The sequence below is a fragment of the Nocardioides pymetrozini genome, assembly GCF_046058985.1.
Lineage (GTDB): Bacteria > Actinomycetota > Actinomycetes > Propionibacteriales > Nocardioidaceae > Nocardioides.
In genome coordinates this window covers 1,556,715-1,670,019 of sequence record NZ_CP175556.1, presented here as the reverse complement: position 1 = coordinate 1,670,019, position 113,305 = coordinate 1,556,715, and the positions used below count along the sequence as shown (strand labels likewise).

The window sequence follows — 113,305 nt, the reverse complement described above, 5'->3', positions numbered from 1 at the left end:
GGGCACGGTGGGACGGGAGCGTACAAGGCGGCCTCAACTAGGGTCGGGGCGTGAGCAGTACCCCCGAGGTCTACCTCGACACGGCCTCCTCCGCGCCGCTCCACCCCGCCGCGCGGGACACCCTGCTGGCCGCCCTGGACCGCGGGTACGGCGACCCGCGGCGCCTGCACGCCGCCGGTCGCGACGCGCGCCTGCTGCTCGACAACGCCCGGGCGGTGGTGGCCGAGTGTCTCGGCGCCCGTCCGGACGAGGTGGCCTTCACCTCCTCGGGGACCGACGCGGTCCACCGCGGCCTGCTCGGCCTCACGGCGGCCACGGGCCGCGACGGCATCGTGTACGGCGCCGTGGAGCACTCCTCGGTCCTCCATGCCGCCGCCTGGCGGCCCTCCCCGGCCCATGCGAGCGTGCCCGTGGACCACGCCGGTCGGGTCGACCTCGCCGCCCTGGCCGCGGCGGCGGCGCGTCCGGGGGTCGGCGCCGTGGCCCTGCAGGCGGCCAACCAGGAGGTCGGCACGCTCCAGCCGGTCGACGAGGTGGAGCGGCCGGACGGCGTACCGCTGCTCGTCGACGCCGCGGCCGCGGTCGGACACGTCCCACTCCCCCGCGCCTGGGACGCGCTCACCGCCTCCGCGCACAAGTGGGGCGGGCCCGCGGGCGTCGGGGTCCTGGCGGTGCGCCGGGGCACGCGCTGGTCCAACCCCTTCCCCGGCGATGACGGCCTCGACCAGCTCGGGGGCTTCCCGGACGTCCCGGCCGCGCTGGCGGCCGCCGCGGCGCTGCAGGCCGTGCTGGCCGAGCGCGAGGAGGTCGCCGCCCGCCAGCACCGGCTGGTCGACCGGATCCGGGCGGCGGCGTCGGCCCTTCCCGACACGGAGGTGGTGGGCGACCCGCTCGCCCGGCTCCCCCATCTGGTGACCTTCTCCTGCCTCTACGTCGGCGGCGACGAGATCGTCTCCGCCCTCGCGCGGCGCGGCTTCGGCGTCGCCAGCGGCTCGGCGTGCACGGCCTCCACGCTCGAGCCCAGCCACGTGCTGGCGGCGATGGGCGCGCTCACCCATGGCAACGTCCGGGTCTCCCTCGGCCGGGACACGACCGCGGAGCAGGTCGAGGCCTTCTGCGCCGCCCTGGCCGAGGAGGTCGCCCGGATCCGCGCGGAGGCCGGCCTGTGAGCGCGCCGGTGCTCGAGATCGACTGCCGCGACCTGCCCTGCCCGCGGCCGGTCATCGAGCTGGCCAAGGCGCTGGGGTCGGTCGAGGTCGGCGAGCTGCTCGCCGTGGTCGCCCGCGACCCGGCGGCGCGGCACGACGTGCCGGCCTGGTGCCGGATGCGCGGGCAGGAGTACGTCGGCGAGGAGCGCGCCGCGGACGGCGCGCCCCGCTACGTCGTACGCCGCGTGAGCTGAGCCCGGGGACTCAGACGCCGAGGTGCTTGGCGATCTCGTCGGCGGCCTCGTCGCCGTACGAGTCGCGCACGCGGCCCACGAACTGCTCGTGGGTGAAGTCGTACTCCTGGGTGCCGACGGTCTCGACGACGTATGCGGCGAGGACGCACCCGACCTGGGCGGCGCGCTCGAGCGAGGTGCCCCAGGAGAGCGCGGCGAGGAAGCCGCCGCGGAAGGCGTCGCCGACCCCGGTCGGCTCGACGGCGGCGACGTCCTTGGCGGCCGGGACCTCGAACGAGGTGCCGTCGCTGGACGTCACCCGGACGCCGTCCTTGCCGAGCGTGGTGACCTGCAGGCCGACGCGCGCGAGGACCTCCTCGGCGCTCCAGCCGGTCTTCTTCTCGATGACATGGGACTCGTACTCGTTGGAGAACAGGATCGCCGCGCCGTCGATCAGGTCGCGGATCAGGTCGCCCTCGGCGAAGGCGAGCTGCTGCGAGCAGTCCGCGATGAACGGGTAGCCGCGCTGGCGGCACTCCTCGGTGTGGCGCTTCATCGCGTCGGGGTCGTCGGCGCCGATCAGGACGTACGTCGGGGCGCCGACCCGCTCGACGATGGGGAGCAGCTCGATCTGGCTGGCCTCGCTCATCGCGCCCGGGTAGAAGGAGGCGAACTGGGCCATCGTGGTGTCGGTGGTGCACACGAAGCGGGCGGTGTGCTTGCTCTCGGAGATGTGGACGGAGTCGCAGTCGACGCCGTTGCGCTCGAGCCAGGAGCGGTAGTCGGCGAAGTCCTCGCCGGCGGCACCCACCAGGACCGGCCGCAGGCCCAGCCGCGCCAGGCCGAAGCACATGTTGGGGGCGACGCCGCCGCGCCGGATCTCGAGGTCGTTGACCAGGAACGACACCGAGAGCTTGTCGAGCTGGTCGACGACCAGCGAGTCGGCGAACTTGCCGCCGAAGGTCATCAGGTGGTCGGTCGCGATCGAGCCGGCGATGAGGAGGGAGCCCGTGGGTGCAGTCACGAGACGGAAGGTTAACCCAGCCGTCACCGCGGCGACGGCGATCCCACTGGGTCTACCCGGAAGTAACGCTTAGCGTCGAAGGCATGCCGCCGTACGAAGAGATCGCCAGCCCTGCCGACCTGCACGCCGACTGCGAGGCCGTCAACCGCCGTCTCCAGGACGCGGCCGTGAAGGCGACCCGCCCCGCGCCCAGCCTCCACTTCGACGAGCAGCCCCGCGAGGTCCCGAAGCGCGACATCGAGATCTCCGCGGCCGCCCAGCGGCTGGCCAACGCCCTCCACCTGCACCTCGACTGAGGTTGAGTCGTCACTTCTGACCCGTCGAAACGTCACAACGGCCCCGGTACCCCGGGGCCGTTGTGACGTTTCGACGGGTCAGAAGTGACGACTCAACCGCCTCAGTTGAACGAGTCGCCGCAGGCGCAGGAGCCGGTGGCGTTCGGGTTGTCGATGGTGAAGCCCTGCTTCTCGATCGTGTCGACGAAGTCGATGACGGCGCCGTTGAGGTACGGGACGCTCATCCGGTCGACCACCACGGCCACGCCGTCGAAGTCGGTGACGACGTCGCCGTCGAGGGTGCGCTCGTCGAAGAAGAGCTGGTAGCGCAGGCCCGAGCAGCCGCCGGGCTGCACCGAGATCCGCAGCGAGAGGTCGTCACGACCCTCCTGCTCCAGCAGGCTCTTCACCTTCGTGGCCGCCACCGGGCTCAGGTTGATCTGGTCCTCACGGCGCTCGAAGTCGACCGGGGCAGCGACGGTCGTCGTCGCGCCGGGCGCGTCGTGGCTGTGGCCGCCTCCGCAGCAGCTGTCGCTCATGCTCACTCCAGGTGTGTCAGGCTGAGAAGCCGAATGGGGTTCGACTCCCTCAATGGTCGCACAGCCGTGGTTATTCCTCGAACCACGTCCGCTGGCTCACGACCAGACGAGCACCGGCTTCACCACGGCACCGGCCCGTGCGTCGGCGACCGCGTCGGCGATCTTCTCGAACGGGTACGTCGTCACGAGCTGGTCGACGTCGAAGCGCCCCGCCTCGCGCAGCGCGACCAGCTCCGGGATGGTGACCAGCGGGTCGGCCTCGCCCTCGATCGAGGAGCGCACGATCTTGCCGGACTGGAGCAGGTCGATCGCGTCGATGGTGTACTCCGGCGCGCCCAGGCCGAGGGCGACCAGCATGCCGCGCGGTCGCAGCGAGCGCTGCGCCTGGAGCACGACGGAGGCGATCGCCGTCGTGTCGACCGCGTACGACGCCCCACCGCGGGTCAGCTCGCGGACCCGCTCCTCGACGGGCGCGGCGCCCTCCTCGGCCGGGTCGAGCGCGGCGGCACCATAGCCTCGCGCGATCTCCCGCCGCGCGGCGACGGGGTCGACGGCGACGACAGTCTCCACGCCCGCGCCCCGGGCGGCGGCGACCGCCGCGAGGCCGACCGCGCCGGCACCGAACACCACGATGCTGTCGCCGGGCGCGGGATCGAGCACGTTGAGGACCGTCCCGGCACCGGTCTGGAACCCGCACGCGAAGGGGGCCAGCCGGGTCAGGTCGAGGGCCTTGTCGACGACGACGCAGTTGTCGGCGTACGCGAGGGCGTGGCGGGCGAGGCTGGACTGGCCGAAGAAGCTGCCGAAGACGGTCTGGCTCTCCCCGTCCTCCCGTCGGCGCCGCATCGTGGTGGAGCCGTCGGCGCGCATGCCCATGTAGTTGAGGAGCAGGGACTGCTCGCAGTAGCCGACGTCGCCGGCGCGGCAGGGCCCGCACGCCCGACAGGACCGGAAGCTCATCACGACGTGGTCGCCGACCTCGATGCCGGTCACGCCCGACCCGACCTGCTCCACGACGCCGGTGCCCTCGTGGCCCACGACGGTGGGCAGCATCTCCGGCGGCAGCAGGGTCGGGACGGTCAGGTCGGTGTGGCACAGGCCGGTCGCGACGATGCGGACCAGCACCTCGTCGTCGCGGGGCTCGTCGAGCTCGACGTCGGCCGCGACGAAGTCCCCGCCCGGCTCCTCGACCAGGAAGGCGGTGGTCCTCATGCCTCACGCTCCAGCCAGAAGTAGTAGAGGTCCTCGATGCCGAACGTTCCCGCCAGCTTGCCGTTCATGATCCCCATGACCGTGTCGCCGTCGACCCGCTTGAAGTGGTCGAGGACCGGCATCTTGTCGTAGACCATCGTCGCCGTGACCTCGCCACGGAAGCCGACCGGCCACAGCGACGCCTCGCCACCGCCTCCGGCCGCCAGGTTGGAGTAGAGCTCTCCGTCGTCGCCGCGGCACACGAGGGGCACCGCCTCGAGGGGGCTGTCGAAGCGCTTGCCGTGCCAGCGCACCTTCTCCAGGACCGTGCTGGCGACGTGACCGGTGGCGAAGTCGCCGCCCCGCCACGCTCCGAGCATCTCCTCGACCTCGACGGTCGCCAGGTCGGCCCAGAGAGCGTCGAGGTCGGCGGGGTCCGCGTGCGCGGCCGCCCGGAGTTCGTCGAAGCGGTCTCTGATGTCCGTCACGGGAGCAATCTAGAACACGTTCCACCCATCCGGCGAGCGATCAGGCGGACCAGGTCCGCGCCACCCGCGCCGCCAGCTCGCCCAGCGCGCCCGCGGGGTCGGCGAACGCCCGCTCCTCCCCCACCGCGTCCACGAGGGAGTACGCCGCGTCCATGCCGAGGGCGCGCATCTCGCGCGAGCCGACCAGCACCTGGCCGGCGAGCGCGACACACGGACGCAGTGCCTCCGCGGCGACGGCGGCCACACCCGCGGGGACCTTGCCGGCGCGGCTGCTGAAGTCGAACGCGCCCTCGCCGGTGATGACCAGGTCCGCCGCCCGCGCCTGGCGAGCCAGCCCGACGGCGTCCGCGACCAGCTCGATGCCCGAGACCCGGGTGCCGCCCAGCAGCATGAGGGCGAACCCGAGGCCGCCCGCCGCGCCCGCGCCCGGCTCGAGCGCGAGCCGCCGGTCGGTGGCGGCGGCGAAGCGCTCCAGGAAGCCGTCGAGCAGGACCTGCATCTCCTCGTCGAGGCCCTTCTGCGCTCCGAAGGTCCTGGTCGCGCCGAAGAGGCCGGTCAGCGGGCTGTCGACGTCGGTCGCCGCCACGATCTCGATGCCGTCGACCAGGCCTCGCGCGATGCTCAGGTCCACCCGGCTCACCCCGTCGAGGAAGATCCCGCCGACGTCCAGCGCCACGTCCGCGTCCGCGCCGAGCGCGGCGAGCAGGCCGGCCCCGCCGTCGTTGGTCCCCGAGCCGCCCAGACCGACCACGACCCGGGTGGCCCCCGCGTCGACCGCCTCGAGCAGCAGGCGGCCCACGCCGACCGTCGTACCGAACTCGCCGAGGGTGCCACCGGTCAGGTGGACGCCGCACACCTGGGCGCTCTCGACGTACGCCGTGTGGCCGACCTTGAGGATGGTGGCCGGGACGTCGTGCCCCTGGGGCGCCTCGCCGACGACCGCCAGGAGCTCCCCGCCGAGGCTCGCGTGCAGGACGTCGACGAAGCCCGGCCCACCGTCGGACATCGGCGCCAGCACGACCTCGTCGTCCGGGGCGTGCCGGCGCCAGCCGGCGGCGATCGCCTCGGCGGCCTGGACCGCCGTGAGCGTGCCCGCGAACTTGTCGGGGGCGACCAGAATGCGCATGCGCCCCATCATGGTGGAGACCTAGGGTCTGCTGCGTGCCCGACCTGCGGATCCGACCGTTGACCGAAGCCGACGTCGCCACCGCGGAGGAGATCAGCGACCTGGCCTTCTTCGCGCTCGACACCGAGCACCGGGTGCCGGCCGGCCCCGCACCGCGGCGCCGCTCCGCCGAGCATCGGGCCGCCTGGCAGGCCCGCACCCGCGGCTTCCTCGCCACCGACCCGGACGGCTCGTGGGTCGCCGAGCGGGACGGCGAGGTGCTCGGCTTCGCGACCAGCTTCCGCCGGGAGCGGGTGTGGTGCCTGGCGACGTTCGCCGTCCGGCCCGGGCTGCAGGGGGCCGGGATCGGCGCGGCGGTCCTCGACGCCGCCGTCGCGTACGGTGCCGACGCGCCGCGAGGGATGCTCGCCGCGTCCGTGGATCCGCGCGCGCTGCGGCGCTACCACCTGGCGGGCTTCGTGCTCCATCCGCAGCTCACGCTGCGCGGTCCGGTCGACCGGTCGGCGCTGCCGGCGGTGACCGGCCTGCGCGAAGGGACCCTGGAGGATCGGGAGTGGATGGACGACCTCGACCGGGTGCGCCGCGGCGGACCGCACGGCGCCGACCACGACCGGCTGATGACCTCGGGCCGCCTCGTGGTCACCGCGGACCGGACGGGCTACGCCTACGCGAACGGCGCGAGCCTCGCGCTGCTCGCGGCCCGCGACGACGACACCGCCCGCGTCCTGCTGTGGGAGTGCCTGGCGGGCGCCGAGGGGACCTTCGAGGTGCCGCACGTGACGTCGGCGAACTACTGGGCGGTCGAGGTCGCGATGGCCGCCCGGATGGAGGTCGCGGCGCGGGGCTTCCTCGGTCTGCGCGGCATGGCCCCGCCGACGTCGTACGTGCACCACGGCGCGCTGCTCTGAGCTCCCGTCCGCCGAGGCGCACCGATCCCGGGCGGCGGGGCACCCCAAACTAGGATGTGGCCATGACCACCGTGGACCTTCCGCTGCTGCCGCTGGGCCGTGGCACGGACCGGCTCTCCGAGCGGGGCGTCGAGTGCCCCGGCGACCTGCCGGCGCCCTCCGACCCGACCCTCGTGGCGCGCGCCCGCGCCGCCAAGGAGAAGCTCGGCGACCGGCTGTTCGTGCTGGGGCACCACTACCAGCGCGACGAGGTCATCCAGTTCGCCGACGTGACCGGCGACTCCTTCAAGCTCGCCCGCGACGCCGCAGCGCGCCCGGACGCGGAGTACATCGTCTTCTGCGGTGTGCACTTCATGGCCGAGTCCGCCGACATCCTCACCGGGCCGGAGCAGAAGGTGATCCTGCCCGACCTGGCCGCCGGCTGCTCCATGGCCGACATGGCCCGGATCGCCCAGGTCGAGAAGGCGTGGGAGGCCCTGGCCGCGGCGGGCGTCCAGGACGCCGTCGTACCGGTCACCTACATGAACTCCAGCGCGGCGATCAAGGCGTTCTGCGGTCGCAACGGCGGCGTCGTGTGCACCTCGTCCAACGCCGAGGTCGCCCTCGACTGGGCGTTCCAGCAGAAGGGGAAGGACACCAAGGTCCTCTTCCTGCCCGACCAGCACCTGGGCCGCAACACGGCCGTGCTCCAGCTCGGCCTCTCCCTCGACGAGTGCGTGGTGTGGAACCCCCACAAGCCCGACGGCGGGCTGACCGCCGAGGAGCTCGCGAACGCCCGGATGATCCTGTGGAAGGGGCACTGCTCGGTCCACGGGCGCTTCTCCGCCGACGTCATCGACGAGCTGCGCGCGAAGGTCCCCGACCTCAACGTGCTCGTGCACCCCGAGTGCCAGCACGAGGTCGTCCTCAAGGCCGACCTCGTCGGCTCGACGGAGTTCATCATCAAGACCATCGAGGCCGCGCCCGCCGGGTCGAGCTGGGCGATCGGCACGGAGCTCAACCTCGTCCAGCGCCTCGCGAACGCGCACCCGGACAAGAACATCATGTTCCTGGACCGCAACGTCTGCTACTGCTCGACGATGAACCGGATCGACCTGCCGCACCTCGTGTGGGCCCTGGAGAACCTCGTCGAGGGCGTCGTCGTCAACCAGATCGAGGTCGACCCGCAGACCGAGACGGACGCACTGGCCGCCCTCCAGCGCATGCTCGACCTCCCCGGCAAGTCCCACCGGGACTGAGAACCCAGGTCACGAAAGGCCCCAGCGTGTTCAAGCGCACCAAGTCCCCCACCGCCGAGCAGGCCGCCCCGGCCGACGCGACGGCCAAGGCCGGCGGCAAGGGCCGCCCGACGCCGACCCGCAAGGAGGCGGAGGCCGCCGCGAAGGCCCGCGCCAAGGCCCCGCGCGACCGCAAGGAGGCCGCGCGCCGCCAGCGCGAGTTCCGGGCCGAGGAGAGCCGCAAGATCCGCCAGGGCATGAAGAGCGGCGACGAGCGCTACTTCCTCCCGCGCGACAAGGGCCCGGTACGCCGGTTCATCCGCGACTACGTCGACGCACGCTTCTCGATCGTCGAGATGGTCATCCCGCTGATGATCGTCGGCCTGCTCCTCGGCTACACCGGCAACTCCGCGCTCGTGCAGGCCAGCAGCATGGTCCTGCTCGCCACGGTGCTGTTCGTGGTCACCGACATGCTCGTGCTGCGCCTCCGCCTGCGCCGGGAGCTGGCTCGCCGCTTCCCGGACGAGTCGCTCAAGGGCACGACCTACTACGCGCTCACCCGCTCGATGCAGATGAAGTTCATGCGCATGCCCAAGGCGCGGGTGAAGATCGGCCAGCCGCTGCCGGAGGACTACGACCGGTAGGTTGCCCGGCGTGAAGGTCATCGCCGCACTGCACGGCCCCGGTGCCGCCCTGCTCGAGCCGGGGTTCCGTGCCGACGTCGCCGCCGCGGGCGCGACCCGGCTCCAGGTCAACGTGGACGACGCGGACGTCGCGCCGGCGATGAGGTTCGGGCCGGGGACGCCGATCACCGCCGTGGTGTCGGCGTGGACCGAGCAGGACCCCGCGAGGCTCCTCGACGTCGTACGACGCCAGGACGCCGGGGCCCACGCCTGGGCCGTCGAGGAGCGCGAGCCGCTTCCCCCGCCGCCGGTCCCGGACGGCGAGCGCGCCGACGCCCTCGCCAACGTGGCGTTCCTCCGGCGGCCGGACACGATGGCGCCCGCGGCGTGGCTCACCGACTGGCTGGACCGGCACACCCAGGTCGCGATCGACACCCAGGGCACCTTCGGCTACGTCCAGAACCCCGTGGTCGCGACGCTGACGCGTGGCGGCCGGGACGTGGCGGGCATCGTCGAGGAGCTCTTCCCTCTGGCCGCGATGGCCGACCAGCACGCCTTCTACGGCAGTGGCGGGGACGAGGAGGAGCTCCAGCGCCGGTTCGCGACGCTCATGGACAGCTGCGCGCGCTTCGGCGCCGCCGACGGCCTCGACCTCGTCCCCACCAGCCGCTACCTCTTCGGCCTCTAGCCGAGGACCTCCGAGCGGCGCGGTGAGCGGGTCAGCGCCGGGTCGGTCGTGACGACGCCGTCCAGCGCCCGGTCGATCGCGGCCAGGGTGTCGGCGTCGAGGCGGACCCCGGCGGCCTTCACGTTCTCGGTGACCTGCTCGGGACGGCTCGCCCCGATGATCGCTGCCGACACGTTGTCGTTCTGCAGCACCCACGCCACCGCCAGCTGGGCGAGCGAGAGCCCGGCGGCGTCGGCGATCGGCTGCAGCAGCTGGACCCGCTCGAGCACGTCGTCGCGCAGCCAGCGGCTGATGTCGTTGGCGCCGCCCTTCTCGTCGGTCGCCCGTGAGCCCGGCGGCGGCGCCTGGCCCGGCCGGTACTTGCCCGTCAGCACTCCCTGCGCGATCGGCGACCACACGATCTGGCCGATGCCGAGCTCCTTCGAGGTCGGCACCACCTCGGCTTCGATGACCCGCCAGAGCATCGAGTACTGCGGCTGGTTGGACACCAGTGGCACGCGCAGCTCCCGGGCGAGCTCGGCGGCCGCGCGGATCTCCTCGGCCCGCCACTCGGAGACCCCGATGTAGAGCGCCTTGCCCGCGCGGACCACGTCGGCGAAGGCGACCATCGTCTCCTCCAGCGGCGTCTCGTGGTCGTAGCGGTGGGCCTGGTAGAGGTCGACGTAGTCGGTCCCGAGGCGGCGCAGGGAGCCGTCGATGGACTCCATGATGTGCTTGCGGGAGAGCCCGTGGTCGTTGTGCCGGCCGGGGCCGGTGGGCCAGAAGACCTTGGTGAAGATCTCCAGCCCCTCCCGCCGCTCCCCCGCCAGCGCCTTGCCGAGGACGGTCTCGGCGGCGGTGTTGGCGTAGACGTCGGCGGTGTCGAAGGTCGTGACGCCCTCGTCCAGCGCACGACGCACGCAGGCCAGCGCCCCGTCCTCCTCGACCTGGGAGCCGTGCGTGATCCAGTTGCCGTAGGCGATGGCCGAGATGCGGAGCCCACTCGCCCCGAGGTTGCGAATCTCCATGCTGCCGACCCTAGTGGCCGGGGCCATGCCGGGACCCCGTCGGCGCCCTGTCAGGATGGCGGCATGGTCGTTGCTGACGTGTCCGTCCGGGTCGCCTGGCCCGCCGACGCCGCGGGCATCGCCGCCGTCCAGCTGCAGGCCTGGGCCCAGCGGTACGGCGCCGGCACGGGCCCCGACGCGGACACCCTCGCCACCGCCTGGCGCCAGTCCCTCGCACGACCGCCGGAGGCACGCCACCGCGCGCTCGTGGCGCTGGCCGGGGCCGACGTGGTGGGCTTCGCCCTGACCGGTCCCAACGCGGACCCCGACGCCGACCCGAGCGCCGACGGCGAGATGTCCGAGTTCACCGTCGGCCCGGACCGGACGAGGGCGGGCCACGGATCGCGCCTGCTCCAGGCCTGCGTGGACACCCTGCGCGCCGACGGGTTCACCCGGGCGGTGTGCTGGGTCGAGTCCACCGACGACGTGCTCCGCGCCTTCCTGGCCAGTGCCGGCTGGGCACCGGACGGCGCCAGCCGGGAGCTGGCCGACGAGTCCGGCACCAGCGTCAAGCAGGTCCGGCTGCACACCGCGCTCGCCTGACGAGACGCCGCGAGGTGTCGCCCGCCCTGCGGCGGGGTCAGGGGAGGTCGAGGAAGTGCTCGAGGCCGACCGTGAGGCCGGGGCGGGAGGCGATGCGGCGCACCCCGGTGAGGACGCCGGGGGTGAAGGAGACCCGGTCGAGGGAGTCGTGGCGGATGGTCAGCGTCTCCCCCAGCCCGCCGAGGACGACCTCCTGGTGGGCGACCAGGCCGCGGATCCGCAGGCCGTGCACGCGGATGCCGTCGACGTCGGCCCCCCGGGCCCCGTCGAGGCCGGTGCTCGTGGCGTCGGGGATCGGCGGGCTGCCCGCCTCGCGGCGCGCCGCCGCGATGAGCTCCGCCGTACGACGGGCCGTGCCGCTCGGTGCGTCCGCCTTCGTCGGGTGGTGCAGCTCGACGACCTCGACCGACTCGAAGAACGGAGCCGCGATGGCGGAGAAGCGCATCATCAAGATGGCGCCGATGGAGAAGTTGGGGGCGATGAGCACGCCGGTGCGGGGGCTGTCGGCCAGCCACTCCCGCAGGGTCTCGAGGCGCGCCTCGTCGAAGCCCGTCGTCCCGACGACGGCGTGGATGCCGTTCTCGACGCAGTAGCGCAGGTTGTCCATCACCACGTCGGGGTGGGTGAAGTCGACGACCACCTGGGTGCCGCTCTCGACGAGCGAGGCGACCGGGTCGCCCTGGTCGACGCCCACGGTGAGGTCCAGGTCCTCGGCGCCCTCGACGGCCCGGACCACCTCGGCACCGACCTTGCCCCGGGCCCCGAGGACGCCCACCCGCAGCCGCTCGCCGGCAGCCTGATCCGCGACACGTGAACTCACGGCACCAAGGTAGTGCGTCGGCCCGGCACGCGTTCTGGCAGGCTGACCCCCATGGTGAACAAGATCCCGGCCCGGATCCGGTGGGCGGTGGACTTCATGGACGTCCAGCCCAACGACCACGTGCTGGAGATCGGCTGCGGGAACGGCGCGGCCGCCGACCTCATCTGCCGCCGGCTCGAGGGCAAGGGGAAGATGTTCGCCATCGACCGGTCCGAGGCCGGCGTGGACCGCACGAAGGCACGCTGCGCGGAGCACATCGCGGCGGGCAAGCTCACCGTCCGCCAGATCGACCTCGCCACTCTGCGCGTCCCGGTGAAGCGGCTCACCAAGGTCTTCGCCTTCGACGTCAACCTGTTCTGGGTCCGCGACGCCCACGAGGAGATCGCGCTCCTCCACGAGCGGCTGATGCCGGGGGGCTCGGTCAACCTCTTCTTCGACACCACCCGCCCCGAGCAGGTGCCGGACATCCTGGCCAAGGCGTCCGAGCAGCTGCGCGAGGGCGGCTTCCGGGTCTACATCGTGGACTCGAAGATGCCGCCGGTCATCGGCATCATCGGCCGCCGCTGACCCGTCGCGCGGCGAGTCTTGTTAGCCTGCCGGGGCAGCATGCCCGCTCCAGGCTGGCTTGTCTCTCGGAAGCTCTCGAACCTGACGTGACGTCGCGGCCTCCCCCTCCGCGCCATCACGTCGGGCCCGCGCCTTCCGGGGAAGCCCCCCGGGGCGGACATGCGTCCTGTCCCGCGAGCCCTGGAGAGACATGACCCGGACGAACGGCAACACCCCGGCCAAGCATCCGCACCATCGCGCCGCCGAACTCGTCGACGCGCTCAGCACCCCCGCCGGCGACGTGGTCCCGCATCCCGCCCTCGACCAGGCCGTCGAGGTGGACCAGCCCACGCAGAAGGGCCTGGACCCCGTCGTGTTCGGGGTCGCCGCCGTGGTGAGCATCGCCTTCGTGGTCTGGGGCCTGGCGAGCACCTCCTCGCTCGGCACCGCCTCGGGCAAGGCCCTGGACTGGGTCATGACGAACACCGGCTGGCTCTTCGTCCTGACGTCGAGCGGCTTCGTGGTGTTCGTGATCTGGCTGGCGATGAGCAAGTACGGCACGATCCCGCTGGGCCGCGACGACGAGGACCCCGAGTTCCGTACGTCGTCGTGGATCGCGATGATGTTCAGCGCGGGCATGGGCATCGGCCTGATGTTCTACGGAGTCAGCGAGCCGCTCTCGCACTTCGTCACCCCGCCGCCCGGCACCGGGGAGGACGCCGACGCCGCCGCGCAGAACGCGATGGCGACCACGATGTTCCACTGGACCCTCCACCCGTGGGCGATCTACGCCGTCGTCGGCCTCGCGATCGCGTACGGCGTCTACCGCAAGGGCCGCGTCCAGCTGATCTCGGCGGCGTTCGCCCCCCTCATCGGCGACCGTGCCTCCGGCGGCGCCGGCAAGGTGATCGACATGTTCGCGATCTTCGCGACCCTCTTCGGCTCGGCCACCTCCCTCGGTCTCGGCGCCCTGCAGATCAGCAGCGGGCTCGAGATCGTGGGCGACATCGGCCCGCTCGGCAACGGGGCGCTCGTCGTGATCATCACAGTGCTCACCGTCGCGTTCGTGCTGTCGGCGGTCTCCGGCGTCGCCAAGGGCATCCAGTGGCTGTCGAACATCAACATGGTCCTGGCGGTCGCGCTCGCCCTGTTCGTGTTCGTGCTGGGGCCCACCATCTTCATCCTCAACCTGGTGCCGACCTCGCTCGGCAGCTACGTCCAGGACCTCGCCATGATGGCCGCCCGCACGGGCGCCGAGGGCGCGGAGACCGAGGCCTGGCTCAGCGGCTGGACCATCTTCTACTGGGCGTGGTGGCTGTCGTGGACGCCGTTCGTGGGGATGTTCATCGCCCGGATCTCGCGCGGGCGCACCATCCGCCAGTTCGTGACCGGCGTACTGCTGGTCCCCAGCGTCGTCAGCGTCATCTGGTTCTGCGTCCTCGGCGGGACCGCCATCGACCTGCAGCGCGACGGCACCGACATCGCGAACGCCGGCGGACTGGAGGACCAGCTGTTCGGCACCCTGGACGCCCTGCCCCTCGCGACCCTCGCCAGCATCGTGGTGATGGTCCTGGTCGGCATCTTCTTCGTGTCCGGCGCGGACGCCGCCTCGATCGTGATGGGCAGCCTGTCCGAGCGGGGCACGACGGAGCCGCGCCGGGCCGTGGTGGTGTTCTGGGGCGTGGCGACCGGAGCCGTCGCTGCCGTGATGCTGCTGGCGGGCGGCGAGGACGCCCTCACGGGACTGCAGACGATCACCATCGTGGCCGCGCTGCCCTTCGTGGTGATCATGATCGGCCTGGCCGCCGCTCTGGTGCGCGACCTGCGCCACGACCCGCTGGTCGTCCGGCGTCGGTACGGCGAGGAGGCGGTCGAGCAGGCCGTCATCGCCGGAGTCACCGAGCACGGCGACGACTTCGTGCTCTCCATCGAGCCGGTGGACCCGGAGCCCGATGCCGACGGCCCTGCCGACGACCCTGCCGACCCGGAGAGCGCCGGAACGCCGGCCCGCTAGGGAGGCGGGCTCAGGCCGGCCCGACCAGCGCGAGCAGCTCGGGCCGGCCGAACACCTCCGCGGCGATCGCGCGGACGTCCCCGATCGTGACCGCCTCGATCCGGGCGATCACCTCGTCGATGCCGAGCACCTCGCCGTGGACGAGCTCGTTCTTGCCGAGCCGCACCATCCGCGAGCCGGAGTCCTCCAGGCCGAGGATCATGCCGCCGACGAGCTGGCCCTTGCCGCGGGCCAGCTCGTCCTCGGTGATCCCGTCTGCGGCGATCAGCCGGAGCTGCTCGCGAACGACGGCGAGGACCTCGTCGGTGCGGTCGGGCAGGCAGCCCACGGCGACGCCCACCAGGCCGGAGTCGGCGTAGTGGCTGGCGAAGGAGTACACCGAGTAGGCCAGGCCGCGCTGCTCGCGGACCTCCTGGAAGAGCCGGCTCGAGGTGCCGCCGCCCAGCGCGGTGTTCAGGACGCCGAGGGCGTAGCGCCGGTCGTCGTCGCGGGTGAGGCCCTCCCGGCCGATGACGAGGTTGACCTGCTCGAAGGGGCGGGCCACCCGCCCCTCTGCCGCGCTCACCTTGGGCCGGCGCCGAGCGGCCGTCGCCCGCGGGGGCGCCGGGGCCGCCAGCTCGTCGAGCCAGCCCTGCCGTCCGAACGCCTTCTTCACCGCGCGGACGACGGCCCCGTGGTCGAGCGCGCCCGCGACCGAGATCACGGTGTTGGCGGGCACGTAGTGGCGGCGGTAGAAGCGCTTGATCTGCGCCGGCGTCATCGCCTCGATCGAGGCGGTGGTGCCGGCGATCGGCCTGCCGAGCGGCGAGCCGTCGCCCCAGGCGAGCTCGGCGAGCAGGTTCTGGACGACGTCGTCAGGGTCGTCGTCGTGCATCGCGATCTCGTCGAGGATGACATCGCGCTCCGCGTCGACGTCGTGGGTGGCGATGAGGGAACCGGTGATCATGTCGCCGAGCACGTCGATCGCCAGGGGCAGGTCGGCGGCGAGGACCCGGGCGTGGAAGCAGGTGTACTCCTTGGCCGTGAAGGCGTTGAACTCCCCGCCGACGGCGTCGAGCTCGATGGAGATGTCGAGCGCCGAGCGCTCGCTGGTGCCCTTGAACAGCAGGTGCTCCAGGAAGTGCGAGGCGCCGTGCGTGGCGGCCCGCTCGTCGCGCGAGCCGACCCCGACCCACACGCCGACGGACGCCGAGCGGGCTCCGGCCATCTGCTCGGTGACGATGCGCAGCCCGGACGGAAGACGGGTGCGGCGGACGTGGGAGACGACGAGACCGTCGGCCTCGGTGACCGTGTGCACGGTCCTGGTGATCGCGCCGGACGACGCTCGAGCCTGCATGCGCCCGACGGTACCCAAGCGGGTCGTGCGGTGCGCCATCGAGGCGGACGACGAGGGGGCGGCCGCCCACAGGCGACCGCCCCCTCGTCGGGTGTCAGCGCATCACTCGGAGTCGGTCGACTCCGGGCTCTCGCCGTCCTCGCCGTCCTGGGCGCCCTCGGCGTCCTCGACGACCGGGATCAGCGACAGCTTGCCGCGGTCGTCGATCTCGGCGATCTCGACCTGGAGCTTCTGCCCGACCGAGACCACGTCCTCGACGTTGTCGACGCGCTTGCCGCCGGCGAGGCCGCGCAGCTTGCTGATGTGCAGCAGCCCGTCCTTGCCCGGCAGCAGGGCGACGAAGGCGCCGAAGTTGGTGGTCTTGACGACCGTGCCGAGGTAGCGCTCGCCGACCTCGGGCATGGTCGGGTTCGCGATCGCGTTGATCGCGGCCCGCGCCGCCTCGGCCGCCTCGCCGTTGGTCGCGCCGATGTAGACCGTGCCGTCGTCCTCGATGGAGATCGAGGCGCCGGTGTCGTCCTGCAGCTGGTTGATGACCTTGCCCTTGGGCCCGATGACCTCGCCGATCTTGTCGACGGGCACCTTGACCGTGATGATCCGCGGCGCGTGGATCGACATCTCCTCGGGAGCGTCGATCGCCTCGCCCATGACCTCGAGGATCGTCAGGCGCGCGTCGCGGGCCTGGGTGAGGGCGGCCGCGAGGACCTCGGCGGGGATGCCGTCGAGCTTGGTGTCGAGCTGGAGCGCGGTCACGAACTCCTTCGTGCCGGCGACCTTGAAGTCCATGTCGCCGAAGGCGTCCTCGGCACCGAGGATGTCGGTGAGCGCGACGTACTCGGTCTTGCCGTCGATCTCACCGGACACCAGGCCCATGGCGATGCCGGCGACCGGCGCCTTCAGCGGCACACCGGCCTGAAGCAGGGAGAGGGTCGAGGCGCAGACCGAGCCCATCGAGGTCGAGCCGTTGGAGCCCATGGCCTCGGAGAGCTGCCGGATGGCGTACGGGAACTCCTCGCGGCTCGGCAGCACCGGCAGCAGGGCGCGGCGTGCGAGCGCACCGTGACCGACCTCGCGGCGCTTCGGCGAGCCGACGCGACCGGTCTCGCCGGTGGAGAACGGCGGGAAGATGTACTTGTGCATGTAGCGCCGGTGGGTCTCGGGCGACAGCGTGTCGATCTGCTGCTCCATCTTGAGCATGTCGAGGGTGGTGACGCCCAGGATCTGCGTCTCGCCACGCTCGAAGAGCGCCGAGCCGTGGACCCGCGGGACCACGTCGACCTCGGCGTGCAGCGGACGGATGTCGGCCAGGCCACGACCGTCGATGCGAACCTTGTCGCGCAGGATGCTCTCGCGCACGACCTGCTTGTTGACCGAGCGGAAGGCCGCGCCGATCTCCTTCTCGCGGCCCTCGAACTGGCCGGCGAGCTTCTCGAGGAGCTCGTCCTTGAGCTGGTCGGTGCGGTCGTTGCGCTCGGTCTTGTCCGCGATCTTCATCGCGGCGACGAGGTCGGCCTTGACGGCGGCCTCGACGGCCTCGAAGACGTCGTCCTCGTAGTCGAGGAAGACCGGGAACTCCTGGACCGGCTTGGCGGCCACATTGGCGAGCTCGACCTGCGCCTCGACGAGCTGCTTGATGAAGGGCTTGGCGGCCTCGAGACCGCCGGAGACGACCTCCTCGGTCGGCGCCTGGGCGCCGCCGCGGACCAGCTCGATGGTCTGCTCGGTGGCCTCGGCCTCGACCATCATGATCGCGACGTCGCCGGTCTCGGTGACCCGGCCGGCGACGACCATGTCGAACACGGCCTTCTCCAGCTGGCTGTGCGTGGGGAAGGCGACCCACTGGCCCTCGATGAGGGCGACCCGGGTGGCGCCGACCGGGCCGCTGAACGGCAGGCCGGAGAGCTGGGTCGACAGCGACGCGGCGTTGATCGCCAGCACGTCGTACGGGGTGTCGGGGTTGAGGGCCATCACGGTGATGACGACCTGGACCTCGTTGCGCAGGCCCTTCTTGAAGGTCGGGCGCAGCGGGCGGTCGATGAGACGGCAGGTGAGGATGGCGTCCTCGCCCGGGCGACCCTCGCTGCGGAAGAACGAGCCGGGGATCCGGCCCGCGGCGTACATCCGCTCCTCGACGTCGATCGTCAGGGGGAAGAAGTCGAAGTGGTCCTTGGGGTGCTTGCCGGCGGTGGTCGCCGAGAGCAGCATGGTGTCGTCGTCGAGATAGGCGGTCACCGATCCGGCGGCCTGGCGGGCGAGGAGGCCCGTCTCGAACTTGACGGTGCGGGTGCCGAACTTGCCGTTGTCGAGAACGGTCTCGACCTCGGAGATGACGGGTTCAGTCAATTTCTTCTCTTGTTCTACGGTGCGGGACGCGCTGCCCCGCTGAATGGACTCGATGACGCCTGCCACCCTAGCGATCGGTGGCCGAAATGCAGAACGGGCGACCCGTGCGGGTCGCCCGTTCGCATGCGGCGGAAGTCAGCGGCGCAGGCCGAGGCGCTCGACGATGGAGCGGTAGCGCTCGATCTCGGTCTTCTTCAGGTAGTTGAGAAGACGGCGGCGCTGGCCGACGAGCAGGAGCAGGCCACGACGGCTGTGGTGGTCGTGCTTGTGCTGCTTGAGGTGCTCGGTCAGGTGGCTGATGCGGTGGCTGAGCAGCGCGATCTGCACCTCGGGCGAACCGGTGTCACCCTCGGTCGTGGCGTACTCGGCGATGATCTTCTTCTTGGTCTCAGCGTCGGTACCGACTGCCATGGTGACTCCTTGTTCGCTCGTTGCGCGGCGCCCCAGCCTGAAATCCTGGAGCTCTCTTGGTCCGCGGCCGTTCTGACGGCAACCGCACAAGGCTAACAGCGGGCTCCGTGCGGGGCCGAATCGCTGCGGCGGCCGGACCGCTCGGGTCATGGCGCCGCCCGGTCGGGCGTGTGACGATGCCCCGGTGGAGACCACGGAGCGGACGCGGACCGGTGTGTGCAACCTGTGCGAGGCGGCCTGCGGTCTCCTGCTGACCATCGACGGCGACCGGGTGAGCGGCGTCCGCGGCAACCCGGACGACCCGCTGTCCCGCGGTCACCTCTGCCCCAAGGGCGTCGCCATCGGCGACATCCACGCCGACCCCGACCGGCTGCGGCGTCCGGTACGACGGGTGGGCGAGCGCTGGGAGGAGATCGGCTGGGACGAGGCGCTCGACCTGGTCGCCGACGGGCTCGCGGCGGCGGTGAACGACCACGGCGAGGACGCGCTGGCGATCTATCTCGGCAACCCGAACGTGCACAGCCTCGGCGCGATGACCCACGGCGTCGCGCTGGCGCAGTCGTTCCGCACCCGCAACAAGTTCAGCGCGACCTCCGTCGACCAGCTCCCCCATCAGCTGGTGGGCTACCTGCTCTACGGCCACCAGCTGCTCCTCCCCGTGCCGGACATCGACCGCACGTCGTACTTCCTCGTCGTCGGCGCGAACCCGATGGCCTCCAACGGCTCGCTGATGACCGTCCCCGACTTCCCCGGCCGCCTGCGCTCGCTGCGCGCTCGCGGCGGGCGGATGGTGGTGCTCGACCCGCGGCGCACCGAGACCGCGAAGGTCGCCGACGAGCATCACTTCGTCCGCCCCGGAAGCGACGCGTGGGTGCTCCTGGCCGTGCTGCACGTGCTCTTCTCCGAGGGCCTCACCGCGCCGCCGTCGTACGTCGACCGGCTGGACGAGGTGGCCGAGCTCGTCGCTCCCTTCACCGCCGAGCTGGCCGAGCAGGCCAGCGGCATGCCCGCGGCTCAGATCCGGACGATCGCGCGCGAGCTCGCCGCGGCGGACGGCGCAGCGGCCTACGGTCGGATCGGCGTCTCCACCCAGCAGTTCGGCACGGTCTGCCAGTGGGCGGTGCAGATGATCAACCTCGTCACCGGCAACCTCGACCGGGAAGGCGGGACACTGCTGACCACCCCCGCAATCGACGCGGTGGGACGCGGGCTGATCGGGCCAGGGCACTACGACCGCTACCGCTCGCGGGTGCGGCAGGCGCCGGAGTTCGGCGGCGAGCTGCCCGTCGCGGTGCTCCGCGAGGAGATCGAGACACCCGGCGAGGGACAGGTGCGGGCGCTGCTCACCATCGCCGGCAACCCGGTGCTGTCCACGCCCGACGGCGCGGCGCTCGACCGCGCCCTGTCGGGTCTGGACTTCTACGCGGCGGTCGACCTCTACATCAACGAGACCACCCGCCATGCGGACGTGATCCTGCCCCCGACCTCGCTGCTCGAGCGCGACCACTACGACCTCGTGTTCCACCTGCTGGCCGTGCGCAACACGGCGCGCTTCACCCCGGCCGTCTTCCCGCGCGGCCGGGACCAGCGGCACGACTGGGAGATCTTCCGAGAGCTCTACCTGCGGGTGACCCGCCGGCGCCGGCACAAGCCGGGCGTGCGGCGGCGGATCGCGGCGCAGGCGCGGATGCGGCTGAGCCCGACCTTCCTGATCGGGATGCTGCTGCGCTCGGGCCGCTCGCAGACGACCCTGACCGAGCTGCGCCGCCGTCCGGAGGGCGTCGACCTGGGACCGCTGCGCGCCGGACAGCTCCCGGGCCGGCTGCGCACCCGCGACGGCCGGATCGACGCCCTTCCCCGGCTGGTGGCGGAGGACATCGCCCGGCTGAGCGCGCCGACGCCGCCGCGCGACGGCGAGCTCCTGCTGATCGGGCGCCGCCACCAGCGCGACTGCAACTCCTGGATGCACAACACCGACCGGCTGACCCGCGGCCGGGCCCGCCACCACCTGCTCATGCACCCCAGCGACCTCGCGGCCCGGGGGCTCGCGGACGGCGCCGTGGTGACGGTCCGCTCGCGCGTCGGCGAGGTCGAGATCGAGGTGGCGGCGACGGAGGACGTGATGCCCGGCGTGGTGTCGCTGCCCCACGGCTACGGTCACGGACGCGCCGGGACGCGGCTCGGCGTCGCGGCCGGCGTGCCGGGCGTCTCCATCAACGACCTCACCGACCCCGAGCGGCTCGACGTGTCGGGCAACGCCGCACTGTCCGGCGTACCGGTGACCGTGTCCTCGCCGGACCGTTCCTAGCCTGGGTCCGTGGACCTGACGATCCCGCCCGGACCCGGCCTGCCGTCGGGCCTGGTCATCCCGGGCACCGAGCTGGTCGAGCGCTTCTCCCGCTCCCCCGGGCCGGGCGGGCAGTCGGTCAACACCACCGACAGCCGCGTCGAGCTGGCCTGGGACCCCGCGACGTCCGCCACGGCCGCCGACGCCCTCACCGAGGTCCAGCGCGCCCGCCTGCTCGCCCGGGCGGCGGGCCCGATCACGGTCGTGGCCCACGAGCACCGCTCCCAGCACCGCAACCGCACGGCCGCCCGCGAGCGGCTGGCGGCGCGGGTGCGCGAGCTGCTCGCACCTCCCCCGCCGCCACGACGGGCCACGAGGCCCACGCGCGGCTCGACGGAGCGCCGCCTCGACGCGAAGCGCCGTCGCGGGCAGACCAAGCAGCTGCGCGGCCGCGTCGACGACTGACGCCGAGGTGTGACTTGCGGGGCCGCGAGGTGTGACTTGCGGGGGCGCGAGGCGTCAGACGACCGCGACGGGGTGGCGGACGACGGCGTCGAACAGATAGCCGTTGGGGTTGTACGCCGCGACGTCCGGCTGCCGGCGGCCCCGGACGTCGGTGGCCCGCGCCAGCAGCTCGTGGGGGCCCGGCTCCGGCCGCTCCCAGGTGTGGCTCCAGCGGGTCCAGCCGTGCCCCGCCAGACCGGCGTACGGCCGCGGGTGCAGCCGGGCGGGCGCCCAGCTGGCACCGCCGTCGACACTGACGTCCACCCGGGCGATCGGCGCGGCGCCCGACCACGAGCGACCGGTGAGCTCGATCCGCTCGCTGCCGGGGATCTGAGCCTCCCAGGCCAGCTCCCACGCGGAGCGCACCGGGTTGAGGTCGAGCGGACCGTCGACGTTGTACCAGCGGGTGCTCCACGGCGACGACTGTGGCGCGGTCGACACCTCCAGGGAGCCGAGCCACTTGATGCTCGCGACGCCGATCCAGCCGGGCAGCACCAGGCGGAGCGGGTACCCGTGGTCGGGAAGGAGCGGCGCGCCGTTCGCACCCCAGGCGAGGAAGGCGTCGTCGAGCGCCTTCGCCAGCGGGAACGGGCGGCGGACCCGGCCCAGGTTCACGCCCTTGTCGACGTACTCGTCGTCCACGCCGGTCGCCAGCACGGAGCTCGCACCGGTGCGCAGGCCCACGGACGCGAGCACGTCGCGCAGCCAGACCCCCTCCCACACCACCGTGCCGACTGCCCCGAGCCGCCAGGGCGTGCCGGAGACCTGCTGACCCTGCTGGGTGGCGAACAGGCTGCGGCCGTTGCCGGTGCACTCGTGGACCGTGACGACCCGGGCCCGGCGGTAGCGCCGGCGCAGGTCGCGCAGCCCGAGCACCACGCCGTCGGGCCGGTCCAGCCCGTCGCCGAAGATCCGCAGCCGGTGCTCGGCCGCGTCGAGGACGGGCGTGCGGGTGTGGTTGCGGACGAACAGGCGCGACTGCGAGGTCAGGTAGCGATGGGGGTCGACCGCGTCCCAGGCCATCTCGGCATTCGTGCCGTAGTCGACGAACCAGGCGGCGGGCAGGGGCTTGAGGATCGCGGGCGCACCCGCTCGGGCAGGTGCGGCGAGCGGGGCGAGGGCGGTGCTGCCGAGGCCGGCGAGCCCGGCGGCCGACAGGCCGAGGACGGTACGGCGACCCAGTGCGTTCGGCGTCATGTCGCCGAGGCTAACACGAGTTATCCAGTATATTTACTGATGTCAGCCGAGCGTCGTCATGAGCAGGTCCCGATAGCGCTCCCGGTCGGCCCGCACGGCCACGGCGAGGCGCCCCCGCGCCTCGTCGACCTCCGCGGCGAACCGGGTGGCGCCGTACGTCGTGGGGTCGGTGCGCTCCACGCGCACCGACGCCCGCACCGTGGTGAGCAGGTCGGGCACCACGAGCGCGGCCACGGCGAGCGGGTCGTGGAGCGGCGCTCCCCCGACGGCCGCCATCGCCTCGTCACGGCGGTACCACTCGATGCGGGTCTCGACGAAGGACGCCGCGGCCATGGCCGCGGGGGTGCCGAGCGCCCGCAGCCGGCGGGCGTCCGCGGCCGTGAGCGGGGCGGAGAGGGTCGCGTCCATGGTCACCAGCAGCAGGTCGCGGAAGGGCGCGGCGAGGACGTCGGCGGCGGCCTCCGGGTCGCACCAGACGTTCCGCTCGGCGTACGGCGTGACGCCGGCGGCGCGGTGCGTCCCGCCGAGGACGACCAGCCGGGCCACCGACCGCAGGATCGAGCGGTCGGCGGCCAGCGCCGCCGCGAGGTTCGTCAGCGGGCCGGTCGCGACGAGCGCCACCGGCTCGGTGGCCGCGCGCAGGGTCGAGACCAGCCACTCGACCGCCTCGCTCCCGGGAAGGAGCGAGGCCGCCGGGAGGTCCAGGCCGGGAGGAAGGTCGGCTCGCCCGCTCGGCAGCGGCTCGAGCCGCGGGCGGTGGGGCGCGTTGCGGCCCGGATGGACGCCGACGTCGCGTCGACCGACGAGGTCCAGCACGCGCAGGGTGTTGTCGGTGGTGTCCCGGACGTCGTGGTTGCCCCACACCGTGGTGACACCGAGGAGGTCCAGGCCCGGGTGCAGCGCGGCCAGGAGGATCGCGACCGCGTCGTCGGTGCCGGTGTCGCAGTCGAGGATGACGGGCAGCCGACCACTCACGCTGCTCCCCCGTCCGCGGTGCCCCCGTCCGCGGTGCCCCCGTCCGCCCCGTCGCGCAGGAAGCGGTAGGCCACGCGGGCGCTGACGGCGCGCTCGAGCTCGCGGATCACGACGGAGAAGAACTGGCGGCGGTAGAGCTCGTCGGTCACGGCGTACACCGTGAAGTACAGGCCGCTGAAGGCGGCGAGGAAGGTCGCCACGCGGATCAGCTCCAGGCTCAGCCGCGTGCCGAGGAGCTCGCCGGGCGGACCTTCGAGGGGGTGCAGCGGGCCGCCCGTCCAGCTCCCGACGACGGCGGGCTCCATCGCCACGACGCCGAAGACCAGGAAGAAGCCGAAGACCGCGAGCGCGAGCAGCAGCACCTGGACCGCCTGGGCCACGAGCAGGACCAGGACCAGGTTGGCCCGCTGCAGCCCTCCGACCTCGGCGTCGACGGCGCCGACGCGGTCCACCCGGGTCGCGAGCCGGCGGGCGGCCGGCTCCAGCGGGGTCCCGGCACAGGCCTCGATCAGCTGGGCGGCCTCGACCTCGTCGTCCACGTCGTCCAGCTCCTCCGGCAGCCTCGTCAGCAGGAAGCCGACGGCGATCGCGGCGAACAGGAGCACCGTCACCCACAGCACGCCGCCGTCGAGGCTCGCGGCGACCTGCCACACCTCCGCATTGATGAACAGGAAGGTGATGAAGAGCAGCAGCAGCGGAAGCGCGCGGGTCACCAGCGGCAGCATCAGCCCGAGCGAGCGGAAGGTGCGGCGCACGGCCCAGCCGACGATCAGCCACGCGCGCAGGGTCGCGACGGCGTACGCCGACAGCACCGCCCCCACCACGGTCAGGGCCGCGCCCACCGCTGCCGCCGCGCCCACCCAGGGTGCGGTCAGGACGCCGGTGAGGACGGCGAGGAGGACCGCCACGGCGAGGACGGGCAGCAGCCGCGGCCGGCGCAGGCCGCGAGCGACGTCCGCGCGGTAGTCGTCGACGAAGTAGGGCAGCCCGTGGTCGACGAACCAGCGCTCGGCCGCGGCGAGGTCGTCCTGCCGGGCAGCCACCTCACGCCACCTCAGTCGGCCAGGACCGTCCGCGCCCGGTCGACGTCGTCGGCCATGGCGCTGAGCAGGTCGTCGATCGAGTCGAACCGGACCATCCCGCGCAGCCGCTCGACGAAGGCGACCTCGACCTCGCGACCGTAGAGGTCCAGGTCGGTGCGGTCCAGCACATAGGACTCCACGCGACGCTCGCGCTCGCCGGCGAAGGTCGGGTTGGTGCCGACGCTGATCGCCGCCGGGTAGGTCGTGCCGGCGTCCGGGCCTGCGAGCACGGTCAGCCGGCCCGCGTAGACGCCGTCGGCCGGGGCGGCGGCGCCGGGGCGGACCGGCACGTTCGCGGTCGGGAAGCCCAGCTCCCGGCCGCGCTTGTCGCCCTCGACGACCGTGCCGGTGACCGTGAAGACCCGGCCGAGCGCCTCGGCGGCGCCGGTCACGTCGCCCGCGGCCAGGCAGGTCCGGACATAGGTCGACGACCACACCTGCGGGCCGCCGTCGAGACTGACCTCCTCCAGCACGAAGTCGTGCTCGGCTCCGGCCGCCCGCAGCAGGTTGCAGTCGCCGGCGGCACGGTTGCCGAAGCGGAAGTTGGCGCCCACGACGACCGCCCGCACGTGCAGGGTCTCGACCAGGATCCGGTCGATGAACTCCTCGGGCGTCCATGCGGCGATCTCACGGGAGAACGGGATGACCAGGACGTCGTCGACGCCGGCCCGCCCCAGCAGGCGCAGGCGCTCCTCGATGGTCGTCAGCGTGGGGGGCGCGTGCTCGGGGCGCAGCACCGCGATCGGGTGGGGGTCGAAGGTCACCGCCACCACGTGGTCGACGCCGACCTCCGCGGCGACCTCCCGCGCGCGGCGTACGACGTGCTGGTGGCCCAGGTGCATGCCGTCGAAGTTCCCGATCGTCGCCACCGTGCGGCCGAGATCGGCAGGCACGTCGGAGAGGTCACGCCACACTCGCACGGCCGCAACTCTCCCACACCCGGGCTCAGCCGACGAACACGGCCGCGGGCCGGGCCACCCCGCCCTCGGGCCGGTAGAGGGCCAGGAACTCCCCTCCGGGTGCGAAGACCCCGGTCAGGGTGTCGATGTCCAGCGGAAGCGGCCGGCCGTAGCGGACCGCCTGGGCCTGCTGCGCGTCGAGGTCGAGCGCCGGGAAGGTCGCCCGCGCGGCGTCCGCAAGGGGGGTGATCGTGACGTGGTCGAGGTCGGTGACCGCTGCCTCCAGGGTGAACGGGCCGACGGAGTGCCGGCGCAGCGCGGTCAGGTGGCCGCCCACCCCCAGGGCGACGCCGAGATCGCGGGCGAGGGCGCGGATGTAGGTGCCGCTGGAGCAGCGCACGCGGACGTCGACGTCGATCCGCTCACCCTCCCGGCGCAGCTCGCCCACCGCGATCTCGTGGATCGTGACCGGCCGCGCCTTGAGCTCGACCTCCTCGCCGGCCCGTGCGCGGGCGTAGGCCCGCTTGCCGTCGACCTTGATCGCCGAGACCGTCGAGGGGACCTGATCGATCTCGCCCTCGAAGGCGGCGAGCGCGCTGCGCACGGCCTCCTCGGAGAGCTCCGCGATCGCGGCGGCCGAGGCCGTCGCCGTGGTCTCTCCCTCGGCGTCGTCCGTCGTCGTCGTCTCGCCGAGGCGTACGGTCGCCGTGTAGGTCTTCTCGGTGAGCATCAGGTGTCCGAGCAGCCGGGTCGCCCGCTCGACGCCGAGGACCAGCACGCCGGTCGCCATCGGGTCGAGGGTGCCGGCGTGGCCGACCTTGCGGGTGCCGACGGCGCGCCGTACCCGGGACACCACGGCGTGCGAGGTCATGCCGGCGGGCTTGTCGACGACGACGAGCCCGGACGGCACCGGGGACGTCACTCGGCGTCCTCGGCCTCTTCGTCGGTGTCCTCTTCGTCGGTGTCCTCTTCGTCGGTGTCCTCGTCGAGCGGAGCCTCGCGCGGCTTCTTGTAGGGGTCGGCCTCGCCGGCCGGCTGCGCGCCGGCACGAGCGGCGGCGACCGCGGCGTCGGCCTCGCGGGCCTTGGCCAGCACCTCGTCGAGATGGCGCGCGCTCTCCGGGACCCCGTCGAACTCGAACGCCAGCGAGGGCACGTGGCGCATGCCGAGCTGCTTGCCGACCTCGGAGCGCAGCAGGCCCTTGGCCGACTCGAGTGCCGCGGCACTCGCCTGCTGGTCGGCGTCCTCGCCGAGCACGGTGTAGTAGACCGTGGCGTTCTGGGCGTCGCCGGTGAGCCGGACCTCGGTCACGGTCACGAAGCCCAGGCGCGGGTCCTTGATCCGACGCTCGAGCATCTCGGCGACGATCACCTGGATGCGGTCGGCGATCTTGCGTACACGCGGGCTGGCCATGGTCAGTTTCCTATCAGTTCGGTGGCGGTGGCGGATTCACCACGGGATGTAGACGAACCCTCGCTTCCCCGGTGGAGTTCCACTGGGGAAGCGAGGGCCGAACTACATCCCGTGATGAATCCGCCGATGCCGTGACGAGTCCGCGGCACGCCGGACCCCCGTCAGGAGCGCGGGATCTCCCGCATCTCGAAGGCCTCGACGATGTCGCCCTCCTTGATGTCCTGGAAGTTCCTGAGCACCAGACCGCACTCGAAGCCCTCCCGCACCTCGGCCGCGTCGTCCTTCTCCCGCTTGAGCGAGGCGAGGTCGAGGTTGTCGGCCACCACGGCGCCGTCGCGCAGCACGCGCACCTTGGCGTTGCGGCGGATGACACCGTCGATGACCATGCAGCCGGCGATGTTGCCGATCTTGGAGGAGCGGAAGATCGCGCGGATCTCGGCCTGACCGAGCGCGTGCTCCTCGTACTCCGGCTTGAGCATGCCCTTGAGAGCCGCCTCGATCTCCTCGATCGCCTGGTAGATGACCGAGTAGTAGCGGATCTCGACGCCCTCCTTCTCCGCCATCTGGCCCGCCTTGCCCTGGGGCCGGACGTTGAAGCCGATGATGATGGCGTCCGAGGCGGCGGCGAGGTCGACGTTGGTCTCGGTGATCGCACCGACACCACGGTCGATGACCCGCAGGCTGACCTCCTCGCCGACGTCGATCTGGGCGAGGGCGTCCTCGAGGGCCTCGACCGAGCCGGACACGTCGCCCTTGAGGATGAGGTTGAGCTCCTGGCTCTCGCCCTTCTCCATGGAGGCCATGAAGTCCTCGAGGGTACGACGCACGCGGCGCTTGGCCTGCATGGCCGCCCGCTCGCGCGCCTCGCGCTTCTCGGCGATCTGGCGGGCCATCCGGTCGTCCTCGACCACGATGAAGTTCTGGCCGGCGCCCGGGACGGACGAGAGGCCGAGGACCATCGCGGGACGGGCCGGGTCGGCCTCGGCCAGCTCGTTGCCGTGCTCGTCGAGCATGGCGCGAACCCGGCCGTGGGCGGGGCCGGCGACGATCGAGTCGCCGACGCGCAGCGTGCCGCGCTGGACCAGGATCGTGGCCACCGGGCCGCGGCCGCGGTCGAGGTGCGCCTCGACCACGAGACCCTGGGCGTCCTGCACCGGGTTGGCGCGCAGGTCCAGGGACGCGTCGGCCGTCAGCACGATCGCCTCGAGCAGCTTGTCGAGGTTGAGCCCGGCCTTGGCCGAGACGTCGACGAACATCGCGTCGCCGCCGTACTCCTCGGGCACCAGGCCGTACTCGGAGAGCTGGCCCCGGACCTTGGTCGGGTCCGCGGTCTCCTTGTCGATCTTGTTGACCGCGACCACGATCGGCACGTTGGCCGCCTTGGCGTGGTTGAGCGCCTCGACCGTCTGCGGCATGACACCGTCGTCGGCCGCGACCACCAGGACGGCGATGTCGGTCGCCTGCGCACCACGGGCACGCATGGCGGTGAACGCCTCGTGACCCGGGGTGTCGATGAAGGTGATCCGGCGGTCGTCGCCGTCGACCTCGGTGTGGACCTGGTAGGCGCCGATGTGCTGGGTGATGCCACCGGCCTCGCCCGCGACGACGTTGGCGTTGCGCAGCGCGTCGAGGAGCTTGGTCTTTCCGTGGTCGACGTGACCCATGACCGTGACGACGGGCGGTCGGACGACCAGGTCGTCCTCGCTGCCCTCGTCGGCGCCGAACTCGATGTCGAACGACTCGAGCAGCTCGCGGTCCTCGTCCTCCGGCGAGACGACCTCCACGACGTAGTTGAGCTCGTCGCCGAGCAGCTCCAACGTCTCGTCGCCCACCGACTGGGTGGCCGTGACCATCTCGCCGAGGTGGAAGAGCATCTGGACGAGGGAGGCTGCGTCGACGCCGATCTTCTCGGCGAAGTCGGTCAGCGAGGAGCCACGGGCCAGGCGCACGGTCTCGCCGTTGCCCTTGCGGACCCGCATGCCGCCGATCGTCGGAGCCTCCATGGCCTCGAACTCCTGGCGACGCGCCCGCTTCGACTTGCGCCCACGGCGCGCCGGACCACCCGGGCGACCGAAGGCACCCTGGGTCTGACCACGCTGTCCGGGACGGCCACCGCCACCGGGACGACCGCCGCCACCGGGACCGAAGCCTCCGGGACCGCGACCACCGGGAGCGCCCGCGCCGGCACCGGCGCCGGGACGGCCGGGGGCACCGGCACGGCCGGGACCGCCCGGACCACGACCACCGGGACCGGGGCGCCCGGGACCGCCCGGCCCACGACCGCCGGGACCGCCCTGGCCGAACGAGCCGGCCGACTTCGGCATCATCGCCGGGTTGGGACGCGGCATGCCGGGACGGCCGCCACCAGCACCGGCCGGCGGACGCGGGCCGGCCGGGCCGGCCTCGCCCTCGCGCGGCGGCGGAGCGGGACGACGACCCATGCCCTGGCTGGGCGCGAACGGGTTGTTGCCGGGACGCGGCGTGCCACCCGGCTTGCCGACGGGACGCGGCGCCGGGGCGGGTGCCTTCGGAGTCGGCGGCTTCGGCGCGGCCGGCTTGGCCGGCGCCTCCGGCGCGGCGGCGGGCCTCTCCTCGACCGGAGCCTCCGGCGCGGCGGGCGCCTTGGGCGCCGGGCGCGGGCCCGGACGGGGGCCGCCCGGCTTGGCAGCGGGCGCCTCCGCGGCCGGGGCCGCGGGGGCCTCGGCAGCAGGCGGGGCAGCGGGAGCCTCGGGGGCGGGCGCGGCGGCGGCCTTCTTCGCGGGCGCCTTGGGCGCCGGCTTGGCGGCCTCGCCTGCCGACTCGCCGGCGGGCTTCATCTTGGCGAGGAGCTCGGCTCCGTAGGTGTCCTCGAACTTCTTGACAGCCGGAAGCTCGATGCTCGAGGACGCAGTCTTGGCGAACTCGCCAATCGCGCTCAGCTTCTCCAGCGCTTCCTTGCTGGGGATGCCGTACTTCTTCGCGAGTTCGGAAACTCGGGTCTTGGCCACGGTTCTCCTTCTGGCCCAAGACCCAAGGGGATCTTCAGACCGTTGGTGGGTGGTGCAGAACGAACTGGCTCATCGCGAGATACTCATCGAGTGCTCATGAGCTGTTGCTCCAGTCTCTGTTGACGGGGTCGGTCGGATCCGTGCGAGCCGTCGTCGCCACGGAGGCGGTGGCCTCCACGTACTCCCCCACCGGCACGCTGGAGAAGCCACCCGCACCCGGAGCGATCCGGAGCGCGCGGGAGAAGGCCTTCCGCCGTACCGCGAGGTCGTAGCAACCGGTCGTGGGGTGCAGGTGCGCTCCACGTCCCGGCGCGGTGCCGTCAGGATCGGGTACGGCGGCCGGGAGGCCGTCGGGGCCCGAGCCGGCGGTCACCCGCAACAACTCGCTTGCGGCGGCCCGCTCCCGGCATCCGATGCAGGTCCGGACGGGTCCCGGAACCGGGACGACGTCAGGTCGCGCAGGGGAATTCAGTCGGCGTGCCACCGAGCGGCAACTCTACCGCCTCGGTGGTCGACTTCACGAACCGGGATGCGCTTCCTCGTCGGAGTGGATGTCGATGCGCCATCCGGTCAGACGTGCGGCGAGGCGGGCGTTCTGGCCCTCCTTGCCGATCGCCAGCGACAGCTGGAAGTCCGGGACGACCACCCGCGCCGAGCGCGCGGCGGCGTCGACCACGGTGACCGACTGCACCTGGGCGGGCGACAGGGCGTTGGCGACGAGCCGGGCCGGGTCGTCGGACCAGTCGACGATGTCGATCTTCTCGCCGCTGAGCTCGGCCATCACGTTGCGCACGCGCTGGCCCATCGGGCCGATGCACGCGCCCTTGGCGTTGACGCCGGGAACGGTGGACTTCACCGCGATCTTGGTGCGATGACCCGCCTCGCGCGCGATGGCGGCGATCTCCACGGTGCCGTCGGCGATCTCGGGCACCTCGAGCGCGAAGAGCTTCTTCACCAGGCTCGGGTGCGAGCGCGACAGCGTGACCTGCGGGCCCCGCATGCCCTTGCGGACCGAGACGACGAGGCACTTGATGCGCGTGCCGTGCCGGTAGTCCTCCCCCGGGACCCGCTCGCTCGCGGGCAGCTGCGCCTCGATCCGGCCGAGGTCGACCAGGACGTCGTCGGGGTTGCGTCCCTGCTGGATGACGCCGGAGAGGATGTCGCCCTCCTTGCCGGAGAACTCGCCGAACTTGATCTCGTCCTCGGCGTCGCGCAGGCGCTGCAGCATGATCTGCTTGGCGGTCGTCGCCGCGATCCGGCCGAAGCCGGCGGGGGTGTCGTCGTACTCGCCCACCTTGTTGCCCTCGGCGTCCAGCTCCGCGGCCAGCACCGAGACGTGCCCGGTCTTGCGGTCGAGCTCGACCCGCGCCTGCGCGACCGAGCCCTCGGTCTTGTGGTACGCCGTGAGCAGCGCCTGCTCGATCGCCTCGACGAGGACGTCGAACTTGATCTCCTTCTCGCGCTCCAGCGTCCGCAGGATGCTGAGGTCGATGTCCATCAGTCGATGTCCTTGTCCGTGTCCGTGTCGATGTCTTCGTCGATGTCCGTGTCGATGTCTTTGTCGATGTCTTTGTCGATGTCTTTGTCGATGTCTTGGTGCTTGCGGTTGAACTCGATCTGCACCAGCGCCTTGCGCACCTCGGCGTAGGCCACACGACGCTCCACGCCGCCGACGTCCAGGCTCACGCCCTCGTCGTCGGAGTCGCCGATCCGGCCGGTGACGGTCTCGTCGTCGGCGAGGGCCACCTTCACCAGGCGCCCGGCGTTGCGGCGCCAGTGGCGGGGCAGGGTCAGCGGGCGGTCGACGCCCCGGGAGGTGACCTCCAGGGTGTAGGGCAGCTCGCCGAGCGCCTTCGCGGCGCCGTCGGGCCCGTCGTCCTCGAGGACCCGGTCGATGACCTTGGTCGCCGCCGCGACGTCGTCCAGCGTGAGGCCGCCGTCGGTGTCGATGGCGATCCGCAGCACGCGGCGCTTGCCGGCGGGGGTGAGCTCGACGGCCTCGAGGTCGAGGCCCAGCTCGGCGAGCGGAGCGACGAGGACGTGCTCGATCCGCTCTGCTGTCGCTCCCTGAGCGGAATGAGTACCCACGTGAGTCCTCCCCGTGTCCTGTTGTGGCAGTGCGGGACCACCCTACCTGGCGGCACGGGTCGTCCGGTTCCCTAGGATCACCGGGTGCCCGCCAGCCCGTCCCCCGTCTCGCGACGCCTCGTCCTCGCCGGCGGTCTCGGCAGCGCAGGCGTCGTCCTCACCGGCTGCGACGTCCTCGACGACGTGCTCGGCGAGGGCGGCGACACCCGCCCGTCGGGAGCGGTCTCGCCGACCGCCCCGGCGGCCGACGCCGACAGCGCGCTGGTCGAGGAGGTCCTCGCGGCGATCGCGACCACGTCCGCGCTGGCCGCCGCCACGGGCGGAGCGTTCCCCGCGCTGGCGAAGACGGCGTCCCGGCTGGGCCGGCTCCACGACGCGCACGCCGCCGAGCTCGGCGGCGCGGTGTCCGCGCCCGCGCCCAGCGTCGCCACCGACCGCGCGAGTGCGCGGGCGGCGCTGCTCGCCGCCGAGGCCGACCTCCGTGCTCGCCTCGTCGCGGCCGCGCGGCAGGCCCGCAGCGGGGCCCTCGCCCAGGTGCTGGCCGCGATGGCCGCGGGCCTGGCCCAGCAGGAGGCGGTGCTGGCATGACCATCACCCCGACCAACCCGACCAACCCGACCAGCCCGACCAGCCCGACCAGCCCGGGCGACGAGGCCGACCCGGCCGTCGCCGCGCTGCAGACCACCTTGGCCGCCGAGCACGCCGCGGTCTTCGTGTACGGCGCCCTCGGTGGCCAGACCTCGCAGTCGGGCAGCCCGGCGCTCTACGCGGCCGTGACCTCGGCGTACGCCGTCCACCGGGCCCGCCGCGACCAGCTGACCGCCCGCGTGCGCACCGTCGGGGCGGTCCCGGTCGCCGCGGAGCCCGGCTACGCGCTCCCCGACGACCTGGGCACGCCGGCCGGCGTCGCGGCGCGGGCGCGGGCGCTCGAGGAGTCCGCCGCGGCGACCTACGCCTATCTCGTCGCCAGCACGACCGCCGACGACCGGGCGTGGGCGATCGAGGCCCTCATCGACGCCGCGGTGCGCGGTCTGGGCTTCGGTGCCCGGCCGGACCGGCTGCCGGGGATCTGACCCGGGCGCCGGCCCGAGCAAAAAAGCCAGCGGTTCGCGACTCCGACATCCGGGGAACTCCCGAGACGTCCCCCGAAGCCGGGGTCGCGAACCACTGTTGACCGGGGACAACGGTCATGACGACGGGGAGAGGTGGGGCTCACCGGTCGCCGTGTGCACAATCATGCAACACAACGTGCACGGGCGCCCGCCAACGCGATCCTCATAAATGTGCACTGCACAAAACTGCAGAACCGACACCTCGGCAGGCGCCGGTCAGCGCCAGGGCGCGAGCAGCCCCGGGATGTCGGCGAGCCTCGTGGCGACCGCGTCCGGCACGCCCTCGGTGTGGCCGACCTGGTCGGCGGGGATCGCGCTGTGCGGCACGTGGATGGCTCGCATGCCGGCGTTCTGGGCGCCCCAGACGTCGTCGAAGAGCCGGTCGCCGACGTACACGCACGCCGCCGGGTCGCTCACGCCGACCGCGTCCATCGCCGCGCGGAAGGCCTCCGGCGCCGGCTTCGTCCAGGGCACCTCACTGGTGTAGACGTCGCCGTCGATCAGGTCCAGGACCCCGTCGCGCTCGAAGAACCCGCGGTGCCAGGCCCGGGGCCAGATCGTGTTCGAGAGCACGCCGACCCGGATCCCCTCGGCGCGCAGCCAGCCGAACAGCGGCGCCACGTCGGGGTCGGTGAGGGTGTGCGGCTCCCAGAACGCGTAGTACGCGTCGAGCAGCTCGGGGTCGTGGGCGAGCCCGGCGGCGTCGAAGAGGTCGGCGATCGTCGCGCTCTGCTGGTGGTCGCGGCTGCGGCCCCAGATCACGCTGCCGGCCTCGTGGAGGCGGGTCGCGTGGGCGTGGTGGTCGTCGGCCGTGTCCGGGGTGGTCAGGACGGCCTGGGCGAGGGCGAGGGACTCCGCGTGGAAGTCGATGTCGTGCCAGGCGGTCAAGGTGCCGCCCCAGTCGAAGATCACCGCGTCGACCGCCATCGCAGCAGACCCTGGCCCGCTCAGCCGGCGACGAGGGCGACGATCGCGGCCGCCGCGCCGTCGATGGCGAGCTCCTGGCGCTCGCCGGTACGCCGGTCCTTGACCTCGATCACGCCGTCGGCCACGCCCCGACCCACCGTGACGATGGTGGGGACGCCGATCAGCTCGGCGTCCTTGAACTTCACGCCGGGGCTGATCTTGCCCGCGCGGTCGTCGTAGATGACGTGGAGGCCCGCCGCGGTCAGTCCCGCGACGAGCTCCTCGGCGGCGGCGAACACGGCTTCGTCCTTGCCCGCGGCAACCACGTGCACATCGGCCGGCGCGACCTCGCGCGGCCAGCACAGGCCGATCTCGTCGAGGGTGTTCTCGGCGATCGCGGCGACCGCACGGGTGACGCCGATGCCGTAGGAGCCCATCGTGACGGTGACCAGCTTGCCGTTCTCGTCGAGCACGCGGAGGTCCAGCGCCTCGGCGTACTTGCGCCCGAGCTGGAACACGTGGCCCATCTCGATGCCGCGGGCGGACTCGAGGCTGCCCGCCTCGCAGTTGGGGCACGGGTCGCCGTCGCGGACCTCGGCGGCCTCGATCGTGCCGTCCGCGGTGAAGTCGCGCCCGGCGACGAGGTCGATGACGTGGGAGCCGGCGACGTCGGCGCCGGTGACCCAGGCGGTGCCCTCCACGACGCGGGGGTCGAGCAGGTAGCGGATGCCGCTCTTGCTTTCCTCACCCAGGACGCCGGGACCGATGTAGCCCTTGACCAGCGCGGGGTGCCGGGCGAACTCCGCCTCGTCCATCGGCTCGACCTCGATCGGCTCGAGCTGGCCCTCGAGCCGCTTCTGGTCGACCTCGCGGTCGCCGGGCAGCCCGATGGCGAGCGGCTCACGGGTGCCGTCGGGGTGCTTGAGCACGACGAGCACGTTCTTCAGGGTGTCACCGGCCGTCCACGGGCGGTCCTCGCGTGGGAACGCGGCGTTGAGGTGGTCGACCAGCGTGTCGATGGTGGGCGTGTCCGGGGTGGGCTCGGCGTGCGCGGCGGGCGTCCCGCCCCAGCCGTTGGCCGCCGTCGCCGTGACCGCCGGCGGGCGGACCTGGACGGCCTCGACGTTGGCGGCGTAGTCGCAGCTCGTGCAGCGCACGTAGGTGTCCTCGCCGACGTCGGCCTTCGCGAGGAACTCCTCCGACTTCGAGCCGCCCATGGCGCCGGCGGTCGCCTTGACGATGGCGTAGTCGAAGCCGAGCCGGTCGAAGATCCGGACGTAGGCGTCGCGGTGGCTCCGGTAGGAGCGCTCGAGTCCGGCGTCGTCGACGTCGAAGGAGTAGGAGTCCTTCATCGTGAACTCGCGGCCGCGGAGGAGGCCGGCCCGGGGTCGCGCCTCGTCGCGGTACTTGGTCTGGATCTGGTACAGGCTCAGCGGCAGGTCCTTGTAGGAGCTGTACATGTCCTTGACGAGGAGGGTGAACATCTCCTCGTGGGTGGGCCCGAGCAGGTAGTCGCCGTCCTTGCGGTCCTTGAGCCGGAAGATGCCGTCGCCGTACTCCGTCCAGCGGTTGGTCGCCTCGTAGGGCTCCCGGGGAAGCAGCGCCGGGAAGGACACCTCCTGGGCACCGATGGCGTCCATCTCCTCGCGGATGATCGCCTCGATCCTGCGCAGGACGGCGAGCCCGAGCGGGAGCCAGCTGTAGATGCCCGGGGCGGCGCGGCGGATGTAGCCGGCCCGCACGAGGAGCCGGTGGCTCGGGACCTCCGCGTCCGCGGGGTCCTCACGCAGGGTCCGGACGAACAGGGTCGACATCCTCATGAGCACGGCCGAAGCCTACGGCGCGGCCCGGCGGGGTCGCGAACCAGTAAGCCCCCGGCGCCGGGGACCGCTCAGCCCAGGTCGAGCGCGTTGCGCCGTCCGAGCCGGTAGAGGAGCCGGTCGGCCTGCTTGAGGACCGCGAACTCCGGCGGGTCGTAGAGCCGGTACGTCGCCGCCGGGGCGGCCGAGGACCCGGACTCGGCGAGGATCGCGTTGGTGGCATGCCGCGCCGCCTCGTTCGCGCCCTCCATGGTGGCCAGGTCGATGTCGGTCTGCACGAAGTCGCCGCTCATCACCAGGTTGGGGATCCGGGTCCGGGCAGTGGGTCGGCTGGACCAGGAGTCGACGGTGTTCACCAGCAGCGGCGTCTCGTTGCGGTTGCGCCCGGCGGCCGCGTCCCACTGGACGCCGGGGTCGAGGAACCAGGAGTGGACGATGCCCTCCGGCAGCAGGTCCCCGGCCGTGTGGTGGTCGCGGATCTGCGCGAGCACCTCGGCGGCGACCTCCTCCGCGGTGCACTCCTTCGCGGGCCGGCCGTAGAGGATGCCCGGGGCGTCCCAGTTGGAGATGTCGACCGAGAGGATGTCCACGACCTCCCCGTCGCCGTAGTCCCGGCTGATCACGCGGTCCGTCCAGAACTGGCCCTGGGTGAGGGCGGTGAGCGCCCACGGCGAGTCGATGAAGGTGACATGCCCGTGGGTGATCTCGACCGGCGCGCGGAGGAAGAACTGGATGCCGACCATCCAGTCCGTCTGGAGCGCGGCCAGGCGGCCCAGGCTCGGGTCGAGGGCGAGCACGTCGGGCGTGAGGGTCGGGACGACCCGCTCCACCGGCATCGCGCTGACGAACCAGTCGGCCTCGACGCGGCTCGTCGTACCGGCGGCGCCGGCGAGGACGGCGGCGGACACGCGACCGCCGGTGGTCTCGTAGCGCACCAGGCGCTGGCCGGCGACGAGGCGGACGCCGCGGCCGCGCAGGTAGGTCAGCCACGGGTCGATCCACGCCTCGTTGGTGGGCAGGTCGAGGACCCGGTCCAGGGCACCGTCGTTGCCGCGGCCCATGATGTTGTAGACGAACGCCTCGCCCATGTTGCCGATGGTGCGGGTGCTGGCGACGGTCTCCTTGGCGGCCACCAGGTTGCGGGTCAGGCCGGCGGCGAGGATCTTCTGGTACGGCTTCGACCGGCTCTCGGCGCCGACGAAGTCCCACCAGCTGACCTTCTCCCACTGGCCGAGACGGCGCTCGTCGCAGCTGGTGAGGAAGACCAGCAGCCGCTCGACGAAGTAGGTGAGCTCGTGCGGCGGGACGGAGTGCCCGCCGAGGGTGTCGCGCAGGAAGCGGCGCAGCCCGTCGACCGTCAGCAGCTGGACCGGGTCGGGGCCGACGCCGAACACGAAGGCGTCGGCGTGCTCGCCCGAGCGGAGGAACTTGCCGCCGCTGGCGGCGACCAGGTTGTCGCCCACCGTGCCGTCGCCGAACGGGATGCGGCGCATGGTGTCCGGCACGTGGTGGTAGAAGCCGGGGAAGAAGCGGAAGCCGTGCTCGCCCGGGAGGTCCGCGCGCCCGCCGGCGCCCGTGCCCGCGACCGGGATGCTCCGGGCCTTGCCGCCCCACGCGGACGGCTCGAAGACCGTCACCTCGAAGCCGCGCTCGACCAGCTCGTGGGCGGCCGTGAGGCCGGCCATGCCGCCGCCGAGGACGGCGACGCGTCGGCCGGGCGTGGCGGCGAAGGCCGGCGCGAGCCCGGCGCCGGCGAGGACCGCGCCGGCGCCGACGGCGCCCGCGGACGTGAGCAAGGTACGACGGTCCAGCTGCGCCATCGGCGATCACCCCATGATCTCCAACCGACACCTGTGTCGGTAGTTGTTGCGACCGAGTATCGTGACCCGTACCACATCTGGTCAAGAGACCCTGTCGCGCGACCGACACCGACGTCGGTTGTCGCCGGCAGGCGCGGCAAGGAGATCCCGTGAGCACGACCCAGGCCGCCCGCCGGCGGCTCACCGCACCGGCGCGCCGGGAGCGGATCGAGGCCGCCGCCGTCGAGGCCTTCGCCGCCCGGGGCTATGACGCCACCTCGGTCGGCGAGGTCGCGGGCGCAGCCGGGGTCAGCCGGACCGTGCTCTACGACCACTTCCGCTCCAAGCGCGAGCTCTACCTGCACGTCCTGGACACGCAGAACGCCGCGATGCTCGCGGAGGTCGGCGCGGGCATCACCGGAGCGGGCGCGGGTCGGGACCGCCTGCGCGCGACCGTCGTCGCCTATCTCGTCTTCGCGCGCGAGCGGCCCGCGGCGCGCCGGATCCTGGTGGACCCGATCCCCACGGGCGACCCCGAGCTCGACCGCGCGCTGCGCACCTTCCGGTCCGCCCGCACCCAGGCGGTGGCGACCATGCTGGCGCCCGACCTCGCCCGCGCCGGCCTCGCTCCCGGCTCGACCTCCGCGGCCGTCGTCGTCGAGCTGCTCATCACCGGCGTCGACGGCGTGGCCCGGTGGTGGCAGGAGCACCCGGACGTCGGCCTCGAGGAGGTCTCCGACATCGCCGCCCGGCTGCTGTGGAGCGGGCTTCCCCACCTCGGCGGGCGTTGACGTCAGAACATCACCGTGGCGAAGCGCGCGGTCTCGGTGAACCCGACCCGCTCGTAGGCGCCCCGGGCGGCGTGGTTCCAGTCGTTGACGTAGAGCGAGACCGTGGGCGCGATCCGGGCGCGCACCAGGCGCACCACCGCAGCCATGCCTGCCGTCGCGAGTCCCTCACCGCGCCGGTGCGGCGGCACCCAGACGCCCTGGATCTGGGCGGCGTCGCCGGTCGCGCAGGCAACCTCCGCCTTGAAGACGAGCTCGTCGCCGTCGTACCGGACGAACGACCAGGACCTGCTGACCAGCTGGGCCACCCGGGCTCGGTAGAGGTCGGCGCCGCCGCCGAGCTCGGGCGAGACGCCGACCTCCTCGGTGTACATCGCGACGCACGCCGGGTAGAGAGTCGGGACGTCGTCGGGCGTTCCGTGGCGCACCCCGTGGTCAGGGGCGACCAGCGGGTCGGTGTCGATCACGAGATGGCGCTGGTCCCAGCGGACGTCGCGCGGCTGCCCCCAGACCGGCGCCACCTGGCCCCAGAACCCGCGCACCGCGTCCTGGGGTCCCACGATCGTCGAGGCGGTACGACGGCGGGCCAGGGCCCGCTGGGCGAACACCTCGGCGTCCTCGGGGGTGGCCTCCACGGGGACGAGGTTGGCCGCGACGTGGCAGGCGGCGACCAGGTGTCCCCCGTCGAACCGGCCCCACATCTCGCCACCGAGCCAGCGCGGCTCCAGGTTCGTGGTGCGGGCGCGGTGGATCGCGAAGACGTTGACGACCGGGTCGCGGCCCGCGAGGGCGACGAACGCGGGGAGGTCGGCCTGGGCGAGGACGCGCACGCCGTGCCGGGTGGTCAGCACGAGACCACCCTAGGGCGTGCGGGGCGGTCCCGGCGTCAGGAGACCGAGACGGTGGGCTCGGCGCCTTCGACGGGCTCCATCGACTCGGCGATCTTCATCGCCTCCTCGATCAGCGTCTCGACGATCTCCGCCTCGGGGACGGTCTTGATCACCTCGCCCTTGACGAAGATCTGGCCCTTGCCGTTGCCGGACGCGACGCCGAGGTCGGCCTCCCGGGCCTCGCCCGGGCCGTTGACGACGCAGCCCATGACGGCGACGCGCAGCGGGACCTCGAGGCCGTCCAGACCGGCGGTGACCCGCTCGGCCAGGGTGTAGACGTCGACCTGGGCGCGGCCGCAGGAGGGGCACGAGACGATCTCGAGCTTGCGCGGGCGCAGGTTGAGGGACTGGAGGATCTGGATGCCGACCTTGACCTCCTCGACCGGCGGCGCCGAGAGCGACACGCGGATCGTGTCGCCGATGCCGCGCGAGAGCAGCGCCCCGAAGGCGGTGGCCGACTTGATCGTGCCCTGGAAGGCCGGACCCGCCTCGGTGACACCGAGGTGCAGGGGCCAGTCCCCCTGCGCGGCGAGCAGCTCGTAGGCGCGCACCATGACGACCGGGTCGTTGTGCTTGACCGAGATCTTGAAGTCGCGGAAGCCGTGCTCCTCGAACAGGCTCGCCTCCCAGACCGCGGACTCGACGAGCGCCTCGGGCGTCGCCTTGCCGTACTTCTCGAGCAGCCGCTTGTCCAGGGAGCCGGCGTTGACGCCGATCCGGATCGATGTGCCGTGGTCCTGGGCCGCCTTGGCGATCTCCTTGACCTGGTCGTCGAACTTCTTGATGTTGCCGGGGTTGACCCGGACGGCGGCGCAGCCCGCCTCGATCGCGGCGAACACGTACTTCGGCTGGAAGTGGATGTCGGCGATCACCGGGATCTGGCTGTGCTTGGCGATCTCCGGCAGCGCGTCGGCGTCGTCCTGGCTGGGGCACGCGACGCGGACGATGTCACAGCCTGCCGCGGTCAGCTCGGCGATCTGCTGCAGCGTGGTGTTGACGTCGGACGTCAGGGTGGTCGTCATCGACTGCACCGAGATCGGGTGGTCGCTGCCGACCCCGACCTTGCCCACGTTGATCTGGCGGGTCCGGCGACGGGGAGCGAGCACCGGCGGGGGCGCTTCGGGCATGCCCAGGTTGATGGCCGGGCTGATGGACGTCATGACGCCAAGACTACTTTCGCGAGGGGCCGGATCAGGATTCGAGGTGGACGGGGACGACGAGGTCTCCCACGATCAGCACGATGCCCATGACCAGGATCACCATCCCGACGACATAGGCGACCGGGAGCAGCTTCGCCACGTCGACGTAGCCGGGGTCGGGGCGACGGCGCAGGCGGGCCCAGCCGCGGCGGACCGCCTCCCACAGGGCGCCCGCGATGTGGCCGCCGTCCAGGGGCAGCAGGGGCACGAAGTTGAACATGCCGATGAAGAAGTTGAAGCCCGCGATCAGCATGAACAGGGAGACGACCTTGGCCTGCGTGGGGATCTCGTCGTGGGAGGCGGTCTCCCCCGCGAGCCGGCCGCCGCCGACGATGCTGACCGGACCGAGCGGGTCGCGCTCCTCGACGCCGACGATCGCCTTCGCGACGCCCCAGACCTTGACCGGCAGCGTCGCCAGCGACCGCACGACCTCGACGGTCATCGTGCCCATCTGGTCGAGGGTGTAGAGGACCCCGCCGGTCGTACGCCGCGACTCCGGGACGACGCCGAGGAAGCCGACCTCCGTCGCCTTCTCGTCGTCGGCCTCCAGGAAGCGCGGCGTGACGGTCGTGTTGGTGCGAAGGGTGCGCCGCTCGCCGTCGCGCTCGACCACGATCTCGGCCTCGCCGCTGCCGTTGGCCCGCACCAGCGACTGCACCTGGCCCCACGAGGTCACCTCGGTGCCGTTGAAGGACACGATCCGGTCGCCGGGCTTCATCCCGGCGGTGTAGGCCGGCGCGGGCGAGGAGGCGAGCTCCTCGTCGGTGCAGGCGCGACCGTCCTCCTCCGCCGGGATCACGCAGGCCTGCACCTGGGCGACCGTGGTCTCGACCGTGCGGTCGCCCGGGTTGCCGTAGGTCGCGAAGACGCCCGCGAAGATGAGGAACGCGATGAGGATGTTCACCGTCGGACCGCCGCCCATGACGATGACCTTCTTCCACCACGCGAACCGGTAGAACAGGCGCTCGGAGTCCTCGGGCCGGATGGTCTCCCACTCGGCCGCGCGGGCGTCGGAGATGAGCTGGGTGAACATGCCGGTGTTGGACTTGCGCACCCGCACCACCTGGTTCCCGGCGGCGTCCACCTCGACCTCGTCGGCCAGCTCGACGGCGCCCGGCGGGAGCATTCCGACGATCTTCACGTAGCCGCCCAGCGGGATCGCCTTGACGCCGTACTCGGTCTCGCCGACCTGCTTGCTCCACACCGTCGGCCCGAAGCCGATGAAGTACTGCGTGACCTTCCCGCCGAACCGCTTCGCCGGGATCATGTGGCCGAGCTCGTGGAGCCCGATCGACGCCAGGATCGCCGCCGCGAAGACGACGACGCCGAGCAGGTAGAGCAGGGCGGTCATGCTGCGTTGTCCATGTCGGGTCGGCTGCTGTTCTCGGTCAGGGGGCGGTGGCCCCGGCGATGGCGGTGGTGGCCGCCTCCCGCGCCCACGCGTCCGCGTCGAGCACGTCGTCGAGGGAGAGCTGCCCCTTCGAGGGTACGTCGTGGGCGGCTAGCACGCTCGCGACCACGTCGACGATCCCGGTGAACGCCAGCCGGCCGCCGCGGAAGGCCTCGACAGCGACCTCGTTGGCGGCGTTGTAGACGGCCGGGGCGGTGCTGCCCCGCTCCCCCGCCGCGCGTGCGAGCGCCACGGCCGGGAACGCCTCGTCGTCGAGCGGGTGGAACTGCCAGGTCTCGGGACGGGTCCAGTCGACGGCGGGGGCGGCGTCGGGGACCCGCTCCGGCCAGGCGAGGCCCAGGGCGATGGGGATCAGCATGGTCGGGGGGCTGGCCTGCACCAGGGTGGAGCCGTCGACGAACTCGACCATGGAGTGCACCACGCTCGTGGGGTGCACGACGACCTCGATCCGGTCGTACGGGATGCCGAAGAGCAGGTGCGCCTCGATGACCTCGAGGCCCTTGTTGACCAGGGTCGCGGAGTTGATGGTGATGACCGGTCCCATGTCCCAGGTCGGATGGGCCATCGCCTCCGCCGGCGTGACGTCGGCGAGCTCGGCCCGGGTGCGCCCGCGGAAGGGTCCCCCGCTGGCGGTCAGCACCAGGCGGCGCACCTCGGCGGGGGTGCCGCCGCGCAGACACTGCGCCAGGGCGCTGTGCTCGGAGTCGACGGGCACGATCTGTCCCGGCCGCGCCTTGTCGAGCACGAGCGGACCGCCCATGACGAGGGACTCCTTGTTGGCCAGGGCGAGCGTCGTCCCGGCCTCGAGGGCGGCCAGGGTCGGCCGCAGGCCGACAGCCCCGGTGATGCCGTTGAGGACCACGTCGCAGGGCTGCTGGGCGGCCTCGACGCTGGCCTCCTCCCCCAGCCCGTGGAACGCCGGCCCGAACTCCGCGACCTGCGCGGCGAACAGGTCGGGGCTGCCCCCGCCCGCGGTCAGCCCGACCACCCGGAAGCGGTCGGGGTTCGCGCGCACCAGGTCGAGCGCCTGGGTGCCGATCGAGCCGGTCGAGCCGAGGATGACGACGTCCTTCACGCGGTCATCCTCGCAGGGCCCCGCCGGGCGCACCCCCATGGACACCGCAGCGGGCGAGGCCGGCGAGATTCCTCACATGCCCCCGATCGACCGAAATGCCGGACGCGCCCGGCCGCAGCCTCCATGCTGTCCCGCGTGCTCCATCCGCCCCGCCCCCTCCTCGCCCTCGCCGCCGCCCTGCTGGCGCTCGTGACCGTCGCGACCGCCTCCCCGGCCGGCGCCCTCCCGTCCGAGCGCACCGCCGGCTGCCGAGGCCTCGTGGCCCTCACCTTCGACGACGGGCCGGCGCGTGCCACCACCCGGCGCCTGGTCCGGGTGCTGCGGCGGGCGGACGTCCCCGCGACCTTCTTCATGGTCGGCGAGCGGGTCGCCGCCGACCCTGCGACGGCCCGCGCCGTCGAGCGGGCCGGGTTCCTGACCGCCAACCACAGCTGGTCCCACCAGGACATGCGCACCCAGACCTACCGCGCGGTCCGTCGCTCGCTGCGCGCCACCGACCGGGCCATGAGGCGGGCCGGACTCCACCCCACGAACCTGATGCGACCGCCGTACGGCGCCCTGGCCCGGCCCGCGCGCCGCGCCATCCGTGACACGGGCTACCTGCCGGTCATGTGGAACGCGGACTCCCTGGACTGGCGGTCCGGCGACGCCCGCCAGATCGCCCGCCGCATCCTGCGCGAGCTGCGCCCCGGCGAGAACATCGTGCTCCAGCACGACGGCGTGAACCGCTCGCCGATCTCCGTCGCCGCCGTCGGGGAGGTCGTGCGCGTGGCCCGGCGCCGCGGCTACTGCTTCACGGCCCTCGACGAGCGCGGGCGGCCGGGCTACCCGACCCCCACGCTCACGGCGGTGGCGCAGGACGGCGCGGAGGGCGGAGCCGCCGTCGTCACGCTGACGCTCGACAAGCCCGCGGGACGCGACACGGCCGTCACGGTCGACGCCGTCTCCGGTACGGCGGGCGTGGGCGCGGACCTGCCGGCGATGCACGCCCGAGTGGTCGTTCCCGCCGGGCGGCTGCGCACGAAGGTGCGGATCCCGGTCAGCGCCGACGCGCTGACCGAGGCGCCGGAGCACTTCACCCTCCGGCTGCGCTCGCCCGAGGGCGTGCTGCTGGGACAGGAGAGCGTGCAGGTCGGCGTCGTCGACGCCGCCGGGACGGCGCGGGCCGACCTGCCCGGTCCGCCCTTCCTGCCGGTGACCGCGCGACGGACGTAGCCCGGCGCTCGGTCGAGCCACGGGGGCGCAGGCCGCAGGTCGGGGGGCGCGGGTCGCTCAGTCGAGCAGCTCGGCAGCCGCCGTGTGCGGGTCGCGCTCGCCCGCGACCACGGCCCGCGCGAGCTGCTCGAGGCGGTCGCCGTCGCCGACGCTGCCCCATCGCCGGCGTAGCGCCGTGAGCGCCAGCGTCTCGATCTCGTCGCGGGCGCGGCGCACCCGGCGGCGCTCCAGCTCGCCGCTCTCCCGCAGCCACGCGGCGTGCTCCTCGAGGGCGTCGGCCACGTCGCCGACGCCGTCACCGGTCGAGGCCGTCGTCTTGAGCACGGGCGGGCGCCAGGCGCCCTCGCCCCGCTCGGCGAGGCCGAGCATCGAGCGCAGGTCGCGGCGTACCTTGTCGGCGCCGTCGCGGTCGGACTTGTTGACGACGTAGAGGTCGCCGATCTCGAGGATGCCGGCCTTCGCGGCCTGGATCCCGTCGCCCATGCCCGGCGCGAGGAGCACGATCGTGGTGTCGGCCTGGCCCGCGATCTCCACCTCGCTCTGGCCGACCCCGACCGTCTCCACGAGGACGACGTCGAAGCCGGCGGCGTCGAGGACGCGGAGCGCCTGCGGCGTGGTCCAGGCCAGTCCGCCCAGATGTCCGCGGGCCGCCATCGAGCGGATGAACACCCCCGGGTCGAGCACGTGGTCGCCCATCCGGATCCGGTCGCCGAGCAGGGCCCCGCCGGAGAAGGGCGAGGACGGGTCGACCGCCAGGACCGCGACCCGCCTGCCGCGGCGCCGCAGCTCGCCGATCAGGGCGCTGGTCGACGTCGACTTGCCGACGCCCGGCGAGCCGGTGAGGCCGACCACCTGCGCCCGCCCGGCGTACGGCGCCAGGGCGCGCATGAGCTCGGGCAGCAGAGGTGACTCGTCCTCCACGAGCGACACCAGTCGGCCGACCGACCGGGGATCCCCCTCGCGGGCCTTGTCCACCAAGCCAGGAACGGCCGCCGCGGTGATCCCGCGACGGCCGCCCTGGGTGACTCCTCGTGTCAACGCGGACCGGACAGTGGTCAGGCGGACGGCACGCGCAGCACGAGCGCGTCACCCTGGCCGCCGCCGCCGCAGAGCGCGGCCGCGCCGAGGCCGCCGCCGCGGCGCTTGAGCTCGAGCGCCAGGTGCAGCGTGATCCGCGCACCCGACGCACCCAGCGGGTGGCCGATGGCGATGGCGCCACCGTTGACGTTGACCTTCTCCTCGTCGATGCCCAGCTCGCGCGCGGACTCGATGCCGACCGCGGCGAAGGCCTCGTTGAACTCGACGAGGTCGAGGTCGGCCGGGGTCAGGCCGGCCTTGTCCAGCGCCTTCTTGGTGGCGTTGGCCGGCTGGAGCTGGAGGGTCGAGTCGGGGCCGGCGACCTGTCCGTGGCTGACGATCTCGGCGAGGATCGGCAGGCCGAGCTCCTCGGCCTTCCTCTTGCTCGTCACCACGACGGCGGCGGCGCCGTCGGAGATCTGCGAGGAGGAGGCGGCCGTGATCGTGCCGTCCTTCGCGAACGCCGGGCGCAGGCCGGCGAGACCCTCGGCCGTGGTGTCGCCGCGGACGCCCTCGTCGGAGGAGACGACGACCGGGTCGCCCTTGCGCTGGGGGATGGAGACCGGGACGATCTCGTCGTCGAAGACGCCGTTCTTCTGCGCGGCGGCGGCCAGCTGGTGCGAGCGGGCGGCGAAGGCGTCCTGCTCCTCGCGGCTCAGCGGGCTGGTACGGCAGGCGTTGGTCGCCTCGGTCAGGTTGCCCATCCCCTGCTGGGTGGCCTGGTCGAAGAGCGCGTCGTAGGCGAGCGAGTCGACGAGCGTGGTGTCGCCGTACTTGAAGCCCTCGCGGCTCTTGGGCAGCAGGTGCGGAGCCTGGGTCATCGACTCGGTGCCGCCGGCGACGACGATGTCGGCCTCGCCGGCGCGGATCATCTGGTCGGCCTGGGCGATGGCGTTGATGCCCGACAGACACACCTTGTTGATGGTGATCGAGGGGACGCTGGCCGGGAGACCGGCGGCGAGACCGGCGGTCCGGGCCGGGTTCTGGCCGGCACCCGCCTGGAGGACCTGGCCCACGATCAGGTAGTCGACCTGGTCGCCGGAGACGCCGGCCTTCTCCAGCGCGCCCTTGATGGCGACACCGGCGAGGTCCGCGGCCGACAGGCTCTTGAGGGCGCCGAGGTGGCGGCCGATCGGCGTACGCGCGCCGGCGACGATGACGCTGGGGTTGTCGGACATGTTTCCTCCGTGCAGACAAGGTGGTCGGAACTTTTTCGACTCTACTCGCGGGTATCGCGAGCGGGCGAGGGGTCCATCGTGCGGTCCGTGAGTGACTCGTCACACCCTCCGAAGGGGTGGTCGGCGGCACAATGACGGCCATGAGCATCACTGAGGGCGTTCCCACCCACCTGTTCACCGCCATCGACCACGTCGGCATCGCGGTGCCCGACCTGGACGAGGCGATCGCGTTCTACCGCGACAGCTTCGGCATGCACGTCGCGCACGAGGAGACCAACGAGGAGCAGGGCGTGCGCGAGGCGATGGTCGCCGTCGGCGACACCGACTCCAAGATCCAGCTCCTGGCCCCGATCGACGAGAGCTCCACCATCGCGAAGTTCATCGACCGCAACGGTCCGGGCCTCCAGCAGCTCGCCTACCGTGTCGCCGACCTCGACCAGGTCTCCGCGATCCTGCGCGAGCGCGGGCTGCGGCTCCTCTACCCGGAGGCGAAGCGGGGCACGGCGAACAGCCGGATCAACTTCGTGCACCCCAAGGACGCCGGCGGCGTCCTCGTCGAGCTGGTCGAGCCGGCCGCCGACGCGCACTGAGCGACGACGTCTGAGCTGAGCGCGCGCGAGGTGTGAGCTCTGGGGCTACGAGACGCACACCTCGCGGCCCCATGTCTCACACCTCGCGGCCCCCTTTCTCACACCTCGCGGGGGGTGAAGGGCGCGACGGGGATGTCGGCGTCGTGCAGGGCGGTGCGGACCGCGGCGGCGAGGGCCGGGGCTCCCGGCGAGTCGCCGTGGACGCACAGCGACCGGACCTCCCCCGAGCGGGCCAGGGAGAGCGCCTGGGCGGCCACCGCCTCGGGGTCGGTGAGCACCGCGCCCGGCGCGGACCGCGGCACCAGACCACCGTCGGGCAGGTAGGCCCGGTCGGCGAAGCCCTCACCGACCGCCTCCAGTCCGGCCTCCGCGACCAGGTCGAGGAACGCGGAGCCCGCGAGGCCGAGCACGGGGAGCCGCCCGAAGGCGCGGACCGCCTCGACGACGGCCGCGGCCTGCGTCGGGTGGCTCGACACGGCGTGGTAGAGCGCGCCGTGCGGCTTGACGTAGGCGACCCGCCCGCCGGCCGCCCGGGCGATCGCGTCCAGCGCCCCGAGCTGGTAGAGCACGTCGGCGGCCAGCTCCTCCGGCGGTACGTCCACGAAGCGGCGCCCGAAGCCCGCGAGATCGCGGTAGCCCACCTGCGCGCCGACCACCACGCGGAGGGCCATCGCGCGCTCGCAGGTGCGGCGCAGGGTGAGCGGGTCACCCGCGTGGAAGCCGCACGCCACGTTGGCGCTGGTCAGGTGCGGCAGCAGCGCCTCGTCGTCCCCGAGCCGCCAGCGCCCGAAGGACTCCCCCACGTCCGCGTTGACGTCGACGGTCCCGCCGTCCGCCGCCGTCCCCGCGGTGGACGCGGAACCCGGATGCAACGTCATGGCCCTATGGTGGCCCATCGAAGCGCCGCCGAGCCCAGGACGGTGCAGCCGCCCGGAGCCGGGCTCGACAGGACCCTCGATATGACGAGTGTCACGAACCGGCCACGCAGGGGTTACCGACGGGTATCTTCGCGGCGGCCGTAATGCCACCCAGATGCACCCAGCCGACTGGCACGCACCGATTCCCAGGGAGACGACGACCGTGCAGCACATCCTCGACGCCATCCAGGCGGAGGCCTCCGCGGAGGACTTCGCCCACCTCGAGCTTCCCGACTCCTACCGGGCCGTGACGGTCCACAAGGACGAGGTCGACATGTTCGAGGGCATCCCCTCCAAGGACAAGGACCCGCGCAAGTCCCTCCACGTCGACGAGGTGGCGCTGCCCGAGCTCGGCCCCGGCGAGGCGTTCGTCGCGGTCATGGCCTCGGCCATCAACTACAACACCGTGTGGACCTCGATCTTCGAGCCCGTGTCCACCTTCGGCTTCCTCGAGCGCTACGGCAAGGAGTCCGAGCTCGGCGCCCGGCACAACCTGCCGTACCACATCGTCGGCTCCGACCTGTCCGGCGTGGTGCTCAAGGTCGGCGCGGGCGTCACGAAGTGGAAGCCCGGCGACCGCGTCGTCGCGCACTGCCTCTCGGTCGAGCTCGAGGCCCCCGACGGCCACGACGACACGATGATGGACCCCTCGCAGCGCATCTGGGGCTTCGAGACCAACTTCGGCGGCCTCGCCGACGTCGCCATGGTCAAGGCCAACCAGCTCATGCCCAAGCCCGAGCACCTCACCTGGGAGGAGGCCGCCTCCCCCGGCCTGGTCAACTGCACGGCGTACCGGCAGCTGGTCTCGGCCAACGGCGGCAACATGAAGCAGGGCGACAATGTGCTCATCTGGGGCGCCTCCGGCGGTCTCGGCGGCTTCGCCACCCAGTACGCCCTCAACGGCGGCGCGAACCCGATCTGCGTGGTCTCCAACGAGGAGAAGGCCCAGATCGTGCGCAACATGGGCGCCGACAAGGTCATCAACCGCTCCGAGATGGACTTCAAGTTCTGGAACGACGAGGGCACCCAGCAGAACCCCAAGGAGTGGCTGCGCCTCGGCAAGGCGATCCGCGAGCTCACCGGCGGCGAGGACATCGACATCGTCTTCGAGCACCCCGGTCGCGAGACCTTCGGCGCCAGCGTGTTCGTGACCCGCAAGGGCGGCACCATCACCACCTGCGCGTCGACCTCGGGCTACATGCACGAGTACGACAACCGCTACCTGTGGATGAACCTCAAGCGGATCATCTCCAGCCACTTCGCCAACTACCGCGAGTCGTGGGAGGCCAACCGCCTCATCGCGCAGGGCAAGATCCACCCCACCCTGTCGCGGACCTACCGCCTCGAGGAGACCGGCCAGGCCGCCCTCGACGTGCACCACAACAAGCACCAGGGCAAGGTCGGCGTCCTGTGCCTGTCGCCCGAGGAGGGCCTCGGCGTGAAGAACACCGAGCTCCGCGAGCAGCACCTCGACAAGATCAACCTGTTCCGCGGCATCTGAGCCAGCGGTACGACGGACGGGCCGGTGCACCGCACCGGCCCGTCCTGCATTTCGGCCCCGCCGCGGCACAGCTGTCCGGTCCCGGCGAGGCGGGGTGGGAAAGCCTGGGGCGATCAGGGATCATGGGCGGGTCCGCGCGAGCGGGCATCCCCCCATGACCGCAAGCCGAGAGCCAGGGAGGCTCCTTTCCCATGAGCGACGAGGGTCTGTCCATCTTCGACGACGAGCCCACCCCCACCGAGGAGTCCAGGACCGTGACCGCCAAGGCCGCCGACGAAGAGCCCACCCAGGTCATCCCGGCGGTGAAGACGGCCGAGACCCCGGCCGCCCCCCGCCCGCAGGCCGCGGCCCGTCCCGCGCGGCCCGCCGCGCCTCCCGCCGCGACGCCCGGCCGTCCGGTCGGCTTCAACGCACCCGGCGGCCTGCCCGTGGTCCGCAAGGGCGGCTACGACCGGGACGCCGTCGACGCGCAGATCCGCCAGCTCGCCAGCGAGAAGGCGACCCTGGGCGCGAGCCTGGCCGAGTCCGAGCAGCGCGTCATCGACCTCGAGCAGGAGGTCGCCAAGCTGCGCTCGGAGCTCGCCGAGAACGAGAACCCGTCGTACGCCGGCCTCGGCGGCCGGGCGAGCGCCATGCTGCGCCTGGCCGAGGAGGAGGCCGCGGAGATCCGGGCGACCGCCGAGGCGGACGCCGCGGAGATCCGCGACCAGGCCACCCGGGACGCCAAGGCCATCCGGGCCGAGGCCGCCCGTGAGGCCGACGACATGCGCGCGGTCCAGCTGCGCGAGCTCGAGGAGAACCGCACCCGTCTGCTCACCGACGCCGAGCAGGAGCGCGCCCTGGCGCGCGCCGAGGCCGAGGACATGCTCGCGGCCGCCCGGCGCGAGACCGACCAGCTCCGGCTCGCCGCGCAGCAGGAGGTCACCGAGCAGCGCAGCCAGGCCCAGCGCGAGGTCGAGCAGGCCCGCGCCGCGGTCGACCGCGAGGTCCAGGAGGCCCGGCGCGCGCTCGCCATGGAGAAGGAGCGCCTGGCCCGCGAGGCGACCGACCACCACAACACCGCGGTCGCCGAGACCCGCCGCCTGGTCGAGGAGGCCGAGCAGCGCGCCGCCGCGGCCGAGGCGCGCGCCGCGGAGGCCAGCAAGCAGGCGACCGCCAACCGCGCGGCCGCCCAGGCCGAGGCGGAGGGGCTGCTGGCCCGGGCCCGCCGCGAGGCCGAGCAGGTCATCGTCTCCGCGCGCACCCAGGCCGAGGCGATCACCGCCAGCGGCGACGCCGAGCTCCAGCGGGAGATCGCGGCCCGGCGGGCCGAGCTCGACCGCCTGACCAAGCGGCGCGCCGCGATCACCGCCCAGCTGTCCTCGCTCGCCGACCTCGTCGCCGGCTTCGGCGAGGACGAGAGTTGAGCGTGCCCGCGGCCGGCGACGGGGTCGAGGAGCACGGGGGGATCGATCCGGCGTCGCCCGTCGCCGACGAGGCGGCGCCCGCGCCGTACGGCACGCTCGGCAAGCCCTTCGACCGGCGTTCCCCGTTCTACTACGGGTTCGTCGGGGCCCTGGGCGCACTGACGGCGTACTGGCTCTTCCAGGCGGTCCTCGGCATCGGCTCGGTGCTGATGCTGGTGGTCGTCTCCTTCTTCCTCGCCGCCGGGCTCAACCCCGCGGTCGAGTTCCTCGGCCGGCGCGGCCTGCGGCGGCCGTACGCCGTCTCGATCGTCCTGGCGGTCGCCTTCGCGGCGGTGGGGCTCTTCCTGGTCGCGATCGTCCCGGTCATCACCGACCAGATCGCGGCGATCACGAAGAACGCCCCGGGATGGCTCGACGAGCTCCAGCGCAGCGAGCGGATCCAGGAGCTCAACCGCGAGTACGACATCATCGACAAGGCCAAGGCCTACATCGAGGACGGCGACTTCCTCTCAGGCCTGTTCGGCGGTGTCCTCGGCGTCGGCCTGAAGGTCATCTCGGCGCTGTTCAACCTGTTCATCATCGTGGTCCTCACCCTGTACTTCCTCGCCTCGCTCAAGACCACGACCGGCGCGCTCTACAAGCTCGCCCCGGCCTCGCGCCGCGAGCGGGTCGCCAAGCTCGGCGACAAGGTGATCGCCAACATCGGCGGCTACGTCTCCGGGGCCTTCGTGGTCGCGCTCTGCGCGGGCCTGTCCTCGCTGGTCTTCCTCTCCCTGACCGAGATCAGCGAGTACGCCGTCGCGCTGGCGTTCGTCGTGGCCGTGCTCGACGTGATCCCGATGATCGGCGCCACGCTCGGCGCGGTGATCGTCTCCGCGATCGCCTTCGCCACGGACGTCAAGACCGGCATCGCCTGCGTCGTGTTCTACGTCGTCTACCAGCAGGTCGAGAACTACGTGGTCTACCCGCGGGTGATGAGCAAGTCGGTCGACCTGCCGGGTGCGGTCATCGTGATCGCGGCGCTGGTCGGCGCCGGGCTGCTCGGTGTGGTCGGCGCGCTGCTGGCGATCCCCGTCGCCGCGGCGATCCTGCTCATCCTGCGCGAGGTCGTGGTCAAGCAGCAGGACCTGCGCTGACGCGACGCCGTTCGGTGGGTGGGTGGCGGCTACCGCGCGGCTGTAACTACCTGTCCATGCTGGTACCGCACCCGTCTACGGGTCAGGCAGTGACACGAACAGGTAGTTACAGCTGGACCCGCGACCTCACGGCGCGCCTCAGACGAGGACCGGCTCGTCCGGATGCGCGACGCTGCGCTCCCCCAGCTTGACGCCGACCACGCCGAGGAGGATCAGCGCGCCGCCGAGGAACTGCACCGCGGCCGGGAGCTGGTCGAGCAGCAGCCAGGCCCACACGACGGCCGCCACGACCTCGCTGAGGGCGACGAAGGACGCCAGCCGCGAGCCGAGGCGGCGGCTGGCGGCGATGCCGGTCGTGTAGGCGAGCGCGGCGGTGACCAGCCCGAGGAGGAGCAGCACCGCCCAGGGCGCGAGCTCGATCCCGGCGTACGCGACGTCGTCCGACGACCCCGCCATCGGCATCAGACCGAGCAGACCGAGCAGGCCGAGCAGGGCACCACCGACCACGAGCCCGCCGGCCGCGAGGGCGAGCGGCGGGAGGCCGCTGCGCTCGTCGGCGGAGATCACGAAGTACGCCGCGGCGCCGACCATCGCGGCCAGTGCCCACGCGGCGCCCCGGACGTCGACGTCGGCCCCCGAGAACAGGTCGAGCACCAGCACCAGGCCCACAGTTGCGACCGCGGCACCCGCCACGGTGAGCCGGCCCGGACGCTGGCCGTGGACCAGCCACATCCACACCACGACGGCGGCGGGGGCGGTGTACTCGATGAGCAGCGCCGGGCCGACCTCCATGGTGCGCACGGCCGAGAAGTAGCAGTACTGCGCGCCGGCGACCGCCAGGCCTCCGTACAGCAGGACCGTCGGGGCCGCGCGGCGCAGGAGCCCCCAGCGGCCGCGCAGCGCGACGAGGCCGAAGGGCAGGACGACCACGGCACCGATCGCGATGCGCAGCAGGACGATGCTCCCGGCGGTCCAGCCGCTGTCGAGCAGCGGCCGCGCCAGCGCGCCGGAGAGCGCGAACGTGACGGCGGAGGTGAGGGCGAAGGCCAACCCGGTCCGCGTCGCGGGGGGCGTGCTCACGCGAGCGCTGTCACGGGTCAAAGTCGTCATGACTCATGACAGTAGGCCGGGGTGCGGTAATCTGTCAAAGTGGTTTTCGCTCATGACACGACGCTGTCCCTCCAGGCGGCGGTCGCGCTGGTCAACGGGAGCCTGGAGCCCGGCACGATCCGCACGCCCGACGACCTCGACTCCTACTTCGCCGACTACGGCTACACCGGTCGGCACGACGGCGACCAGGCCGAGGTGGACGAGGTGCTGGCGGTCGTGCCCGCCCTGCGCGAGCTGCTCACCGCGGACCGCGACGACGCCGCGGGGATCGTCAACGCCATGCTCCGCGACGCCTCCGCCCTGCCCCAGCTGCGTCGTCACGACGGCCACGACTGGCACCTGCACGCCGTCGCCAACGACGCCCCCTTCGCGCAGCGGATCGTGGTCGAGACCGCGATGGCGATGATCGACGTGATCCGCGCCGACGAGATGTCGCGGCTCGCGATCTGTGCCGACGACGGCTGCGAGGGGATCGTGCTCGACCTCTCCCGCAACCGGTCCAAGCGCTTCTGCTCGGTCACCTGCGGCAACCGCAACGCCGTGGCGGCCTATCGCGCCCGCCAGACCGAGGGCTGAGCGGCTGCCGGGACCTCAGTCGCCGACGAAGCGGCGCAGCACCTCGAGGAAGAGCTCCGGGCGCTCGGAGTGCAGCCAGTGCCCGGTGTCCTTGAGGGTCACCTTGCGGTTGCGGGGGAAGTACCGGTCCATCGCGGCGTCGTACGCCGGCTGGACGTAGCTCGACCGGCCTCCGGCCAGCCACAGCACCGGCCCGTCGTACGGCGCCGCCGCGGCCAGCTGCGCCTCGGGCCAGCCGCTGATGACGTCCAGGTCGCGGCCCAGGACGTCGAGGTTCGTCTGCCAGCTCCAGCCATGGGGAGCGGAGGGGTCGCGACGGAGGTTCTGCAGCAGGAACGAGCGCACCGTCGGGTCCGGGACCGCCGGCTCCAGCAGGCGCTCGGCGTCCGAGCGCTGCCCGACCTGGGACAGGTCCATGCCTCGCATGGCCGCGATGTAGCCCGGGAACTCGCTGCCTCCGGCATACGAGACCGGCGAGATGTCCGCGACGCACAGCCGCTCGACCCGCTCGGGATGGAGCAGTGCCAGCACCATCGCGACCTTGCCGCCCAGCGAGTGGCCGACCAGCGTCACCGGCTCCTCACCCAGCGCGTCGGCGACCAGGGTGGCGGTCTCGACGAAGTCGAAGCGCTCGAGCCAGGCGGAGCGGCCGTGGTGCGGCAGGTCGAGCAGCAGCACGCGGTGCCGCTCGGCCAGCTGCTTGGCGATGCCGGTCCAGTTCTTCCCCTGGCCGAAGAGCCCGTGCAGGAAGACCACACGGCTCCCGGTGGAACCGAGAGCCGTGTGGTGAAGGGTCACGCGGTGAAGGCTACTTGGCGTAGTCGTGGAAGCCGCGGCCGGTCTTGCGGCCGAGCTCGCCCGCCGCCACCTTGTCCTCCAACGTCGTGGCCGGAGCGAAGCCCGGCTCGCCGAACTCCCGGTGCAGCTCCTTCTGGATCGCCAGCGAGACGTCGTTGCCGACCACGTCGAGCAGCTCGAAGGGGCCCATCGGGAAGCCGGCCGTCTCCTTGATCGCGGCGTCGATCGTCGCCAGGTCCTCGCCGGCCTCGGCGAGCTTGATCGCGTCGTTGAGGTAGGGGAAGAGGAGCAGGTTGACGATGAAGCCGGAGCGGTCGCCGGCCGAGACGCCGATCTTGCCGACATTGGCCGTCAGCGCGCGGACGGTCTCGTCGACGTCCGCGGCGGTGGCCGAGGTCGTGATGACCTCGACCAGCTTCATGACCGGCGCGGGGTTGAAGAAGTGCATGCCGATGACGTCCTGGGGCCGGCTCGTGGCCTCGCCCAGCTTGGTGATGGGGAGCGACGAGGTGGTCGTCGCGAGGATCGCGCCGGGCTTCGCGATCCGGTCGAGGTCGCGGAAGAGCTGCAGCTTGAGCTCGAGGTCCTCGGCGATCGCCTCGACGACGATGTCGACGTCGCCCAGCGCCTCGCGCTCGACGGCGCCGGTCAGGCGGCCGAGCAGCGCGTCCTTGTCCGCCTCGGTGCCCTTGCCCTTGGCGATGGCGCGGTCGAGGTTCTTGGTGATGTAGCCCAGGACGCCGTCCAGCTTGTCCTGTCCGCGGCCGACGAAGACCACGTCGTACCCCGCCTGCGCGAAGACCTGGACGATGCCCGAGGCCATGGTGCCGGTGCCGACGACGCCGACCTTGGCGATGTCGCGCTTGAACGCCGGGGCGGCGGCCTCTCCCGCGGCGGCTGCCTCGTCGGCGAAGGTGCGGCTCTCGGCGACCAGCTTGTCGAGCAGGCCGGCCGGCTCGTGCAGGTGGTCGCCGGTCTCCGCGAAGCGGGCGGCCAGCAGGTCACGGACCTGCTCGGCGCCGATCTCGTCCACGACGGTCAGGGGGCCCTTCGGGTAGCCGCAGCCGAAGCGCATCGCCGCGTCGATGTCGGTCACCGAGGCGTAGCCCGACTCGTAGGTGCGCACCGCGTGGTTCAGGTACGGGAGCACCAGCGTGTTGAAGATCTGCTCGCTCGAAGTCATGGCCCGCAGTGTGGCATTCGAGGAGCGACCTGACTACCCGTCAGTAACCCATCTGGACACCGGGAGACCGACATCACACCCGACGGCGGAGAGTCTCCAGCGACGACGGCGTCGGGCGGGAAGTCTGCCGGCCCGATCCGGGGTCGCCGGACCGCCAGGTATGTTGCTGGCTCGTGAGACTCGTCGTAGCGCGTTGCCAGGTGGACTACGCAGGCCGGTTGACCGCCCATCTCCCGATGGCGACGCGAGTGCTCATGCTCAAGGCGGACGGCTCGGTGCTCGTGCACTCCGACGGCGGCTCGTACAAGCCGCTCAACTGGATGTCCCCGCCCTGCACCGTGCGCGAGAGCGTGACCGAGGACGGCCGGACGGAATGGACGGTGACCGCCAAGGCGCCGAAGGGCCAGACCCCGGACACCCTGCGGATCCTCATCGACGAGCTGATCCACGACTCCTCCCATCACCTCGGCGTCGACCCCGGCCTGCAGAAGGACGGCGTCGAGAGGCACCTCCAGGAGCTGCTCGCCGAGCATCCGGCCACCCTGGCGGCCGGGCTCACCCTGGTCCGCCGCGAGTTCCCGACGGCGATCGGTCCGGTCGACCTGATGTGCCGCGACGGCGAGGGTCTGTCGGTCGCGGTCGAGATCAAGCGCCGCGGGGAGATCGACGGCGTCGAGCAGCTCACCCGCTATCTCGAGCTGCTCAACCGCGACCCGCTGCTCACCGGCAAGGGCGCCGTCCGCGGCATCTTCGCCGCCCAGGAGATCAAGCCCCAGGCCCGGGTGCTCGCCGAGGACCGCGGGATCACCTGCGCGGTCGTCGACTACGACGCGCTGCGCGGCCTGGACAACGCCGAAGACCGGCTGTTCTGAGCCCCGACGCCGTGACGCCGCTCTTCCACATCGCCCTCCGCTCGGACTGGGAGAAGGCCCGGCGCACGGGTGCGTACACGACCTCGACCCTCGGTCGCACCCTCGCCGAGGTGGGCTTCATCCACGCCAGCCGCGCGGACCAGTGGACCGAGGTGCGCGCCCAGTTCTACGCCGACGTCACCGAGCCGCTCGTGCTGCTGCGGATCGACCCGGCGCTCCTCGACGTACCCGTCGTCGAGGAGCCGGCGGCTCCCGGCGCGACGGAGACCTTCCCGCACATCTACGGGCGCCTGCCCGTCACTGCGGTCGTCCAGGTGATCCCGCTCGACGGCGCCGCCGCCTCGCCCGTTCCGGCGGCCCGGCCGGGACCCGCCAGCCCGCCGGGGGCGCCGGCAGCGCCGGGCGCGCCGCAGGAGAGCTTCACCCGCATCTACTTCCGCGAGGTCTTCTTCAACCTCGCCCTCGTGTGCGCCACGCTCGCCGCGTGCGCCGCCGGCCTGGTGATCGGCAGGAGCGCGGGCGAGACCGGCACCGTGGTCGGCGCGCTCGTGGGGCTCGCACTCGGCGTCGCACTGGGCGTCGCGCTCTACCGGCGCCGACACCACCGCCCCGCAGGGGCGTAGCGCCGCCGACCGCTCAGGCGCCGGCCGCGGGCGGCGCGGTCGGGTCGGTCGCGCCCGCGCCCTGCTCCCGGGCGACCCAGTCCTCGATGGCGTTGATGTCGTCCTTGCTGCGCGTCACGACGGTGAGCAGGTCGTTCATCGTGGCGACCTCCTCCACCTGCTCCTTGATGAACCACTGCATGAACTGCTCGGAGGCGAAGTCGTTCTCCTCGCGCGCGATGCGCAGCAGGTCGTTGATCTGCTCGGTGACCCGCTTCTCCTGCTCCAGGGCCAGCGCCACCGGGGCGATCACGTCCTCGAACGACGAGACCGGCGCCTCCACGCCCGGGATCTCGACCGGGGCGTCGGTGTCGAGGAGGTACTGCACCATCATCATCGCGTGGTGGCGCTCCTCGAGCGCCTGCCCGTAGAAGAACCCGGCCAGCTGCGGCATCGTCAGCCCGTCGTAGTGGACGGCGCACGCGAGGTACTGGTTGTGCGCGGCGAACTCGTTGCCGATCTGGACGTTGAGCTGGTCGGTGAAGCGCGGGGCTGCCATGGCGATCAGCGTAGTGGGCCGCCCGGCGCGGGCTCAGGCGGCCTTCTGCAGCGCCTTCTTGCTGACCTTCTTGCCGTCGGCGCGCACGAGCACCCGCTTCTTGACGGTGTACCCCTCGGGCAGGGTGCCCTCCTTGAGCATGCGGATGGGGCAGCGGCCGCAGCGCGACTTGGACACGCAGCACTTCGTCTTGGGGAGCTTGCGCTGCTTCCCCTTCGACTTCTTGCCCTTGTCCTTGCCCACGACTCGAGGATAGGGGAGAAAGGCTTGCCTAACGAGCGTGACCCCGGTCACGCAGGACCGGGACGGCTAGGGTGCGGGCGTGATCGAGATCTGGCTCAACCCCGCCTGCTCCAAGTGCCGCACCGCCGTGGGCGAGCTGCAGGCCGCGGGCGTCGCGTACACGGTCCGCCGCTATCTCGACGACCCGCCGACGACGGCCGAGCTGGAGGACGTGCTGGCCAGGCTGGCCCTCGAGCCGTGGGACATCGCGCGGACGGCGGACGCCGGCAGGCTGGGCGTCACGCTGCCCGCGAAGGCGGCCGACCAGAGGGATGCCTGGGTGCGCCTCCTGGCGGAGAACCCGCGGCTCATCCAGCGCCCGATCATCACCGCGACGGACGGTACGACGGTCGTCGGCCGCGACCCCGCATCCGTGGCACGGGTGATCGCGGCCGACTGAGCGTCGTACGACGGGTCAGTCCAGGGGTCAGTCCAGGGGTCAGTCCAGCCCGTTGGCCGCGCGGATGACCTGGACGATGCCGCCCATGATCTCGGTCAGCCCGAAGTCCTTCGGGGTGTAGACCGCCGCCACCCCGAGGTCGACGAGCGCCCTGCCGTCGGACTCGGGGATGATGCCGCCGACGATGACCGGGACGTCGCCCATGCCGGCGGCCCGGAGACCGTCGAGCACCGCAGGCACCAGCTCCATGTGCGAGCCCGAGAGGATCGACAGCCCGACGCAGTGGACGTCCTCGGCCACGGCGGCCGCGACGATCTGCTCCGGGGTGAGGCGGATGCCCTGGTAGATGACCTCGAAGCCCGCGTCGCGCGCGCGCACGGCGACCTGCTCCGCGCCGTTCGAGTGGCCGTCGAGACCCGGCTTGCCGACGAGCAGCCGCAGCCGCCCGCCGAGCTCCTCGCCGGTCCGCTTCACGGCCTCGCGGACAGCGGTCAGCTCGGCGCCGGCCTCGGCCACACCGACGGCGCCGGCGACACCGGTCGGGGCGCGGAACTCTCCGAACACCTCGCGCAGCACGCCGGCCCACTCCCCCGTCGTCGCGCCCGCGCGGGCGGCGGCGAGGGTGGCGGCCATCAGGTTGGCGCCGGACTTGGCGTCCTCGGCCAGGCGGGCCAGCGCAGCGTCGACCTCCGCCTGGTCGCGCTGCGCCTTCCACGCCTCCACCGACGCGAGGGCGGCCTTCTCGGCCTCCGGGTCGGCGACCATGATCGCCTTGTCCAGGTCGGCGGTCAGCGGGCTCGGCTCGGTGGTGTCGAACCTGTTGACCCCGACGATGATCTCCTCGCCGGCCTCGATGGCGGCCCGCCGGCGGGCGTGGGAGGAGACCAGCTCCTGCTTCATGTACCCGGAGTCGACGGCGGCGATCGCGCCGCCCATGGCCTGGACCCGGTCGATCTCGGCCCTCGCGCCGGCGACCAGCTCCTGCACCTTGGCCTCGATGACCGGGGAGCCGTCGAAGATGTCGTCGTACTCGAGGAGATCGGACTCGAACGCCAGCACCTGCTGCAGGCGCAGGGACCACTGCTGGTCCCAGGGCCGCGGCAGGCCGAGGGCCTCGTTCCACGCCGGGAGCTGCACGGCGCGGGCCCGCGCCTTCTTCGACAGCGTGACGGCCAGCATCTCCAGGACGATGCGCTGGACGTTGTTCTCCGGCTGGGCCTCGGTGAGGCCGAGGCTGTTGACCTGCACGCCGTAGCGGAAGCGACGCATCTTCTCGTCCTGGACGCCGTAGCGCTCGCGGGTGATCTCGTCCCACAGGTCGACGAAGGCGCGCATCTTGCACATCTCCTCGACGAAGCGCACGCCCGCGTTGACGAAGAAGGAGATCCGGCCGACGACCTTCTCGAAGTCCTCGTCGCTGACCTGCCCGGAGGCCTTCACCTGGTCGAGCACCGCGATCGCCGTACACAGGGCGTAGGCGATCTCCTGCACCGGCGTCGCGCCGGCCTCCTGCAGGTGGTAGCTGCAGATGTTGATCGGGTTCCACTTCGGGATCTCGTGGACCGTGTAGGCGATCATGTCGCCGATCAGCCGCAGCGAGTGCTCGGGCGGGAACACGTAGGTCCCGCGCGAGAGGTACTCCTTGATGATGTCGTTCTGGGTCGTGCCCGCGAGCTGGTGGGCGACCTCGGACGGCGAGAGATCGGGGTTCTGCTCCTCCGCGACCACCTGGTAGAGCGCGAGCAGCCACATGGCCGTCGCGTTGATCGTCATCGAGGTGTTCATCTCGGTGAGGGGGATCTGGTCGAAGAGCTTGCGCATCTCCCCCAGGTGCGGCACGGGTACGCCGACCTTGCCGACCTCGCCGCGCGAGAGCGGGCTGTCCGGGTCGTAGCCGGTCTGGGTCGGCAGGTCGAAGGCGACCGAAAGGCCGGTCTGCCCCTTCGCGAGGTTGGTGCGGTACAGCGCGTTGGACGCCTCGGCGGTCGAGTGACCGGCGTAGGTCCGCATCACCCAGGGGCGGTCCTTCGGGTGCCTGGTCGATTCGGCCTTCCCGGCGGTGCCGGCTGCATCGGGCGAGGTGCTCATAGGCCGAAGCGTAGGCCGATCGCTACCCCTTGGTAACCGTCGTCCATGTGGGGTTCTCCACAACGCGGCGGCCGCGCGGCCGGCGCTCAGGCCGGGATCGGCTCCCGCTCCAGCTCGATCAGCCGGATCAGGTGGGTCAGGTGCAGCATCCGCCGGACCGCGGGCTGCGCGCCGCGCAGCACGAGGCGCACCCCGTAGCGCTGGGCCTGACGGCTCGCCGCCGCGATCACCTTCAGCGCGGTGGCGTCGACCGACGTCACCGCGCTGATGTCGAGGATCACGGGGCTCACCAGGTCGGTGCCGCAGCGACGCAGGTGCTCGTGCACAGCGGCGCGCAGCTCACCGGTCGAGCGCACGTCGAGGTCGCCGGCCAGGACGAGCACCGGCTCGCCGAGCACGTGCTCGATCCGGGCGTGCTCGCCGACCGAGCCCGCGGACCGCCGTGCACCCATGCTTCCCTCCCGAGATCGACCCCGACATTCGCCTGTTACCCACCATGACGCTCCGGCAGTCCGATCGGTTGCATTCCGGGCCCGACTTTCTCGCCCGGTCGTCGGGACTACGCTGGCGAGTCATGGTCAACCTCACCCGCATCTACACCCGCACCGGCGACGCCGGCGAGACCCGGCTGGGCGACATGAGCGTCACGACCAAGACCGACCTGCGCCTGCAGGCCTACGCCGACGTGGACGAGGCCAACGCCCACCTCGGGGTGGCGGTCGCGACGGGCGGGCTCGAGGAGGACGTCGTCCGGGTGCTGCTGCGCGTGCAGAACGACCTCTTCGACGTCGGGGCCGACCTCTGCACGCCGGTGGTCGCCGAGCCGGAGTTCCCGCCCCTGCGCATCGAGCAGGAGTACGTCGACCGGCTGGAGGCCTGGTGCGACGCCTACAACGAGCCGCTGCCGAAGCTGCGCTCGTTCATCCTCAACGGCGGGACGCCGGGCGCCGCCCACCTCCACGTCGCGCGCACCGTCGTACGACGGGCGGAGCGGGCGGCCTGGGCTGCCTACGAGGTGCACGGCGAGGTGATGAACAAGCTGGCGATCACCTACCTCAACCGGCTCTCGGACCTGGTGTTCATCCTCGCGCGCCATGCGAACCGCGAGCAGGGCGACGTGCTGTGGGTGCCCGGAGGCGAGCGGGAGCAGTGAGCCCGCGCCGCCGCCCGGTCCCGCTCGCCGTCCCGGCAGCCGTGCTGGCGACGGTGCTGGCGGCCTGCGGCGGCGAGCCCGGAACCGGGCCGTCGGCGCCCACGACGAGCGCCGGCACTCCTTCCGCCGGCTCGCCCGGCCCGACCGGCTCCCCCACCCCGGTGGCACCGGAGCTCGTCGCGCCCGCCCTCGCGGCCGATGCGGAGGAGCTCGCTCGGCGCCTGGTCGCCGCGGAGGACCTGGTCAGGGACCCGGGCGCGGCGGAGCACACCCGACGGCAGGCGGCGTTCGAGACGCAGGTGCTGTACCGCCAGCTCGCGCGGGAGCGGTCCTGGCAGGACCGTGCACTGGCGGAGGCCGGCGCGTACCGCACCATCGCCGCCGACCACATCGAGGCGCGCACCAGCCTGCGCGGCGTCCTCACCCGGCTCTCCGCCGAGCTCCCGGCCTGGCGCATCGTCGCGCCGGCGCCGCTCGACGAGCTCCGCGCGCACTACGAGGAGGGCGAGCGGAGGTTCGGCGTGCCCTGGGAGGTGCTGGCCGCGGTCAACCTCGTCGAGACGGGCTTCGGCAAGATCCGCGGCTACTCCTCGGCCGGCGCGCGCGGCCCGATGCAGTTCATCCCCTCGACCTGGGCGCGCTACGGCAGGGGTGACATCGACGACCCCCGCGACGCGATCCTCGCCGCGGCGCGCTATCTCGCCGCCAGCGGAGGCGGCACCCCGGGGCGCCTCGACGAGGCACTCTTCGCCTACAACCACCACGACGGCTACGTGCGTGGCATCCGGGCCTACGCCCGGATCCTGGAGCGCGACCCCGGGGCTCTCGCGGGCCTGTACCACTGGCAGGTCCTGTACCTCTCCCAGCGCGGAGACCTCTGGCTCCCCCACGGCTACCGCCGCCGCACGCCGCTCCCCGTCGCGGACTATCTCGCCCGCCATCCCGAGCGCCTGCTGGGCACCTCGACGGACTGAAACCCGGTTGCCCGCGTCGGACGCCGCCACGACGATGGGCCCGGTGGACGTCACCTTCACCAAGCTCGCCGGCCGCTACGAGATCGCGGTGCGCCGCACGGTCGGCGCGGCCCTCGCGCCGCGCAACGGGCCAGGGCACAGCGACGCGGTCCCCCACGACGTCGCGCACCTGCTGGTCGAGATCGAGGACGGCATCCGCGGCGGCGTGTACGGCCGGCTCGCCGCCGCCGACGGCGACGACGGCCTGTTCTGGCCGCTCGACCCCGCGGCGCGCCGAGCGTCCCTGAAGAACCGCCGGACCCCGACCCCGGAGGAGTCGGCCGACATGGCCCGCTCCGAGCGGCTCGCCTCGCTCACCGTCGCGCTGTGGGAGGTCGACCGCGGGCGGCGGCGACCCGACCCCGCCTGGCCCGGCCGGGCCGAGGACAGCGGAGTCGAGCCCGCACTGCTCGCGCGGCTCTACGACCGGTACGACGACTTCGCGGCGCGCTGGGCCGCCCTGCCCGCCGGCGGCTCGCTCACCCTGGCCTGGCCCTTCCCCGAGGGCAGCGGGAGGCGGCGGCGCGCCGGGCGGTGAGGCCGGCTCCGGGCCCTGTGGATCGATGCCGGGTCCGTCGGCCCGGCGTGCCACGATGAGCGGACCGTGAACGTCCTGGCCGAGCTCACCGACGACTTCCTGGCGCGCCACTTCGACGCCCAGACGCTCGAGCGCGCCCGGGGGATCGTCGCGGACGGGGGCGTGCGGCGTCCGGAGATCGGCCTGCTGTCCGCGGCCTCGGTGACCGCGACCGCCGACGTCCTCGGCACCCGCGAGACGCCGTACCAGGTCCAGCTGCACGCCGAGGCGCCCCACGACGGCTATGCGGGCTGGCTGTTCACGGTCTGCACCTGCCCCGTGCGCTCGGTGTGCAAGCACGGCGCCGCGCTCGCCCTGACCCTGCGCCGCACCTTCACCCAGCCGGCCGGCGAGGCGGCCTGGCGCCGCTCGCTCGAGCGCCTGGTGGGCGAGCTGGAGCGCCAGCGGCCGCAGCTGCGCGAGGAGGTGCCGCTCGCCTTGGAGATCTCGCTGGACGAGGGGCGCGGCTACCGGTCCCCCGGGCCGACGCTGCGGGTCCGGCCGCTGCGCCGGGGCAAGAGCAAGCCGTGGATCAAGTCCGGCGCCGAGTGGAGCGACATCGCCGCCGGCCGCCCCGGCTTCGTGCCCCGCCAGGCCGACGCGCTGGCGGCCCTGCACACGCAGTGGGCCGGCCACCGCGGCTTCTACTCCGCCGGCGTCGCGCCCTCCCTCGACGAGTTCGGCGACCAGGTGGTCCGGGCGCTGCGCAACGCCCGCGACGCCGGCGTCCAGCTGCTCCCCGCCCGCCCGCTGACCTCGGTGGAGATCTCCGACGAGCCCGCCGAGGTGGTCGCCGAGATCGGCGACGTCGAGGGCGGTACGACGATGCGCGCGGCGGTCACCCTCGGCGAGCGGACCTGGCGCGGCGAGACGGTCGTGCTGGTCGGCTCGCCAGCCTCCGTGGTCGGCCTGCTCGACGACACGGGGGGTCTCGTGGTCGCCGCGACGACCGCGCCCGTCCCGCCCGCGCTGCGCCATCTGGTCGACGGGCCGCCGATCCTGGTGCCGCCCGCCGACCTCGCCGACTTCCGCGAGACGCTGCCCGGCCTGATGCGCCTGGTCCCGGTCCGTGCCGACGGCTCCGCGCTCGAGCTTCCCGAGCCTCTGGCCCCCACGCTCGTGCTGACGGTCTCGTGGCACAGCTCGACCAAGGCGGGGCTGGCGTGGCGCTGGCAGTACGGCGCCGACGCCGACCGAAGCTGCGTGCTGACGAGCCGCGACTCGCTCGGCGGTGTCCGCGACCAGGCCGCGGAGCAGGCCCTGCTCGCCACCGTGCCGCAGGCGCTCCTCCACCTGTCCACCGTGACCGACGGCGACGCCCTCGCGCTGGCCATCCACGACCTGCCACATCTGCGGGAGATCCCCGGGGTCCGGGTGGTCGAGGAGCAGCGCCCCGACTTCCGCGAGGCGGACGTCGGCCCTGAGATCCGGTTCGACCTCGCCGAGCCCGACCCCGCGGCCACCGACTGGCTCGACCTCGCCGTCACGGTCACCGTCGCCGGCGAGCAGATCCCCCTGCCCGACGTGCTCGCGGCGCTGACCCTCGACCTGGAGTTCCTCGTCCTCCCGAGCGGCCTCTACGTCACCACCGACCGCCCGGAGTTCGACCGGTTGCGCGAGGTCGTCACCGCCGCCGGTGAGCTGCGCGAGCGCGACGGCGACCGGATCGGCATCGGCCACCACGACCTGGGGCTGTGGGCGCAGCTCGCCGAGACCGGCCTCGTCGACGCCCAGGTCGCCGCGTGGGTGGAGCGGGCCCAGGCGCTGCGCGATCTCACCGACATCCCCCGCCCCGAGCCCCGTGGCCTCGCCACCGACCTCCGCAGCTACCAGCGCGAGGGGTTCTGGTGGCTCGCGTTCCTGTGGCAGCACGGCCTCGGCGGCATCCTCGCCGACGACATGGGGCTCGGCAAGACGCTCCAGGTCCTCGCCCTGGTGGCCCACGCCCGCGCCGAGCGGCCGCTGGACGCGCCCTTCCTGGTCGTGGCCCCGACCAGCGTCGTGACCGCGTGGGCCACCGAGGCCGGGCGGCACGCGCCGGGCCTGCGCGTCGGGGTGGCGGCGCGTCGTACCGACGACGTCGCGGCGCTCGCGCGCGACCACGACATCGTCGTCACCACCTACACCCTGCTGCGCCTGGGCCACGAGGAGTACGCCGGCGTCGCGTGGTCGGGCATCGTGCTGGACGAGGCGCAGCAGGCCAAGAACCACCAGAGCAAGACCTACCAGGCCGTGCGCAGCCTCGAGGCGCCCTTCAAGCTGGCGGTCACCGGCACGCCCTTCGAGAACCGGCTGATGGAGCTGTGGTCGCTGCTCTCGGTCACGGTGCCCGGCCTCTACCCCTGGCCGCGCACCTTCCACGACCGCGTGGTGCGCCCGGTCGAGCGCGACGGCGACCAGGCCGTGCTCGACCGCTTCCGCGCCCGGATCAAGCCCTTCCTGCTGCGGCGCACCAAGGAGCTGGTCGCCGACGACCTGCCGCCCAAGCAGGAGCAGGTCCTGCAGGTCGACCTGGCACCCGCCCACCGCAAGATCTACGACACCCACCTGGCGCGGGAGCGTCAGCGGATCCTGGGCCTGGTCGAGGACTTCGACCGCAACCGCGTCGCCATCTTCAGCGCGCTGACCAGGCTGCGGCAGCTCGCGCTCGACCCCGCCCTCGTCGACGACGAGCACGAGCGCGTCGGCTCGGCCAAGCTCGACGTCCTCGTCGAGCACCTCCGCGAGATCACGGCCGAGGGCCACCGGGCCCTGGTCTTCAGCCAGTTCACGTCCTTCCTCACGCGGGTGCGCTCACGCCTCGACGACGCCGAGATCCCCACCACCTACCTCGACGGCTCCACCCGCGACCGCGCCGCGGTCATCGACCGCTTCCGCTCCGGAGCGGCGCCGGTCTTCCTGATCTCGCTGAAGGCGGGCGGCACCGGGCTCACCCTGACCGAGGCCGACTACGTCTTCGTGCTGGACCCGTGGTGGAACCCCGCCGCGGAGGCGCAGGCCGTGGACCGCGCGCACCGGATCGGCCAGTCGCGCCACGTCCACGTCTACCGCCTGGTCGCCACCGACACGATCGAGGAGAAGGTGATGGAGCTCAAGGCGCGCAAGGCCGAGCTCTTCGCCCAGGTCATCGACGGCGACGGGGCGATGAGCACCTCCATCGGCGCCGAGGACATCCGCGGGCTGTTCGAGGACTGATCAGCGCGCCTCGGCGCCCGGGTTGCGGATCAGCAGCCAGGACAGCGCGCCGCCTGCGACGAGCAGGGCCGCACACCACGCCATCGCCGCGCGGTAGCCGTCGGCGAACACCTCGGGCCGCTGGTAGTCGGCGCCGGCCAGGCCCACCATGAGGGGCAGGGCCGCGACCGCCAGCAGGGAGCCGGCCCGCGCGACCGCGTTGTTCACCCCCGAGGCGACCCCCGCGTGGTGGTCGGGTACGGCGGCGAGGACCGCCGCGGTCAGCGGCGCCACGAGAGCGGCCAGCCCCAGCCCGAAGACCGTGAGGGGCACGGCGACGTCCGTCCAGTACGCCGGGTCGGCGTCGACCCGGCGCAGGAGCAGCACCCCGAGCGCGCAGAGCACGGGGCCCACCGTCATCGGCAGCCGCGGACCGATGCGGCCGGCCAGCGCCCCGGCGCGGCCGGCGAGCAGCAACATCACCGCGGTGATCGGCAGCGTGGCGAGCCCGGCCTGGAGGGCGTCGTACCCGGCGACGGTCTGGAGCTGCAGGACGAGGAAGAACAGCACTCCCCCGAGTGCGGCGTAGGTCAACAGGGTCATCGCGTTCGCCGCGCTGAACTGGCGTGAGGCGAACAGGGAGGGCGGCAGCATCGGGTGGGCGCGCCGGTGCTCGTTCGCCCAGAAGGCCGCCCCGCAGACCAGGCCGACCGCGAGCGCCGGCACCGCCAGGCCCGGCGCGGTCCGCCACTCGATCAGGGCGTAGGTGAGCCCACCGAGGGCGAGCGCGCCGAGCACCGCCCCGGCGGCGTCGAAGCCCGGGACGGACTGCGGGTCCCGCGTCTCGGGCACCCGGCGGGCGACCAGGAGCGTCACGACCGCGACCGGCAGGTTGATGAGGAACACCCACCGCCAGCTCACCGCCTGCACCAGCCAGCCCCCGAGGAAGGGCCCGATGGCCGCCGCCACGCCGCCCAGCCCGGACCAGGTGCCGATCGCGCGGCCGCGGTCGGCGGGCGCGAAGGTGCCCTGGATCATGGCCAGGCTGCCGGGCACGAGCAGCGCCGCCGTCACGCCCTGCGCGACCCGGGCGAGGATCAGCGACGGCGCCGTCGGCGCGACGCCGCACGCCACCGACGTGAGCGCGAAGCCGAGCACCCCGAGCATGAAGATCCGGCGCCGGCCGAACCGGTCGCCCAGCGGCCCGCCGAGCAGGGTGAGCGACGCGAGGCTCAGCAGATAGCCGTTCGCGACCCACTGGAGCTGTCCCAGGCTGGCATCGAGGTCCTCGCCGATGCGGCGCAGGGCGACGTTGACGACGGTGCTGTCCAGCAGTGCGAGGGACGAGCCGAGCACGGCCGCGGCGAGCACGGCCCGTCCGGCACGCGAGCCGCTTCGCACCTCGGCGCAGGTCGGGTCCACGGTGGTCCCCTAGCTGTTGCGCCCACGCGCGGCGACGGCCCACCGGTCGACGACCCGGCCGTCGCGGACCACCACCACCTCGTCGACGAGGTTCATGGTGAGGCAGACGTGGTTGGGGACGACGTGAAGACGGGCGCCCAGCGCCGGCAGCTCGGCGTCCTCGGGCCATGCGAGCGTCGCGTGGTGCTCCGAGAGCGCCGTGACCCGTGCGCCGGGGCATTCCCGGACGCGACCGAAGCCCGTCGTCCACGCCGGCCGGTCGCTGCCGAGCACCTTGCTGCCGGAGTCGAGCACGACGCGGCGGGGGATGTCCGCGTTCCCCGGGTGGCGGCTCACCACGCTCGCCGCGACGGTCAGCGCGAGATCCTCCCATCCGCAGCGGTCCAGCTCGAGCTGTTGGGCGTCGCCGAAGACGTACACGCCCGGGCGGACCTCGGTGAGCGCCGAGTCGGTCTCCGTCAGGAGAGCCGTGGGGGTCGACCCACCGCTGACCCAGCCCGCCTCGAAGCCGGCCGCGCGCAGCCGAGACACGGCCACGTCCAGCGCACGGGCCTCCTGGGCCGCCGCGGCGAGCGGCATCCCCGGGGCATAGCCGTGACCGGGGAAGGTGAACACCCCGGCGACCCGCAGCCCCGCGTCCGCGGCCGCCCGGGCGACATCGACCACGCTCGCTGCGGCGACACCGCTGCGATGGTGGCCGCTGTCGACCTCGACGAGGACCTCGAGCATCCCGGCGTCGCGGCCCAGGCTGCCGCCCATGGCCCGCGCACCCTCGGCAGAGTCGACGCCGACCGCGAGCCGGGCGGAGCCCGCGAGCCTGCGCAGGCGGTCCGCCTGACGGGCTCCCACCCACAGGGGGTACGCGATCAGCACGTCCGTCGCGCCGTGCTCGACGAACACCTCGGCCTCGCCGATCGTGGCCACCGTCAGACCGCAGGCACCGGCAGCCAGCTGCAGCCGGGCGATCTGCGGGACCTTGTGCGTCTTCACGTGCGGGCGCAGGCGCAGCCCGCTCGCCCCGACCGTCTCCGCCATCCGCGCGATGTTCCGGTCGAGGACGTCCCGGTCGATCACGACCGCCGGCGTGTCGACGTCCCTCAGCTCGCTCCCCAGCACCCCGACCTCCGTGAGTCGACCCTCCGCGCCGACGCCGGGCGCATCCCCGGCAAGCCTACGCAGGGCAGCCGGAGCCCACCCTCGCCCACGCGGGCGTCAGCGGACCGAGTTCCAGTCGGCGCCGGGCGGCTTGGCCTCCAGCCACGCCTGGAAGCCGGTGAGGGAGGAGACGCTCATCGCCAGCTCCACGACGCCCTCCGGAGACTGGCATCGGATCACCAGGTGGTCAGGGTACAGCGAGGCCTGCTCGGTCCCGGCCGGCTGGCGGCGGCCGTCGTACGACAGCTCCGCCCGGCTCCAGGACCGCTTCGGGCGGGGCGAGAGCGTGAAGATGCGGAACCACTCCAGGGTCTCCCCCGAGTAGCGCCCCAGGCCGAGCACCCAACCCCGGCCCGCGGTCGAGCTCTCCAGGCGGCAGCTGAGCTCGAAGGTCCCACCGTGCCGGGAGAGCAGACGGCGCCGGACGATGAGTCCGGCGCCGTACAGCACACACAGGAGCAGGAGCGCGCCACAGATGTCGAGCAGCCACTCCCACCATGCCATCTGCGTATCAGTGACCTTCTACGAGACCATCTCCGCGGCGCGGATCCGCGCCTCGGCGTGCCGGACCCGCTGCTCGGCCTCGTTGCTCGAGTCGAGCAGGCGCCGGGCCTCCTCGAGGTCGATGCGCGCCTGGGACACCTCGATGTCCTCGGCACGCTCGACCCGCTCGGCGAGGATCGAGACCCGGTCGTTGGCGACCGACAGGAAGCCCCCGTCGACCGCCGCGACCACGAGCTGGTTGGTGCCCGCGACCTGGATCTCGACCACCGACGCCGACAGCAGCGACAGCGTGGGCGCGTGACCGCGCAGCACGCCGATGTCACCCTCGAGCGTGCGCGCGATGATCATCGCCGCCTCGCCGGACCACACGGTCCGGTCGGCAGCGACGAGCTCCACGTGCAGGTGCTCGACCGTCGTGTCCGCCATGATCAGAGGCTCTTCTGGATCTCGGCCCAGTTGCGCTCGACGTCGTCGAGACCGCCGCACATGAAGAACGCCTGCTCGGCGACGTGGTCGTACTCACCGTCGGCGATCTTGTTGAACGCCTCGATGGTGTCGGCCACGGGAACCGTCGAGCCCTCGATGCCGGTGAACTGCTTGGCGACGTAGGTGTTCTGCGACAGGAACCGCTGGATGCGACGGGCCCGGGAGACGATGATCTTGTCCTCCTCGGAGAGCTCGTCGACACCGAGGATCGCGATGATGTCCTGCAGCTCCTTGTTGCGCTGCAGGATCTGCTTGACGCGGATCGCGCAGTCGTAGTGCGCCTGACCGATGTACTGCGGGTCGAGGATCCGCGAGGTCGAGGTCAGCGGGTCCACCGCCGGGTAGATGCCCAGCGACGCGATCTCGCGGGAGAGCTCCGTCGTGGCGTCGAGGTGCGCGAAGGTCGTCGCCGGTGCCGGGTCGGTGTAGTCGTCGGCGGGGACGTAGATCGCCTGCATCGAGGTGATCGAGCGACCACGCGTCGAGGTGATCCGCTCCTGCAGCACGCCCATCTCGTCGGCCAGGTTGGGCTGGTAGCCCACCGCCGACGGCATGCGGCCGAGCAGCGTGGAGACCTCCGAGCCGGCCTGGGTGAACCGGAAGATGTTGTCGATGAACAGCAGCACGTCCTGGTTCTGGACGTCGCGGAAGTACTCCGCCATCGTCAGCGCGGAGAGCGCGACGCGCAGGCGCGTGCCCGGCGGCTCGTCCATCTGGCCGAAGACGAGGGCGACCTTGTCGAAGACGCCCGCGTCCTTCATCTCCTCGATCAGGTCGTTGCCCTCACGGGTGCGCTCGCCGACTCCGGCGAACACCGACACACCACCGTGGTTCTTGGCGACGCGGGCGATCATCTCCTGGATGAGCACGGTCTTGCCGACGCCGGCGCCACCGAACAGGCCGATCTTTCCACCGGTGACGTACGGCGTGAGCAGGTCGATGACCTTGATGCCGGTCTCGAACATCTGGGTCTTCGACTCCAGCTGGTCGAAGGCCGGCGCCTTGCGGTGGATGCCCCAACGCTCGGTGACCTCCACCTGCTCGCCCTCGGCGAGGTTGAGGAAGTCACCGGTGGCGTTGAAGACCTTGCCGAGGGTGACATCGCCGACGGGGACCGTGATCGGCTCGCCGGTGTTGGTCACGGTCTGGCCGCGGACCAGGCCGTCGGTGGGCTTCAGCGAGATGGCGCGGACCATGCCGTCGCCGATGTGCTGGGCCACCTCGAGCGGCAGGACCGAGGTCTCGCCGTCGAGGGTGATCTCGGCCTCGAGCTTGTTGTAGATCTCCGGCATGGCGTCGGTCGGGAACTCGATGTCCACGACCGGGCCGATGACCCGAGCGATCCGACCCACCGAGGCCGCACCGCTGGCGGTGGTCTCTTCAACCGTTGCAGTCATGTCTTACTCCGTTTGGTGTTTTCTCTGGTGGGGTCAGTCGTTCGCAGCCTGGGCGTCGGCGAGCGCGTTCACGCCGCCGACGATCTCGCTGATCTCCTGGGTGATGCCCGCCTGGCGCGCCTGGTTGGCGATCCGGGTGAGCTTCTTGATGAGCTCCTCGGCATTGTCCGTCGCGGCCTTCATCGCCTTCTGGCGCGCGGCGAGCTCGGAGGCGGCCGCCTGCAGCAGGCTGTAGAAGATCCGGCTCTGGACGTACTGCGGCAGCAGCCCGTCGAGGACCTGCTCGGCCGACGGCTCGAACTCGTACAGCGGCAGCAGCTCGTCGCCGTCCGGCGCCTCCTCGCCCTCCACGACCTCGAGCGGCAGCAGGCGGATCGCCGTCGGCTCCTGGGTCAGCATCGAGCGGAAGCGGGTGTAGACCACGTGGACCTCGTCCACGTCACCCTCCTCGCCCTGCTCCTTCAAGAACGCCTCGATCAGGGCGGAGCCGATCTCGGCCGCCTTGTCGTAGGTCGGCTGGTCGGAGAAGCCGGTCCATGCCTGCACGAACGGGCGACCGCGGAACTTGAAGTACGCCTCCGCCTTGCGCCCGGCGAGGTAGAAGTCGAGCTCCTTGCCCTCGGCCCGCAGCCGCTCGGCGAGCCGCTCGGTCTCCTTGATGACGCTCGAGGAGTAGGCGCCGGCGAGCCCGCGGTCGCTGGTGATGACCAGCACCGCGGCGCGCTTGGGGTTCTCCTCCTCCCGGGTCAGCGGGTGGTCGACGTTCGAGAACGTCGCCACCGCCGACACGGCGCGGGTCAGCTCCCGGGCGTACGGCGCTGCCGCCTGTGCCCGCTGCTGCGCCTTGATGATCCGGGACGCAGCGATGAGCTCCATGGCGCGCGTGATCTTCTTCATCGACTCCGTCGACTTGATCCGCGCGCGGTACTCACGCAGCGATACGGCCATGCGTCAGCCCCGCTTCTGCTTGACGATCTGCTCCTGCTCGAGCTCGTCGTCCGCCAGCGCCTCGGCCTCGGGCTCGTGCCCGACCTTGATGCTGCCACCCTCGGAGGTCTCGAACTGGTTCAGGAAGGAGTCGTACGCCGCGGCCAGGCCGTCCTCGTCCTCGAACTTCTGCGTCTCGCGGATCGCGGCCAGCAGGCCCTCGTGCGAGCGGCGCAGGTAGTCGAGGAACTCGCTCTCGAAGCGGAGGACGTCACCGGTGTCGACGGCGTCGAGACGGCCCGACGTGCCCAGCCACAGGGAGACGGTCATCTCCTCGAGCGGGTACGGCGAGTAGGCCGGCTGCTTGAGCAGCGCCATCAGGCGCTGGCCGCGAGCCAACTGCTGCTTCGACGCGGCGTCGAGGTCGGAGGCGAACATCGCGAAGGCCTCCATCGCGCGGTACTGCGCGAGGTCGACCTTGAGCGAGCCGGTGACGGCCTTCATCGCCTTCGTCATCGCGGCGCCGCCGACGCGGGAGACCGAGATGCCGACGTCGATGGCCGGGCGCTGGTTGGCCGCGAACAGGTCCGACTGCAGGAAGATCTGGCCGTCGGTGATCGAGATGACGTTGGTCGGGATGAACGCCGAGACGTCGTTGGCCTTGGTCTCGATGATCGGCAGGCCGGTCATCGATCCGGCGCCGAGCTCGTCGGAGAGCTTGGCGCAGCGCTCGAGCAGGCGGGAGTGCAGGTAGAAGACGTCACCGGGGTACGCCTCGCGGCCCGGCGGGCGGCGCAGCAGGAGCGACACGGCGCGGTAGGCCTCGGCCTGCTTGGTCAGGTCGTCGAAGACGATGAGGACGTGCTTGCCCTGGTACATCCAGTGCTGGCCGATGGCCGAGCCGGTGTAGGGGGCGAGGTACTTGAAGCCCGCGCTGTCCGACGCCGGCGCGGCCACGATCGTGGTGTACTCCAGCGCGCCGGCCTCCTCGAGGGCGCCCCGCACGGAGGCGATCGTCGAGCCCTTCTGACCGATGGCGACGTAGATGCAGCGAACCTGCTTGGCCGGGTCGCCCGACTCCCAGTTCTGCTTCTGGTTGATGATCGTGTCGATGGCGACCGTCGTCTTGCCGGTCGCGCGGTCGCCGATGATCAGCTGGCGCTGGCCGCGGCCGATCGGGGTCATCGAGTCGATGGCCTTGATGCCGGTGGCGAGCGGCTCGTGGACCGACTTGCGGGCCATCACGCCGGGAGCCTGGAGCTCGAGGGCGCGGCGGCCCTCGGTGGCGATCTCGCCCAGGCCGTCGATCGGCTTGCCGAGCGGGTCGACCACGCGGCCGAGGTAGCCCTCGCCGACCGGGACCGAGAGGATCTCGCCGGTGCGGCGGACCGTCTGGCCCTCCTCGATCTTGTCGAAGTCACCGAGGACGACCACACCGATCTCGCGGTCCTCCAGGTTCAGCGCGAGGCCGAGCGTGCCGTCCTCGAACTCGAGGAGCTCGTTGGCCATGGCCGACGGGAGACCCGACACCCGGGCGATGCCGTCGCCGGCGGAGGCGACGGTGCCGACCTCTTCCTTGCTGGAGGCCGCGGGCTTGAAGTCCGCGACGTACTTGGCGAGGGCGTCGCGGATCTCGTCCGGACGGATGGACAGCTCCGTCATCTCTGTGCCTTCTCTCTTCTCTGCTGCGTGGGTGTCTGGTGGGGAGCCGGTCAGCCGGCGATCTTGCGGCGGGCGTCGTCCAGGCGGCTCAGGACGGTGCCGTCGATGACGTCATCGCCGATCTCGACCCGGACCCCGCCGAGCACGTCGGCGTCGACGACGATGTTGAGGTGCACCGGGCGGCCGTACTGGCGCGTCAGTGCGGAGGCGAGGCGCTGCTGGTCCGCCTCGGCGAGCGGGCGGGCGACGTGGACGGTGGCCACGCGCTCCCCCTGCACCTGTGCCGCCGTGCGCTCATAGTCCTCGAGCGCGGCGACGACGGTCCGGTAGGACCCGGACAGCGCCTGCTTGACCAGCTGGAGGGTGGTCGGCAGCACCTTGCCCGCGAGCAGGGTGTCGACGAGGGCGCTCTTGTCGGCGTCCGAGCGCACCGGGTCGGAGAGGACGTTGCGCAGGTCGCTGTTGGCCGTGACCAGCTGGCGCACCCCGAACAGCTCGTCGACCAGGGTGCCGGCCTGGAGGCCGACCGAGCGCACGGCGGCGACGACGCCGAGCTGCTCGAGGGCGTCGGCGAGGTCGCGCGGACGGGTCCAGCGCCGGCCGGCCGCATCGCGCAGCAGGCCCAGCGTGGTCGCGTCGACCTTGCCGGCGAAGAGGTCGCCGACGAGGCCGGCCCGCGCCTCGGCCGGGACCGACTGGTCCGTCACGACGCGGCGCAGGGCCGCCTCGGACCGGACCGTGCGGGCCGCGCCGAACAGCTCGTCGGCCACCACCGAGGCGGACGCCTCGGCCACCCCACCGACCTGGTCGGTGAGGGCAGCCATGGCGTCGGCGGAGGCGCCGCGGAAGGACACCATCAGGCGTCCTTGCCTGCATCGGAGGCGTCGGCCGTCTCCAGCTCCGCGAGGAAGCGCTCGATGACCCGCGACTGACGGGCGTCGTCCTCGAGCGACTCGCCCACGATGCGCCCGGCGAGGCCGGTCGCGAGCGTGCCGACCTCGGCACGGAGCGAGGTGACCGCCTGCTGGCGCTCGGCCTCGATCTGCGCCTTGCCGTGCTCGAGGATGCGGGCGGACTCGGCCTGGGCCTGCTCCCGCATCTCGGCCACGATGGCCGCACCCTGCTCGCGCGCCTCCTCACGGATGCGCGCGGCCTCGTGACGGGCGTCGGCGAGCTGCTTCTCGAGCTCGGCGAGCTTGGCGTCCGCCTCAGCCTGCTTCGACTCAGCCGCAGCGATGCCGCCCTCGATCGCCTGGGAGCGCTCGGCGAACGTCTTCTCGAAGTTCGGGACGACGAACTTCTTGATGGCGAAGAAGAGGATGCCGAACACCACGAGGGCGATCGCCACCTCCTCCCACAGCGGGACGAGCGGGTTGTGCTCCTCCCCCTCCGCGGCGGCGAGGATCACCAGTGATTTCATGGACCTGACCTATCTGGGTCGAGCGTGGTGGTTGAGCTCTGGGCGTCCGACGACGAACGTCAGTTGCCGCTGGTGCTCGCGCCGGTGAGCACGAAGGCCAGGGCGATACCGATGATGGCGAGCGCCTCGGCGAGCGCGAAGCCGAGGATCGCGATCGACTGGAGGCGGCTCTGCGCCTCGGGCTGGCGGGCGACGCCGTTGATGTACGCGGCGAAGATGAGACCGATGCCGATACCCGGGCCGATGGCGGCCAGGCCGTAACCGATCATGTTGAGAGAGCCACCCATGGCTACTTTCCTTTCGGGTTGTTTTCTCGTGTGAGAACTGTGGTTGGTCGAACGGTGGTGCTGGTCTGGTGCGGGATCAGTGCTCGTCGGCGAGCGCGCCCTGGATGTACATCGCGTTCAGCAGGACGAACACGTAGGCCTGCAGGAACTGCACCAGGATCTCGAGGAAGCTCACCAGGATCGCGAGCACCCAGGCCAGCGGCCCCGCGACGTACCCGACGCCACCGACGTGCTCGATGAGGTAGAGACCGCCGGTCGCGAACAGGACCAGCAGGATGTGCCCGGCGAACATGTTGCAGAACAGACGCAGGGCGAGCGTGACCGGGCGGACCAGGATGTTGGAGAAGAACTCCAGCGGCACCAGCAGGGGGTACATCGCCGGGCTCACGCCGGAGGGGACGCTCTGCAGCTTGAGATAGCCGAGGACGCCGTGCTTCCGCATGCCGACGCCGTTGTAGATCAGCCACGACAGACCGGCCAGCGCGTAGGCCATGCCCGCGCGGCTGAACGTCGGGAACTGGAAGAACGGGATGCTCGCGAAGAGGTTGTTGACCAGGATGAAGAAGAAGAGCGTGACCAGGTAGGGCACGAACTTCTGGAAGTCGTGGCTGCCGATGATGTCGCGGGCCACGCTGTTGCGGACGAAGCCGTAGGCGCCCTCGCCGGCGAACTGCAGCTTGCCGGGGACGAGGGAGCGCTGCTTCGCGGCGACGTACAGGAAGGTGAACACCAGCGCGGCGGCGATGACCAGCTGCAGCATCGGCTTGGTGACGCCGAGGCTGCCGATCTCGAAGACGGGCGGCAGGTCGAAGATGCTCGGCCCGGGAGCGTGGAACCCCTCCCCACCCTCGGCGGCGATGGTGGCGCTGGCTGCGATGGTCACCAGGTCTCCTCTGCGTTCACTGCTCGGTCGAACTGTCGGGCGTCGGGCTGTCGGGCGGTTCTGGTGGCTCCGGGCGGAACCGTGCGGCGGTCATGTAGATCCCCAAGGTGGCACCGACGAGGATGCCGACCGCGACCAGGAAGCGGGTGTCGAGCCACCGGTCCGCGAGCCATCCGAGCAGCCCGTAGAACGCGACCCCGGCGGTGATGTAGCCGAACGCATGCCACGGATCGCCCTTGGGCTTCTCCTCGGGCTGACTCATTGCGCCCCGGACAATAGCAGCAGCTCCAGGTCATCGCGCACCGCCCTCGGACGGGGTGGACGGGCGGGGCTCGAAGGCCGGGATCCGGGCCGTCGTCGCCAGGCGGACCTGCACCGCCATCCAGACCACGGCACCCAGGATGATCGCCCCGCCGAGCCAGTTCCGGTCGAGCTCGTCGTCGAGCAGTCCGGAGCGGTTGATGCCGACGAAGACGAGCGCCATCACCACCACCTGGAAGGTGTAGGTGACCATCGCGAAGAGCAGCGAGGCGGCCGGCATCAGCCGGGAGACGGCGTCGACGGCGAAGGCGCCGAAGGCGAACACCCCGACGGCGATCGCTCCCCCAACGGCGGCCCCCGCGGCGGCGGCGGACCCGCCGGCAAGGGCGGCGAGACCGACGAGCAGCACCGCGGCCGCGGCGGCCACCAGGGCCGCGCGCACCACCACTCGGTGGGTCCGGGTCTCGGTCGTCATCATCGGCGGCCGTCCTGCTCGGGTGCGTCCTGGGCGGGGGTCTCGGAGACTGCTCTCCGGGAGTTCGTGAAAGTTATCACAAAGTCCCGGACGGCTCCGAATCGGGGGTCGTCTCGGGCTCCAGGGCGCCGATCTCCCCCGGGTCGTTGACGTGCGGCAGCGCGAAGGTGAGCGCGACGGTGACGAGCAGGCTGACGCCGAGCGCCCCCCACACGACGGGGCCGGTGAACACGCTGGCCAGGACCACGCCGAAGGCGATCAGGCCCGCCCACAGCCACATGATGATCACCGCCCGCCGGTGCGAGTGGCCGATCTCCAACAGGCGGTGGTGCAGATGCTGCTTGTCGGGTGCGAACGGCGAGCGCCCGGCCCGCGTCCGGCGTACGACGGCGAGGACGAGGTCCGCGAGCGGCACGATCAGGATCAGGATCGGCAGCGCGAAGGGCAGCAGCACCGGCAGGAGGCTGGCCCGTGCCCCGTCGGCGCCCTCGACCAGGTCGCCCGGCGGGAACTGGGTGGTGATCGTGATCGCGGTCGCCGACAGGACCAGCCCGATGAGCATGGACCCGCTGTCGCCCATGAAGAGCCGCGCGGGGTGGAAGTTGTGGATCAGGAAGCCGACGCAGGCCCCCGTGAGCGCCGCGGCGAGCAGCGCGCCGGTCGTCGCCAGCGTGAGGTCGTTGAGATAGGCCAGCGCGTAGCAGAAGAGGAAGAAGGCCGCCGCACTGATGCCGATGACCCCGGCGGCGAGGCCGTCGAGGCCGTCGATGAAGTTGACCGCGTTGACGGTGGCCAGGACGACGAAGGCCGTCAGCAGGGCGCCCTGGCCGGGGTCGAGCGCGAACACCTCGCCCGTCGACTGGTAGAAGTACTTGAACTGGATGCCGGAGTAGACGAGCACGCCCACGGCGAGCACCTGGCCGCCGAACTTGGTGAGCGCGTCCAGGTCGAGGATGTCGTCGACCACGCCCACCGCGCAGACCAGGGTGCCAGCCACGAGCACCGACAGCGCGTCGCCCGAGAAGGGGTTGCGGGTGCTCAGGAAGGGCAGCTGCTGGGCGACGAGATAGGCCGCCCACAGCCCGCCGAGCATGGCGAGTCCGCCGAGATACGGGATCGGCTCGGCGTGGACGTCGCGGTCGCGGACCTTCGCCACGGCGCCCGTACGGATCGCGATCTCCCGGGCGACGACCGTCAGCAGGTGGGTGACGATCGCGGCGACGAGGAAGACGACGAGGTACTCACGCATCGGCGGAGCCGGCCTCCTGTTCCCGGTCGGGCTCCCGGTCGAACTGGTCGGACTGGTCGTCGGGACCGACCTCGACCGTCACACCGAGCTCGGCCAGGGCGGCGTCCAGGTCCGCGACGGGGATCGCGCCGAGGCGCAGCAGCCGCGGACGGTCGGTGGTGGCGTCGACGATCGTCGACGCCACGCCACCCGGGGAGGCGCCGGCGTCGACGACGACGGCCACCGACTCCCCCAGCATCGCGATGGCGTCGTCCGCGTCGAGGGCGGCCGGCTGGCCGGAGAGGTTGGCCGAGCTGACCGCGAGCGGGCCGGTGCGGTCGAGCAGCTCGCGCGCCACGGCGTGGTCGGGCATCCGGATCGCCACGGTCCCCCGGGTCTCCCCCAGGTCCCACTGCAGGGACGGCTGCTGGTGGCACACGAGGGTGAGCGCGCCGGGCCAGAACCGCTCGACGAGCGGGGCGACGTACGACGGCACCCGCGTCGCGAGCGCCTCGAGCGTGCCCTTCGTGCCCACCAGCACGGGCGGCGGCATCTCGCGGCCCCGGCCCTTCGCGGCCAGCAGGCGGGCGACGGCGTCGGGGTCGAAGGCGTCCGCACCGACGCCGTAGACGGTGTCGGTCGGGAGCACGACCAGGCGGCCCAGGCGGACAGCTCGGCTGGCCGCGTCCAGCGCCGCCTCGCGCTCCTCGTCGGTCTCGGTCGGGAACCGCTCGGCACTCACGCGTCCCATCCTCCCACCGACGCCGGCGACTCCGGGTCCGGGTGCGCGCGGCGTGCCGTCACGAAGCGGGGGCGGCCGGCGAGGTCGCGGTGGTCGCGCACCTCCGCCCAGCGCCCGACGGCGCTGAACACCGCCGGCGCCGACTCCCCCTGCGCGTCGGCGTGCTCCACGCCCACCACGCCCCCGGGCTTGAGCAGGACCAGGCCGCGACGGGCGATCACGCGGATCGCGTCGAGCCCGTCGTCGCCGGAGAACAGGGCGAGGTGCGGGTCGTGGTCGCGTGCCTCGACCGCCACCGACTCCCACGCCTCGAGCGGCACGTAGGGCGGGTTGCTGACCAGGACGTCGACCTCGCCCACCAGGTCCTCGAACGCGGTAGCGAGGTCGCCCAGCCGCAGCTCGACGCCCGTCCCGGCGAGGTTGCGCTCCGCCCAGGCGTGGGCGGGCGGGTCGAGCTCGACGGCGTGCACCCGCGCGGCCGGCACCTCGTGGGCGATGCTCTTCGCGATCACGCCCGACCCGGTGCACAGGTCGACCACGACCGGGGTGCGGCCCGTCGCCGCGACCGCCGCCGCCTGGTCGACGGCCCACCCGGCGAGGAGCTCGGTCTCCGGGCGCGGGACGAACACCCCGGGACCCACCGCGACCTCGACATGACGGAACCAGGCGGCGCCGAGCAGATGCTGCAGCGGCTCCCGGGCCGCGCGCCGGGCCACCAGGCCGTCGTAGCGCCGCACCTGCTCGGGCCCGATGTCGCCGAGGAGGAGGAGCTGTCCTCGCGTGGTGCCGAGGACGTGGGCGAGCAGCTCGCCGGCGTCGTACTCCGGACTGGCCACGCCGACGGCGCGGAGCCGGTCGGCGGCCGCGCGCAGCAGCGGGCGGGGCTCGGTCATCGCCGCCTCAGTCCTCGAGCGCGGCGAGGCGGGCGGCCATGTCGGCGTCCACGCAGGAGTCGAGAACCGGCTGGAGGTCACCGTCCAGCACGTGGTCGAGGTTGTAGGCCTTGTAGCCGGTGCGGTGGTCGGAGATCCGGTTCTCCGGGAAGTTGTAGGTGCGGATCCGCTCCGAGCGGTCCACCGTGCGGACCTGGCTGCGTCGCGCGTCGCTGGCCTCGGCCTCGGCGGCCTCCTGGGCGGCCTGGAGCAGACGAGCGCGCAGGATGCGCATCGCCTGCTCCTTGTTCTGCAGCTGCGACTTCTCGTTCTGGCAGCTGACCACGATGCCGGTCGGCAGGTGGGTGATCCGGACCGCGGAGTCGGTCGTGTTGACGCTCTGCCCGCCCGGTCCGGAGGAGCGGAAGACGTCGATGCGCAGGTCGTTCTCGTTGATCTCCACGTCGACCTGCTCCGCCTCGGGCATCACGAGGACACCCGCGGCGCTGGTGTGGATGCGCCCCTGGGACTCGGTGACCGGCACCCGCTGCACCCGGTGCACGCCGCCCTCGAACTTCAGCAACGCGTACGGCGCCTGGCCCGGCTCGGTCGCGCCCGTCGCCTTGACCGCGACCGTCACCGACTTGTAGCCGCCCAGGTCGGACTCGGTGGCGTCGAGGATCTCGGTCTTCCAGCCGCGGCGCTCCGCGTAGCGGCTGTACATCCGGAGCAGGTCGCCGGCGAAGAGCGCGCTCTCCTCCCCGCCCTCGCCCGACTTCACCTCGAGCAGGACGTCCTTGTCGTCGGCCGGGTCCCGCGGGACCAGCAGCCGGCGCAGGCGCTCGGCGGTCTCCTCGCGCGCCGCGAGCAGGCTGTCCACCTCCTCCGCGAACGCCGGGTCGTCGGCCGCCAGCTCCCGGGCGGCCTCCGCGTCGTCGCCGTACCGTCGCCACTCCCGCCAGGCCGCGATGACCGCGTTGAGCTCGGCGTACCGGCGGTTGAGCGTGCGCGCCAGCCGGGCGTCGGCATGGGTCTCCGGCAGCGCCAGCCGGGACTCGAGCTCGGCGTGCTCGGCGAGCATGCCCTCGACGGCTTCGAACACGGGGGCTCCTGGTGGGCTCGGTGCGGGAGTCACCGCTTCAGCGGCGACTCCGGCGCTTCCTGACCTCTGCGACGGTCAAGAAGCACGGAAAGCGGTCAAGAAGGGTGGAGAAATGACGAGCGCCGGTCCACCCCGACGGGGCGGACCGGCGCTCGGAGGCAGCTACTTCTTGGCAGCCTTGGCGTAGCGGGCCTCGAAGCGGGCGACGCGGCCGCCGGTGTCGAGGATCTTCTGCTTGCCGGTGTAGAACGGGTGGCACTGCGAGCACACGTCGGCGTGGATCGTGCCGGACGTCGCGGTGCTGCGGGTGGTGAAGCTGGCGCCGCAGGTGCAGGTCACCTGGGTCGCGACGTACTCGGGGTGGATGTCCTTCTTCATGGTGTCCTCTCACGGGGGTCCGGGTCGCCACGCGGGTTGCGGGACGTGAACCGGAGCCAACAGACGATTCTACGGGGGCAGGGGCACCCGCCCAAATGCCCGGTGCGGCCTCTCAGTCGCGCTGGACCTTGAGCAGAAGCTCGTAGTTGGTGCGGGTATTCCGCAACCGCTGCAGGAGCGCCGCGTGGGCCTGGGCACGGTCGCCCTCCGCGAGCTCGCGCCGCAGCTTCCAGACGATCTCCAGCTCCTCCTTGCCCAGCAGCAGCTCCTCGCGGCGGGTCGCCGAGGCGACGACGTCGATCGCCGGGAAGAGCTGCTTCTCCGCGAAGTCGCTGCGCAGCCGCAGCTCGAGGTTCTCGGTGCCGCGCAGCTCCTCGAAGATCACCTCGTCGACCCGCGAGCCGGAGTCGACCACCGCGGTCGCGAGGATCGTCAGCGAGCCGCCGTTCTCGATGTTGCGCGCCGCGCCGAAGAACCGCTTCGGCGGGAAGAGCGCCGAAGAGTCGACGCCTCCGGAGAGGATCCGGCCGCTGGCCGGGGCCGCCAGGTTGTACGCCCGGCCCAGGCGGGTCAGCCCGTCGAGGAGGATGACGACGTCGTGGCCCAGCTCGACCAGGCGCTTCGCGCGCTCGACGGCCAGCTCGGCCACCGTCGTGTGGTCGACGGCCGGGCGGTCGAAGGTGCTGGCGATGACCTCGCCCTTGATCGAGCGCTCGAAGTCGGTGACCTCCTCCGGGCGCTCGTCGACGAGGACGACCATGAGGTGGCACTCCGGGTTGTTGGCCGTGATGGCGTTGGCCACCGACTGCAGCAGCGTGGTCTTGCCGGCGCGCGCCGGCGACACGATGAGCCCGCGCTGGCCCTTGCCCACCGGGGCGGCCATGTCGATCAGCCGGCCGGTCAGGTCGTCCGGCCCGGTCTCCAGGCGGAGCCGCTCGGTCGGCGACACGGGGGTCAGCTGGGTGAACTCGACTCGGTTCCTCGCCTGCTCGGGGTCGACCCCGTTGACCGACTCGATGCGGACCATCGGGTTGAACTTCTCCCGCCGCTCGCCGTCACGCGGCTGGCGGACCTGGCCGGTGATCGCGTCGCCGCGGCGCAGACCGTACTTGCGCACCATCGACAAGGACAGGTAGACGTCGTCCGGCCCGGCGAGATAGCCCCCGGTCCGCACGAACGCGTAGTTGTCGAGGACGTCGAGGATGCCCGCGGCGGGCACGAGCACGTCGTCCTCGCGGACCTCGGTGTCGGGCTCGCGACTGGTCCGGCCGGACCGGTCGCGGTCCCGACCGCGGCGCCGCCGGTTGCGGCGGCTGCCGCCCTCGCCCTCGCCGTCGTCGTCCGCGTCGTCCTGGTCGCGGGCCGCGTCGGGCTTCGGCTGGTCCTGCTGCCGGTCCTGCTGCCGGTCCTGCTGCCGGTCCTGGCGGCCCTGCTTGCCCTGGCCGTCCTGCTTGCCCTGGCCGTCCTGCTTGCCCTGGCCGTCCTGCTTGCCCTGGCCGTCCTGCTTGCCCTGGCCGTCCTGCTTGCCCTGGCCGTCCTGCTTGCCCTGGCCGTCCTGCTTGCCCTGGCCGTCCTGCTTGCCCTGGCCGTCCTGCTTGCCCTGGCCGTCCTGCTTGCCCTGGCCGTCCTGCTTGCCCTGGCCGTCCTGCTTCTGGCCGTCCTGCTTCTGGCCGTCCTGCTTCTGGCCGTCCTGCTTCTGGCCGTCCTGCTTCTGGCCGTCCTGCTTCTGGCGCTGGCCGCCGCCCTTGGCGCGGTCCCGCTTGGGCTGCGAGGACCCGTCCGCCGTACGCGCCCGCTGCTCGGTCGCCGGCCCGGCGCCCTGCTCGGAGCCCCGGTCCGACGGCTGCTCCGGCTGCTGCTGCGCCTGCTCCGGCTTCCGGTCCTGCGTCGACTCCGCCTGAGGCGCGTCGGCCGGCGCGGGGCGGGCCGGCCCGGCCTGCGCGGCCTTGATCGCGTCGATGAGCGCGGCCTTCTTCATCGAGCCGGCGCCGGCGATGCCCATGCCGTTGGCCATCGCCTTCAGGTCGGCGAGCAGCATGGCGTTGAGTCCACCGGTGCGCTTCTTCGGGGCTGCCGAGGCGGGCGCGGTGGATTCGGGAGTTTCGGTCACGTGAGTCCTTCCCACGGATCACGCGGGTTCCGGATCCGAACGACGCGGAACGCGCACTGGTCTGGTTCTGCGAAGGTCCGTCCGGCCGAGAGGTCGACGCGGACCTGGAAAGAGGGGCGGGCGATGATGCCCACCGGGCGCCGAGAGCTGCGGCGCTGCGTCAATGTACCACCGGGGTGGCGGGGCTCACGGCCGCTCCCGCCGATCGGGGCGTCGGCCTGCGCCTCAGGTCCCGTCCGGCGCAGCGCCGGTCCCGTCGACGGCGAGCGCGTGCGCGCCCCACCCGTCGGGGCAGCGCGCGAGCAGGCTCGCCGTCGTCGCGGAGCCGGGACCGTCGGTGAACGCCAGGACGGTCGGCCCCGCGCCGGAGATCACCGCCGGTACGCCGTCGCCGCGCAGCGCCTCCACGAGCGCCAGGCTCGCGGGCATGGCGGGGCGCCGGTACTCCTGGTGCAGGCGGTCCTCGGTCGCCCGCAGGAGCTCCTCGGGGCGCCCCGACAGGGCGGCGACCAGGAGCGCCGCGCGCCCGGCGTTGGCTGCCGCGTCGGCGTGGGGTACGGCGGCCGGCAGCAGCCCCCGCGCCGCCTCGGTCGCGACCGGAGTGGTCGGCACGTAGACGACCGCTCCCACCCGCGGGTCGACCCCGCAGGGCACGGCCCAGAACGAGCCATCGGCGTCCTGGCCGGAGATCACGAAGCCGCCGAGGAGTGCGGGCGCCACATTGTCGGGATGTCCCTCCAGCCGCGCCGCGAGGTCGAGCAGGGCGTCGTCGTCCAGCAGCAGCCGTCCACCCGCCACGAGCTCGCGGGCCAGCCACACGCCGGCGACGATCGCCGCCGACGAGGACCCGAGCCCGCGCGCGTGCGGGATGACGTTGGTGCACGAGAGCCGTAGGCCGTCGGGCTGCTTGCCGAGGCGGTCGAAGGTCGCCCGCATGGCCCGGACGACCAGGTGGCGCTCGTCGAGCGGCACCTCACCCTCGCCGTACCCGCTCACCTCGACGGTCAGGCCCCCGGCGGTCACCTCCGCCTCGAGACGGTCGTGCAGGTCGAGCGCGAGGCCCAGGGTGTCGAAGCCGGGGCCGAGGTTGGCCGACGTCGCCGGCACGCGGACCCGCACCGGGCCCTCCACGAAGGTCATCGAGCCCGAGCTCACAGACCGGCGGCGTGGGCGGCGGCGTCGACGTCGGCGTCCACGACGACGTCGGGCAGCGCCAGCCCGTCGAGGGCCGTGGCGATGTCCTTGAGACCGTGACCGGTGACGGTGACGGCGACGGTCGTGCCGGCGTAGGACTCCCCTGCCGCCAGCTCCGCGAGGAGGCCGGCGACGCCGGCGGCCGAGGCGGGCTCGACGAAGACGCCGTCGTTGGCGGCGAGGCTCTTCTGCGCGGCGAGGATCTGGGCGTCGGAGACGGCCGCGAAGCGCCCGCCGGACTCGTCGCGCGCGGCCTCGGCGAGCTTCCACGACGCGGGGTTGCCGATCCGGATGGCGGTGGCGCGGGTCTCCGGGTCGGGGAACGGCTCGCCGGTGACCAGCGGCGCCGCGCCCTCGGCCTGGAAGCCGCGCATGACCGGCGTGCGGGAGGCGCGGCCGAGGCCGGCGTACTGCGTGTAGCCCAGCCAGTACGCCGAGATGTTGCCGGCGTTGCCGACCGGCAGCAGGTGGTAGTCCGGGGCGTCGCCGAGGAAGTCGACGATCTCGAAGGCGGCGGTCTTCTGGCCCTCGAGCCGGGCGGGGTTGACCGAGTTGACCAGCGCCACGGGATACTTCCAGGCCATCTCGCGCGCCATGCGCAGACAGTCGTCGAAGTTGCCGCGGACCTGGATCACCTGCGAGCCGTGGAGCACGGCCTGGGCCATCTTGCCCGCGGCGATCTTGCCCTCGGGCACGAGCACGATCGGCGTGACGCCGGCCTTAGCGGCGTAGGCCGCCATCGACGCGGAGGTGTTGCCGGTCGACGCGCACACCACGGCGCGGGCGCCCTCGTGGACAGCGACGGAGAGCGCCGTGGTCATGCCCCGGTCCTTGAAGGACCCGGTCGGGTTGTTGCCCTCGACCTTGAGCCACACCTCGGCGCCGGTCAGGCCGGAGAGCCACCCGGAGTGCACCAGCGGGGTGCCCCCCTCGCGGAGGGTGACCGCGGGGGTGTCCTGCGGGATGTCGAGGAGCTCGCGGTACTCCTCGATGACGCCGCGCCACTGGCTGCTCGTCGCGGCGGCCCGCCTGCTCACACTGGTCATTCCTCAGCTCCCTCGACGCGCATCACCGAGGTGACCTCGCGGACGATCTCCATGTCGCGCAGCTGCTCGACGGTCGCGGACAGGGCCGCGTCGGTCGCCTCGTGCGAGACGACCACGAGCTGGGCGTCATTGCCCCTGCCCTCCTGGCGGACGGTCTGGATGGACACCCCGTGCTCGGCGAAGGCGTGCGCGACCGCCGCCAGCACACCGGCGCGGTCGTCCACGTCGATCGCGACGTGGTAGCGGGTGCGGGTCTCGCCCATGGGCAGCACCGCCCGGTCGGCGTACGCCGACTCGCCCACGCCGCGCATGCCCTGACGGTGGTTGCGGGCGACCGTCACCAGGTCGCCGAGCACGGCGCTGGCCGTCGGGGAGCCGCCGGCGCCGGGGCCGTAGAACATCAGCTGCCCGGCCGCGGCCGACTCCACGAACACCGCGTTGTAGGCCTCGCGCACGCTCGCCAGCGGGTGGGAGCGCGGGATCATCGCCGGGTGGACGCGGACGCTGACGGCCTCCTCGCCCTGGTCGTCGGCGCGCAGCTCGGCGATCGCGAGCAGCTTGACGACACAGCCCATGTCGCGCGCGGAGCGGACGTCGCCCGCGCTCACCTCGGTGATGCCCTCACGGTGGACGTCGGCGGCGGTCACCCGCGAGTGGAACGCCAGACTCGCCAGGATCGCGGCCTTCGCCGCGGCGTCGAAGCCCTCCACGTCGGCGGTGGGGTCCGCCTCGGCGTACCCGAGCGCCTGGGCCTCCTCGAGCGCGTCGCCGAAGCCGGCGCCCGAGGTGTCCATCTTGTCGAGGATGAAGTTGGTGGTGCCGTTGACGATCCCGAGGACCCGCGTGACCTTGTCGCCGGCGAGCGACTCGCGCAGCGGCCGCAGGATGGGGATGGCGCCGGCCACGGCGGCCTCGTAGTAGAGGTCGCGCCCCGCCTTCTCGGCCGCCTCGAACAGGGTCGCGCCGTCCTCGGCGAGCAGCGCCTTGTTGGCGGTGACGACCGAGGCGCCGTGCTCGAGCGCGGAGAGGATGAGCGAGCGGGCCGGCTCGATCCCGCCGATCACCTCGACGACGACGTCGACGTCCTCGCGCGCCACCAGCGCCGCGGCGTCCGTGGTGAGCAGCCCGTCGGGGACCTCGACCTCCCGCGGGCCGTCGAGCCGCCGCACGGCGACGCCCACGAGCTCGACCGGCGCCCCGACCCGGGCCGCAAGGTCGTCGGCCTGCTCACCGAGGAGACGCACCACCTGCGATCCCACGGAACCACAGCCGAGCACGGCAACCTTGAGAGGACTGTTCACCCGCTGATCGTATCGGCGGCGACGGACCCTCCCGTCACGGCCGGCAGATCGCGGACACCTTGCGGCCGCGGGCCGAACTCACGGCAGCGTGACGACCACCTTGCCGGTGACCCGGCCGGACTCCACGCGCTCCTGCGCGGCGACGACCTCCTCGAGCGGGAAGGCACGGTCGACCAGGACCGTCAGCCGGCCGGCGTCCGCCAGTGCGGCGACCTCGGCCAGGGCGGCGCCGTCCGCGGACACCATGATCCGGTCGAGACCGGTGGCTCCCGCTGCGCGGAGCGCCTCGACCGCGCCGTCCGGGAAGCCGGTGATCGTGATGACCGCGGTCCCCTCCCGGATGGCACCGAGCGGCGGGACGCCGTCGTCGACGGTCGACAGGACGACGTCCACCGGCTCGATCGCCGCGAGCGCGGCGTCGTCGCGGTAGTCGACCGTCTCGTCGGCGCCGAGGTCGGCCAGCGTGGGGTGCTTCGCGGCGCTCGCGGTCGCGATCACGTGCGCACCGCGGGCCTTGGCGACCTGGACCGCGAGGTGTCCCACGCCGCCGGCGCCTCCGAGCACCAGCACTCGTTTGCCCGCCGCGTCACCGACGAGTCCCGCCGCCTCGAACGCGTGCCAGGCGGTCAGCACCGCGAGCGGCGCGCCGCCCTGCTGCTCGACCTTCCAGGAGGTGGGGGCCTTCGCGAGGTCCGCCGCCGGGACCGCGACGAGCTCGGCGAGGGTGTGCGCCGCCCGGGGGAAGCGGGCCAGGCCGAAGACGGCGTCGCCGACCTCCAGTGACGCCACGGCCGCGCCGGTGGCGACGACCTCGCCGGCGAGGTCCCAGCCGGGCAGCGTCGAGTACTCGATCGGGCCGAAGTCGGACCCCGCGGCGCGGATCTTGACGTCGACCGGATTGAGCCCGACCGCCCCGACCCGCACCAGCACCTCGTCCTCCGCCGGGACCGGGTCAGCGATGTCGACCAGCTCGGTGACCTCGGCGGCGGCGCCGACCCCGGTGTAGCGCACTGCGCGCATGACGTGCTCCTTCGTGTGTCGTCTCGTGTCGTGTGTCGTGTGTCGTGTGTCGTGTGTCGTGTGTCGTGTCGTGCTGCGTCCGCCCAGCGGACCGGCTCCAGCCTCGCGGCGCGGCGAACGCCTCACCAGTGGCCGGATGGACGACATATGTCATGATCTGGCCATGTCCTCGGCCGCCCCCCACCGCATCGGCGTCGTCGCCCTGCCCGGTGTGTACGCCTACGAGCTGGGCATCGCCTCGCGCTTCTTCGGAGCCGCACTGGTCGGCGACCGGGCGGCCTACGAGGTCCTCACCTGCAGCCTGGACGGGCGTCCCGTCGCGACCTCGGCGGACTTCTCGGTCGCGGTGACCGCCGACCGCTCGGTCCTCGACGAGGTCGACACGATCGTCGTCCCGCCGTGGGGAGCCGCGCTCGAGGGCACCGACCCGATCGGGCTCGCCGACCATGCCGCGCAGCGCGTGGTGTCGTACTGCACGGGTGCCTTCACGGTCGCCGCCGCCGGGCTGCTGGACGGCCGGGCGGCGACGACCCACTGGCGCAAGGCGGAGCACTTCCGCAGGGCGTTCCCGGAGGTCGACTTCCGCCCCGACGCGCTCTTCGTCGACGAGGGCGACGTCCTCACCGCGGCGGGCGCGTCCGCCGCGATCGACCTCACCCTGCACATCATCGCCAAGGACCTCGGCGCCGCCGCGGCGGCGGACGTGTCGCGGGCGACGCTCGCCCCGCCGCACCGCGGCGGCGGGCAGTCGCAGTTCGTGCCCCGCCCGGTCGTGGCCGACGGCCCCGGCACCACCGCCGACGTCCGGGCCTGGCTGTTGGGTCGTCTCGACCGGCCCGTCAGCCTGGACGAGGTCGCCGACTCCTTCGGCCTCAGCGTGCGGACGCTGACGAGGCGCTTCCGCGCGGAGACCGGACTCACCGTGGGCGCCTGGCTCGCCCAGGCCCGTGTGGAGCGCGCCAAGGAGCTGCTGGAGACGACCGACGCGGGCGTGGACCGGGTCGCCGACCTCGCCGGCTTCGGTACGGCGGCCGCGCTCCGCAAGCACTTCCGCGACCGGGTCGGGCTGTCCCCGCAGCAGTACCGCGCCCGCTTCGCGCTGCGCACTCCCGCGTCAGCCTGAGCTCGCTCCCGCACGCCCGGCGAGCCGGGCCGCAGGAAGGAGCGCGAGCCCTGCCAGGACGGCGGCGGCCACCACCAGTCCGGTCGCGGCCGGGACCGGGGCCGATGCCGCGAAGCCGGCGAACACGACGCCGCCCAGGGCCAGCCCGACGCTGTTCGACAGGTAGTCGTCGAGCTGCAGCGCGGACGAGGTGGCGCCCTCCTCCCCCGGCGTCGCCGTCGCGAGCGCCAGCACCGACAGGGTCGAGAACGCCATCCCGATGCCGAGACCCGCGACGCCCCAGCCCAGGACCGGTACGACGAGCGGGACGCCCGGGAGCGCGACCAGGGCGAAGCAGCCGATCCCGCCGCCGAGCAGCACCGCGCCCAGGCGCACCCGGGTCGGCTGGTCGGCGAGCGCGCGCCAGCGCGCCGCGAGGACCGCGCCGGCCGACCACGCGACGGCCCCCGCGGTCAGCACCCAGCCGGCCTCGGCGAGTGACAGGCCGCGGCGCAGGGTCAGCAGGAGCGGCACGTAGACCTCGGCGGCGGCGAAGGCGGTGCCGATCGCGGCGCGCGCGCCGAGCACGGCGGGCAGCCCCGGGGCCATCCGCCACGTGCCCGGGGGCAGCAGGCGCCGGGCACCGATCCCGATCGCGACCAGGCCGAGGACCACGAGCGCCGGCCACGCCGGGTGGGCACGCTGGCCCGCCAGGCTGACCGCCAGCACGCCACCGGCGGCGAGCAGCGCGAACGGGAGCCGGCCCGCTCGCGGCCGGTCGACCCCGGGCCGCGACGGCGCGCCGGCGACCAGGACCCAGGCGGCCACCGCCAGCACCGGCACGCCGAGGAAGACCCAGCGCCAGCCGGCGACCGCCGCGACCTGTGCGGCGAGCGCGGGGCCGACCAGGGCCGGCAGCACCCACGCGGTGGTGAGGACCGCGAACACCCGCGACCGCAGCTGCTCCGGATAGGCCTGCGCGATCACGACGTAGAGCGCGACGCCGAGCACGCCGCCGCCGTACCCGTGGACCAGACGGCCGAGCAGGAACACCGGCATCGTGGGGGCGAGACCGGCCACGCCCACGCCGGCACAGAAGAGGACGAGCCCGCGCCGCAGCGCCGGCCCGGGTCCCTGTCGGTCGACCTGCACGCCCGCGGCCGCCAGCGCCACGACGGACGCCGCCAGTGGAGCGGCGAAGGCCACGGCGTACCACCGCAGCCCGTCGAGGTCCTGGGCGACGTCGGGCATCACGGTGGCGACGGCGAGCGCCTCGAAGGCGAAGAGGAAGGCGAGGGAGAAGACGCCGACCGTGGTCCGGCCGTGACGGCCCCGCCACGGCGAGACCACCGCGGCGTCGGCGACGGTCGTCACCCGTCCGACCGCCCGACGAGGAGGACCACCTTGCCGGTCGTCGCGCTCTCCTCGAGGGCACGGTGGGCGGCGGCCGCGTCGGCAAGGGCGAAGGTCGCACCGACGTGCGGGACGCGGGTGCCGTCGGCGGCGGCGTCGAGCGCGGCCCGCTCGAACTCCGCGAGGCGGCTCATGATCGGCGGCCCGAGCACGTCGACCACCGGCCGCTCGGGGTCGTCGTAGGCGTTCTGCGCGCCCGACGCCCAGCCGTAGCGGACGAGCCGACCGCCCGGCGCGAGCCGCTCGTAGAGCGCCTGGCCGACCTCGCCGCCGACACCGTCCAGGACGACGGTGAGCGGACCGTGCACGCCCGCGCCCTCGACCCAGCCCGGACGGCGGCGGTCCAGGGACGGGTCGGCGCCGTGCTTGGCGGCGACGGCGACCTTGTCGGGCCCGCCCGCGACGCCGATCGCGGCGGCGCCGACCGCGCGCACCCCCTGCAGGAGCAGGACGCCGAGCCCACCGGCAGCGGAGGTCACGGCCACCACGTCGTCGGGAGCGATGGCGGCGAGGTCGAGGATCGCGGCGGCGGTGCGGCCGGTGCCGATGGCGGCGACGGCGGTGGCCGCGTCGAGGTGGTCCGGCAGTGCGTAGGCGCGGCTCGCGTCGACCACGGCCTGCTCGGCGTACCCGCCGCCGGCGAAGCCAAGATGGGCCACGACGCGTCGGCCCAGCCAGCCCGGGTTCACCGCGGGGCCGACCCGGTCGACGACGCCGGCCACCTCGCGGCCCGGGATCACCGGCAGCTCGGGAGGCTCGCCCGCGCCGAAGGACTCACCGGCGCGGATCGAGGTGTCGAGCAGGTGGACGCCCGCGACCTCCACGGCGATCCGCAGCTGGCCGGGCCCGGGATCCAGGTCGGGGAGCTGCTCGAGGTGGAGGACGTCGGCGGGCCCGAAGGCGTGGTGGCGGATCGCGTGCATGACGACATTCGACAACCTGAACTAAGGTTGAGGTCAATGAACGACATCAACCGCGCGCTGCGCAGCCACGACCTGACGCCTGGCGACGTCGCCCACCGCTCCGGGGTGGCGGTCTCCGCACTCCACTACTACGAGCGCGAGGGGCTGATCAGCAGCATTCGCACCGCCGGCAACCAGCGGCGCTACCACCGCGACGTGCTGCGCCGCGTCGCGTTCATCCGGGTCTCCCAGGGCGTCGGGGTCTCCCTGGCCGAGATCCGGGCCGCGCTCGCCACCCTGCCCGAGGGCCGCACGCCCACCAAGGCCGACTGGGCCCGGCTGTCGCGGAGCTGGCGCAGCACCCTCGACGACCGGATCGCCCGTCTGGAGCGGCTGCGCGACACTCTCGACGACTGCATCGGCTGCGGCTGCCTGTCGCTGCGGTCGTGCTCGCTCGCCAACCCCGGCGACGTGCTGGAGCAGTACGGCGACGGGCCGATCCGGCTCGTCGGGCGGTCTCGCTCGCCGCTCGGCTAGCCCAGATCGGTCGCCAGCAGGTCGTCGACCGTCTCGCGCCGTACGACGACCCGCGCCTGTCCGTCCTTGACCGCGACCACCGGGGGCCGCAGGGCGTGGTTGTAGTTGGACGCCATCGACCGGCCGTACGCACCCGTCCCGGGGACGGCGACGAGGTCGCCCGGTGCGATGTCGCCCGGCAGGAACTCGTCCTTGACCACGATGTCGCCGGACTCGCAGTGCTTGCCGACGACCCGCGCCAGCACAGGGGGCGCCGCCGAGGCGCGGGAGGCGAGCGTGCAGGAGTAGTCGGCGTCGTACAGCGCGGTCCGGATGTTGTCGCTCATCCCTCCGTCCACGGACACGTAGGTGCGCCGGGCCCCGCCGTCGAGCTCGACCTCCTTGACGGTGCCGACGGTGTAGACCGTGCACATGGCCGGCCCCACGATGGCCCGGCCCGGCTCGATCGAGAGACGCGGCTCCTCGATGCCGAGCGCACGACACTCGTGCACGACGATCTCGCGCATGCCCGCGGCCAGCTCGGCGGCGGGCTTGGGGTCGTCCTGGCTGGTGTAGGCGATGCCGAAGCCGCCCCCGAGGTCCATCTCGGGCAGGACGACGCCCAGCTCCGAGGCGATGCGTGCGTGCAGCGCCAGCACCCGCCTCGCGGCCACCTCGAAGCCGGCCGTGTCGAAGATCTGGCTGCCGATGTGCGAATGCAGGCCGAGCAGCTCGACGCCGTCCGCGGCGATCACCCGGCGGGCGGCCTCGAACGCGGCGCCGGACGCGATCGAGAACCCGAACTTCTGGTCCTCGTGGGCCGTCGCGATGAACTCGTGGGTGTGGGCCTCGACCCCGGCCGTGACGCGCACCATCACGCGCGCCGGCGTACCGGTCTCGGCGACGATCGCCGCCACCCGCTCGATCTCGTGGAACGAGTCGACGATGATCCGACCGACGCCGAGGACGATCGCCCGCCTCAGCTCCATCGGCGTCTTGTTGTTGCCGTGGTAGCCGATCCGCTCGGGCTCGACTCCCCCGCGCAGCGCCACGGTGAGCTCGCCGTCGGAGCACACGTCGAGGAAGAGACCCTCCTCGCCGATCCAGCGGGCGACCGCCGTGCACAGGAACGCCTTGCCGGCGTAGTAGACGTCGTAGCCGGCGAAGCCGTCGCGGAACGCGCGCGCTCGCGCCCGGAAGTCCTCCTCGTCCAGGACGTACGCCGGGGTGTTGACGTCGGCGACCAGGTCCGGGACCGCGAGGCCGCCGACGTACAGCACGCCGTCGTCGTCCTTGCGCGCCGACCCGGGCCACAGGGCCGGCACCAGCGCGTTGACGTCGGCCGGCTCGCGCAGCCAGACAGGCGACGTACCGGCGTAGTCGCCGGGCGGGACGCGTCCCATCACATCCGCTCCGGCGCGGAGACGCCGAGCAGGTCGAGCCCGTTGGCGAGCACCGTCTGCGTCGCCACCACGAGCACCATGCGCGCCAGGTTGGCGGGACGGACCGGCTCGTCACCCTGCGGGAGCATCCGGCACTCCTTGGTGTCGTACCACTTGTTGAAGACCGATGCGGTGGCCTCGAGATAGCGGGCGACCCGGTGCGGCTCGCGCAGCTCGGCCGCGCTGGCGACGACGCGCGGGTACTCCGCCAGGGCGCGCAGCAGCTCGCCGTCGCGCTCGTGGTCGAGCAGGGCGGGGTCGAAGGCACCGCTCTCCGGCAGCGCCATGCCGAGGTCGGCGGCGTTGGCGAGCATCCGGCAGGTGCGCGCGTGGGCGTACTGCACGTAGTAGACCGGGTTGTCGTTGGACGCCTTGGTGATCTCGGCGACGTCGAGGGTCAGCGGGGAGTCGGCCGGGTAGCGCGCGAGCGAGTAGCGCAGCGCGTCGACGCCGATCGCCTCGGCGAGCTCGTCGAGGGTCACGATGGTGCCCGCGCGCTTGGACAGCTTGAGCTCCTCGCCGTCCTGCAGGATCTTCACCAGCTGCCCGATCATCACGTCGAGGGTCTGGTCCGGGTCGTCGCCGACGCAGGCCGCCATCGCGCGGAGCCGGCCGACGTACCCGTGGTGGTCGGCGCCGAGCAGGTAGATGCAGTGCTCGAAGCCCCGCGCCCGCTTGTCCAGGTAGTAGGCGGTGTCGGAGGCGAAGTAGGTCAGCTCGCCGTCGCTCTTGATGAGCACCCGGTCCTTGTCGTCGCCGAAGTCGGTGGTGCGCATCCACAGGGCGCCGTCGTCCTCGAAGACGTGGCCGAGGTCCTTGAGCCGCTGCAGGGTCTCCGGCACCGAGCCCGACTCGTGGAGGGACAGCTCGGAGAACCACACGTCGAAGTGGGTGTTGAAGGCGGCGAGCTGCGCCTGCTGCTCGGCCAGCTGGAGCTCGTAGCCCTTGGCCCGGACGGCGGCACGCCGCTCCTCGCCCTCGAGCTCGAAGATGCCGGGACTGGCCGCCTCGACGGCCTTCGCGAGGTCCTCGATGTAGGCGCCGGCGTACCCGCCCTCGGGCTTGGGCTCGCCGAGCGCGGCGGCGATGATCGAGTCCGCGAAGTGGTTCATCTGCACGCCGCGGTCGTTGATGTAGAACTCCCGGGTCACGTCCGCACCCGCGGCGGCCAGGACCCGGCCGATCGCGTCGCCGAGCACGGCCCAGCGGGTGTGGCCCAGGTGCAGCGGGCCCGTCGGGTTGGCCGAGATGAACTCGACGTTGATCCGCTGGCCCCGCAGCGTCTCGGTCCGCCCGTACGACCGACCGGCGGCGAGGATCTCGGCGGCCACCTGGCCCTGTGCCCCGGCCTCGACGGTGATGTTGAGGAAGCCCGGGCCGGCGAGCTCGACGCCGGCGACGCCGTCGGCCTCCCGCAGGCGCGCCGCGAGCAGCTCGCCGAGCGCCCGCGGGTTGGTCCCGGCTCGCTTGGCCAGCTGCAGCGCGACATTGGTCGCGTAGTCGCCGTGGCCCTTCTGCCGCGGTCGCTCCACCGTCACCTCGCTGGGGACGCCGTCGGGCAGGGTGAGGTCACCCTGGTCGACGAGCGTCGAGAGGGCGTCGACGATCGTGGCGGAGAGCTGGGCAGGAGTCACCCCCAGAGCGTATCGAGGGACACCGGTTTCCTTTGCAGCGATATCGACCGGTAAGGTTCCACACCGCGCCTCCTGGGGCGCTTGCCTCCGTAGCTCAGGGGATAGAGCACTGGTTTCCGGTACCAGGTGTCGCAGGTTCGAATCCTGCCGGAGGCGCTGACGAACCGCAGGCCGCTGGCCTGCGGTTCTCGTCGTTCCAGGGCCCGTACGCTCTCCCCCTGTGTCGACCGAGCCCTCCCGCGTCACCATCCACACCGACGGCGCCTGCCTGGGCAACCCGGGCCCCGGCGGCTGGGGGGCGGTGCTGCGCTACGGCGTCCACGAGCTCGAGCTGTACGGCGGCGAGCCGGCCACCACGAACAACCGGATGGAGCTGATGGCCGCCATCGTGGCCCTCGAGACGCTCACCCGCCCCTCGGTGGTCGACGTGCACACCGACAGCAGCTACGTGCGCAACGGGATCATGTCCTGGGTCGCGAAGTGGAAGGCGAACGGCTGGCGCACCGCCGCCAAGGCCCCCGTCAAGAACGACGACCTGTGGCGACGGCTCGACCACGCCGCCGCCGTCCACGACGTCACCTGGCACTGGGTCAAGGGCCACGCCGGCGACCCCGGCAACGAGCGCGCGGACGCCCTCGCCGGCAAGGGCGCCCGCGAAGCCCGCGAGGTGTGAGTGGTGGGGGCGCGAGGTGTGAGTGGTGGGGCGCATCGAGATGCACGCGGCCCCGCTTCTCACACCTCGCGGCCCCGTTTCTCACACCTCGCGGCCCCGCTTCTCACACCTCGCGGTCAGCACCTCTCGATGGTGGCGTCGTCGCGCGCCGCGTTGCCGTAGCGCTTCGCGTCGGCGGTGTTGGGGAGGACGACGCTCGCGCCGCCGACGTTGCCGATGCTGCCCTGCAGGACACAGGTGGTGACCTTCGCCGGGTCGACCTGGGCGATGGCCTGGGCGATCCGGAAGAGGTCCTTGGGCGAGACGTCGTGCGTGCGCAGGTGCTTGAGGACCGAGAGGACCTGCTTCTCGATCCAGCCGGGCTGGTCGGCCTTGCGGGCGATCTTCTGCTGGATCCCGCGCAGCACCAGCTGCTGGTTGGCCGAGCGGTCGAAGTCGCCGCGGGGCAGCGCCTTGCGGACGCGGGCGAACTCCACGGCCTTCATGCCGTTGATGCGCACCTTGCCGGCGGGCCAGCCCTGGGGATGGAGGGACTGGTCCGCGAAGGCGCGGGGGTTGTCGACCGTGATGCCGCCGATGCCGCTGATCAGGTTCGCCAGCGAGCTGAACGGTGCCAGCATGACGTAGTCGGGCTGCACGCCGATCAGGTTGCCGACCGTCTCGCCGAGCAGCCGCGGGCCGCCGTAGTAGAGCGCCGCGTTCACGCGGTTGGACCCGACGCCCGGGATCGGCACCCAGCTGTCCCGGGGGATGCCGACGGCCGTGGCGGCACCGGTCCGGGTGTCGATGCCGACCAGCTGGAGGGCGTCGCCGCGGGTCCGCTCGGGGTCCTCCCCCGGCCGCGCGTCGGAGCCGACCGCGAGGATCCAGACCACGTCGGGGTCGACGTCGACGCCGGCCGCGCGGTCGATCTTGACGAGCGTGAAGTGGGTCGGCGCGGGAGCGCTGTCGGGCACCAGCAGCGCCGTCAGGCCCAGCACCACGCCGAGCACCAGGGTTCGCACGAGGACACGCATCTCAGGCACCTTCCTCGCCGCGGCTCACGTCGAAGCCGAAGACCCGCCAGCCGTCCTTGCCCGGCGTCAGCAGCAACCGGCCGCTCACCTGGTCGGTCCGCTCGACGCCCCCGGCCAGCTCGACGGTCACGGCGACGTGGGCGGTCGCGCCCGCCGGCCTGCCCTGTACGCCGAGGACGTCGACGGTGACCGAGCGCTGCGTGACCTCGGACCGCTCGACCTGCCCGGCCACCTCGGCGTTGCTCATCACGGCGGGCTGGCCGAGGGCGAGCTCGCGGGCGTCCTCGGTGAACGCCGCGAACGCCTCGTCGAAGCCGCTGCGCGGGTAGTCGCCGGCGTACCCGCCGTCGATCCAGCCGTCGACCACCTCGGTGACCTCGGCGAGCACCTGCTGGGCCTGCGCGTCGTCGAGCCCGCCGCGCACCTTGCCCAGCTCCGCGGTCGTCTCGACCGCCTGCTCGCCGGAGCCGCCGCCGCTCCCCCCGCCGGGCCCTTCCCCGTCGCCCGAGCAGCCGCCGAGAGCGAGCCCCGCGACCACCGCGAGGGTCGCCGCGGCCACGCTCGTCCGGCCCCGTCCTGGTCCTGTCCGCACGCCTGTCGCCCCCGATCTCCGTACCGGCGCCACGCCGCCTCGGTGTCTGTTGCGCAACACCCTGCCGCAAAGGGTGCCCACAGGTCGGTATTTGCTTCGGCGGGGGACTAGCCTTGACGCTCGACAGCCATCCGCTATCGGCGGCGGGTGCGCCCAGCTCATCGGAAGAGGCGAAGCACGTCGTGACGCAGTCGTCAGACCAGTCCACCGGATCTCCCGTTCCTGCGGACTTCGGGGCCAACGAGTGGCTCGTGGAGGAGATGAAGGAACGGTTCGAGGCCGACCCGAACAGCGTCGACCCAGCCTGGGCGACGTACTTCAAGAAGGGCAACGGTACGACGGCCTCCGCCGCCCGCGCGGCGGCGCCCGCCGCCCCGGCCGCCACCCGCGCGGCCGCGCCCGCCGCCCCGGCCGCCACCACGCCCGCCGCGGCGTCCGCGCCGACCCCGAAGGCCACCCCCGCTCCGCAGGTGAGCCCCGCCTCCTCCACCACCCCCACGCCGCCGAAGGCCGACTCCCCCGCCCCGACGCCGAAGGACGCCCCGCGCCCCGCGCCGGTGACGGCGCGCGACGAGCCCACCCTGACCGTGCTGCGCGGCATCCCGGCCGCGACCGCGAAGAACATGGACATCTCGCTGTCGGTGCCGACCGCGACGTCGGTGCGCAACATCCCGGTCAAGCTGCTGTGGGACAACCGCATCGTCATCAACAGCCACCTCAAGCGCGCCCGCGGCGGCAAGGTGTCCTTCACCCACATCATCGGCTACGCGATCGTCAAGGCGATCAAGGCACAGCCCGCGATGAACAACACCTACGACGAGATCGACGGCAAGCCGACCATGGTCACGCCGGCCCACATCAACCTGGGCCTGGCGATCGACCAGCAGAAGAAGGACGGCACCCGCCAGCTCGTCGCGCCGAGCATCAAGGCCTGCGAGTCGATGGACTTCGCGCAGTTCTGGACGGCGTACGAGGAGATCGTGCGCAAGGCCAAGGACAACAAGCTGACCATGGAGGACTACTCCGGTACGACGGTCAGCCTCACCAACGTCGGCGGACTCGGCACCAACAACTCGGTGCCGCGCCTGATGCAGGGCCAGGCCGCGATCATCGGCGTCGGCTCCATGGACTACCCGCCGGAGTTCCAGGGCGCGTCCGAGGAGACGATCGCGCGCAACGCGATCTCGCGGATCATGACGATGACCTCGACCTACGACCACCGGGTCATCCAGGGCGCCCAGTCCGGCGAGTTCCTCGGACAGGTGCACCGCTACCTGCTGGGCGAGGACGGCTTCTACGACGAGATCTTCCGGGCGCTGCGGATCCCCTACGAGCCGATCCGCTGGAACGCCGACATCGCGACCTCGCACGACGACGAGATCGACAAGCAGGCCCGGATCCTCGAGCTGATCCACGCCTACCGCGTGCGTGGCCACCTGATGGCCGACACCGACCCGCTGGAGTACAAGCAGCGCAGCCACCCGGACCTGCGCATCGAGTCCCACGGCCTCACCCTGTGGGACCTCGACCGCGAGTTCCCGACCGGCTCCTTCGGCGGGCGCGACCGGCGCTTCATGAAGCTGCGCCACATCCTCGGCATCCTGCGCGACTCGTACTGCCGCACCATCGGCATCGAGTACATGCACATCATGGACCCCGAGCAGCGCCAGTGGATCCAGGAGCGGGTCGAGCAGCCGCACAGCAAGACGCCCCGCGAGGAGCAGCTGCGCATCCTGCTCAAGCTCAACCAGGCCGAGGCCTTCGAGACCTTCCTGCAGACCAAGTTCGTCGGGCAGAAGCGGTTCTCGCTCGAGGGCGGCGAGACGACCGTGCCGGTCATCGACGAGATCGCCGAGGCCGCAGCGCAGGCGGGCCTCGACGAGGTGTGCATCGGCATGGCCCACCGCGGCCGCCTCAACGTGCTGGCCAACATCGTCGGCAAGTCCTACAACCAGATCTTCCGCGAGTTCGAGGGCAACATCGACCCGCGCACGGTCCAGGGCTCGGGCGACGTGAAGTACCACCTCGGCGCGGAGGGCGCCTTCGTCGCCGGCACCGGCGAGACCATCAAGGTCTCCGTCGCGGCCAACCCGTCCCACCTCGAGACGGTCGACCCCGTGCTGGAGGGCATCGCCCGCGCGAAGCAGGACGTGCTCGACCGCGGCACCGAGTTCCCCGTCCTGCCGCTGCTCATCCACGGTGACGCCGCGTTCGCTGGCCAGGGCGTCGTGGCGGAGACGCTCAACCTCTCGCAGCTGCGCGGCTACCGCACCGGCGGCACGATCCACGTGGTCATCAACAACCAGGTCGGCTTCACCACCTCGCCCGGCTCGTCGCGCTCGACGCTCTACTGCACCGACGTGGCCCGGATGGTCCAGGCGCCCATCTTCCACGTCAACGGCGACGACCCGGAGGCGTGCATCCGCGTCGCGCGGCTCGCGTTCGAGTACCGCCAGGCGTTCAACAGCGACGTCGTGATCGACCTGGTCTGCTACCGCCGCCGCGGTCACAACGAAGGCGACGACCCGTCGTACACCCAGCCCCTCATGTACGACCTCATCGAGCAGAAGCGCTCGGTCCGCAAGCTCTACACCGAGTCCCTCATCGGCCGGGGCGACATCACGATCGAGGAGGCCGAGCAGGTCCTGCGCGACTACCAGCAGCAGCTGGAGCGGGTCTTCACCGAGGTCCGTGAGGCCAGCGCCGCGCCGTCGGAGTGGACCACCGTGCCGGACTACCCGGACAAGCCCGCGGGCGAGACCCAGACCGCGGTCACGCCCGAGGTCCTCAAGCGGATCGCCGACGCCTACGTCAGCCCGCCCGACGGCTTCACGGTCCACCCGAAGGTGATGCCGCAGCTGCAGCGCCGTGCCGCGGCGATCGCCGACGGCCCGATCGACTGGGGCACCGGCGAGATCCTCGCCTTCGGCTCGCTGCTCATGGAGGGCCGCCCGGTCCGCCTCGCGGGCCAGGACTCGCGGCGCGGCACCTTCGTGCAGCGCTTCGCGACGATCATCGACCGGGTCAACGCCGACGAGTGGACCCCGCTGGCGAACCTCACCGAGGACCAGGCGAAGTTCTTCGTCTACGACAGCCTGCTCTCCGAGTACGCCGCCCTCGGGTTCGAGTACGGCTACTCGGTGGCCCGCCCGGACGCGCTGGTCCTGTGGGAGGCGCAGTTCGGCGACTTCGTCAACGGAGCGCAGTCGGTCATCGACGAGTACATCTCGGCCGGCAAGACCAAGTGGGGCCAGGACTCCGGCGTCGTGCTGCTGCTGCCGCACGGCTACGAGGGCCAGGGCGCCGACCACTCCTCGGCGCGCATCGAGCGCTTCCTGACCCTGTGCGCCGACGAGGCCATGGTGGTGGCGCAGCCGTCGACGCCCGCGTCGTACTTCCACCTGCTGCGCCGGCACTCCCTCGGCGGTGAGCACAAGCCGCTCATCGTGTTCACGCCGAAGTCGATGCTCAAGCGCAAGGAGGCGGCCTCCGTGCCGGCCGACTTCACCTCGGGCGAGTTCCGTCCGGTCATCGGCGACGCCACGGCGGACCCCGCCAAGGTGAGGACGGTGCTGATGGTGTCGGGCCGGCTCACGTGGGACCTGATGGTCGAGCGGCAGAAGTCCGAGCGCGACGACGTGGCGATCATCCGGGTCGAGCAGCTCTACCCCTGGCCGACCGAGCAGCTGAAGGCCGAGCTCGACAGGTACCCCGACGCCACCGTCAAGTGGGTCCAGGACGAGCCCTTCAACCAGGGCCCGTGGCCGTCGTTCTACCTGAACGTCGTCCCGCAGCTCGGCCGGGCGATCCAGCCCGTCACCCGCGCGGCGTCCTCGACGACGGCGGTCGGCACGGCCAAGCGTCACCAGGAGGAGGCCAAGGTCCTCATCGGGGAAGCGTTCGGCGACTGATGTACTTCACCGACCGAGGGATCGAGGAGCTCGAGCAGCGCCGAGGCGACGAGGAGGTCACGTTGGCCTGGCTCGGCGAGCGACTGCAGGAGTTCGTCGACATCCACCCCGAGTTCGAGGTCGCCGTCGAGCGCTTCGCGACCTGGTTGGCCCGTCTCGACGACCCCGAGGACTGACGCCGACCCGGCGCGAGCTGGCGCCGGAACGACGCCGACCCGGCAGAACTTCTCTGCCGGGTCGGCGCCATTTCTCGGCCAGTTCCGGCCGGGTCGGCGACTCAGGCGGGGACGGGATCGGCGGGCGCCTCGGGCACCGACTCCGACAGCCCGACCCGGCGGTGCAGCGCGCGCAGCGGGCCGGGCGCCCACCAGGAGCGCTCCCCCAGCAGCCGGATGCTCGCCGGCAGCAGGATCCCGCGGACCAGGGTGGCGTCGATGAGGATGGCCAGCCCCGTCCCCAGCCCGAAGAACTGGATGAAGCTCACCGAGCTCACCAGGAAGGCGAAGAAGCTGATCGCGATCAGCGCGGCCGCCGTACTGACGATCCGCCCCGTGTGGGCCAGGCCGTGCACCATCGCCTCGTCATTGCCCATCCCGCGGTCCCGCATCTCCTTGATCCGGCCCATCACGAAGACCTCGTAGTCCATCGACAGCCCGAAGGCGACGCAGAACAGCAGCACCATCATCGCGCTGTCCATCGGCTGCGGCGTGAACCCGAGCAGCTCGGACAGGTGGCCCTCCTGGAAGACCCAGACCATGGCGCCGAGGGTCGCTCCGAGGCCCACCGCGTTGAGCACCAGGGCGCGCAACGGCTGCACGACGCTGCCGGTGAAGAGGAACAGGATCACCATCGTCGTCAGGACCAGCCAGCCGGCGACGAGCGGCAGCCGCGCGCCGATGCCGGACATCTGGTCGAGCAGCTCCGCACTCGCCCCGCCGACCAGCGCCTCGGCGCCCTCGGGCGCCGGGACCGCCCGGACGTCCTCGACCAGCGCGCGGGCGCGCGCGGACATCGGGTCGAGGTCGGTCACGACCGAGACCAGGGAGGCGTCCTCGCCCGCCCGCGTCTCCACCCGGACCACGCCCGGCAGCTCGGCGAGCTCCGCCGCCCAGGTCGCGAGAGCGGGCTCGTCGACCGCCGACGTCGTGACCGCCTGGATCGGATGGGTGCCGTCACCTGCGAACGCCGTCCGCAGCACGTCGCCCGCCTGCCGGCTCGACGCGCTGGCCGGGAGCACGCGGTCGTCCGGCGTACCCAGCTCGATGCCGGCCAGCGGCACGGCCATCACCAGCAGGCCGGCGAGTACGGGCAGGGCGCTCAGCAGCGGTCGGCGGGCCACGAAGCGGGCCAGCCGGGCCCACGCCGGGGCCTCCTCGCCGCGGATCCCCCGCACCCCCGGGACTCGCCAGGCGTCGACCCGGTCGCCGAGCAGGCTGAGCCCGGCCGGGAGGACCACGACCGCGGCGAAGGCCGTGATGAGCATGACCCCGATGCCGGCATAGGCGAACGAGCGCAGGAAGTACATCGGGAACACCAGCAGGGCCGCGAGGGCGACCGCGACGGTGGTCGCGCTGAAGGCGATGGTCCGGCCGGCCGTCTCGACCGCCCGTCGTACGGCGTCCTGGTGGCTGCGCCCCGTGGCCCGCTCCTCGCGCACCCGGGCGACCATCAGCAGGCCGTAGTCCACCGCGAGCCCCAGGCCGAGGCCGGTCGTCAGGTTGACGGCGTAGATCGAGACGTCGGTCGCCGAGCCGAGGATCGAGAGCTCCGCGAAGGTGCCCAGGATCGCGGCCAGGCCGACCCCCAGAGTGACCAGGGCGCCGACCACATTGCCGAACGCGAGCACCAGCAGGACGAGGATGAGCGGAATCGCGATGCTCTCGGCGAGACCGAGGTCGCTGCCGATCTGGGCGCCGATCTCCTCCCCCACCACCTCACCGCCGCCCACGTGGACGGTGAGGGCATGGCCAGGGCCGGCGCTCCCGGCGTACTCGTCGAGGACCGCGGCGGGGTCGGCCTCCTCGCCGGGCGCGACGGACGCGGTCACCAGGGCGTAGCGGCCGTCGGTCGAGCGCAGCGGAGCCGCGCGGCCGTCGAAGTAGGAGGTCACCTCGGCCAGGTCGTGGTCCTCGCGCAGCCGATCGCTCAGCGCCGCCCCCGCCGCCGCCGATGCGGCCGAGTCCACGTCGCCGTCAGCGGCCTCGACGACGAGGACGTAGTCCGCCCCGCCCACGAAGCGCTCCTCGAGCAGCGCCGCGGCACGGCTGCTCTCCGAGTCCGGGTCGTCGAACCCTGCCGCCTGCAGCTTGCCGAAGGCACCCACCCCGACGACCGCCGCGAGCACGACCCCCGTCAGACCGAGGACGAGCACCGCCCGGGCCCGCCTCGTCACCAGTCCACCGATCCAGCTGAACATCGCGCTCCTCCAATGTGTGCGCACGTAAACTTTGCAGGCGTTAACTTGGCACGGATGTGCACGGGTGTCAACATGTTCGTCGTGAGCACCTCCTCCCGCACCGGCAAGCGCGGCTACCACCACGGCGACCTGCGCAACGCGCTGGCGCGCGCCGCCGCACAGCTGGCCGCGACCGGCGGCCCCGACGCCGTCACCATCCGCGGCGCCGCGCGCGAGGTCGGGGTGACGCCGACGGCGGCGTACCGACACTTCGAGAACCAGGCCGACCTGCTCGAGGCGGCGCGCGCGCTGGCGATGGACGGCATGGTGGCGGCGATGGCAGGCTTCCTCGACCAGGTGCCCCCGGTGGGCGACCCCGTCGAGCGCGCGCTGGCCCGGCTCGGCTCCACCGGCCGGGGCTACATCCGGTTCGCCCTCGAGGAGCCCGGCGTCTTCCGGACCTGCTTCACCGGCGGGCTGCGCGACGCCGACCAGCCCGGGATGGGCGAGCCGGCGCCCTATCTCCTGCTCGGCGAGATGCTCGACGAGCTGGTGGCGGTGGGCTACCTGGCCGCGGAGGACCGTCCCGGGGCGGAGGCGGGGCCATGGGCCGCGGTGCACGGCCTGGCGATGCTCCTCATCGACGGCCCTCTGGCCGGCCTCGGCGAGACCGAGCGCGAGCACGCCATCGACCGCACGATCGACCTCGTCAGCCGCGGGCTGGCGACCGGCCCGCGGGGCCGTCGTACCGGCTAGTGTCGCCCGCGTGAGCGAGGAGCTGATCGACTACGCGACCTGGGGCGAGCGCTTCTTCGCGACCGCCGTCACCGCGGAGCGGGTGCTGGCCGGCGTCAACGTGCTCGCCGGCCGCCCCATCGACGTCGGACCGATCGGCGTCGGGCCGGGCCGGATCGCGAAGGTCACCGCGAGGGGAACCATCGGCACCGCCACGGGCGAGCGCGTCGGCGCGGAGCCGGTCGGCTTCCACGTCGCCCTCCCCGTCACGCTGAGGTTCACCATCGACCTCGGCATGGACAAGCAGCACTTCGACGCCGACATCACCGTGCCGCTCGTCATCATCGCCCGGGCGCGCCGCGACCTCGCGGTCGTGCTCGACGTCACCGCGCCGGAGGCGGGGCAGGTCGCCGTACGGCTGAAGGCGCAGGGGCTGCGCGCCTCGCTGACCAGCAGGGCGGCGAACGTGGAGGGCGAGCTGCGCCGGTTCGTCGCGAAGTACGTCGCCAAGGAGCTCTCGAAGCCCTACGTCCGCGAGGCCACGGTCATCGACGTCGCCGCCGCGATCGAGCGGGCCGCGGCGGGCCTGGGTCCGCGCGAGGCGAGCCCGATGGCCGACGAGCTGACCGACGACCTGCCGACGGCCATGGAGGCCGAGCTCCAGCACACCGCCCAGCTCTTCTTGGAGGACGAATGACCGCCTATCCGCCGGCTCCCTGGCACATGCACGGATCGCTGTGGCTCTCGGTGTTCCGTCTCGGCCGGGCCGTCGACGCGCACCACCCCGCGGGCACGTACGGCGTCGCACTGGTCTCCTACGAGGAGCCGAGCCCGCTCACCTATCACGAGCTGCTGCTCGCGCGAACCGTCAAGGACAGCACCGGCAAGGGGGCGGTGACCATCACCGACATCTGGGTGAACTCCGCCGACTCGCAGGCCGGTGGGCGCACGCTGTGGGCGATCCCCAAGGAGCTGTGCGACTTCGACATGGAGAGCGGCTTCCGCGGCCCGCTCACGTCGACGGACTGGAGCGCCACCGTCGAGCGCCGTCCCATCGTCGAGGCCCATTTCACCGACGTCTCCCGCGCCGCCGTACGGATGCCCTTCACCGGACGGGTCGAGCAGCCCGGCATCCCCGAGCACCCGGAGACCGCGAACGTCGTGATGAAGGGCACCGCGAAAGCCCTCCCCTGTCGCGGTCGCTGGGCCTTCGCAGCCGACGGCCCGCTCGGCTTCATGCGCGAGGCCCGCCAGCTCGGCTCCTTCCGCATGGCCTCCTTCCGCCTCACCTTCGACTGACCCCAGGGCCGTTGAGTCGTCACTTCTGACCCCTCGAGTCGTCGCTTCCTGACCGTCGAGTCGTCACTTCCGTCCGGCCGGAGGAGGGACGGTCAGGTCGACGGGTCGGCAGTGACGACTCGAGGGGTCACTAGTCACGACTCGAGAGGTCACTAGTGACGACTCGAGGGGTCAGAAGTGACGACTCAACGGGGGCTTACTCGGCGTCCAGGTCCCGCTCGACGAGGGCGGCGATGACGGCGACGTCGGCCTGGTCCTCGCCGGACACCTCCACCTGCTCGCCGTTGGCGGCGCCGAGGGTCATGATCAGCAGCGCCGAGCTGGCGTCGACCGCCTCGTCGCCGGGGAGGCCGATGAGCACCTCCGAGTCGAGGTCGGCGGCGGCGTCGGCGATGATCTGGGCGGGTCGGGCGTGCAGGCCGACGGCGGAGCCGACGACGACGGTGACGGTGTGCATGGGTGCTTCCTCTCAGGCGGTGACGGACGGGGTGGTGACGGAGCGGGCGGGGGCCGGCCGCCCGACGGACTTGAGCGCGACCACGGCCGCGGTGGCGACGACCGTGCCGGCGGCCAGGGCGATGAAGAAGCCGACCACGCCGTCGACCGCGAACAGCACGAAGATGCCGCCGTGGGGAGCGCGCAGGCCGACGTCGAGCGCCTCGGCGAGGCCGCCGGTGACGGCGCTGCCGAGCACGATCGACGGGATCACCCGCAGCGGGTCGGCCGCCGCGAACGGGATGGCGCCCTCGGAGATGAACGACGCACCGAGCAGCCACGCCGCCTTGCCGTTCTCGCGCTCGGCCGGGCTGAACAGCGCCGGTCGTACGACGGTCGCCAGCGCCATCGCGAGCGGCGGCACCATCCCGGCGAGCATCACGGCCGCCATGATCTTCAGCTCCGGGGCGTCGCTGGCGAGGCTGGCGCCGCCGATGCCGACGACGGCGAAGCTGTAGGCGACCTTGTTGAGCGGGCCACCCATGTCGAAGGCCATCATCATCCCGAGGATGACGCCGAGGATGACGGCGTTGGACCCGTCCAGGCTGTTGAGCCCGTCGTTGAGCCGCTCCATGAGCCAGGTGATCGGCCGCCCGAGCAGCAGCAGCATCGCCAGGCCCGCGATCACACTGGTCACCAGGGGGATCACGAGCACCGGCATCAGGCCACGGGCCCAGGTCGGCACCGCCCAGCGCGAGACCCACAGCGCCACGACGCCCGCGAGCACGCCGCCGACGATCGCCCCGATGAAGCCGGTCTGCGGCGCGCCGACCGGCGCGTCGCCGGCACTGGCGAACCCGGCGAGGTTGGTCGCGAGCGCGCCCATGATGAAGCCCGGTGCCAGCCCCGGCCGGTCGGCGATCGCATAGGCGATGTAGCCAGCGAGGGCCGGCACGAACAGCGCGAACGCCGCCTTGCCGATGACGAACAGCAGCACGCCGAGGTAGAGCAGGACCCCCGAGTCGAAGGGCACGTGCTCGAGCCCGTACGCCGCCGGCGAGGGCGGGTCGAGCAGGCTGTGCTGGACGAGGACGTCGCCCGCGACGTTGGCGCTGTCGTAGCCGCCGAGCAAGAACCCGAGCGCGATGAGGAGGCCGCCGGCCGCGACGAACGGGATCATGTAGGACACGCCCGTCATCAGCACCCGGCGTGCCCGGCCGCCCCACGACTCCCCTGGCGCACCGGCTCCGCCGGAGGACTCCCCGGCGCTCGCCGTACCCTCGACCCGGGCGGCGGCGGGATCCGCGGCCGCGCGCAGTGCCTCCGCGATGACGGCGTCGCCGTCGTCGATCGGGCGCTTCACGCCGCTGGCCACGACCGGCTTGCCCGCGAAGCGCTGCTTGTCGCGCACGCCGACGTCGGTCGCGAAGACCACCGCGTCCGCCGCGGCGATCGTGGCCGGGGGCAGGGGCGTCGAGCCGGCCGAGCCCTGGGTCTCGACCGCGATCTCGACTCCGGCGCGCCGCGCGGCCGCCTCGAGGGCCTCGGCCGCCATGTAGGTGTGGGCGATCCCGGTCGGGCAGGACGTCACGGCGACCAGCCGCCTTACGGCGCCGGGGGACGACGTCGCGGACTCCGCGGGCGACTCCGTCGCCGCCGACCTGGCCGGCGTGGCGACGACTCCCTCGACCAGCGCGACCACCTCCTCGGACGACGACGCCGAGCGCAGCGCGCCGGTGAACTCGGGCTTCACCAGGGCGCGGGCCAGCTTCGCGAGGATCTGCAGGTGGGCGTTGCCCCCGCCGTCGGGGGCCGCGATGAGGAACACCAGGTCGGCCGGACCGTCCTTCGCGCCGAAGTCCACCGCCGTCGCGAGTCGGGCGAAGGCGAGGGTCGGCTCGGTGACGGCGCCGGACCGGCAGTGCGGGATGGCGATCCCGTCCTTCATCCCGGTCGGAGCCTTGGCCTCCCGGGCGCGCAGGTCGGCACGGAGCCGCTCGACGTCCGTCGCCCTCCCGGCGTCGGCGACCCGGGCGGCGAGGGCGTCGATGACGTCGTCCTTGTCGCCGCCGAGGTCCGCGTCGAGGGCCACGAGACCCGCGGTCATCAGCTCTGCCATGTCGGTGCTCCTTCGGGAGTGGGGGTGCTCGAGGGGTGGTCGAGCCGCAGGACCCGGACCTCGTGGGGCCGGACGTCGTCGGGGGTGGGCACGGTCGTCCCGGGGAGTCCGGCAGCCGCGCTGCCATGGGCGACGGCCGAGGCCAGCCGCTCGGGCGCGGTCGCGCCGCGCAGGTCGGCGGCGAGATAGCCGAACAGGCTGCTGTCCCCCGCGCCGACGGTGCTCACGACCCGCACCGGGCCCGGGAGGGCGTGCCAGGCGCCCTCGCCGTCGACGAGGACGGCGCCGGCCGCGCCGAGGGTCGCCAGCACGGCGCCGGCTCCGCGGTCCACGAGCACGCGGGCGGCCGCCGCGACGCGCTCCGGGTCGTCCTCGAGCGCGGCCACCGGCAGGCCGACCACGGAGGCGAGCTCCTCGGCATTGGGCTTGAGGAGCGCCGGTCCGGTGTCGGGCGTCAGTGCGGCGACCACCGCGGCGAGGGCGCCGTCGCTGGTGTCCACCGCGACGCGGCGTCCGCGCCGCCGCAGCTGTGCGGCCAGGTCGGCGTACCAGCCGTCGGGCGCGCCGGGCGGCAGCGACCCGGCGAGCACGAACCAGTCCCCCGCCAGGTCGAGCACCCGGGCCGCGAGCCCGGCGAGGTCGGTCGCTGCGACCTCCGCGCCGGCGGCGTTGAGCTTGGTGGTGGTGCCGTCGGGCTCGGTGAGGGTGAGGTTCACCCGCATCGCGCCGGCGGGAGGTACGGCGGCGTAGGGCACCCCCCGCGCCTCGAGCTCGCGCAGGAACGCCCCCTCCTCGGCGGGGAGGACGGCGCAGGTGGGCACGCGCGCGGCGACGCACGCCCGCGAGATGTTGATGCCCTTCCCGCCGGGCTCGTCGACGGCGTCGGCGACCCGGAGCACGCCGCCGCGCACGAGCGGCCCGGCGAGGGCCACCGTGCGGTCGATGCTCGGGTTCGGGGTGACCGTGACGATCACGCGGTCACCACCTCGACCCCCGCCTTCTCCAGGGCGCCCCGCGCTCCCGGCTCGATGCCCGCATCCGTGACGAGGGCGGCGACCTCGTCCAGCTCGGCGAAGCGGACCGCGGTCTCGACGCCGACCTTCGAGGAGTCGACGAGGGCGACCACCCTCTCGGCGGCCGCGACGAAGGCGCGCTTCGTGGCGGCCTCCTCGCTGTCGGGAGTGGACAGCCCGTGGTCGGCCGACACCCCGTTCGCGCCCAGGTAGGCGACGTCGACGCGCAGCGCGCCGACCGCAGCCACGGTGACGGCGCCGACCGCCGCTTGCGTCTCGGGCCGCACCCGGCCGGGCAGGAGGTGGAGCTCGACGGCCGGGTTGCCCGCCAGCCGCGCGGCGACCGACACCGCGTGCGTGTAGACCACCAGGCGGTGGTGGGCCGGCAGCGCGTCGGCGAAGCGCGCGGTCGTCGAGCCCGCGTCGAGGAGGATCGACGCACCCGCGGGCGGCAGCTGCGCGAGCGCCGCGCGGGCGATGCCCGCCTTCGCCTCGGTGTTCGCGGTGTCCCGCTCGCCGAGCGCGAGCTCGAGCGTGGTCAGCGCGGTGCCGGGGACGGCGCCCCCGTGGACCCGGCGCACCAGGCCCAGCCCTTCGAGCGCGGTGAGGTCGCGGCGTACGGTCTCCGTCGTGACGTCGAAGCGCTCGGCGATCTGCGCGACCGACAGCCGCCCTTCCGTCGCCACCTGACGCGCGATCGCCTGCTGGCGCTCCTCGGCATACACCCTGTGACCTCCCTCACGATCTTTGTTTGTGTTGTTCTATGCCCGTTTCTGTTGCTTGTCAAGGGGTCGGCGGTCTAGCGTGTGAGCATGGTCACCACGATCCATGGCACTCCCGTCGTCCCCGGACTGGCCTGCGCGCCGGCCCAGGTCGCCGTCAGCGACGTCTCGGAGGAGGCCCTGCGCCGGTACGGCGACGGCGGTCACGCCGACGACGCGGAAGCCCTCGGCGCCTACGACGCCGCGGTCGAGGCCGTCGCCGAGGGCTTCCGCACGAAGGCGGCGGCAGCCGACGGCGCGACCGCGGGCGTCCTCACCGCCAGTGCGGGCCTGGCGGCCGACCGCGGACTGCGCGCCGCCGTCCGCAAGAACCTGCGCGCCGGCCAGCCGCTGCTGACCGCGGTGGACCACGCGGTCGAGCAGTTCGCCACCGTGTTCGCGGGGATGGGCGGGCTGATGGCCGAGCGCGTCACCGACCTGCGCGACATCCGCACCCGCATCGTCGCACGCCTGGTCGGCGAGCCCGAGCCCGGCGTGACGCTGCCCGCGACGCCGGTCGTGCTCGTGGCGGCCGACCTCGCTCCGGCCGACACCGCCGGCCTCGACCCGCGCGTCGTCGTCGCACTCGTGACCGAGCGCGGCGGACCGACCAGCCACACCGCGATCATCGCGCGCCAGCTCGCGATCCCCTGCGTGGTCGGTGCCCCGGGCGTCGTCGACGCCGCCGCCGGCCACACGCTGCTCGTCGACGGGGCGGCCGGGACGGTCGAGCTCGACCCCGACCCGGCCTCCGCTGCGTCCCGGGTCCGCGCCGACGCCGAGGAGCGCGCCGCACTCGCCGCCTGGTCCGGACCGGGCCGCACGGCCGACGGTCATCCCGTCTCGCTGCTGGCCAATGTCGCGGACCCCGCCTCCGCCGTCGCCGCGGCGGCCGGGCCGGTCCAGGGGGTCGGGCTCTTCCGCACCGAGCTCGGCTTCCTCGACCGCGCCACCGAGCCGAGTCCCGAGGAGCAGGCACAGGTGTACGCCGACGTGCTGGCGCCGTTCTCCGCGAGCGCCCGCCCGGTCGTCGTGCGCACCCTCGACGCCGGCTCCGACAAGCCGATCGCCTTCGCCACGCACCCCGACGAGGAGAACCCGGCGCTCGGGGTACGCGGCCTGCGGCTGTCGTTCACCGACCACGGGCTGCTCGAGCGCCAGCTCGACGCGGTGGCCGCGGCCGCGGAGCGCACCGGCGTGCCCACCCGGGTGATGGCGCCCATGGTGGCCACCGTCGACGAGGCCAGGGACTTCGCGGCCGCCGTCCGCTCACGCGGCCTGCAGGCGGGGGTGATGGTCGAGGTGCCCAGCGCGGCACTGCTGGCGGACCGGATGCTCGCCGAGGTCGACTTCCTCTCGATCGGCACCAACGACCTGACGCAGTACACGATGGCGGCCGACCGGATGTGCAGCGACCTGGCCCACCTCACCGACCCGTGGCAGCCCGCGGTGCTGCAGCTGGTCGCGCTCACCGCCGCGGCGGGCCAGCGCGCGGCCAAGCCGGTCGGCGTCTGCGGCGAGGCGGCCGCCGACCCGCTGCTGGCGTGCGTGCTCGTCGGCCTCGGCGTCACCTCGCTGTCGATGGCGGTCGCGGCCGTCCGGGCGGTCGGCGCCCGGCTCGGCGGCGTGACCCTGGAGCAGTGCCAGGAGATGGCACGAGCGGCACTCGCCGCGCCGACTCCCGCCGCCGCGCGCGAGGCCGCTCGGGCCGTCGCCTAGGCTCGCCGAGGAGCCTGGTCTCCGACGGTCAGCCGTCCTCGCCGTCCTCGAGCTCGGCCGGCACCTCACCGGACCGCCCGATCTCGGCGTGCTCGGCGAGGGCCCGGCGGGACGCGTCCTTGATCTCGAAGACCTCGGTCGCGAAGCCGCCCACGGCCGCGGCGACGTCCCCGACCGCGCGGGTCAGGATCGTCGCGACCTCGCCGACGGCCTGGGCCGCCGCCTCGGCGCTCGCCTGGAGCGCGTCCTTGGTGATCTCGGCCCTGCTGAGGTGGTCGCGTCCGTCGCCCATGGCGTCAGTGTCCCCCGCGAGCGGTCAGGCTGCCAACGAGTCCTGGGTCACGCCGTCCGGGCCGGGAACGGGAGCGACCTTCGCCGTACCGCCGGGCAGGGAGAAGCGCACGATCTTCTTGAAGACGCTGAACAGCTGCTGGTGCAGGCGGCCGGTGTTGTACGGCAGGCCGTAGCGCTCGCAGATCTCCTGGACCTCGGCGGCGATCTCCGGGTAGCGCCGGGCGGGAAGGTCCGGGAAGAGGTGGTGCTCGATCTGGTGGGACAGGTTGCCGCTCATCAGGTGCATGAGCTTGCTGCCCTTGATGTTGGCCGAGCCGACCATCTGGCGCAGGTACCAGTGTCCGCGGGTCTCGTTCGCGGTCTCCTCCTCCGAGAAGGACGCGACCCCGGCCGGGAAGTGACCGCAGAAGATGATGTTGAAGGCCCACACGTTGCGCACCAGGTTGGCGACCGCGTTGCCCGCGAAGGTCAGCGGGAAGAGCGGGCCGGTCAGCGCCGGGAACAGGAGATAGTCCTTGACCGCCTGGCGCCGGATCTTGCGGAGCAGACCGGGATAGAGCGGCTTGTTGTCGGCCAGCGAGCGCTTGCCGGAGACGATGTTCTCCACCTCGAGGTCGTGCAGGGCCACGCCCCACTCGAAGAACACCATGAGCAGGAACGCGTAGACCGGGTTGCCGAGGTAGTAGGGGTGCCACTTCTGGTCGGGGTCCATGCGCAGGATCCCGTAGCCCACGTCGCGGTCCTTGCCGACGATGTTCGTGAACGTGTGGTGGATGTAGTTGTGGGAGTACTTCCACTGCTCACCGGGGCACACGGTGTCCCAGTCGAACATGCGGGAGTTGAACGCCGGGTCGCCGAGGAAGTCGTACTGCCCGTGCATGACGTTGTGGCCGATCTCCATGTTGTCGAGGATCTTCGACACGGAGAGGCAGGCGACGGCCGGCAGCCAGCCGACGACCGGCAGGTAGAAGAGCGCGCGGCCGGCGATCTCCATGCCGCGCTGGGTCTTGACGACCTTGCGGAGGTACTCCGCGTCGGCCTCGCCGAGGTCGGCGATCACGCGCTGGCGCAGGGCGTCGAGCTCGGCGCCGAGCCGGTCGATCT

Annotated in this window: 110 protein-coding genes and 1 tRNA gene (1 of these 111 running past the window's edge); 38 read left to right on the top strand and 73 right to left on the bottom strand. The window is 72.7% G+C overall.

The genetic code is table 11. The features are described from left to right. The first annotated feature begins 50 nt into the window (after positions 1-50). Both ACJ5H2_RS08145 and ACJ5H2_RS08140 read left to right on the top strand, forming a co-directional pair. Positions 51-1,169, top strand: a complete 1,119-nt coding sequence (locus tag ACJ5H2_RS08145; protein ID WP_408899066.1) for a cysteine desulfurase family protein — start codon at positions 51-53, stop codon at positions 1,167-1,169. Then, positions 1,166-1,402 carry a sulfurtransferase TusA family protein gene (locus ACJ5H2_RS08140; protein ID WP_408899065.1) on the top strand — a complete coding sequence of 79 codons (237 nt, stop codon included), beginning with the start codon at positions 1,166-1,168 and terminating at the stop codon, positions 1,400-1,402. The genes ACJ5H2_RS08145 and ACJ5H2_RS08140 overlap by 4 nt, the downstream gene beginning before the upstream one ends. Positions 1,403-1,412: 10 nt before the next feature. Here the strand turns inward: ACJ5H2_RS08140 and ACJ5H2_RS08135 are convergent, their stop codons facing one another. Further along, a complete protein-coding gene (locus ACJ5H2_RS08135; RefSeq protein ID WP_408899604.1) occupies positions 1,413-2,348 on the bottom strand; it encodes a carbohydrate kinase family protein in 936 nt (311 codons plus the stop codon). Positions 2,349-2,488: 140 nt separating this feature from the next. On the opposite strand from ACJ5H2_RS08135, the gene ACJ5H2_RS08130 reads away from it, so the two are divergent. Then, positions 2,489-2,701 carry a hypothetical protein gene (locus ACJ5H2_RS08130; protein WP_408899064.1) on the top strand — a complete coding sequence of 71 codons (213 nt, stop codon included), beginning with the start codon at positions 2,489-2,491 and terminating at the stop codon, positions 2,699-2,701. Between the two features lie 101 nt (positions 2,702-2,802). Here ACJ5H2_RS08130 and erpA read toward each other — a convergent pair whose 3' ends face one another. From erpA to ACJ5H2_RS08110, 4 genes are all read right to left on the bottom strand, one after another. Next, complete coding sequence (gene erpA, locus ACJ5H2_RS08125; RefSeq protein ID WP_408899063.1) at positions 2,803-3,219, bottom strand: iron-sulfur cluster insertion protein ErpA; 417 nt, start codon at positions 3,217-3,219, stop codon at positions 2,803-2,805. 96 nt (positions 3,220-3,315) lie between these two features. After that, complete coding sequence (locus ACJ5H2_RS08120; protein ID WP_408899062.1) at positions 3,316-4,431, bottom strand: NAD(P)-dependent alcohol dehydrogenase; 1,116 nt, start codon at positions 4,429-4,431, stop codon at positions 3,316-3,318. Next, entirely contained in the window at positions 4,428-4,898 is a 471-nt protein-coding gene (locus ACJ5H2_RS08115) for a DUF4334 domain-containing protein (RefSeq protein WP_408899061.1), read from the bottom strand. The genes ACJ5H2_RS08120 and ACJ5H2_RS08115 overlap by 4 nt, the downstream gene beginning before the upstream one ends. A gap of 40 nt (positions 4,899-4,938) precedes the next feature. Beyond that, on the bottom strand, positions 4,939-6,024 hold the full coding sequence (locus ACJ5H2_RS08110) for a glycerate kinase (RefSeq protein WP_408899060.1): 1,086 nt from the start codon (positions 6,022-6,024) through the stop codon (positions 4,939-4,941). 35 nt (positions 6,025-6,059) lie between these two features. Here ACJ5H2_RS08110 and ACJ5H2_RS08105 point away from each other — a divergent pair, with 35 nt between their 5' ends. The 4 genes from ACJ5H2_RS08105 to ACJ5H2_RS08090 all read left to right on the top strand — a co-directional run bounded on the left by ACJ5H2_RS08105 (position 6,060) and on the right by ACJ5H2_RS08090 (position 9,460). After that, entirely contained in the window at positions 6,060-6,932 is an 873-nt protein-coding gene (locus ACJ5H2_RS08105) for a GNAT family N-acetyltransferase (RefSeq protein WP_408899059.1), read from the top strand. A 62-nt stretch (positions 6,933-6,994) separates the two neighbouring features. Next, entirely contained in the window at positions 6,995-8,170 is a 1,176-nt protein-coding gene (gene nadA / locus ACJ5H2_RS08100; protein WP_408899058.1) for a quinolinate synthase NadA, read from the top strand. A gap of 26 nt (positions 8,171-8,196) precedes the next feature. Beyond that, positions 8,197-8,793 carry a DUF3043 domain-containing protein gene (locus tag ACJ5H2_RS08095; RefSeq protein ID WP_408899057.1) on the top strand — a complete coding sequence of 199 codons (597 nt, stop codon included), beginning with the start codon at positions 8,197-8,199 and terminating at the stop codon, positions 8,791-8,793. Between the two features lie 10 nt (positions 8,794-8,803). Beyond that, entirely contained in the window at positions 8,804-9,460 is a 657-nt protein-coding gene (locus ACJ5H2_RS08090; protein ID WP_408899056.1) for a hypothetical protein, read from the top strand. Here the strand turns inward: ACJ5H2_RS08090 and ACJ5H2_RS08085 are convergent. After that, complete coding sequence (locus ACJ5H2_RS08085; RefSeq protein WP_408899055.1) at positions 9,457-10,467, bottom strand: aldo/keto reductase family protein; 1,011 nt, start codon at positions 10,465-10,467, stop codon at positions 9,457-9,459. The two genes, ACJ5H2_RS08090 and ACJ5H2_RS08085, sit on opposite strands and share 4 nt — an antisense overlap. Positions 10,468-10,530: 63 nt before the next feature. On the opposite strand from ACJ5H2_RS08085, the gene ACJ5H2_RS08080 reads away from it, so the two are divergent. Next, complete coding sequence (locus ACJ5H2_RS08080) at positions 10,531-11,049, top strand: N-acetyltransferase family protein (protein WP_408899054.1); 519 nt, start codon at positions 10,531-10,533, stop codon at positions 11,047-11,049. A gap of 37 nt (positions 11,050-11,086) precedes the next feature. Here the strand turns inward: ACJ5H2_RS08080 and dapB are convergent, their stop codons facing one another. After that, positions 11,087-11,830 carry a 4-hydroxy-tetrahydrodipicolinate reductase gene (gene dapB / locus ACJ5H2_RS08075; RefSeq protein WP_408899603.1) on the bottom strand — a complete coding sequence of 248 codons (744 nt, stop codon included), beginning with the start codon at positions 11,828-11,830 and terminating at the stop codon, positions 11,087-11,089. Between the two features lie 90 nt (positions 11,831-11,920). Here dapB and ACJ5H2_RS08070 point away from each other — a divergent pair, with 90 nt between their 5' ends. Both ACJ5H2_RS08070 and ACJ5H2_RS08065 read left to right on the top strand, forming a co-directional pair. Next, a complete protein-coding gene (locus ACJ5H2_RS08070; protein ID WP_408899053.1) occupies positions 11,921-12,436 on the top strand; it encodes a class I SAM-dependent methyltransferase in 516 nt (171 codons plus the stop codon). 190 nt (positions 12,437-12,626) lie between these two features. Further along, complete coding sequence (locus ACJ5H2_RS08065; RefSeq protein WP_408899052.1) at positions 12,627-14,429, top strand: BCCT family transporter; 1,803 nt, start codon at positions 12,627-12,629, stop codon at positions 14,427-14,429. Between the two features lie 10 nt (positions 14,430-14,439). Here the strand turns inward: ACJ5H2_RS08065 and ACJ5H2_RS08060 are convergent, their stop codons facing one another. The 3 genes from ACJ5H2_RS08060 to rpsO form a co-directional block, all read right to left on the bottom strand. Continuing rightward, positions 14,440-15,765 carry a M16 family metallopeptidase gene (locus ACJ5H2_RS08060; RefSeq protein ID WP_408899051.1) on the bottom strand — a complete coding sequence of 442 codons (1,326 nt, stop codon included), beginning with the start codon at positions 15,763-15,765 and terminating at the stop codon, positions 14,440-14,442. A 102-nt stretch (positions 15,766-15,867) separates the two neighbouring features. Then, positions 15,868-18,108 (bottom strand): polyribonucleotide nucleotidyltransferase, encoded by a 2,241-nt coding sequence (locus ACJ5H2_RS08055; protein ID WP_408899050.1) that lies wholly within the window; start codon positions 18,106-18,108, stop codon positions 15,868-15,870. Between the two features lie 135 nt (positions 18,109-18,243). After that, complete coding sequence (gene rpsO, locus ACJ5H2_RS08050) at positions 18,244-18,519, bottom strand: 30S ribosomal protein S15 (protein ID WP_036542197.1); 276 nt, start codon at positions 18,517-18,519, stop codon at positions 18,244-18,246. Between the two features lie 184 nt (positions 18,520-18,703). Here rpsO and ACJ5H2_RS08045 point away from each other — a divergent pair, with 184 nt between their 5' ends. Then, the gene (locus tag ACJ5H2_RS08045) at positions 18,704-20,827 is read left to right on the top strand and encodes a molybdopterin-dependent oxidoreductase (protein WP_408899049.1); all 2,124 of its coding nucleotides are present in this window, start codon (positions 18,704-18,706) and stop codon (positions 20,825-20,827) included. 15 nt (positions 20,828-20,842) lie between these two features. After that, positions 20,843-21,271, top strand: coding sequence for an alternative ribosome rescue aminoacyl-tRNA hydrolase ArfB (gene arfB / locus ACJ5H2_RS08040; RefSeq protein ID WP_408899602.1), 429 nt, complete (start codon positions 20,843-20,845; stop codon positions 21,269-21,271). A gap of 54 nt (positions 21,272-21,325) precedes the next feature. Here the strand turns inward: arfB and ACJ5H2_RS08035 are convergent, their stop codons facing one another. From ACJ5H2_RS08035 to rimP, 10 genes are all read right to left on the bottom strand, one after another. Continuing rightward, entirely contained in the window at positions 21,326-22,507 is a 1,182-nt protein-coding gene (locus tag ACJ5H2_RS08035; protein ID WP_408899048.1) for a molybdopterin-dependent oxidoreductase, read from the bottom strand. A 42-nt stretch (positions 22,508-22,549) separates the two neighbouring features. After that, positions 22,550-23,482: a nucleoside hydrolase gene (locus ACJ5H2_RS08030; protein ID WP_408899047.1), complete on the bottom strand. Its 933-nt coding sequence runs from the start codon at positions 23,480-23,482 to the stop codon at positions 22,550-22,552. Then, on the bottom strand, positions 23,479-24,525 hold the full coding sequence (locus tag ACJ5H2_RS08025; protein WP_408899046.1) for a hypothetical protein: 1,047 nt from the start codon (positions 24,523-24,525) through the stop codon (positions 23,479-23,481). The genes ACJ5H2_RS08030 and ACJ5H2_RS08025 overlap by 4 nt, the downstream gene beginning before the upstream one ends. Positions 24,526-24,536: 11 nt before the next feature. Next, positions 24,537-25,484: a bifunctional riboflavin kinase/FAD synthetase gene (locus tag ACJ5H2_RS08020; RefSeq protein ID WP_408899045.1), complete on the bottom strand. Its 948-nt coding sequence runs from the start codon at positions 25,482-25,484 to the stop codon at positions 24,537-24,539. 25 nt (positions 25,485-25,509) lie between these two features. After that, complete coding sequence (truB, locus tag ACJ5H2_RS08015; protein ID WP_408899601.1) at positions 25,510-26,334, bottom strand: tRNA pseudouridine(55) synthase TruB; 825 nt, start codon at positions 26,332-26,334, stop codon at positions 25,510-25,512. 47 nt (positions 26,335-26,381) lie between these two features. Then, a complete protein-coding gene (gene rbfA, locus ACJ5H2_RS08010) occupies positions 26,382-26,876 on the bottom strand; it encodes a 30S ribosome-binding factor RbfA (RefSeq protein WP_408899044.1) in 495 nt (164 codons plus the stop codon). A gap of 161 nt (positions 26,877-27,037) precedes the next feature. Further along, on the bottom strand, positions 27,038-29,863 hold the full coding sequence (infB, locus tag ACJ5H2_RS08005; RefSeq protein ID WP_408899043.1) for a translation initiation factor IF-2: 2,826 nt from the start codon (positions 29,861-29,863) through the stop codon (positions 27,038-27,040). Positions 29,864-29,957: 94 nt separating this feature from the next. After that, on the bottom strand, positions 29,958-30,347 hold the full coding sequence (locus tag ACJ5H2_RS08000) for a YlxR family protein (protein ID WP_408899042.1): 390 nt from the start codon (positions 30,345-30,347) through the stop codon (positions 29,958-29,960). A 33-nt stretch (positions 30,348-30,380) separates the two neighbouring features. Next, complete coding sequence (nusA, locus tag ACJ5H2_RS07995) at positions 30,381-31,361, bottom strand: transcription termination factor NusA (RefSeq protein WP_408899041.1); 981 nt, start codon at positions 31,359-31,361, stop codon at positions 30,381-30,383. Continuing rightward, a complete protein-coding gene (rimP, locus tag ACJ5H2_RS07990) occupies positions 31,361-31,951 on the bottom strand; it encodes a ribosome maturation factor RimP (RefSeq protein ID WP_408899040.1) in 591 nt (196 codons plus the stop codon). The genes nusA and rimP overlap by 1 nt, the downstream gene beginning before the upstream one ends. An 84-nt stretch (positions 31,952-32,035) precedes the next feature. Between rimP and ACJ5H2_RS07985 the strand changes: the two genes are divergently transcribed. Both ACJ5H2_RS07985 and ACJ5H2_RS07980 read left to right on the top strand, forming a co-directional pair. After that, the gene (locus ACJ5H2_RS07985) at positions 32,036-32,539 is read left to right on the top strand and encodes a hypothetical protein (protein ID WP_408899039.1); all 504 of its coding nucleotides are present in this window, start codon (positions 32,036-32,038) and stop codon (positions 32,537-32,539) included. Further along, positions 32,536-33,024, top strand: coding sequence for a DUF4439 domain-containing protein (locus tag ACJ5H2_RS07980; protein WP_408899038.1), 489 nt, complete (start codon positions 32,536-32,538; stop codon positions 33,022-33,024). The genes ACJ5H2_RS07985 and ACJ5H2_RS07980 overlap by 4 nt, the downstream gene beginning before the upstream one ends. Positions 33,025-33,279: 255 nt before the next feature. On the opposite strand, the gene ACJ5H2_RS07975 is transcribed toward ACJ5H2_RS07980, so the two are convergent. From ACJ5H2_RS07975 to ACJ5H2_RS07965, 3 genes are all read right to left on the bottom strand, one after another. Further along, the gene (locus tag ACJ5H2_RS07975; protein WP_408899037.1) at positions 33,280-33,990 is read right to left on the bottom strand and encodes an HAD family hydrolase; all 711 of its coding nucleotides are present in this window, start codon (positions 33,988-33,990) and stop codon (positions 33,280-33,282) included. Between the two features lie 20 nt (positions 33,991-34,010). Next, complete coding sequence (locus ACJ5H2_RS07970; protein WP_408899036.1) at positions 34,011-35,795, bottom strand: proline--tRNA ligase; 1,785 nt, start codon at positions 35,793-35,795, stop codon at positions 34,011-34,013. Between the two features lie 65 nt (positions 35,796-35,860). After that, a complete protein-coding gene (locus tag ACJ5H2_RS07965) occupies positions 35,861-37,609 on the bottom strand; it encodes an FAD-dependent oxidoreductase (RefSeq protein WP_408899035.1) in 1,749 nt (582 codons plus the stop codon). Between the two features lie 149 nt (positions 37,610-37,758). Here ACJ5H2_RS07965 and ACJ5H2_RS07960 point away from each other — a divergent pair, with 149 nt between their 5' ends. Then, entirely contained in the window at positions 37,759-38,379 is a 621-nt protein-coding gene (locus ACJ5H2_RS07960; RefSeq protein ID WP_408899034.1) for a TetR/AcrR family transcriptional regulator, read from the top strand. A gap of 2 nt (positions 38,380-38,381) precedes the next feature. Here ACJ5H2_RS07960 and ACJ5H2_RS07955 read toward each other — a convergent pair whose 3' ends face one another. Genes ACJ5H2_RS07955 through dxr form a run of 4 tightly spaced genes read right to left on the bottom strand, consistent with a single transcriptional unit; the run spans position 38,382 to position 42,951 of the window. Continuing rightward, positions 38,382-39,227 carry a GNAT family N-acetyltransferase gene (locus tag ACJ5H2_RS07955; RefSeq protein ID WP_408899033.1) on the bottom strand — a complete coding sequence of 282 codons (846 nt, stop codon included), beginning with the start codon at positions 39,225-39,227 and terminating at the stop codon, positions 38,382-38,384. A gap of 35 nt (positions 39,228-39,262) precedes the next feature. Further along, on the bottom strand, positions 39,263-40,426 hold the full coding sequence (ispG, locus tag ACJ5H2_RS07950) for a flavodoxin-dependent (E)-4-hydroxy-3-methylbut-2-enyl-diphosphate synthase (RefSeq protein WP_408899032.1): 1,164 nt from the start codon (positions 40,424-40,426) through the stop codon (positions 39,263-39,265). 31 nt (positions 40,427-40,457) lie between these two features. After that, entirely contained in the window at positions 40,458-41,816 is a 1,359-nt protein-coding gene (locus tag ACJ5H2_RS07945) for a M50 family metallopeptidase (protein WP_408899031.1), read from the bottom strand. 37 nt (positions 41,817-41,853) lie between these two features. Continuing rightward, positions 41,854-42,951, bottom strand: coding sequence for a 1-deoxy-D-xylulose-5-phosphate reductoisomerase (gene dxr, locus ACJ5H2_RS07940; RefSeq protein ID WP_408899030.1), 1,098 nt, complete (start codon positions 42,949-42,951; stop codon positions 41,854-41,856). A 135-nt stretch (positions 42,952-43,086) separates the two neighbouring features. Between dxr and ACJ5H2_RS07935 the strand changes: the two genes are divergently transcribed. Beyond that, a complete protein-coding gene (locus ACJ5H2_RS07935) occupies positions 43,087-44,166 on the top strand; it encodes a polysaccharide deacetylase family protein (RefSeq protein WP_408899029.1) in 1,080 nt (359 codons plus the stop codon). Between the two features lie 57 nt (positions 44,167-44,223). Here the strand turns inward: ACJ5H2_RS07935 and meaB are convergent, their stop codons facing one another. Together meaB and ACJ5H2_RS07925 are read right to left on the bottom strand one after the other, a co-directional pair. Further along, positions 44,224-45,144 (bottom strand): methylmalonyl Co-A mutase-associated GTPase MeaB, encoded by a 921-nt coding sequence (meaB, locus tag ACJ5H2_RS07930; RefSeq protein WP_408899028.1) that lies wholly within the window; start codon positions 45,142-45,144, stop codon positions 44,224-44,226. 77 nt (positions 45,145-45,221) lie between these two features. After that, a complete protein-coding gene (locus ACJ5H2_RS07925) occupies positions 45,222-46,421 on the bottom strand; it encodes an acetyl-CoA C-acetyltransferase (RefSeq protein ID WP_408899027.1) in 1,200 nt (399 codons plus the stop codon). A gap of 131 nt (positions 46,422-46,552) precedes the next feature. Here ACJ5H2_RS07925 and mce point away from each other — a divergent pair, with 131 nt between their 5' ends. Beyond that, positions 46,553-47,011 (top strand): methylmalonyl-CoA epimerase, encoded by a 459-nt coding sequence (gene mce / locus ACJ5H2_RS07920; RefSeq protein ID WP_408899026.1) that lies wholly within the window; start codon positions 46,553-46,555, stop codon positions 47,009-47,011. Between the two features lie 98 nt (positions 47,012-47,109). On the opposite strand, the gene ACJ5H2_RS07915 is transcribed toward mce, so the two are convergent. After that, positions 47,110-47,889 carry a LamB/YcsF family protein gene (locus tag ACJ5H2_RS07915; RefSeq protein ID WP_408899025.1) on the bottom strand — a complete coding sequence of 260 codons (780 nt, stop codon included), beginning with the start codon at positions 47,887-47,889 and terminating at the stop codon, positions 47,110-47,112. Positions 47,890-48,091: 202 nt separating this feature from the next. Between ACJ5H2_RS07915 and ccrA the strand changes: the two genes are divergently transcribed. From ccrA to ACJ5H2_RS07900, 3 genes are all read left to right on the top strand, one after another. Next, positions 48,092-49,429 (top strand): crotonyl-CoA carboxylase/reductase, encoded by a 1,338-nt coding sequence (ccrA, locus tag ACJ5H2_RS07910; protein WP_408899024.1) that lies wholly within the window; start codon positions 48,092-48,094, stop codon positions 49,427-49,429. Between the two features lie 191 nt (positions 49,430-49,620). Further along, complete coding sequence (locus ACJ5H2_RS07905) at positions 49,621-50,835, top strand: hypothetical protein (protein WP_408899023.1); 1,215 nt, start codon at positions 49,621-49,623, stop codon at positions 50,833-50,835. 2 nt (positions 50,836-50,837) lie between these two features. Next, positions 50,838-51,971, top strand: a complete 1,134-nt coding sequence (locus ACJ5H2_RS07900; RefSeq protein WP_408899600.1) for an AI-2E family transporter — start codon at positions 50,838-50,840, stop codon at positions 51,969-51,971. A 138-nt stretch (positions 51,972-52,109) separates the two neighbouring features. Here the strand turns inward: ACJ5H2_RS07900 and ACJ5H2_RS07895 are convergent, their stop codons facing one another. Further along, on the bottom strand, positions 52,110-53,051 hold the full coding sequence (locus ACJ5H2_RS07895; protein ID WP_408899022.1) for an EamA family transporter: 942 nt from the start codon (positions 53,049-53,051) through the stop codon (positions 52,110-52,112). A 69-nt stretch (positions 53,052-53,120) separates the two neighbouring features. Here ACJ5H2_RS07895 and ACJ5H2_RS07890 point away from each other — a divergent pair, with 69 nt between their 5' ends. Next, positions 53,121-53,657 (top strand): CGNR zinc finger domain-containing protein, encoded by a 537-nt coding sequence (locus tag ACJ5H2_RS07890; protein ID WP_408899021.1) that lies wholly within the window; start codon positions 53,121-53,123, stop codon positions 53,655-53,657. Positions 53,658-53,672: 15 nt separating this feature from the next. Here the strand turns inward: ACJ5H2_RS07890 and ACJ5H2_RS07885 are convergent, their stop codons facing one another. After that, on the bottom strand, positions 53,673-54,455 hold the full coding sequence (locus tag ACJ5H2_RS07885) for an alpha/beta fold hydrolase (RefSeq protein WP_408899020.1): 783 nt from the start codon (positions 54,453-54,455) through the stop codon (positions 53,673-53,675). Between the two features lie 10 nt (positions 54,456-54,465). After that, complete coding sequence (locus ACJ5H2_RS07880; RefSeq protein WP_408899019.1) at positions 54,466-55,638, bottom strand: 3-hydroxyacyl-CoA dehydrogenase NAD-binding domain-containing protein; 1,173 nt, start codon at positions 55,636-55,638, stop codon at positions 54,466-54,468. A 173-nt stretch (positions 55,639-55,811) separates the two neighbouring features. Here ACJ5H2_RS07880 and nucS point away from each other — a divergent pair, with 173 nt between their 5' ends. Both nucS and ACJ5H2_RS07870 read left to right on the top strand, forming a co-directional pair. Then, a complete protein-coding gene (gene nucS, locus ACJ5H2_RS07875; RefSeq protein WP_408899018.1) occupies positions 55,812-56,510 on the top strand; it encodes an endonuclease NucS in 699 nt (232 codons plus the stop codon). 11 nt (positions 56,511-56,521) lie between these two features. Next, complete coding sequence (locus ACJ5H2_RS07870; RefSeq protein WP_408899017.1) at positions 56,522-57,133, top strand: DUF952 domain-containing protein; 612 nt, start codon at positions 56,522-56,524, stop codon at positions 57,131-57,133. 13 nt (positions 57,134-57,146) lie between these two features. Here ACJ5H2_RS07870 and ACJ5H2_RS07865 read toward each other — a convergent pair whose 3' ends face one another. After that, entirely contained in the window at positions 57,147-57,671 is a 525-nt protein-coding gene (locus ACJ5H2_RS07865) for a ferritin (RefSeq protein ID WP_408899016.1), read from the bottom strand. Positions 57,672-57,704: 33 nt separating this feature from the next. Next, positions 57,705-57,914, bottom strand: coding sequence for a hypothetical protein (locus ACJ5H2_RS07860; RefSeq protein ID WP_408899015.1), 210 nt, complete (start codon positions 57,912-57,914; stop codon positions 57,705-57,707). Positions 57,915-57,993: 79 nt separating this feature from the next. Here ACJ5H2_RS07860 and ACJ5H2_RS07855 point away from each other — a divergent pair, with 79 nt between their 5' ends. Beyond that, positions 57,994-58,353: an ArsC/Spx/MgsR family protein gene (locus tag ACJ5H2_RS07855; RefSeq protein WP_408899014.1), complete on the top strand. Its 360-nt coding sequence runs from the start codon at positions 57,994-57,996 to the stop codon at positions 58,351-58,353. A gap of 39 nt (positions 58,354-58,392) precedes the next feature. On the opposite strand, the gene ACJ5H2_RS07850 is transcribed toward ACJ5H2_RS07855, so the two are convergent. Together ACJ5H2_RS07850 and ACJ5H2_RS07845 are read right to left on the bottom strand one after the other, a co-directional pair. Then, the gene (locus ACJ5H2_RS07850; protein ID WP_408899013.1) at positions 58,393-60,441 is read right to left on the bottom strand and encodes a protein meaA; all 2,049 of its coding nucleotides are present in this window, start codon (positions 60,439-60,441) and stop codon (positions 58,393-58,395) included. Positions 60,442-60,527: 86 nt separating this feature from the next. Beyond that, positions 60,528-60,893, bottom strand: coding sequence for an STAS domain-containing protein (locus ACJ5H2_RS07845; RefSeq protein WP_408899012.1), 366 nt, complete (start codon positions 60,891-60,893; stop codon positions 60,528-60,530). Positions 60,894-61,015: 122 nt separating this feature from the next. On the opposite strand from ACJ5H2_RS07845, the gene ACJ5H2_RS07840 reads away from it, so the two are divergent. From ACJ5H2_RS07840 to ACJ5H2_RS07825, 4 genes are all read left to right on the top strand, one after another. Further along, entirely contained in the window at positions 61,016-61,594 is a 579-nt protein-coding gene (locus ACJ5H2_RS07840; protein WP_408899011.1) for a cob(I)yrinic acid a,c-diamide adenosyltransferase, read from the top strand. Beyond that, the gene (locus ACJ5H2_RS07835) at positions 61,591-62,568 is read left to right on the top strand and encodes a transglycosylase SLT domain-containing protein (RefSeq protein WP_408899010.1); all 978 of its coding nucleotides are present in this window, start codon (positions 61,591-61,593) and stop codon (positions 62,566-62,568) included. The genes ACJ5H2_RS07840 and ACJ5H2_RS07835 overlap by 4 nt, the downstream gene beginning before the upstream one ends. Positions 62,569-62,611: 43 nt before the next feature. Continuing rightward, the gene (locus ACJ5H2_RS07830) at positions 62,612-63,145 is read left to right on the top strand and encodes a hypothetical protein (RefSeq protein WP_408899009.1); all 534 of its coding nucleotides are present in this window, start codon (positions 62,612-62,614) and stop codon (positions 63,143-63,145) included. 66 nt (positions 63,146-63,211) lie between these two features. Then, positions 63,212-66,379, top strand: a complete 3,168-nt coding sequence (locus tag ACJ5H2_RS07825; RefSeq protein ID WP_408899008.1) for an SNF2-related protein — start codon at positions 63,212-63,214, stop codon at positions 66,377-66,379. Here ACJ5H2_RS07825 and ACJ5H2_RS07820 read toward each other — a convergent pair whose 3' ends face one another. From ACJ5H2_RS07820 to ACJ5H2_RS07710, 23 genes are all read right to left on the bottom strand, one after another. Further along, on the bottom strand, positions 66,380-67,780 hold the full coding sequence (locus tag ACJ5H2_RS07820; protein ID WP_408899007.1) for an MFS transporter: 1,401 nt from the start codon (positions 67,778-67,780) through the stop codon (positions 66,380-66,382). It abuts the gene before it with no gap. A gap of 9 nt (positions 67,781-67,789) precedes the next feature. Next, positions 67,790-68,896, bottom strand: coding sequence for an alanine racemase (locus ACJ5H2_RS07815; protein WP_408899006.1), 1,107 nt, complete (start codon positions 68,894-68,896; stop codon positions 67,790-67,792). Between the two features lie 96 nt (positions 68,897-68,992). Next, positions 68,993-69,439: a DUF2550 domain-containing protein gene (locus tag ACJ5H2_RS07810; protein WP_408899005.1), complete on the bottom strand. Its 447-nt coding sequence runs from the start codon at positions 69,437-69,439 to the stop codon at positions 68,993-68,995. A gap of 18 nt (positions 69,440-69,457) precedes the next feature. After that, complete coding sequence (locus ACJ5H2_RS07805) at positions 69,458-69,865, bottom strand: F0F1 ATP synthase subunit epsilon (protein ID WP_408899004.1); 408 nt, start codon at positions 69,863-69,865, stop codon at positions 69,458-69,460. Positions 69,866-69,867: 2 nt separating this feature from the next. Then, the gene (gene atpD, locus ACJ5H2_RS07800; RefSeq protein WP_408899003.1) at positions 69,868-71,322 is read right to left on the bottom strand and encodes a F0F1 ATP synthase subunit beta; all 1,455 of its coding nucleotides are present in this window, start codon (positions 71,320-71,322) and stop codon (positions 69,868-69,870) included. Between the two features lie 33 nt (positions 71,323-71,355). Beyond that, complete coding sequence (locus tag ACJ5H2_RS07795) at positions 71,356-72,270, bottom strand: F0F1 ATP synthase subunit gamma (RefSeq protein WP_408899002.1); 915 nt, start codon at positions 72,268-72,270, stop codon at positions 71,356-71,358. A gap of 3 nt (positions 72,271-72,273) precedes the next feature. After that, positions 72,274-73,911, bottom strand: coding sequence for a F0F1 ATP synthase subunit alpha (atpA, locus tag ACJ5H2_RS07790; protein ID WP_408899001.1), 1,638 nt, complete (start codon positions 73,909-73,911; stop codon positions 72,274-72,276). Positions 73,912-73,961: 50 nt separating this feature from the next. Then, positions 73,962-74,768: a F0F1 ATP synthase subunit delta gene (locus ACJ5H2_RS07785; protein WP_408899000.1), complete on the bottom strand. Its 807-nt coding sequence runs from the start codon at positions 74,766-74,768 to the stop codon at positions 73,962-73,964. Next, positions 74,768-75,331, bottom strand: coding sequence for a F0F1 ATP synthase subunit B (locus tag ACJ5H2_RS07780; protein ID WP_408898999.1), 564 nt, complete (start codon positions 75,329-75,331; stop codon positions 74,768-74,770). Before ACJ5H2_RS07780 ends, ACJ5H2_RS07785 begins: the two co-directional genes overlap by 1 nt. 59 nt (positions 75,332-75,390) lie before the next feature. Beyond that, entirely contained in the window at positions 75,391-75,618 is a 228-nt protein-coding gene (gene atpE / locus ACJ5H2_RS07775; protein WP_408898998.1) for an ATP synthase F0 subunit C, read from the bottom strand. A gap of 76 nt (positions 75,619-75,694) precedes the next feature. Beyond that, positions 75,695-76,501: a F0F1 ATP synthase subunit A gene (gene atpB / locus ACJ5H2_RS07770; protein ID WP_408898997.1), complete on the bottom strand. Its 807-nt coding sequence runs from the start codon at positions 76,499-76,501 to the stop codon at positions 75,695-75,697. Positions 76,502-76,517: 16 nt separating this feature from the next. After that, a complete protein-coding gene (locus tag ACJ5H2_RS07765; RefSeq protein WP_408898996.1) occupies positions 76,518-76,763 on the bottom strand; it encodes a hypothetical protein in 246 nt (81 codons plus the stop codon). Positions 76,764-76,793: 30 nt separating this feature from the next. After that, complete coding sequence (locus tag ACJ5H2_RS07760) at positions 76,794-77,240, bottom strand: hypothetical protein (protein WP_408898995.1); 447 nt, start codon at positions 77,238-77,240, stop codon at positions 76,794-76,796. Positions 77,241-77,313: 73 nt separating this feature from the next. Beyond that, positions 77,314-78,486, bottom strand: coding sequence for a glycosyltransferase family 4 protein (locus ACJ5H2_RS07755; protein WP_408898994.1), 1,173 nt, complete (start codon positions 78,484-78,486; stop codon positions 77,314-77,316). Then, positions 78,479-79,207, bottom strand: coding sequence for an L-threonylcarbamoyladenylate synthase (locus ACJ5H2_RS07750; RefSeq protein ID WP_408898993.1), 729 nt, complete (start codon positions 79,205-79,207; stop codon positions 78,479-78,481). Before ACJ5H2_RS07750 ends, ACJ5H2_RS07755 begins: the two co-directional genes overlap by 8 nt. Then, positions 79,204-80,100 (bottom strand): peptide chain release factor N(5)-glutamine methyltransferase, encoded by an 897-nt coding sequence (gene prmC / locus ACJ5H2_RS07745; protein ID WP_408898992.1) that lies wholly within the window; start codon positions 80,098-80,100, stop codon positions 79,204-79,206. Before prmC ends, ACJ5H2_RS07750 begins: the two co-directional genes overlap by 4 nt. Positions 80,101-80,107: 7 nt before the next feature. After that, complete coding sequence (gene prfA, locus ACJ5H2_RS07740) at positions 80,108-81,181, bottom strand: peptide chain release factor 1 (RefSeq protein WP_408898991.1); 1,074 nt, start codon at positions 81,179-81,181, stop codon at positions 80,108-80,110. 162 nt (positions 81,182-81,343) lie between these two features. Beyond that, positions 81,344-81,559: a 50S ribosomal protein L31 gene (gene rpmE / locus ACJ5H2_RS07735; RefSeq protein WP_408898990.1), complete on the bottom strand. Its 216-nt coding sequence runs from the start codon at positions 81,557-81,559 to the stop codon at positions 81,344-81,346. Between the two features lie 112 nt (positions 81,560-81,671). Then, positions 81,672-83,669 carry a transcription termination factor Rho gene (gene rho / locus ACJ5H2_RS07730; protein WP_408898989.1) on the bottom strand — a complete coding sequence of 666 codons (1,998 nt, stop codon included), beginning with the start codon at positions 83,667-83,669 and terminating at the stop codon, positions 81,672-81,674. A gap of 225 nt (positions 83,670-83,894) precedes the next feature. Continuing rightward, positions 83,895-84,809 carry a homoserine kinase gene (thrB, locus tag ACJ5H2_RS07725; protein ID WP_408898988.1) on the bottom strand — a complete coding sequence of 305 codons (915 nt, stop codon included), beginning with the start codon at positions 84,807-84,809 and terminating at the stop codon, positions 83,895-83,897. A gap of 11 nt (positions 84,810-84,820) precedes the next feature. Continuing rightward, positions 84,821-85,900, bottom strand: coding sequence for a threonine synthase (gene thrC, locus ACJ5H2_RS07720; RefSeq protein WP_408898987.1), 1,080 nt, complete (start codon positions 85,898-85,900; stop codon positions 84,821-84,823). A 5-nt stretch (positions 85,901-85,905) separates the two neighbouring features. Then, complete coding sequence (locus ACJ5H2_RS07715) at positions 85,906-87,210, bottom strand: homoserine dehydrogenase (RefSeq protein ID WP_408898986.1); 1,305 nt, start codon at positions 87,208-87,210, stop codon at positions 85,906-85,908. Positions 87,211-87,288: 78 nt separating this feature from the next. Beyond that, entirely contained in the window at positions 87,289-88,230 is a 942-nt protein-coding gene (locus ACJ5H2_RS07710; RefSeq protein WP_408898985.1) for an NADP-dependent oxidoreductase, read from the bottom strand. Between the two features lie 163 nt (positions 88,231-88,393). On the opposite strand from ACJ5H2_RS07710, the gene ACJ5H2_RS07705 reads away from it, so the two are divergent. Then, positions 88,394-89,353, top strand: coding sequence for a GlxA family transcriptional regulator (locus ACJ5H2_RS07705; protein WP_408898984.1), 960 nt, complete (start codon positions 88,394-88,396; stop codon positions 89,351-89,353). On the opposite strand, the gene ACJ5H2_RS07700 is transcribed toward ACJ5H2_RS07705, so the two are convergent. Next, a complete protein-coding gene (locus ACJ5H2_RS07700; RefSeq protein ID WP_408898983.1) occupies positions 89,345-90,706 on the bottom strand; it encodes an MFS transporter in 1,362 nt (453 codons plus the stop codon). The two genes, ACJ5H2_RS07705 and ACJ5H2_RS07700, sit on opposite strands and share 9 nt — an antisense overlap. Further along, on the bottom strand, positions 90,703-91,668 hold the full coding sequence (locus ACJ5H2_RS07695; RefSeq protein ID WP_408898982.1) for a zinc-binding dehydrogenase: 966 nt from the start codon (positions 91,666-91,668) through the stop codon (positions 90,703-90,705). Before ACJ5H2_RS07695 ends, ACJ5H2_RS07700 begins: the two co-directional genes overlap by 4 nt. Positions 91,669-91,704: 36 nt before the next feature. Between ACJ5H2_RS07695 and soxR the strand changes: the two genes are divergently transcribed. Then, entirely contained in the window at positions 91,705-92,184 is a 480-nt protein-coding gene (gene soxR, locus ACJ5H2_RS07690) for a redox-sensitive transcriptional activator SoxR (protein ID WP_408898981.1), read from the top strand. On the opposite strand, the gene lysA is transcribed toward soxR, so the two are convergent. Then, entirely contained in the window at positions 92,181-93,566 is a 1,386-nt protein-coding gene (lysA, locus tag ACJ5H2_RS07685) for a diaminopimelate decarboxylase (RefSeq protein ID WP_408898980.1), read from the bottom strand. The genes soxR and lysA overlap by 4 nt on opposite strands. Continuing rightward, positions 93,566-95,239 carry an arginine--tRNA ligase gene (gene argS / locus ACJ5H2_RS07680; RefSeq protein WP_408898979.1) on the bottom strand — a complete coding sequence of 558 codons (1,674 nt, stop codon included), beginning with the start codon at positions 95,237-95,239 and terminating at the stop codon, positions 93,566-93,568. Before argS ends, lysA begins: the two co-directional genes overlap by 1 nt. Positions 95,240-95,322: 83 nt before the next feature. Between argS and ACJ5H2_RS07675 the strand changes: the two genes are divergently transcribed. Next, positions 95,323-95,395: transfer RNA gene (locus ACJ5H2_RS07675), tRNA-Arg, on the top strand. Between the two features lie 64 nt (positions 95,396-95,459). Continuing rightward, a complete protein-coding gene (rnhA, locus tag ACJ5H2_RS07670; protein WP_408898978.1) occupies positions 95,460-95,912 on the top strand; it encodes a ribonuclease HI in 453 nt (150 codons plus the stop codon). A 116-nt stretch (positions 95,913-96,028) separates the two neighbouring features. On the opposite strand, the gene ACJ5H2_RS07665 is transcribed toward rnhA, so the two are convergent. Together ACJ5H2_RS07665 and ACJ5H2_RS07660 are read right to left on the bottom strand one after the other, a co-directional pair. Beyond that, positions 96,029-96,928 (bottom strand): LCP family protein, encoded by a 900-nt coding sequence (locus tag ACJ5H2_RS07665; RefSeq protein WP_408898977.1) that lies wholly within the window; start codon positions 96,926-96,928, stop codon positions 96,029-96,031. 1 nt (position 96,929) lies between these two features. Then, positions 96,930-97,487, bottom strand: coding sequence for a hypothetical protein (locus tag ACJ5H2_RS07660; protein WP_408898976.1), 558 nt, complete (start codon positions 97,485-97,487; stop codon positions 96,930-96,932). Between the two features lie 215 nt (positions 97,488-97,702). Between ACJ5H2_RS07660 and ACJ5H2_RS07655 the strand changes: the two genes are divergently transcribed. Together ACJ5H2_RS07655 and ACJ5H2_RS07650 are read left to right on the top strand one after the other, a co-directional pair. After that, positions 97,703-101,431, top strand: coding sequence for a multifunctional oxoglutarate decarboxylase/oxoglutarate dehydrogenase thiamine pyrophosphate-binding subunit/dihydrolipoyllysine-residue succinyltransferase subunit (locus ACJ5H2_RS07655; protein WP_408898975.1), 3,729 nt, complete (start codon positions 97,703-97,705; stop codon positions 101,429-101,431). After that, the gene (locus ACJ5H2_RS07650; RefSeq protein WP_408898974.1) at positions 101,431-101,607 is read left to right on the top strand and encodes a DUF6104 family protein; all 177 of its coding nucleotides are present in this window, start codon (positions 101,431-101,433) and stop codon (positions 101,605-101,607) included. Before ACJ5H2_RS07655 ends, ACJ5H2_RS07650 begins: the two co-directional genes overlap by 1 nt. A gap of 101 nt (positions 101,608-101,708) precedes the next feature. On the opposite strand, the gene ACJ5H2_RS07645 is transcribed toward ACJ5H2_RS07650, so the two are convergent. Continuing rightward, a complete protein-coding gene (locus ACJ5H2_RS07645; protein ID WP_408898973.1) occupies positions 101,709-103,847 on the bottom strand; it encodes an MMPL family transporter in 2,139 nt (712 codons plus the stop codon). A gap of 81 nt (positions 103,848-103,928) precedes the next feature. Here ACJ5H2_RS07645 and ACJ5H2_RS07640 point away from each other — a divergent pair, with 81 nt between their 5' ends. The 3 genes from ACJ5H2_RS07640 to ACJ5H2_RS07630 are packed head-to-tail and all read left to right on the top strand — an operon-like array spanning position 103,929 to position 105,860. Next, positions 103,929-104,582: a TetR/AcrR family transcriptional regulator gene (locus ACJ5H2_RS07640; protein WP_408898972.1), complete on the top strand. Its 654-nt coding sequence runs from the start codon at positions 103,929-103,931 to the stop codon at positions 104,580-104,582. 10 nt (positions 104,583-104,592) lie between these two features. Beyond that, on the top strand, positions 104,593-105,258 hold the full coding sequence (locus ACJ5H2_RS07635; RefSeq protein ID WP_408898971.1) for a hypothetical protein: 666 nt from the start codon (positions 104,593-104,595) through the stop codon (positions 105,256-105,258). Then, complete coding sequence (locus tag ACJ5H2_RS07630; protein WP_408898970.1) at positions 105,255-105,860, top strand: acetoacetate decarboxylase family protein; 606 nt, start codon at positions 105,255-105,257, stop codon at positions 105,858-105,860. Before ACJ5H2_RS07635 ends, ACJ5H2_RS07630 begins: the two co-directional genes overlap by 4 nt. 196 nt (positions 105,861-106,056) lie before the next feature. Here the strand turns inward: ACJ5H2_RS07630 and ACJ5H2_RS07625 are convergent, their stop codons facing one another. From ACJ5H2_RS07625 to ACJ5H2_RS07610, 4 genes are read right to left on the bottom strand one after another with little or no spacing between them, the layout of a single operon-like run. Beyond that, the gene (locus ACJ5H2_RS07625) at positions 106,057-106,317 is read right to left on the bottom strand and encodes an HPr family phosphocarrier protein (protein ID WP_408898969.1); all 261 of its coding nucleotides are present in this window, start codon (positions 106,315-106,317) and stop codon (positions 106,057-106,059) included. A 12-nt stretch (positions 106,318-106,329) separates the two neighbouring features. Then, on the bottom strand, positions 106,330-108,414 hold the full coding sequence (locus ACJ5H2_RS07620; RefSeq protein WP_408898968.1) for a fructose-specific PTS transporter subunit EIIC: 2,085 nt from the start codon (positions 108,412-108,414) through the stop codon (positions 106,330-106,332). Continuing rightward, positions 108,402-109,388 (bottom strand): 1-phosphofructokinase family hexose kinase, encoded by a 987-nt coding sequence (locus ACJ5H2_RS07615; RefSeq protein WP_408898967.1) that lies wholly within the window; start codon positions 109,386-109,388, stop codon positions 108,402-108,404. The genes ACJ5H2_RS07620 and ACJ5H2_RS07615 overlap by 13 nt, the downstream gene beginning before the upstream one ends. Beyond that, positions 109,385-110,152: a DeoR/GlpR family DNA-binding transcription regulator gene (locus tag ACJ5H2_RS07610; protein WP_408898966.1), complete on the bottom strand. Its 768-nt coding sequence runs from the start codon at positions 110,150-110,152 to the stop codon at positions 109,385-109,387. The genes ACJ5H2_RS07615 and ACJ5H2_RS07610 overlap by 4 nt, the downstream gene beginning before the upstream one ends. Before the next feature lie 87 nt (positions 110,153-110,239). Here ACJ5H2_RS07610 and ptsP point away from each other — a divergent pair, with 87 nt between their 5' ends. Beyond that, the gene (gene ptsP / locus ACJ5H2_RS07605) at positions 110,240-111,907 is read left to right on the top strand and encodes a phosphoenolpyruvate--protein phosphotransferase (RefSeq protein ID WP_408898965.1); all 1,668 of its coding nucleotides are present in this window, start codon (positions 110,240-110,242) and stop codon (positions 111,905-111,907) included. Positions 111,908-111,935: 28 nt separating this feature from the next. On the opposite strand, the gene ACJ5H2_RS07600 is transcribed toward ptsP, so the two are convergent. Then, on the bottom strand, positions 111,936-112,199 hold the full coding sequence (locus ACJ5H2_RS07600; protein ID WP_408898964.1) for a hypothetical protein: 264 nt from the start codon (positions 112,197-112,199) through the stop codon (positions 111,936-111,938). Positions 112,200-112,223: 24 nt separating this feature from the next. Beyond that, positions 112,224-113,305, bottom strand: partial view of a fatty acid desaturase family protein gene (locus ACJ5H2_RS07595; RefSeq protein WP_408898963.1) — the 3' portion only. It continues 64 nt past the right edge of the window; only the last 1,082 of its 1,146 coding nucleotides appear in the window; its start codon lies beyond the right edge, outside the window; it ends in the stop codon at positions 112,224-112,226.

Coding starts and splice junctions, on each gene's coding strand:
- ACJ5H2_RS08135 (WP_408899604.1), bottom strand. CDS start 2,348: ATGACCTTCGGCGGCAAGTTCGCCGACTCGCTGGTCGTCGACCAGCTC.
- ACJ5H2_RS08130 (WP_408899064.1), top strand. CDS start 2,489: ATGCCGCCGTACGAAGAGATCGCCAGCCCTGCCGACCTGCACGCCGAC.
- erpA (WP_408899063.1), bottom strand. CDS start 3,219: ATGAGCGACAGCTGCTGCGGAGGCGGCCACAGCCACGACGCGCCCGGC.
- ACJ5H2_RS08120 (WP_408899062.1), bottom strand. CDS start 4,431: ATGAGGACCACCGCCTTCCTGGTCGAGGAGCCGGGCGGGGACTTCGTC.
- ACJ5H2_RS08110 (WP_408899060.1), bottom strand. CDS start 6,024: ATGCGCATTCTGGTCGCCCCCGACAAGTTCGCGGGCACGCTCACGGCG.
- nadA (WP_408899058.1), top strand. CDS start 6,995: ATGACCACCGTGGACCTTCCGCTGCTGCCGCTGGGCCGTGGCACGGAC.
- ACJ5H2_RS08085 (WP_408899055.1), bottom strand. CDS start 10,467: ATGGAGATTCGCAACCTCGGGGCGAGTGGGCTCCGCATCTCGGCCATC.
- ACJ5H2_RS08080 (WP_408899054.1), top strand. CDS start 10,531: ATGGTCGTTGCTGACGTGTCCGTCCGGGTCGCCTGGCCCGCCGACGCC.
- ACJ5H2_RS08070 (WP_408899053.1), top strand. CDS start 11,921: ATGGTGAACAAGATCCCGGCCCGGATCCGGTGGGCGGTGGACTTCATG.
- ACJ5H2_RS08065 (WP_408899052.1), top strand. CDS start 12,627: ATGACCCGGACGAACGGCAACACCCCGGCCAAGCATCCGCACCATCGC.
- ACJ5H2_RS08060 (WP_408899051.1), bottom strand. CDS start 15,765: ATGCAGGCTCGAGCGTCGTCCGGCGCGATCACCAGGACCGTGCACACG.
- rpsO (WP_036542197.1), bottom strand. CDS start 18,519: ATGGCAGTCGGTACCGACGCTGAGACCAAGAAGAAGATCATCGCCGAG.
- ACJ5H2_RS08035 (WP_408899048.1), bottom strand. CDS start 22,507: ATGACGCCGAACGCACTGGGTCGCCGTACCGTCCTCGGCCTGTCGGCC.
- truB (WP_408899601.1), bottom strand. CDS start 26,334: ATGACCTCGCACGCCGTGGTGTCCCGGGTACGGCGCGCCGTCGGCACC.
- rbfA (WP_408899044.1), bottom strand. CDS start 26,876: ATGGCCAGCCCGCGTGTACGCAAGATCGCCGACCGCATCCAGGTGATC.
- nusA (WP_408899041.1), bottom strand. CDS start 31,361: ATGGACATCGACCTCAGCATCCTGCGGACGCTGGAGCGCGAGAAGGAG.
- ACJ5H2_RS07980 (WP_408899038.1), top strand. CDS start 32,536: ATGACCATCACCCCGACCAACCCGACCAACCCGACCAGCCCGACCAGC.
- ACJ5H2_RS07975 (WP_408899037.1), bottom strand. CDS start 33,990: ATGGCGGTCGACGCGGTGATCTTCGACTGGGGCGGCACCTTGACCGCC.
- ACJ5H2_RS07965 (WP_408899035.1), bottom strand. CDS start 37,609: ATGGCGCAGCTGGACCGTCGTACCTTGCTCACGTCCGCGGGCGCCGTC.
- ispG (WP_408899032.1), bottom strand. CDS start 40,426: ATGACGTCCATCAGCCCGGCCATCAACCTGGGCATGCCCGAAGCGCCC.
- ACJ5H2_RS07945 (WP_408899031.1), bottom strand. CDS start 41,816: ATGACCGCCCTGCTCTACCTGCTCGGCGTCGTCGTCTTCGCGGCGGCG.
- ACJ5H2_RS07925 (WP_408899027.1), bottom strand. CDS start 46,421: ATGTCCGACAACCCCAGCGTCATCGTCGCCGGCGCGCGTACGCCGATC.
- mce (WP_408899026.1), top strand. CDS start 46,553: ATGACGGCCATGAGCATCACTGAGGGCGTTCCCACCCACCTGTTCACC.
- ACJ5H2_RS07915 (WP_408899025.1), bottom strand. CDS start 47,889: ATGACGTTGCATCCGGGTTCCGCGTCCACCGCGGGGACGGCGGCGGAC.
- ACJ5H2_RS07905 (WP_408899023.1), top strand. CDS start 49,621: ATGAGCGACGAGGGTCTGTCCATCTTCGACGACGAGCCCACCCCCACC.
- ACJ5H2_RS07880 (WP_408899019.1), bottom strand. CDS start 55,638: ATGACTTCGAGCGAGCAGATCTTCAACACGCTGGTGCTCCCGTACCTG.
- ACJ5H2_RS07865 (WP_408899016.1), bottom strand. CDS start 57,671: ATGGCAGCCCCGCGCTTCACCGACCAGCTCAACGTCCAGATCGGCAAC.
- ACJ5H2_RS07850 (WP_408899013.1), bottom strand. CDS start 60,441: ATGAGCACCTCGCCCGATGCAGCCGGCACCGCCGGGAAGGCCGAATCG.
- ACJ5H2_RS07845 (WP_408899012.1), bottom strand. CDS start 60,893: ATGGGTGCACGGCGGTCCGCGGGCTCGGTCGGCGAGCACGCCCGGATC.
- ACJ5H2_RS07840 (WP_408899011.1), top strand. CDS start 61,016: ATGGTCAACCTCACCCGCATCTACACCCGCACCGGCGACGCCGGCGAG.
- ACJ5H2_RS07810 (WP_408899005.1), bottom strand. CDS start 69,439: ATGGCATGGTGGGAGTGGCTGCTCGACATCTGTGGCGCGCTCCTGCTC.
- ACJ5H2_RS07805 (WP_408899004.1), bottom strand. CDS start 69,865: ATGGCGGACACGACGGTCGAGCACCTGCACGTGGAGCTCGTCGCTGCC.
- atpD (WP_408899003.1), bottom strand. CDS start 71,322: ATGACTGCAACGGTTGAAGAGACCACCGCCAGCGGTGCGGCCTCGGTG.
- ACJ5H2_RS07795 (WP_408899002.1), bottom strand. CDS start 72,270: ATGGCCGTATCGCTGCGTGAGTACCGCGCGCGGATCAAGTCGACGGAG.
- atpA (WP_408899001.1), bottom strand. CDS start 73,911: ATGACGGAGCTGTCCATCCGTCCGGACGAGATCCGCGACGCCCTCGCC.
- ACJ5H2_RS07785 (WP_408899000.1), bottom strand. CDS start 74,768: ATGGTGTCCTTCCGCGGCGCCTCCGCCGACGCCATGGCTGCCCTCACC.
- ACJ5H2_RS07780 (WP_408898999.1), bottom strand. CDS start 75,331: ATGAAATCACTGGTGATCCTCGCCGCCGCGGAGGGGGAGGAGCACAAC.
- atpE (WP_408898998.1), bottom strand. CDS start 75,618: ATGGGTGGCTCTCTCAACATGATCGGTTACGGCCTGGCCGCCATCGGC.
- ACJ5H2_RS07765 (WP_408898996.1), bottom strand. CDS start 76,763: ATGAGTCAGCCCGAGGAGAAGCCCAAGGGCGATCCGTGGCATGCGTTC.
- ACJ5H2_RS07760 (WP_408898995.1), bottom strand. CDS start 77,240: ATGATGACGACCGAGACCCGGACCCACCGAGTGGTGGTGCGCGCGGCC.
- ACJ5H2_RS07755 (WP_408898994.1), bottom strand. CDS start 78,486: ATGCGTGAGTACCTCGTCGTCTTCCTCGTCGCCGCGATCGTCACCCAC.
- prmC (WP_408898992.1), bottom strand. CDS start 80,100: ATGACCGAGCCCCGCCCGCTGCTGCGCGCGGCCGCCGACCGGCTCCGC.
- rpmE (WP_408898990.1), bottom strand. CDS start 81,559: ATGAAGAAGGACATCCACCCCGAGTACGTCGCGACCCAGGTGACCTGC.
- thrB (WP_408898988.1), bottom strand. CDS start 84,809: ATGACCTTCGTGGAGGGCCCGGTGCGGGTCCGCGTGCCGGCGACGTCG.
- ACJ5H2_RS07710 (WP_408898985.1), bottom strand. CDS start 88,230: ATGCGCGCAGTGCGCTACACCGGGGTCGGCGCCGCCGCCGAGGTCACC.
- ACJ5H2_RS07705 (WP_408898984.1), top strand. CDS start 88,394: ATGTCCTCGGCCGCCCCCCACCGCATCGGCGTCGTCGCCCTGCCCGGT.
- ACJ5H2_RS07695 (WP_408898982.1), bottom strand. CDS start 91,668: ATGCACGCGATCCGCCACCACGCCTTCGGGCCCGCCGACGTCCTCCAC.
- soxR (WP_408898981.1), top strand. CDS start 91,705: ATGAACGACATCAACCGCGCGCTGCGCAGCCACGACCTGACGCCTGGC.
- lysA (WP_408898980.1), bottom strand. CDS start 93,566: ATGGGACGCGTCCCGCCCGGCGACTACGCCGGTACGTCGCCTGTCTGG.
- ACJ5H2_RS07665 (WP_408898977.1), bottom strand. CDS start 96,928: ATGCGTGTCCTCGTGCGAACCCTGGTGCTCGGCGTGGTGCTGGGCCTG.
- ACJ5H2_RS07650 (WP_408898974.1), top strand. CDS start 101,431: ATGTACTTCACCGACCGAGGGATCGAGGAGCTCGAGCAGCGCCGAGGC.
- ACJ5H2_RS07645 (WP_408898973.1), bottom strand. CDS start 103,847: ATGTTCAGCTGGATCGGTGGACTGGTGACGAGGCGGGCCCGGGCGGTG.
- ACJ5H2_RS07630 (WP_408898970.1), top strand. CDS start 105,255: ATGACCGCCTATCCGCCGGCTCCCTGGCACATGCACGGATCGCTGTGG.
- ACJ5H2_RS07625 (WP_408898969.1), bottom strand. CDS start 106,317: ATGCACACCGTCACCGTCGTCGTCGGCTCCGCCGTCGGCCTGCACGCC.
- ACJ5H2_RS07620 (WP_408898968.1), bottom strand. CDS start 108,414: ATGGCAGAGCTGATGACCGCGGGTCTCGTGGCCCTCGACGCGGACCTC.
- ptsP (WP_408898965.1), top strand. CDS start 110,240: ATGGTCACCACGATCCATGGCACTCCCGTCGTCCCCGGACTGGCCTGC.
- ACJ5H2_RS07600 (WP_408898964.1), bottom strand. CDS start 112,199: ATGGGCGACGGACGCGACCACCTCAGCAGGGCCGAGATCACCAAGGAC.